Origin of the sequence: Aphanothece sacrum FPU1, from assembly GCF_003864295.1 — a bacterium.
In the GTDB taxonomy this organism is placed as follows: Bacteria; Cyanobacteriota; Cyanobacteriia; order Cyanobacteriales; family Microcystaceae; genus Aphanothece_B; species Aphanothece_B sacrum.
Map to the genome: position 1 here is coordinate 1 of NZ_BDQK01000005.1, position 115,343 is coordinate 115,343.

The following is a 115,343-nucleotide window of genomic DNA, read 5'->3' on the forward strand; positions in this document are numbered from 1 at the left end:
GTAATGGTAAAAGTTCATCTTCTATACCAGGATATGAACATATTTCAACTGAACAAGCACAACGTATTTATCGAGGTTCTCAATCATAAGATCTTGACTGTAGGGGCTTAATATTATTAAGCCTATCTTTAATGAATTTACCCATTGTTTATCATCCTCAATATGTTGTCCCTCTTCCTGATGGACATCGTTTTCCCATGTCTAAATTTCGCCTGTTGTATGAATTATTATTGGCAGATGAAATTATTAAACCTGAAAATGTTTATACACCAGAATTCCCTCTACAACAAGTCCTAGAATTAATTCATACTTCTGATTATATAACAGCTTATTGTCAAGGAACTCTCGATGCTAAAGCACAACGACGTATCGGTTTACCTTGGAGTGACTTATTAGTTAAACGGACTTTGATCGCTGTCGGAGGGACTATTTTAACGGCTAAATTAGCTCTAAAGTATGGGTTAGCTTGTAATACAGCAGGGGGAACTCATCACGCTTTTCCTAGTTATGGTTCAGGGTTTTGTATTTTTAATGATTTAGCGATCGCTGCTCGTTTTTTACAACAGTTAAATTTAGTTAAAAAAGTGTTAATTGTGGATCTTGATGTGCATCAAGGAGATGGTACTGCTTACATTTTTCAAGATGATCCCACTGTGTTTACTTTTTCCATGCACTGTGATATAAATTTTCCAGCAATTAAACAAAAAAGTGATTTAGATATTCCTTTACCTGAAGGTTTAGACGATGAAAGTTATTTACAAATTTTAGCTCAAAATTTACCTGATGTATTATCTCAATTTAAACCAGATTTAGTATTATATGATGCAGGAGTTGATACTCATGTCAAGGATAAGTTAGGAAAATTGTCTTTAACTGATAGAGGTTTATATCGTCGAGAAATGCAGGTCTTAAGTGTTTGTCTTGCTGCTGGTTATCCCGTTGCTAGTGTCATAGGTGGAGGTTATACTAAAGATATCAATAGCCTAGTTTATCGTCATTCTTTATTACATCGAGCAGCTAAAGAAGTTTCCCTGTTGCTTTCGTAGGTTGGGTTGAGGAACGAAACCCAACTCTATATCCTCCTATCATAACTTATTGCTATATTAATAATTTAACTTTAGATAAGATTTTTTTTGTTTCTCTAAAATCTTATTTATTAAACTGAATCAAAGAAAAAAAGCTAACTAATATCAGTTAGCTTACCCTAGCACAAATATTGGAAGACAAAGACTAATGAGGATCTTCTGAACTCTGAAAATAGCCCCTATTAAAACTTTCTGAAACAGATACAAATGGTTGAGATTGTAAATTTTCTTTGTGAATAATTTTATTAAGACCTTGTCGTACTAATGAAGTTAAATTATGCCAACAAAGATCCTCATTTTCATTAATTAATTGATAATCTTTGAGTAATTTTTCTAATCTTTTTAAAGCATTATTAGCAATTTGATACTGAGTATTTTCTTCTGAAATCAACGGAGTTGATTTTCTTAATGGATCTCGTTCAATTGCTGCTATAGCACGACGTACAGCAGATTTAATTTGTTCTTGATATCTCTTTTTTCCTAATCTTTTTTGCTGTTCTTCTCCTATTTTACTAGAGGCATAAAGAGCAGGCAAACGATTAAGAGCATGAGTTTCTATCTCAATAGTATTAAAGTAAGCTTTCAACGCTTTAGGATAACATTTGAGTTGTTTCTCAATCTCCTCCTTAACGAGAATTTCCATGATATTAACATGGATTCTTGCACAATTGTCTAGATACTGTTTCATATTAAAAACCTTTAGGGTTAAGTTGTCAATGAAACCAACAGTTATTTGTCTATTTTCCTTCGTTAATTAGGGAGTGACAAAAAAACTGAACCTCGTATTTGACGAATTTAAAAGCTCGTTAAAGGTTGATCCGGAGAAATACGGATTAACTAAGAAATAAGCTTTGTGGTTCTCCTTAATTATACGCAAAAAAATAATAATTGTCCAGCATATTTGAAAAAATAATTAGAGTTATAAAATCTTCAACAAAATACTTAATGTCTTTATTAAATCTTTAAAAAAAAGCTTTTTTTTATCAGTAAAAATTCGGAAAATATCTGAAACCTGTTAATGATTCTTGCTAGAAATTACGGAGAAATGAGATAATAAAATTTCCCTCAATAAAGAGTGAGTAATCCATTATCGGGCCCTAAGCTAAAACGCATTTACAATGCGTTTTAGCAAGGCAAAAGGCAAAAAGCAAAAGGCTTTCATGGAAGAGGATTGTAGCTTTTTTCTTGCATTTAACCAATAAGCAGTTTAAATGCACAACAGCTTACTAAATACCCTTGGACAAATTGGATTGCCTACTCCTGGATCAACTACTGCGACCTAAGCTGTTGTGCATTTAAACCGCTTATTTTGAACTTTGGTACAGACGTTAAAACCCCCTCTCCGAAGCTCCGAAGCTCCCTGCTCCCATGCAGTCACAACAGGTCAATTAAATGCGTGACAGCTTATACGGTTCCTATGGGAAAGTAAGGATAGGCATTCATTAATACTTAAGTGGAGGTTAATTTTGGCGATCGCCCCTTTCATCATTTCCACGTAACCGTCTTTTAAGCCAAAATCAGTCAGGAAGACGATCACACTGATTTTAGACATTTTCCTATCAGGGAGCAAAGTTGACACAATTATAAAGATTTGGTAACAATAGCTACAAAAGATTAGTCAGATGTTATGTTAGAGATGAAGATAAGGCACAAAAGTGAAAAAGGAGATGTCCATTATGAACATAATTAACTCAGAAAATATTGCTCACGCTGCCCAAATTCATCGAGAAAGCTTACGAAAAAGCTTAAAACACCGTCTAGAAGTCGCTAGAGCATCGGGTAACGAGAAATTAGTACATCAACTTGAAGTTGAGGCTAATTATTTACGTCTTAGTTAAACCAATATCATCAACTCAAGGCAAAATTATATAAAAAAATCTTTAATGCAGTTGATGAGTACGGTTATAAATTGTACTAAAGAGGCGGATTTTAATCTATTATTAGGTTAGTCCGTCTCTTAAATTTATATTGTACTTAGCAGATTCTCAAAAGGCAAGTTTTGTTTCCAGCGATAAGTATTAAAATCTCGTTGATCTACCGAAAAAATGCGGCCATGTCCTAAATGTTCAGCTAAAATAACTAAGGAAGCATCAGCTAAATCCATTGGAAGGTTTTCATATTGTTTCATCAGTTGCGCAATACGAGATGTAGAATTAGTTGTTAAGTCGAAAATTGTAAATAATCCTTGATCAAGATTATTAATAAAAAGAATTTGAGAATTACTTCCTTTACGTTTCAATAAAAGATGACAAGTTTCTGTGATAACAGGCCAGGTTGTAATTAAAGGTTCATTGTATTGTTTTAACGCTTGTGTGGCAATTTGGTGATAATTGTCTTTTTGATCAATCAATGCTAACCAAAATCCTGTATCAACAATGATCATATTTAGCGTTTAATGTGTCTGATAAAACTTGTTTATAGGTTGTTGATAAATCTTCTTCAACAGAACAAAACCCTATTAATCCACTTTCCTCAAATTTATCATATAGTGTTTTTTCTTGTTGGTTATTTTTATTCTCAGATATTGCTTTTTGAGCAGCAACTCGAACATATTCATCTGATTCTTTATCAGAAGTGAAGTGTTCTAAGTAAACCTCAATTAGTTTTTTATTCACTTCATCTTCTAGGATAATAAGAGCATCAATTAACGTTAGTTTAGTTAATCTCCCTAAGTTTCTAACAAATAGACTCGTAATTAATTCTAACTTTCTTGCTGAGGAAATTAAAGAAGCACAAGAAACACTTTTAATTAAAATCTCTAGTTTATATTCTTCAGTAAAAACTAGATATTTGTGAATTAATTTCTGACGAAATACTTGAATACTTTGACTTAAAACCAGTTGTTTACATTCTGCAAGAAGCGCAACTGCACCATCATAAGCATCCTTAAAATCAGGTGAATTACCTAAATATAATACGGTTAATACGTCTTCTGTCGTTTGTATATGTTTAGCACAAGATTTTTTGATGCTAACTCTTTCTTGAGGAGAAGCATTAAAATATTCTTTGATTTTAGCTAGGTTTGAATAAAAGTCTACAGGTTTCTGAAAACCAGAAGAAATGTTTACCAAAATGAAAATTCTTTTACTTTTAACAACTCCTTCTCTTGTGTTATGTACAGTTTGTCGCATTTCATCAGATGTTAAAATTCTGATTTGCTGCGTTTTCTTAACATTTTCTGATATAGAACCTAAACATACTCCTCCATATCCCTTGAGAGTATAACTTTCAGATAAGTTATCACCCTTACTCAATGTTTTATATTCTGGACGCATGGGAGTTTTAATCATAATCTTACCTCCATTTCTCCTGTAATTTTTCTGTGGTTAATTTCATCAAATATTCAAGGTTATACTCATAAATAGAGGTTAACCAATCACTGAGATTAAAATCATCATCATCATAAATAAATTCTTCCATACTCTTAGATGATAAAATTAAAAATTTTACCATAGATTCATCTTCTAATCTTATTCTTTGCTCAGAAGATATATGGACAACTCCTAAAGAATTCGGCAATCTCAACATTAATTTAAAATCAAATAATTCTAATTCATTATCTAATTCTTCAATATTATTAATGAATTTAAAAATCTTAGGATTATCTTTAGGAGTAGACCATTCTAAATCTTTATCAATTAAACACACAAAATTAAAATTGTAACTTTTTAAGTTCAATAGTAATGGTTCGTCATCTAAATATAATTTTGAATACCAAGATTTAAAATTATGCCATTCATCAATAAATTCTTGTAAAATATCCTTAAAGTCAATATTATTGTCATCATTTGGTCTAATGTAACTATAAAGAAAGCTACTATTACTAAATTTAATTAACCGATCAGATTCAAAATTAGCAAACGAAACTACACTGACACTATTGCCAAATAAAGAAGTTTCATCTTCAAAATTACCAGATTGATCTTCCGTTTCAGGAAATCTATCTTTAATGGTTTCCCAATATAACCCAAGATAAGCTGAAGAAAAACTGATTGTCTCAAATTCTACCCCAAAAATAATCTCAAATATTGGTAACTTGTTAAACGTGATCGTATTCATTTTAGATACAACTGAGCCATAGTCAATAGTAAATCCTTTAGTGATTTATTATATCATAAAAAGTTATTTTATCCAAATATAGATTAAGCTAATACCCTAAAGATTACCTTAAATGTCAGGGCTTAATGCCATTAAGCCCCTACACGGTATATTACTACTTAAGTCCTATTTATTAAAAATTAATCTAAAATTCCTCTGAACCTTTGGTGTATTGTTGCTTATAAAACTGAGCATAACGCCCTTCTTTTTCTAATAATTCATGATGAGTTCCTGACTCTACTACTTGTCCTTTTTCTAACACTAAAATACAATCAGCACGACGTACTGTACTTAACCGATGAGCAATAACAAAAACCGTCCGATTTTCCATTACCCTTTCTAACGCTTCTTGTACCAAAGCTTCCGACTCAGAATCTAAAGCAGATGTAGCTTCATCTAGTATCATAATACGAGGATTTAATAACACGGCCCTTGCGATCGCAATTCTTTGTTTTTGTCCTCCAGATAAGTTAACACCCCGTTCTCCGACCCAAGTATGATAACCTTGAGAAAAGCCCATAATAAAAGAATGAGCATTAGCAATTTTTGCCGCTTTTTCAATAGCAGGATAATCTAATTCCTCTTGTCCATAAGCAATATTTTGAGCAATAGTTCCTGAAAATAAAGTAGTTTCTTGAGGAACGATACCAATTTGACGACGAAGACTGGTTAAACTAACATCTTTAATATCAATTCCATCAATTAATATTTCTCCATCTTGAGGATCATAAAAACGGGGTAATAAATTAACTAAAGTCGTTTTTCCTGCACCAGAAGACCCAACTAAAGCGATAATTTGTCCAGGTTCTGCTAATAAACTAAGATTTCTTAATACAGGTTGATCTGGTTTATAAGCAAAACTAACCTGAGAATATTCTACTTTTCCCGTAACATGAGGCAACGTTAAAGCATTATCTTTTTCTATAACTGTGGGTTGTTCAGCCATTAATTCGAAAATGCGATCAACCGATGCTTCTGCTTGTTTAAACTCATTATAATTGCTAGTCATTAAATCAATAGGATGAAGTAATATAGCAACTGCGGCTAAATAACTCACAAATTCTTCTGACCTTAAATTACCTTGAGAAATTTGCCAACCCCCAATCAAAAATAGGGACATAATACTAATTGCTTCTAAAAATCCCACCACCGGATATTGAGTAGCTTTTAATTTTTCTGCCCGATATCTAGCATTACGATTTTGTTTAGCTTCTTGATTAAACCGTTTCACCTCATAATCTTGGGCAGCGAAAGCTTTAACAACTCGAATACCGCTAAAAATTTCTGTTAGTAAAGCAGAAAGATTAGAAATTTGATTTTGACTGCGACGGGATAAAATTAATAATTTTTCTCCAAACTGACTGACCAAAGTTGCCATTAAAGGAGCTAAAATTAAACTAGCAATAGTCAACTGCCAGTTCAGATAAAACATATAAGCTGGAATAACAATTAATTGCAAAGCATTAGAGACAAATTGATGAGATAATTTATCCACAACTTCCCCAACCTTGTCAATATCTTCCGTTAAACGATAGGTCAAATCTCCAGTTTTTGTAGTTTCAAAATAATCTAATCCTAATCTATGAAGATGGGCATAAACAGCGTTACGCACATTTAAAACCATCTCTAAAGAAGCATTGATCATAAAAATATTTTGACCGTATTGAAAAATGCCCCGAAGAAAAAAAGCGAGGGTTCCTAACCCTAACCAATAGGCTACTTGTTCAACCTTTCCTTGTCCCATATATAAAGAGACTTGACCCGCTAAAAAAGGCAAACATAATGTTACCAGGACAAATCCTAAAATACAGATAAATCCTTTAACTAATAAGGGCCATTGTGGCCACAAATAAGGCAATATTTGCCACCAACTAGAACGAGTTTTCATATTAACCGATCACTACTCACTGCTAAATCTTCATGATTCACTCCCAGATAATTTAACAGAAGATTGGCAATTCTGATAGAGGCCCCTGGAGGGCCAAAACGATTTTTTCCCTGTTCCACACAAGCGGCCAAATAATCTTTATCAGCAACGGTTTTGGCCACACATTGGGCTGCCTCCCGTAAGGTTTGGGCAGTTGCGGCCCCCGTTCCAATAGTTTGGGCGCAACTGCCAATAAGTCGGGTTTGGGCCTCGGCAAATTGATAGGTAAATTGAGGTCCTTCTCCAGGTACTTGAATAACAGGTTTGCCTAAAGCAATGCCTTGATCTACCGCTAATCCCGCCATGCCTAACATTAGGGTACAATTATGTAAAATGTCACTGAAAGCATCTGCATAAAATAAGACCTCAGCCGTCCCTTGATCGGTTTTATAGGTCAATTTGCCCTCTGTATATTCCCAGCCTTCAGAAGTGGCAATTTCGGGCAATTCTGTCATTATTTTTGGCACTAAGGCGGCCCTAAATTGGATATTCTCGACCCCCATGACTTTGACAATTTCTAAGACCAGTTTGAGTTGTAAAGTAAAGTTACGAATGGCTTCAGGTAGACGAGAACCTGGAAGCAGGGCTATCATAGGATGATTGGGATTTAGTTGTAAATCAATTCCTGTCGGATTAAGTTTATCTAGAGAAGGAATACCGCCAAATTTGGCTTTAGAGAATCCTTGTTGCTTTAAATCTTGGGCTGTGTAAGGATCTCTGGTAATAACTGCTAAACATTTTGGCGATCGCAAGAATTGACCAATAAAGGGGCCAATATATAAATTGCCTTCATAAAGGGCAGACAGACAAGAAATGAAGGAAACATAACGATATCCGGTAGAATAAGCAAATCCTTGAGATATGGTGTCTCCTGTAGCCATAATTAGGTCACAGGTGGGGGCATATTGCCAAACAGCTTTTAATTGTTCCCAGGTGAGTCCTACTAGACCCGCTTTGAGATCCGTTAGCAGACGAAAACGGTTAATATAGGAAAATCCCCCAGAAGGCATATTTTGCGTGGGGCCAATAATAGGAACGTTTAACCGACGATAGGCGTTACCTTCGCCTACAATGGGCATAGCGGCTACATCCAAGGTAGGACACAATTCTAATAGGGTTTCTATGACATAAGAGGAATGGTTGTCCTCTCCATGACCATTACTAATAAATAAAACTCGTTTCGACGAGGAAGGCATAGGGTAATTTCCTTTAACAGTTTTTTAAAGTTTAACTTTCTTCCCCAAAAAGTCCCCCGATTGATTAAGGGGATGAATTTTGCGTAAACTCTATGATACAATGCACACCAGATAAAACAGATATAAAGTTGAGAAGCTTGCCCATTATCTACAGGGTCACGAGTCCGTCAGGAATTAACCATCGGTGAAGCTGATTTAGTAGCTTTTGTCTGTAATAATTAAAATTATGGCTTATTCTACTGTTAAAATTCTTTTACCCCAAGAACAAATAATCGATTTTTGTCAACATTGGCAAATTAGAGAATTATCATTATTCGGGTCTATTTTACGTTCGGATTTTGGGGATGATAGTGATGTTGATATTTTAGTTAGCTTTGCGACTCAAACTAATTATAATATTTTTGATATTCTCAAGATGCAAGAAGAATTAGAGGAAATTTTTCAGAGAAAAATAGATTTGATTGACAAAGAAACTATCGAAAAAAGTCCTAATTGGTTACGTCGTCAAGAAATTTTAGGCACAGCAAAAAATATCTTTATTTCAGATAATAATCCAGACAAATTGACAGCATTAGATATCAATGTTAATGATAAATTAAACTCACAAAAATCTATGTCAAGAGATTTAGCAACTTTATTGGATATTGCTCGTTTTGCTCGTAATATTATAACAATTTCTCAAGATATTACTCAAAATGACTTAGAAAATGATATAATTAAACAGTCAGCTATTTTGTATCAAATAGCTATTTTAGAAGAAGCAGTTAAACGTCTTTCCCCTGAATTTCGTCAACAGCATCCTCATGTTCCTTGGAAAAGGATAGCAGGAATGCGCGATATTTTAACCCATAAATATGATCAAATTAATTTAGAAATTGTTGGGGATGTGATGAACAATAGAATTCCTGAATTTTTGGCAATGATTGAACCGTTATTGCCAACGGAAGAAAAAGAAAGATAAAAAAGATTGGCATTGCGGTTCTACCGGACAAGTTATGCTAAATTATTAAAAATAATAGACTTTAACTCTAAAGAGTTAAGCTATACAAACAAAGGTTGCCTACGCAACCTAGAATTTAGTCCGCGTTCGTCGGAGGATCGTTTTTATAGGATCAGGCATAAGGTCTGTTATTAATTGTTATTTTAGTTTCGTAGGGACATAATATATTATGCCCCTACCCATTTTTCGCTCTAACAGTCAAGATGCTATAATTCTCAATTGTCCATTACTTAGCTGTAATGCGTTTCATCGCTTCTTGCACATTTTCCCGACTATTAAAGGCAGAAATGCGGAAATAACCCTCTCCTGCTGCCCCAAAACCTGATCCTGGAGTTCCCACTACATGGACAGTCTGTAATAATTTATCAAAGAAATCCCAACTTGACAGATTATTGGGGGTTTTTAGCCAAATATAAGGGGCATTGACTCCTCCATATACCTCAAACCCTGCGCCAGTAAGTTGCTCACAGATAATTTTAGCATTTTCTAAATAAAAGCTAACTAAGGCGTTAACTTGCGCCTTTCCTGCCTCAGAATAAACCGCCTCGGCCCCCCGTTGCACAATATAGGAAACCCCGTTAAATTTGGTAGATTGGCGACGGTTCCACAACTTCCATAATTCTACCTCAGAAGCGTCTAAAGCTTTAGCTTTTAAGGTTTTGGGAACAACAGTTAAAGCGCAACGAGTCCCCGTAAACCCGGCATTTTTGGAAAAAGACCGAAACTCAATAGCGCAGTCTCTGGCCCCTTCAATTTCATAGATAGAATGGGGTAAGCTAGGATCGGTGATAAATGCTTCGTAAGGCCGCATCAAACAAGATAATTGATCCATGACCCAAAGCATAGTCTACCCAAGCTTTAAGGTACTCTTTTGTTGCAGTGGCCCCGGTCGGGTTATTAGGGAAACACAGATAAATGAGGTCAACTTTTTGAGTCGGTATCTCTGCAATAAATTTGTTTTCGGTAGTGATAGGTAAATAAACTAACCCGTCATATTCTCCTTTTTCGTTGATATTTCCCGTATTACCAGCCATAACATTAGTATCCACATAAACGGGATATACGGGGTCTGTTACCGCAATTTTGTTATTTTTGCCAAAAATATCGAGAATGTTGCCTGTATCGCATTTAGAACCGTCGGAGATGAAGATTTCAGAAGCATCTATATCACATCCTCTAGCTTGGAAATCATGGGCAGCGATAGTTTCCCGCAACCATCCGTAACCCTGTTCGGGGCCATAACCTTTGAAACTGCTGCGATCGCCCATATCTTCAACTGCTTTAATCATAGCGGTGCGACACGCTTCGGGCAGAGGTTCAGTTACGTCACCAATACCCAGTTTAATGATTTTAGCATCGGAGTTAGCTTCAGCGAAGGCGTTTACCCGTCTTGCTATTTCAGGGAAAAGGTATCCTGCTTTGAGTTTGAGATAATTGTCGTTGATAGTTGCCATATGTTAGATCATTAGAAATGCCAATAAGTAGGTAGACAAAATTAATTAGACAAATTTTGTAGGGGCTGGTTTTTGTAGGGGCTGGTTTTTTACATAAATTAATGATTCTCACAAAAAAGTTAAATAAACCCGCCCCTACTACCTTTGTTACTTAACCATTACGACTATATCAAAACCCGCCCTGGCTGTGCAATTAATTTTGCGCACGGTACTTACTAAGCTTACTGCTAATGATTCCCCCTTATCTAAGTAATAAGTAATAAATAAATAAATAATAATCAGAGATTTTTCTGATGACTAATTTTAGCGAACAATCTAGACTGAATATTACTTAAGTCAATTTCAATCATATAAGTAATAATTCAAAAGCTTAAAAGCCCAGGACATAAAAATGGAAATAACTCAGAATAAATGGGAATTTGCGACATTAGCAAGCTATGAACAATTCATATTCCAATTACTAGAAGAAAATGAATTCATTGCCGACCCATTACTTGACTGGGAAGATGCCTTATTAGATAATAATTTTTTACTTAGACAATCCCCTTAATAAATAGTAGGTTGGGTTGAGGAACGAAACCCAACAAATACTAATTGTAATAATTGTAATAAGGGACGAATTTATTTGACTTTTTTGTCAGCATCATGTAATCGGGGAGGGTTTATTCAATTTTTTTGTGATAATCATAAAAGAGGGGCGGGTTTATTCAATTTTTTTGTGATAATCATAAATCCAGTAAAAAACCCGCCCCTACAAAAACCGGCCCTGACAAATTTTATGTAATTAATTTCATATACCGATTTAATACCAACTCTGTTTTTAAGGTATGATGGTAGAGAATTTAACATCTCAAACCAATCTACTAGGAAGTCGATGAAAAGTTTGTGGAATGACCAAGAAGCGGCTAAATATCGCGGCGAATTAGGATTACGAGTCTATACATCCCGATTATTAGGACAAAATCCGTCTTTAGTGTTACATGGAGGTGGCAATACTTCCGTTAAGATTCGTCAAGAAAACTTAGTTGGTGAAACAGAAGATATTCTCTATGTTAAAGGAAGTGGTTGGGACTTAGCCACCATAGAAGAAGCTGGATTTTCAGGAGTCAAAATACCCCATCTATTAAAATTAGCAAAACTGCCAAGTTTATCTGATTCTCAGATGGTGAATGAACTCAAAACCCAGATGATCAAATCAACTGCCCCATCTCCTTCAGTAGAAACCATACTTCATGCTATTCTACCTCATAAATATGTTGATCATACCCATGCAGATGCAGTAGTTACTATCACCAATACAGCAGAAGGAAGAAAAAGAATTGAAGAACTATATGGGGATAAAGTAGTCATTATTCCCTATATTATGCCAGGCTTTGATTTAGCCCGTTTATGCGCTCAAGAATGGACAATTCAAGCTCAGGAAAAAACCATAGGCATGGTATTAATGAATCATGGCATTTTTTCCTTTGGAGAAACTGCCCAAGACGCTTATGAAAAGATGATTGAATTAGTTAGTCAAGCAGAAGAATATTTACAAAAAAATCAAGCTTGGAATATTTCTTATTCTTCAATTATTCCACCTCAAAAAAGTTTAACTCATCCCATTGCTAAGTTACGTTATGAAGTTTCCCAAGCAGCCGGATTTCCTGTTATTTTAACCTTTCATCGTCAAGAAAAATACTTAAGATTTGTTCAAAGAGAAGATATTCAAACCATTTCTCAACAAGGCCCCGCAACCCCAGATCATGTCATTCGCACTAAAATTTTGCCCTTATTAGGACAGGACGTACAGGGATATGTAAACGCCTATGAAACCTACTTTAAGACCCATATAACTCAAGCTAAAGACCCTAAAACCATGCTTGATCCTGCCCCCAGAATAATTTTAGATCCCGAATTAGGATTAGGAGCGATCGGACGTAATGCTAAAGATGCCGCCATAGTTGCCGATATTTACGAGCATACCATCGAAATTATCGAAAGATCTACATTTTTAGGCGGATATCAAGCCTTATCAGCTCCAGATCTCTTTGATGTGGAATATTGGGAATTAGAACAGGCAAAATTGGCAAAAGGGGGCAAACCGTCCGTTTTTTCGGGAGAAATTGCCTTAGTAACGGGTGCAGCATCCGGTATTGGTAAAGCTTGTGTTAACGCTTTATTGCAACGGGGGGCCGCAGTGGTGGGCCTCGATATTAATGAGGCTATCACCGATTTGTATAAACGCCCTGACTTTTATGGTATTCCCTGCGATATCACCGATGAAACCGCTATTAAAAACGCCATAGAAACCACTGTACAAAGGTTTGGTGGTTTAGATATGGTGATTCTTAATGCGGGTATTTTCCCTGCTGCTTGTCCCATCGAAACCCTTTCTAGTGAGCAATGGCGACGTATTATGAGCATTAATCTGGATGCTAATTTAGTGTTAATGCGAGAGGTTCACCCCTTCCTGAAATTAGCTCCTAAAGGTGGTAGAATCGTCGTTATTGGCTCGAAAAACGTTCCGGCCCCCGGCCCAGGGGTGGCAGCTTATTCTGCCTCCAAAGCAGCCTTAAATCAATTAACTCGTGTAGCCGCCTTAGAATGGGGTAAAGACAATATTCGTCTTAATTCTATTCATCCTAACGGGGTATTTGATACAGGAATTTGGACAGAAGAAGTATTAGAAGCAAGGGCTAAACATTATGGTTTAACAGTGCAAGAATATAAAACTAATAATGTTTTAAAAGTGGAAGTAACCAGTCAAGATGTAGCAGAATTAGCTGCTTTTATGTGTGATAGTTTGTTTGCCAAAACAACAGCAGCCCAAATTCCGTTAGATGGAGGAAATGAAAGGGTTATTTAACAGAGATCTTATCCTAGTAGGGTGGGTTACACGCGGTTATAATTTTAATAACAAAACTAATAATTTTCAAAGTGCGTCGTAACCCTTCATCTTAAGTATTGTAACTCCGAGATACCTTTTTTAGCAATATTTTATGATAGACAATTTACCGCAAAACATATATTATTATCAATGTAAGTAGGTGTCTAAATATGATTGAAAATAACTGGAAAAATTTTCTCAAAAATCTAGGAGAATGGAAAGGGTCATTTACGGTAATTTCTACTCAAGGAAATATTATTAGTTCTACCCCATCAATTATTAATTTAGAAGGGTTAGAAGATAATAAATTAGTGCGGTTTCGTGTTCGTCGTTTTGGCCCAGGTGGTTATGATCAAACCCCTGCTCAAGACTATCAACAAGAATATCGTACAATGGGAAAACAGCTTATTTTCTTTGAAACCGGAACCTTTTCTAAAGGGTCTTTACAATTAGCTCCTTTTTCTGATTTTGGGGCAGAATTTGGCTTTATAAAAGATGATCGCCGTTTGCGTTCTGTGCTTCTCTTTGATACTCAAGGAGAATTTTCAAGTATTACCCTAATTCGGGAATTTCGCAGTGGAACCGATGCTCAGGAACGTCCCCAGTTAACATTAGATCAATTATTAGGAAAATGGGAAGGAATTGCTTGTACTGCTTCCCCAGACTTTCGACCATTACAGAGTTGTCAAACTTCCTTAGAAGTCAAAAAAATTGACGATACACATATACAACAACAATTAACATTTGAGAATCAAACTATTACGTCCATAGCACGAATTGAAGATAATAAACTGCACTTTGAACAAGGAGAAATTCCTAGACAAATCTTATTATTAGCTGATGGTGCATCTACTAATGTTCCTTTAAAATTAAAATTGAGACAACCTTTTTTTTTAGAAGTAGGTTGGTTAGTTAATACGAAAGAACGTCAGCGTTTAATTCGTCATTATGATGCTACAGGTGCTTGGACTGCTTCCACTCATGTCATTGAACATAAAGTTGATTAATTTATGTTGAGTTGGGATAGCTTAACTTACAATTTTTAAGTATAATAATAATCTTCCTGAAAATAGGAGTTTAAGAATTAAACAGTTCATAATTTATAATTCATAATTCATAATTTATAATTCATAATTTATAATTCATAATTCATAATTCATAATTCATAATTCATAATTCATAATTCATAATTCATAATTCATAATTCATAATTCATAATTCATAATTCATAATTCATAATTCATAATTCATAATTCATAATTCATAATTCATAATTCATAATTCATAATTCATAATTCATAATTCATAATTCATAATTCATAATTCATAATTCATAATTCATAATTCATAATTCATAATTCATAATTCATAATTCATAATTCATAATTCATAATTCATAATTCATAATTCATAATTCATAATTCATAATTCATAATTCATAATTCATAATTCATAATTCATAATTCATAATTCATAATTCATAATTCATAATTCATAATTCATAATTCATAATTCATAATTCATAATTCATAGAAATTACAAGCTAATTTATCCCTGAGTTGTTGGCCAATAGTTGTTTTACCTGACCCAGAAACACCCATTAATAGATAAATCATGTTATCCTTAATCCTAAATTATATTAAAATAATAATATATAAGACACTAAATTCTTAAAAAATCAATGCTAGTTCCTCTGACTCGTGAAGCATTTGAACAAATTATCCCACCTATTGCTACAGGGCCTCAATATGCTCATTATTGGGGAAAATTGCGAGATGTTTTAAGAAAACTATTAATTTCTGTTGTCGCTTTAACCGTTTTTTGGCTCATAGGAAAACTGTTAGGGCCAGGAGGACAAACTGTTAAACTAATTTTTGATATTATTGCAGGACTTTATTGGTTATGGTCGCCTGTTTTTTGGGCCAGTATTCGCAATGGAACCTATCGAAGGTTGCCTTATAGTGGATTTTGGCGCGGTGAAGTCCTAGACGTTTTTATCACCGAAGAATTAGTAAGAGAGGAACAAAATGTCAATAAATGGGGAGAATTAGTTGTGATTGAAAATCGAGAGCGACGTATTAATATAGAAGTAGGAGATCAAGAAGGATTTCGAGCAACAGTACAAGCTCCAGTAAAGCGTATTTATAAAGGAATTGTTCCCGGACAAATCGCTGAAATGCTAATATTATCAAAGCAACCTGATCTCAGTCGAATTGATAAAATTACAGATGTTTATTTGCCTCAGTATAACCTTTGGGTCGGAGATTATCCCTATTTACGGCGAGATGTATTTAAAGAGGTTCGTACTGAGTTGGGGGGTAGTCCCAGAAATACCACTCGTCGCCGTCCTCCCACAACTAAAAGACGTAAACGATTAGATTAGACTATAATTAAACGAAAGTACAGTTTTATGTAGCAGCCAAAAACGAAAAAATAAAGTAAAGTTATTGAAAAAGCTAGAAAGGAACTTTGTTCAACAGCTAAAGTCTAAACCTCAATAAGAAAAACTTTTACACAAAAATGCTAGATCATCGCGATGAACCTGCTACAATGGCTCGTATTAGCCATCGGGTTGCCGTATTAATTCCTTGTCGTAATGAAGGCCTAACTATTGCTCAAGTGGTTAAAGGGTTTCGCCAAGAGTTACCAGAAGCTCAAATTTATGTATATGATAATCGCTCTACAGATGATACCGTAGATCAGGCTAAGTCTACTGATGCCATCGTCCGTTATGAACCCCAACCGGGTAAGGGAAATGTCATTAGACGGATGTTTGCTGATATTGAGGCGGATATTTATGTCTTAGTCGATGGAGATAACACCTATGAAGTCTCTGCTATTGGACGACTCATACAGCGTCTTTTAGACAGTCATCTCGATATGGTAGTGGGGGCGCGTCGTTCTGAGGCGAAAGATAAAGAAGCTTATCGTCTAGGGCATCGGGAGGGTAACATTTTTCTCAAGGGTGTGGTTCAATTATTATTTGGCGCGCAACTTAAAGATATGTTGTCCGGTTATCGGATATTTTCCCGTCGTTTTGTTAAATCTTTTCCTGCCCTTTCTAGTGGGTTTGAAATTGAAACAGAATTTACAGTACATGCCCTAGAACTAAAGCTTCCTTTTGCTGAAGAATATATATTATATGGGTCAAGACCTCCAGGTTCAGAAAGCAAATTAAAAACCTTTACTGATGGTTGGCGAGTCTTAGGAACAGCTATTTTATTATTTAAAGAAGCCCGTCCTTTTTTATTTTTTGGTATGGTATTTTTAGTATTGGGCTTAATTTCAATGGGGTTAGGATTACCGATTTTTAGCGAATATGTCGCTACTGGATTAGTTCCTAGACAACCTACCGCTATTTTAGCTGCTTCAATTATGTTATTAGCTTTTTTAAGTCTAACTTGTGGACTAATTTTAGATTCTGTGGCTAGAGGTCGTCGAGAAATGAAACGCATGACTTATCTATTGCATCCTGCGCCGAATTTAGACAATCCTTAAACTGATATTTGATTCTCCAAAATTAAGCCATGAAAACTTCGATTAAGATTGCTATAATTTCTTTATTGTGGCTAATTGTTATCAATTCTGGAACCCTTGGGGTACTCGATACGGAACTAAGGTTAGATATGTCCCATGCTTGGTGGACAGGGACACAAGAAATAAAAATACCTCTTGATACACCCGCAAAAATTAGAGGAGATATCCGCTTTGGAGTAATAGGAATAGATGGTAAACGTTATATTGCCTATGAACAAGGACAGTCTATGCTTATGCTTCCTGGAGATTGGGTAGGAACTCAATTATATAACTTATTTCCTATTATGGAAGAAGAAAAATGGCGAGAGTTCGCTGTTAGTTTTTTGATTTTTATTCCCCTTAATATTGCTTTAGTTTTATCAATTTATTGGTTCTTAAAATTGTTCGAGTTTCCTGACAAGATTTCAGGATTAGCTAGTCTTACTTGTCTTCTGGGAACGACGATTTTACACTATGCTCAAGTACATCAACAAAATAATCAAGTTCTGTTGTGTGTTACTCTGGGTTATGCGGCCGCTTTTGCCTATGTGCAATCGAAAAATTATCGTTGGCTTTTTATAAGTGGATTGGTATTAGGAGGTAGTATACTAATCAGAATTACCTCTCCAATTCATGTTTTTACTGTAGGTTTGTTTTTAGTAGGATCTTTAATTTATCAAACTAGAGGTCAAGAATTATTAAAATTAGTTAAACCCCTGATTATTTGGACTATTGGTTTAATTCCTTTGACTCTTGTGGGCAGAATTTCTGATTATCTTCGATATGGTGGGTTTTTTTTGAGTGGCAAAAAGGTTGAAAAACTTCAATTAGCAACCGACCCTCTCTGGAAAGGAATGCCTCAACTTCCTGCTAATTATCCTTTGATTAATGAACCTTATGTGGGTGTAATTGGCCCCTTTATTTCTCCCGCTAAAAGTATTTTTATTTATGATCCATTTCTCTTGCCTTGTTTGCTGTTAGCCATTAATTATTGGAAAAGATTATCTTTTTATCTGCAATGGTATTTGCTAACAGCAGGATTAAATTTATTACTCCATTTATTTGCTTATAGCAAATTTTACTTTTGGCATTCTGATCATGCTTGGGCCGCACGCTATCATGTCACTTCTGTTCATTTATTACTGATTCCTTTATTAGGGATATTTTATCAAGATTTATTATTATCTAAACCTCTTAAAAAATGGTTAATGAAAGGTATTATTATTATTGCTTTATTAGTCAATTTTTCTTCAGTTGCAATGCCTTTTAATTTAGAAATATACCAAACTCAAATAGGATTTCCTGGCTCTCGACTTGATTTTCGTTTATCTCAAAGAATCACTAATATAGCTTGTAAATTTAATTCATCCATCTCTAATCGATGTATTGCTAATCATCCCAAAGATCAAAAGACATTAGAAGAATTTAATAAGTTTAGCTTTTTCCCATTTGTGTTTCAACAAGAAGCTAAAAATAACCCGCAGCTAGACGACATAGTATGGTTTTTGTTTTTGGTTTGGATATTAGCTTTATTTCTAGCCATATTTATGACCTTTAAGTTTTTCTGGTGTTTCCTGAATTGACAATTGACAATTAATAATTGACAATTAATGAATATTTAAAGATTAAAATCTACTCATGGGAACAATCTGGGAACTGGATTTTTATTCGCGGCCAATTTTGGATGAAAATCAAAAAAAACTCTGGGAAGTGGTCATCTGTGAGTCCCCCTTAGTCGTAGGGCGATCGCTCGATACTATCTTCAAATATAGTGAATTTTGTTCGAGTCAGACAGTTAATTCTCTCTGGTTAAAACAAGCTATTGAAAAAGCGATCACTCAAGCAGGAGAAACCCCGCAAAAAATCCGCTTCTTCCGTCGTCAAATGAATAATATGATCGTCAAAGCTTGTGAAGATGCTGGAATTCCTGCTGCCCCTAGTCGCCGCACCTATACCTTAAACCATTGTTTAGCTCAACGGATGACCGAATTTTATCCTACTCAGCCAGGGTATGATATAAAGGCGGCTCAGTCAGGTTCAGTAGCCTATCCCCCTTTAAATGCCATTGCTCTACCGGATGCTGTGAGAGGGGATAAAGCGGATAAATGGGCTTTTGTCAGTCTCGAAGCTGAGGCTTTCTCCGAGATGAATGAGTGGGAGATAGGTTTTGGTGAGTCTTTCCCCTTATCTTTGGCAGATGTCAACCCACAAATGCGAATTCCTGGGTTTATTATTTTTTCCCAACGGGCCCTTCCCTTAGCGGGTTGGCTGTCAGGGCTAGAAATCGGCTATCTTAAAGTTGAAGATAAACCCCGGCCTATCCTTCGTCTAGAAACAGGTATGAGTGATAGTTGGATTTTAGCTAGTTTTACTGATGCACAAACTTTAGCGGAGGCCAACGGGTTTGAAACCGCTAAACAAAAGGCGCAACAGGTTCATTTTTTGGCCGTTCAATCAAGTCCTGAAACAGAGTCTTTTGCCGGGTTTTGGTTACTCAAAGAACCTTAAAGAATTGGTGTTCGCGTTAAAACACACGAACACCATTTATTGGAATTATTAAGTTGGTCGAATTAATATTATGCCTCAAGAAACTGAACAAAATTTTCCCAATCTTGAATATGTTGCTTATGCTCAACTAAATTCTCAACAAAAAAAACAACGGTTAAAAGAACTTGTTTTAGTGTTTAGTCAATTAGGATTAATTGCTTTTGGAGGCCCGGTTGCTCATATTGCAATGATGGAAGATGAAATCGTTAAAAATCGTCAGTGGATAACCCGTGAAAAAATGTTAGACTTATTAGGAATAACTCACCTAATTCCTGGGCCAAATTCCACAGAATTAGCTATTCATATTGGCTATGAAAGGGCGGGTTGGCGAGGTCTAATTATTGCGGGATTCTTCTTTATTTTACCAGCATTTTTATTAGTTTGGTTACTGGCAATTATCTATGTACGCTATCAGAGTATCCCCCAAGTTGAAGGGTTACTTTATGGAATTAAACCTGTCATTATTGTGATTGTTCTCCAAGCTTTATGGAAATTAGGACGTAAAGCAATTAAAGATATTTCAACAGGGATTACTTGTATAATTATTATTGGGGCATTTGGGTTAGGAATTAATGAAGTTTTGCTTTTAATATTAGCTGGTTTAGGTGTAATGATTATCAAAAATTGGGGAAAATCTGGAATAATTAGTTCTTTTTTATTACCTTTTTCTTATCTTGCCACAAAAGTTAATTATACTCCAGAATTTTCTGCAAATTGGTGGCGAATTTTCCTGTTTTTTCTCAAAGTAGGATCAGTTTTATATGGCAGTGGTTATGTTTTATTAGCGTTTTTACAAAAAGACTTAGTAGAACGCACAGGATGGTTACAAGAACAACAGTTACTAGATGCTATTGCTATTGGCCAAATAACTCCTGGCCCTGTTTTTACAACTGCTACATTTATCGGTTATTTATTAGCAGGAAATGCCGGGGCGATCGCGGGAACTGTTGGTATTTTTCTACCTGCTTTTATTTTAGTAGGAATCATTAATCCTTGGGTAAATAAATTGCGTCAATCTCCTTGGACAAGTGGGTTTTTAGATGGGGTTAATCCTGCTTCTTTGGGATTAATGGTCGTTGTTACTTATACCCTTGGATACGCAACACTTATTGATAGTTTAACCATCATTTTAGCTGTATTCAGTGCCTTGGGATTATTCTATTTTCAGGTTAATTCTGTTTGGCTAATTTTGGCTGGGGGAGTAGTAGGTTTACTGTGGCAATGGTTCGGATAGATAATTAAAATTTAACTCAACTTATTCGGTTCTACCGGAAAAGTTATGCTTTATTATTACAAATAAAGGACTTTCACCTTAAGTTGACACCAATGACGGCCGTTGACCCCTACCAAACAGTTACCTACGCAAACTATAATGGCTGTCCACGAAGGTGGACTTTGTTTCTATAGGATAAGGCTTTAGCCTTTTATTAATTATTAGTTTAACATAACAAGTCCGGTAGAACCTTAAAATTTAACTCAACTTATTCAAGAATTAAGTATTTAGCATTGGCAGGAAACTTAAAAGATACTTGTTTAATATTGCCTTGTAAAGATACTTTTCCTTCCGCTAAACCATTGGAATCAACAATAGTTCCTTGAGTTAGATTAGGATTATTAATTGTGATAGTTAGGTCATTATTAATTAATCTCCAGGGGGCCTGACCATAATTAATGACCTGCAACCCTGAGACAGAGTTTCCCTGTTTATCTTTCCAAGATATAGCTTTTTCTTGCCATCCGGTTGAACGTGCTATCGTTCCCACTTGCACTAGAATTTTTTTGGAGTTCGTTAGGGGTTTATTATCCATTGATACTATTAAAACCGTAGCATAATTATTATTTGAAGTGATGACACTATCTTTTAATTTAATCTCCTTAACCTTGTCTAAAAATCCTGTGACACCTTGTGCTTTTGGGGTATCAAGTTGACAGATTCCTTTCCCATAATCCCAGACAATTTCTCCCGTAATAGAACGAATAATTTGGGCTTTTTCATCAATATAAGATTGAAAATTTACTACTTCATTTTTAGACGCTTGATTCTGATATGTTACCTCTGTTGGCCCCACTAAAAATGCCAAAGGATTAACTATTTTATTCTCAGAATCTTGATTTGTTACCTCTTGATCTCGGTTAGGATCAAAACTTCGAGTTTCCGCGATCGCAGGAATTTGACGTTGCCACAAATCCTCAAAAGAACGTTTTTCTTCAACTACTCTCTTTCCAGTTTGAATATAACCCTGACGATACATTAACGAAGCAGCAGGAAAATTGCCCAATAGTTCTGGAGTATTAATAATCCATTTACCCAGAGAAGGCATAAATCCATTAGCTGATGAAGGTTTTTGCCATTGGGGTTCTTTCATAGAAAACCAATAAACCCCATCTATCCCTGTCAAAGACTGAAAGACACTGACTAGAAATGGCCCTTCTGACTGATACCCCAAAGGAGGAACCCAAGAAGTTTCGGGAATAATGGTAGGATGGCCAGCTACCTGCTTGATATTGAGGGGAAAATCGAGAGGATTGAACAAAACTGACTCATTTGTAAACTTATCCCCATTAACAATGGCCCAACCACTGAATTCTCCTTGATGTATACCTCCGTTATAGTAGCGGTTAACCCCAATTACTTCAGTTGTTGTGTAAGAATAGCGTTCAGCATCATTAAGACGAACAGGATCAGCCGTTTTCCAGTTACCTGCATTAATTAATTGTTTGGCCCCGATATCTTTTCGTAAAAATTGAGCCATCTCTCCGTTAAAATTCCTCATAGTTTCGGTGTAGAATTGGGTTTGATCTGCGAGTCTTTTTCCTTTACCCGAATTAGGGTTTTGTGATTGAGTCATCTCCGAAATTGGATAAAATCTTACTAATTTTTCGGCAAAATTGTCTCCTTTAACGGATTCTTTTTCCCAAGCAATAGATGCATTAGTTAAAGAACCATATTTTTTGCTTAACCATTGAGCAAATTGACCACTTAAAATATCTAGATCTCGCCCTTTTACTTGACTAATTGTCCAAAATAATAAAGAATCTTCATTTTGTAGTTGAATAATAGCGATCGCGGGATCATCTTTAAGAGGAATACCCGTATAAGGATTAACAGGTTCTAATAACTTCCGTAACCAAATTTTATATGCGGATTGTAATTTAGGATCAAAAAATAGGAGTCCGTGAAGGGATGAACTATCGCGGGGTATTCCCCAATTAGACTGAGGTTTAAGAATGTTAGCATAGTAAGGAGAAAGGGTTAGATAAATTCCCTGTTGTTTCATGGCAGCTACATATTGCCATAATTTTTCTCTTGCTTTTTCGTCAATATCTGTTAATTGAGAATCCTTAATTTTAGCAGCAATTTGACCATGCCAACGCACCATATTAACCCCTCGTTTAGCCAAAAAACGGGCATTATCTTGTAATTCTGCTTGTCCTTCTTTGTGCCAAACATCTGAATTTACAGCCCAAAATCGAATGGGTTTGCCATCTCCTTTAAGGAAATCTCGTCCATCAGCAGAAAGACGAATAAATCCTGATTCTCCCGCCATTTTCTCATTGAGATAACGTAAATCAAGTAAGGCTTTTTTATCGTATTGGTCAGGTGCTGGTTGAAACTCCCAACTATTTTCGGGAGAAGGGACAGACGACTCAGTAGGGGCCGTACAAGATGGAGTTAATAAGAGTAAAAACAAGCCTAAATAAAGCTTAGTTTGGGAATAATTAGCTAACATTTTTTGTGTTAATCCACGGCTTCATAATCATTAGCAATAGTTTCATCATCATCAAAACTAAAGGTCAGTTCAAGATCATCTAGTTCTGTTTCCTTCTTCTCTAGAGGATTACTTGATGTGTAGCGCATTGTCGGATCTAAAGACTGAGTTTGATTAGGATCAAGTTCTGTTTCGAGGAGTTCTCCTAATGTATTAAAAGTATTATAACTCGTCCCTGGACTAATTTTCTGATAAACTTCTGCCCCAATACTCAAAATCATTTGTCGAAACTCATCTAGATAAGATTTTAATGTTTCTAGACTGACTCCCGAATTTTGTAAGGCCGCTTCGAGTTGTTCTTTTTTTTGTTTGCTCTGAAATATTAGTTCTTCTCGAATATTTTCTCTGTTTTCCCTGACAGTGGTTTCGTAAGTATAGAAAAGACTATCTGCTTGATTTCTCAATTCAATAATCTGAACACGACGACGATCTTTTTCCGCATATTTTTCAGCATCCTGCTGCATTCGGTCAATTTCGTTTGATTTAAGTCCTCCAGTATGACTAACAACAATCGTCTGTTCTCGGCCGGTTCCCTGATCTTGAGCCGAAACTTTGAGAATGCCATTGACATCAATATCAAAACTAACGTCAATTTGAGGAATGCCCCTAGGTGCAGGAGGAATACCGGCCAAGAGACATTTTCCCAAACTGCGATTATCTTTGGCCATGGCCCGTTCTCCCTGAAGTACATGAATTTCTACGGAAGTTTGTCCATCTGTGGCCGTAGAAAATACTTGAGATTTACTGGTGGGAATGGTAGTATTGCGTTCAATAATTTTGGTGAAAACTTCTCCCAGGGTTTCAATACCTAAAGATAGGGGGGTTACATCCAGTAATAAGATATCTTCTACTTCGCCCCCTAATACCCCTCCTTGAATAGCGGCCCCTAAGGCCACCGCTTCATCCGGGTTAATCGAGCGTTCTAGTTGACTATTAGGAAATATTTGTTGAATAATACGATGAATGGCGGGCATTCGCGTTGATCCCCCCACTAAGAGTACCCGTTCTAATTGTTTAGGCTCAATTTCACAATCTTGTAATGCTTGATTGAGTGGTTCTATAGTAGCTTGGGTCAACTGTTTGGTCAGATCTTCAAATTGAGCGCGAGTTAGTTCGGTTTCGAGATGTTTGGGGCCATTTTCATCGGCTGTAATAAAGGGCAGATTAATAGACGTGGTAAGCATGGAGGATAATTCAATTTTAGACTTTTCTGCGGCTTCTCTGAGGCGTTGCATGGCCATCTTATCCGTACTCAGATCAATTTTTTCTTTGGTTTTAAAGGTGTCCACCATCCAGCGAACAACCGCATTATCAAAATCATCCCCTCCTAAATGGTTATTCCCACAAGTTGCTTTAACTTCAAAGACCCCATTACCCAATTCCAGGATGGAGACATCAAAGGTTCCCCCTCCCAAATCAAACACCAGAATAAACTGTTCTTCATTTTGTTTGTCTAACCCATAAGCTAAAGCAGCGGCCGTCGGTTCATTAATAATCCGTAGTACCTCTAATCCGGCAATGGTTCCTGCGTCTTTGGTTGCCTGACGTTGAGCATCTGTAAAGTAGGCCGGAACGGTAATAACCGCTTCACTGACGGGTTCTCCTAAATAGTTCTCCGCATCTAATTTTAATTTTTGTAGAATCATAGCGGAAATTTCTTGAGAACTAAACTGCTGTCCCCGAATTTGCACGCTGACAGTATCATCTCGACTTTTGAGACATTCATAAGGAACCCGCGATCGCTCTTCTTGGGTTTCTTCCCACCGTCGTCCAATAAATCTTTTAATACTATAGATCGTATTTTCGGCATTAGTCACAAGCTGACGTTTAGCCAGTTGACCCACCAGACGTTGATTATTCTTGCCAAACCCAACAATACTAGGGGTTGTACGTCCCCCTTCTGAATTAGGAATCACTATGGGTTTCCCACCTTCAAGGACAGCGACGCAACTATTGGTCGTCCCTAGGTCAATTCCAATGACTTTACCCATAGTAATCTCACTATAATCATATGCATTAACAACAAAGAAGTAGGATAAGTTGGTGACATACTCCCATCGCTAAGTCGGAGTACCGACTTGATTCGTGGGCTTCTTACCAACTCCATCTATCGATTCGGATACGAGGGTTCGCTTTAAGAACGGAATGCCCTACCGCTCTATATTTGATGTTGATAGCTGCATTAAAATCCCGATCAATTGTTAATTGACAATCAGGACAAGAATTAACATCACAGCGATTACGTTCCCACCAATTAAAACGTTCTGCCAGGCGATAGTTGTACTGCCACCTTAAAAGGCGAAGCCAACTGTCAAATCTGGCAGTTTGTTCAGGAGTTGGGCGTAGTCGGTACTGATATGCTATTCTCATGGTAAAATTTTAGCATACAAATCGTAGGTGCTGACCGCGATTCATGAGGCAGCGCGGTCTTGGGGTCTCCCCAAGTTGAGCGACTGCCGTCCCGACGCTAACCCAAGAGTATAGCGCGAGGCTTCTCGCGGCGGAAGCTAACGCTTCTAGGTGTGCCTAAGTCATCCTTCTCCTTAATTATTATATTATCTGTTAAGCTTAACCAATGTTTTGCGCGTAATCTCCCCATCTAACTCGGTGAAGCATTTTCTTCTTCGGTGTTTTGAACTTCTGCTGCTTCTATTGTTTCTGGAGTTTTGGGTGCAGCAACTTTGACCATAGCATGACGTAAGACTTGATCTCCGATAAAATAACCCCTCACCAATTGTTCAATAATGGTTCCTTCGGGGTATTCGTCCGTATATTCCCGTAACATTGCTTCATGATAGAGGGGATCAAAGATTTCTCCTTCGGGACGCATGGGAGAAACCCCTAAACGCTTGAGACTATCTACCAAATTCTTATAAACGCTCTGATAACTCTTGTGAATCTCCATTTCTCCATCATTAGATGGTTTAATCTGACCCCGGGCCCGTTCAAAGTTATCTACCACTGATAATAATTCGTTAATGGTTCGACCTTTAATTTGAGTTTCCAGTTCGCTTTTCTCTCTGGCAGTACGTTTCCTAAAATTATCAAATTCAGCCGTTAATCTGATATGACTGCTTTTTAACTGCTCAAATTGTTGGTTTTGTTCTTCTAGTTTTTGTTTTAATGATACTATCTCCTCCGTTAATACCGTTATGATTTGTTCAGGAGTGAGTTCAGTCTCTTGGGGTTCAGAAGTCGTGTCTGAAGAAGATTCTCCCGTCTCTATCTGATTTTGCAGATTTTCTTCCATTTCTGCTGTTGAGGCAGCATTATTAACTTGCTCCTCTTCTTGGATTTCCAGGGTTTTTTCTAGTTGCTGTTGCTCGTTGGTCATAATGGGTTTCTCTAAATTCTCAAGAGATTGTCCTGTCTTAATTGTCTCTTGTTTTTACGTTTAACTGTATTTTTTGCTTGTCTTTTACCAGTATACGGGACTCGTACCCCATTGTGACTATACCGTGACACGAAACCCACAAGATTAAGGTTTATATTCTAAAATTCTTATTTATGTGGCAAATTTTCCTGATTTTCTCATGAGTGTACTCTTACCTGCTATTATTCCTGTTGCTTTTATTATTATCATTGGTTTTATTGCAGGGCGAACTCTCAATCTTGAGTCTCAAACTCTCTCCCAATTAACTGTTTATATTTTAGCTCCTGCTTTGGTGGCTGATAGTCTTTATCGTACCAATATCTCTATTAAAAGTGCGACGGGTTTATTAATAGGGGTTTTCTTGATCGCTCTAGTCTTATATCTTTTAGTTTGGGGGTTTAGTCGCTGCTTCAATTTGTCAACCCTAACCAGTAAAAGTCTCATCGCTACTACGCTTCATCCTAATAACGGTAATATGGGGTTGCCTTTAATCAATTTTGCTCTCGGTGCGGCAGGATTAGAACGGGCTATTATTTATATGATTGGTTCTAGTATTATTTTGTTTGGCATTGCTCCTGCTCTTTTATCTGGTAATAGTTTTAAAGATAGCTTAAAATTGATTTTTAAATTGCCTTTGATTTGGGCTATGTTAGCCGGTTTATTGTTACGTTTTTACAATATTGAATTGCCTTTTAAATTAGGAGACTCTTTACAAATGTTAGGACAAGCGGCTATTCCTGTCGCCCTAATTATTTTAGGAATGGAACTTGCTAATACCAGTTTAAGTCTGGCTAAATATGAATTAATTTCCACTTTTCTTCGTTTATTAATTGGCCCTTTAGTGGCACTTACTATTGGTCAATTTCTTCATTTACAAGGCTTAGATTTACAAGTCTTAATCATACAAAGTGCTATGCCAACAGCCGTCAATACTCTAGTATTGGTGGCAGAATTCGGCGGTGATACTCCTCGTGTCGCTCGCACCATTTTAGTGACCACTTTACTGAGTTTTTTGACCTTACCTATGATATTATGGGCCTCAGCACAATTAACCATTAACCATTAATAATTATCATGGAAAAACCGGCTAATACGAACTATCCTATCCACGATTTAATTAAATATCGTTGGAGTCCAGTCGCTTTTGATTCTCGTTTAGTTGAACCGGAAAAAATCGGCAGTTTATTAGAAGCTGCAAGATGGGCCGCTTCTTGTTATAATGAACAACCTTGGCGTTTTATTATTGCTACTAAAGATCAAGTAAAAAACTATGAAAAACTCCTTAGTTGTATCGTAGAAGCTAACCAAGTTTGGGCGAAAAATGCATCTATTTTGCTGATTTCTGTAGCTAAATTAAACTTTAGCCATAATGATAAACCTAATCGTCATGCTTTTCATGATGTAGGATTAGCAATGGGAAATCTAACCCTACAAGCACAATCTTTAGGATTATGTGTCCATCAAATGGGAGGGTTTCTCGTAGAAAAAACTCAAGAAATTTATCACATTCCCCAAGGATTTGCTCCAGTTGCCGCGATCGCTATTGGGTATCCAGGAAATATTAATGACCTAGACCCTGAGCTTCAACAAAGACAAAACTCTCCCCGAAATCGTCAACCTTTAGACGACTTGGTGTTTAAAAATGATTGGGGAAACACCTATTTTGATTAATCAAAAATAACACAAAAAAAAATAGGTCTTCCCAAGGGATTGATAATTGACAATTCAGGTTTAAAACCTCTATCTTCTAGTGAGATGTAATTGTCCATTGTTAGTTGTATTAATGAATCATTCCTCACAAAAATAGGCAAACAAACCCTAAATTTAGAAAGGACAATCATCATCGTTATCTAACTGAACATCCCATCTAGCGGCTAAAACTTGAGTAACCATAGCTTCGAGAGTTGCTGCATCCAAATTATTCTCACTCGGTTGAGTTTGGGAAGATTGAGTAACAGGAATTAGTCTTAGACGACGGTTATCCTGAATTAAATCAAAATAGGTTTCTTGAGTGGGAGAGCGATACAGTTGTAAGTAATCGAAACTTTGGACATTCAAATAAAGAGAGCGATTTGCCACAATCGTTGCTTGATGGGGATCACTAAACACTTCAACAATCCACCCCTCCCCTTCAGTCTGTAACTGTTCATCGAGGGTATGGATATAATGAACCCGTCCTAAATCATTTAAGATTCTGCGAATGTCCTCATTATTAACAATAAGGCCAAGATCTATAATACAAGGAGCAGGTAAGGGCTGTGAGGTTGGGTCGTAACTCATTAGAAACTGCCTTTAAGTGCGACGATTAATTCAGCTTAGGATATATATAGAACTACGCATTAAGGTTAGGACATTAGTAAAAGCAGTAACCCAAGTTGGCAGTCAACTTTTGCTTTTTGCCTTCGGTTTAGTGCATCTCGACTGCGCTCGATAAATGCGAAGTCGAACCATTGCCTTTTGCCTTGCGCGTAGCGGTATGGCTGGTTGCTGATTTAGGAGAGGAGTGAGTAAGGCTATAAAATAATCTTAACCTAATATCCTTAGCTAATTTCTTAAAGTTTCACTGAGCAATAACTTACTCAAATCTTAATGTTCCGAAAAATTCTTAACATATTGAAACATTGGTTTAACTCTTTCCTAGGTGCGCTCGTATTTTATACTATCATTCCTCTGCCTTCACACTGGCCCCTAGAATTTAACCGTATTGCTTGCTGGGCCCCAATGGTAGGAGTTGGTTTAGGGGCAATATTAGGCTTATTTGATGAAATACTCAATTATCTGGGATTTCCCCTTCCTGTCAGGAGTGGGTTAATAGTCGCTTTGTGGTTGAAACTGACAGGAGGACTTCATCTCGATGGAGTGGTAGATACGGCCGATGGGTTAGGGGTAACAGATACAACTAGAAGATTAGCGGTGATGCAAGATAGTGTTACAGGGGCCTTTGGGGTGATGGCCGCCATTGTTGTTTTAGGCTTAAAAACCATAGCTTTGAGTCAGATATCAAGCGATCGCGGCTTAATTATCATGATAGCGGCCGGTTGGGGAAGATGGGGACAGGTAGGCGCGATCGCCTTTTATCCCTATCTTAAACCAACAGGAAAAGGAGCATTTCACAAACAACAGATAAAATTACCCGAAGATTTACTCTGGGGTTTAATCACTTTACTGGTAATAACGGGAGTTTGGATAGCATTCCATCAGCAAAAATGGCGATTAGGCCTAGAAAGTGTGATTATGGGGTGTATTCTAGCCCTGGGGATAGGATTTTGGTTTTATCGCCGTTTAGGGGGACATACAGGGGACACATACGGTGCAGTAGTAGAATGGACAGAAGCCTTGATTCTGTGTAGTTTAAGTCGTGATCTTACTTTTTAACAGGACGCAAACGAGACACTTTTAAGGTAAATTTACCGCCACCTGTTTCTCCAAAAGCTCGAACTCGAATAATATACTTCCCATTTTCGTTAATTCGAGCAAATAACAGAGAATTAGTAGACCCATCGGGGCCGTCATCATTTTCTGCTACGGTTGAACCATCAGAGGCCAATAATAACAACACACTGTCAAATTCCTCTGAGACTAAATCAATGGCCACTTGATCCCCTGCTTCAAGTTGTACCTGATAATCACGAGCAAAACCTCCTTCTCCGGTAGGAATATCATTGACTGTGAGGGTATCTGATATATCATTATTGGTTCCCAGAGGGATAGGAGAATAGAACCGTGTCTGTGCTTGCATGGGTAACGTCTTAAGTCCCAAAATCAAAGAGACGATGGCTAAAAAAAGAGGACTTGACCAAGATTTACGACAAGTGGGGATCATAAAATAGGGGTTAATGATAAAACGCCATCCATTATCCTATATTCCGCACTTCAAGAAAGTCCTATAGGAGTAGTATAAAAATTAATGCTAATAGCGATCGCGTTAATGAAGTCGCCAAGTCAGAAGACAGGTAACGGGGGACTTCAAGCATGATCAAAAAGAACGTTAAGGGAAAATTTGGGGTGCATGAGGTGCGATCGCCAATTTAACCCTGGTTCCGATGGGGAGTTGGGTACTTAAGGTTGTCCGTGCATGAAGTTGACTACCAGAGGGGGTTCTCAGACAATAACGGTATTCTCGTCCTAAAAACTGGCGATCGCTGATAATAACTTCAGCATTTTCATCAGGTTTTAGACAAATATCCTCTTGTCTGACCATTAAATCTCCTTCTGGACAACTATTAACCCCAGAAGCGGCCGAAATTTCCCATTGACCAATTTCGGTTGTCCAGATTTTACCCCGACGTTGGGCCGGAATAAAATTAGCTTGAGTGACAAATTCTGCCACAAAACGGGAGGTAGGACGAGTATAAATATCTTCAGGGGTTCCCAGTTGTTCCACCTTCCCTTGAGACATCACTGCAATTTTGTCACAAATAGCGAGAGCTTCTTCTTGATCATGGGTGACAAAAATGGCAGAAATACCCGTTGCTTTGAGAATATGCCGAATTTCGTGTCTTAATCTTAACCGGACTTGTACATCTAAATTACTAAGGGGTTCATCTAATAAAATTAACGCAGGTTGAGGGGCTAAAGCTCTTGCTAAAGCGACCCTTTGTTGTTGACCCCCAGATAATTCATGAGGATAGCGTTTTTCTAACCCTGAGAGTCCCACTAAGGTTAAAACTTCGGCAATGCGTTGTTTAATATCGAATTTACTGAAACGTTCTTTTTTACTCTTTAACCCAAAAGCAATGTTTTCTGCGATGGTGAGATGGGGAAATAAGGCATAATCTTGAAATACCATTCCTGTATTGCGTTGTTCTGGAGGCAACCAACATCGAGAACCTGCGATGATTTGACCAGCTAATTCAACCGTTCCTGATGAGGGGTTTTCAAACCCGGCAATGATGCGTAATAAGGTAGTTTTACCACAGCCAGAGGGGCCAAGTAACCCTAAAATTTCTCCTTGGGTTAGGGTTAAACTGACTTGGTTAACGGCCGGAACAGGATGATGAGCAAATTGTTTGATAATTTGATCAAGCTGAAGAATGACAGGATTGGTCATGGTTATATGTGAGTTAAATTGAGGGACATTCCTCTTGTAAGTAAATAAGAATCTTTCTCAAGAATAACATAGCTTTTATCAAATACAAGGATCTAACAAGATGAATCCCATTATCAGCAGTATTGATACAATTTTGGTGCCTCAAGGGGCGGAATATAAGGCGGTGTGTCGAGGAATTTATCCCTTTCCTTCTCATTTACAAATTCGCCAGATTCCTGCGGGAATTAAACCATTAAGCCGCTATTTACAAGATTGGGGACAATCTCAAAACTTTCTTGATAAGCGTCCTAGAGGCATTATGGTAATGGGGTTAGGAGGCAGTTTATCCCCTAAATATGGTGTGGGAGATGGGGTTCTGTATGGGGAGTGTGGTTATTTTAAGGAGGAAAAAGTCAGGGAATGGCAACATTTTGATCAAGAATTGATTGAGTTGGTGTTGCATCAGTTAGGGGATAAAATATCCTGGGTACGAGGTATTAGCAGCGATCGCTTAATTGGGTTAGGAACTCAAAAATATTTATTAGGAAAAGAATATCAAGTGGATGTGGTAGATATGGAAGGAATAGGGGTTTTAGAGTTTTGTAAACACTCAAATATTCCAGTTGTTATGGTGCGTGTAATTAGTGATAATTGTGAGCAAAATTTACCGGATTTAACGCCAGCTTTTAACGAAAATGGAACATTAAATAATTTCATTTTAGCCCGTCAAATGCTCAAAAATCCTTTAAGTTCTCTTGATTTAATCCGCAGTTCTTTACAAGGATTAAAACGGCTAGAACAAGTTGCTAGAGATTTGTTTATGACCGTTGATTAATGACAGATTCTTGAGAGTTAGTTAACCAAAATTTAGGAAAGAGTAAACCCGAATTAGCTTGATAGGTAGCAAACTCAGGATAACGGGATAAAGACTGCTCTTTTTTGAGAATTCTTGGCATAAAAACGCTAGTGACAAAAAAGCCTAAAATAACAAAAGGTAGCCAATGTTGAGTTAACAAAGCCAAGCTAGTATAGATTAAAAATTCTCCGAGATAATTAGTATTACGACAGCGAGCAAAAAATCCCTCTGTAATCAATCCAGGTTGATACTTAAGGGTATAATATTTTTGAGCATCACTACTATAGTGAAGAAACACCCCTAACAAGTTTATAGCAATTACAACAGCTATTAACGGGGGGGAAGCTTCTATTCTTTGACTAATCAAAATAAACGGAGCAACCCAATATAATCCTACCGTCACAAAAGTCACTATTCCCGTTCCAATTGGAATTTCTTCTTCCCAACTTTTATCGGGATAAATTCTGTCTTTTAGCAGCCATAAAATACCATAAGTGCCGTGTAGGGATAAATAAACCCAAGCAGCAATATTAAAGTTTTGATAGAGGAACATTAACCCAAAAACAAAGGCAAAAGTTAATGCTTTATGGAGGTTAATAGGATGTTTAATTTTCATTTTGATTCCAAGAATATTGAGATAATAAATTATGAAGCAGTGAGAAATTTATTAAGGAAGAAGGTAATAGAAATAAAAATCTTCGTTGCTTCAAGCTACCGACTTGTTTGCGGTAGTAACTGGTAACTGAAATTAGATTGGGTAGTTCTTAGAGTAGCACATTCTGGATCTGTTCAATAGTTGAAGAATACCGAGTTTGTTGTACTTATCAGAACTTATGAAAAGTCTCTATAAATAGTATCTCATTATCAATTTTATTGCAACGCTAAACACCAACAGTTAGTATAATTAATAAGATAGCGCAACTTTAATCTTTATGCCACCATTTTCAGCCAAGCGTCCATCACCGTCAGTCTCGACTACTTCTTTAGCGGTTTCTTCCTTTCATGAACGTCGTCAAATTCTTGAAGAAGAACATAAATGGCTACTCAAACAAATCAAAAGAAAACGTACTGAACTTAAAAAATTCCTTCATGAAATGCGTTCCCTGGCCACGGAAATTTTTCAGAGAGGAAACCCTCTATACAAAAAACTTATCGAACTTGACACCGAAATTCATGGTCTGTTTGAAGATATTTTAACTAAGAAAAAATTTGGCAAAAAAAGTCAAAAAGATATTCTTGGTGTTTATCATTCCCTTCAATATATGGGACTACTCAGCCCCAAATTCGATGAAGATGATGAAGATGAAGAACTTGATGATGTTTTCAATAACTCATCAGATGAATTTAACCCAAACGAAGAAGAAAATTTCTTTAACAAAAATGCTCAAAATTCTCATCAAGAGAATTTTGATGACTTCTCCTCAGAACGTTCAGAAAAATCTCCAGAGTCTCGTCAGATTCGACAAACATTTCTCAAATTAGCCTCTATGTTTCACCCAGATAAGGTTATGGACAGCGAAACAAAAATGCACCATAATGAGATTATGAAGGAACTTAACCGCGCTTATCAAGAAGGAGATATTGCCCGACTCCTAGAAATTGAAAGACAACATCATCTTCAAGAAGAAATTGATATGAAAAACGCGACAGTTAGCGAAATTGAACGGCTATGTCTTCAACGAGAAAGAGATAATCAACTTCTCAAAAATCAATACGAAACCCTTAAAAAAGAACTTAGAATCGCTCGAAATACCCCTGAAGGTGAAATGGTCAAAGATTATCGCGCTTGTCAAAAAGAAGGCATTGATGCTATTGGAGAAATTCTCTCATCCCTAGAAAATCAAGTTAAAGGTATTGAAAATATTCGTGACTTTGTGCAAAATTTTCGTGATAAAAAAATAACCCTTAAACAGTTTTTACAAGGACCTAGTTCCAAGGCTAATCATAGCCAGGAAAAAGAAGAAGAAATGTTAGAGATGTTATTAGAAGAACTTTTGAGACTAGAACTTTAATCTTCTAATTAATCATACAGGTTTGTAGTTTAGGTGGGACAACTGATTTTCCACCAAACTTCAGACTTGACTATTATTATTTTGGGAATACCCCCAAGGGAAGTCGAATCCCTGTCGCCTCCGTGAAAGGGAGGTGTCCTAGGCCACTAGACGATGGGGGCTTGTTTTTTTTTTCACCTTTATTACTTTACCCCTAAATTCCGAAAAAGTCAATAGGTCAGAATATTTTTTTTAAGATTCATTATCGCCATTGGGCTAAACGTTCTTGGGACTTGGAATCGAGGCAATTAAACAAAAAACGGCCGGGGGTACGTTGATTTGATCGTTGTTTTTGTTTAACCTGACGGGTAGACAGTTCCACGTCATTAGCCAGGCCTTGGGCGGACATCCATTCTGCCCCGTATCCGACGACGGTTAAGCGTTGATCACGATCGGATGTAGCGACAATTATACGAGGGGGAGAAGGAACTATTCGGCGAAAAAAAGACGCACAGACCTTTTCAATGTAAGTATCAGCCGTTTGCGTCCAGGCTGTGAAATATATGGATAAATTAGGGGAATGATTTTCTAAAGAACTGGGGGTTTTTTGGTATTGGGAGTCAAAGACGACCTGAGTGTGAAAACCTTGATGGGCAGTGTAGTTAATTAGGGCTTCTATCAACTCCTGACGTGCCAGTTCTAGTCCGTGGTGATCGCGGGTTTTTTTGAGACAAGTCCAACTACCAATAATGTTATAGCCGTCTACAAGTAATAAAGGATAATGAGAAGTAGGCATTATTTTTAAGGGTCATCATAGACAATCAATGATTCTGCTGAAATTGAGAATTATCTAATTTTAACAAAATATTTAGGCTTTTGGAGAATTTGTTTCTAACAATCTGGCCTTAAGGGTTTGAGGATCGCCTTTATCAACGACTTGGCCCCCTTGCAATAAAAAAGCCCCATCACAATAATTTAACTCTTCTAAGCGATGAGTCACCCAAAGGGCGGTTAGACCTCGACTTTTAACCAGACGTTGTACCTGGGCCACCAGTTCCAGTTGAGTATCAGGATCTAGTAAGGCTGTAGGTTCATCCAGTAGAAGAACATTACAATGACGAGCGATCGCACCAGCAATAGCGATCCGTTGTTTTTGTCCCCCACTGAGGGCATAAATAGGGCGGCGTTCTAATTCTAGAAGATTAACCGCACTGAGGGCTTCTGCGACGCGCTGACGCACTTGAGAGGGGGTTAAATTTTCTTGGACTAACCCAAAAGCAATATCAGCCCCAACTGTCGGCATAACTAGCTGACGATCAGGGTTTTGGAAGACGAACCCCACAGGAGGGTTCATATAGATAGTTCCGCTTTGAGGGGTTAGGAGTCCCATTAATAGTCGTAACAGGGTTGATTTTCCACTGCCGTTAGTTCCTAATAACATCCAAAATTCTCCTTCAGGGACGCTTAAAGAGCAAGATTGGAGTACAGAGGCGTTTTCCTGCCAACGGAAGCTTAAATCTTGAACTTGAATGGCACTATTAGTCATTTAGGCTAAGTTGTGGGCTAAACCTTTAAGTTTAACCTGAAGTTTCAGAGTTTGCCTTGTTCTAACAATAAAAGTTCAGTTACGTCTCCTTCTGTGAGGGGTTCACTAAATAGATATCCTTGCATTTCTTTACAGTCTAAACTTTGCAATAAATCTAGTTGAGTCTGGGTTTCGACTCCTTCAGCTACGACTCTGAGATCTAAACTATTTCCTAATGTAATAGCTGCCGAAATAAGGGCGATACTTTTGGGAATATTTGAGAGATTTTGAACTCGTAATTGAGAAATTTTTATAGTTTCAAAGGGAAAGTCATTAAGATGATTTAAGCAAGAATAACCGATACCAAAATCATCCATTGATAGATGAATTCCCATTTTTCTGAGTTCTAATAAAACTTCTTGAGCTTTCGCCGGATTTAGTAGGAGAGCTTTTTCAGTTATTTCTAACTCTAGCCATCGGGGTTCAAGTTCTGTTTCTTTTAATATCTGAGCTATCATATTAACACAATCAGGATTAATTAATTGTTGAGGAGACAAGTTAACAGATATGGGAAGACAAGGTAGTCCGATACTTTGCCAAATTTTATTTTGAATACAGGCATTTTTAAGTACCCATTGATCTAAGGATTTAATGACGTTTGTTTGTTCAGCCAGAGGAATGAAGTTTTGAGGTAGTATTTTGCCGAATGTTGGATGTTGCCAACGAATAAGGGCTTCTACACCTGATATTTCTCCGGTTTGAATTTTGATTTGGGGTTGATAATAAAGCAAAAATTGATCTTGTTTTACTGCTTTTTCTAAGACCATCTTTGCCTTCAATAATTTAGTGTTTTTAGGATCAATTTTTAAGCTTTTAGAGGGAATATTATTTTGTTTTTTTTGTTTATGAACTAATAGAGAAAATTCGGCTTTTTTGATCAGAATCTTGTAGATTTGTCCATCCTGGGGATAAATGGCTAATCCTAAACTACTATCTAATTGTATTTGATGACCTGATATTTCCAGGGACTGACACAGACTATTAAGAAGTCTTTGACTAATTTTATGAACATTATCTAGATAGTTTACTTTCGACAAAAGAATAGCAAATTGATCTTTATTCCAACGAGAGACAATATCGCTAGAACGAAGGGTTGATTTAAGGTGTTCTGCTAACCATACTAATAAATTATCACCAATTAAATAGCCGAAGGTTTGATTGATATTATCAAAATTATTAATTTTAATTAAAACAACTGCCATTAAAGAGTGACTTTGTTTGGCATTTTTAAGAGCAATAGACAAATATTCTGTGAAAAGTTTTCGATTGGGTAACTTAGTTAGGGTATCTTGACATTCTTGACCATTTATGGTACGTTTAACAATTAAACTTTGAATATGAGAGTTTTCGAGATGAGATTCTGAAATCATCAATAATCCTTGAGAAAACCCTGGAGAAGATAGGGAATTATAGATAGGGGAGGCGGTTGCACTAATGGTATTTTCTTGTATATTTATCGTCTTTAGGGAAGTGATTTTAATGAGTATATTAGACGAATCATTAACCGCATGATAAGTGGCTTTTACTTCTCCTCCCAAGTTAATTAAGTCTCCATGTTTGAGTTCTTGTACGATACATTTTTGTCCGTTAATATAAATGCCATTACGACTTTTATTTCCGTCGAGATCCCCATCCAAAATCCAATAAGAATATTCATAATTGTCACTACTTTTTCGGCGCATAACAGTAGCATGAAGACGAGACACTTGTTCCGAATAAATAACAATTGAACTTTTCGGATGTCTGCCAAGAGAATAAACATCTTTTTCTAAAGAGATGGTTTGTTGATATTTTTTATCTTCAATTACTAAGATATGATTGATAGCACGGGATGGAGGTATCATTATTTTTAGGGACTTTAAAAAGTTGAGAAGACAGTTTAAAGATGGGTTAAGGATTATGTAAATAATTATCTTTCCAATTACTTTAGATCGGTTTGATCAAGATCATAACTATCTGTGAGATTGATCACAAGACTGAAATAATGCTCAAAAAAGTTGTACAATAGGTTATTTTTTAAGACGAGAACTTGATCTGTAGTCATAGTTTCGAGAATTGGTATCAACTTTTCTTGGTGCAAGATTTAAAGGCAACAGGGAATAGGCAACGCCGCATCTGTGAAGGCGTTGATCTCGGATTTTTACCCCGCCCAACGCAATCGTCGAGTCGGGGGCGGGGCTTGGCGACCCTAGGGAAAGTCGAGAGAACGAACAGCCAACCATTTCCTCATCCCACCAAAAATCTTTACTGTTGCCTGTTGCCTGTTGCCTGTTCCCTCGACCGAAGGTCGGTGAGACTTACTTTCAAGGCATTCATCCAGGTCGGCTTAATCAACTGTTCATGCTGAAGCCGTCCCACTACAATGCCGGGATGAATCCCAAGCCGCTTGGCAAATTCAACTACAGCATGCTTCGATTTTAACCTAGGTAGTTCCGCGTCATACTGCGGCGGAATTAAAAACTCTCGTGCCCAGAGGTCTGCTTCCTCTTCTTGCTGTGAGGGCAGTTTTACTCCTCCATCCCACTCATCTAAGAAAATATCCTTCTTGTCATGAAGCAGAATGTGAGCCGCTTCGTGGAAGAAGGTAAACCAGAAGCGGTCGTTCTGCTTGCCATAGAGCGATAGCTGAATCATCGCCTTATGGGGATTGAGCCACCGAGCCATCCCGCTCACGTGCGCCCGTGGAATTGACGGTACAAGTACAAATACCACCCCCGCTTCCCGGCAGAGTTTCTCCATTGCGGGTCTGAATTCCTGCGGGTCTAACTCTGTGAGGGTGCGAATCTGTCGTACCGCCTTCTCAAATTTCCACTTATTGTACTTCGGGCAATCGAGCCGTTCGGAAATAATTTCCCCTTGGCGAATCCATACTGAGATCGCTCCTACATTACTTTGAGCCTCTCGCGTTCGACGAAAGGCACACTCCATCCCAACATAGAAGGTTCGCCAGTCATCTGGTGACGCAACGCCAAAGAAGTGCAGCATATCTCTGACGATGCCAGGTTTATTCTTAGCATCGATTCGACGTTTTGGGATTACCCCTTGCTGCATGATATCCTTTACTGGCAGTTCATCTAACCAGGGGTTCCAGTCCTCTAAACGATCTTGCTCCTCCATCTTGGCAAGTTGAGCGCGGTACTGAGCCTCTCGATTGAGCCAGAATCCGGCAGTACTTCCTAGTACCCGTTCTAACTTAAGCGCAGTTTCCTCATGGATCGGTGCTTTGCCGTTAATCAGTTGGCTTATGTGTTTTGTCGTGTACCCCAGACGCTCTGACAGTTGGGCCTGCGTCCAATCGCGTTCCTCTAACAGATCCAGAATAGTATCACCTGGAGGAGAGACCCAATCAGGGGTAAAGGGGTGTGTAAGTTCAGTCATGGTAGTCCCCTATAAAAACGATACAGACGCGAGTAAGATTCCCACGACTACGCTATCGCTAAGTCGTGGGCTTTTTGTAGCCCTAAATCTACTGGGCAAGCCAATAAATTTGAACCTCTAGGCAGTCTTACACTCTGCCCCACTAAAGCTATCATTAACGAGCCATTTTCATCAGCATCCCCAATCCATCCACAAGCTTTAGTGCTACACTTAAAGGACTTATTATTTCTCAGTCCAATATGCAGACAACAATGGCACGTTTGCGATGTATAAGCAGGGTTAACTGCGATGACTTCAATCCCTTCTTTAATTCCTTTATATTCAAGACAAGTTCTTAACTGATAAAACGCCCAAGAATTAGCTCGTCTTCGTTCAGTTTTATTTCTTGGTTTTTGGTTAGTTCTTTCTCGAATACCCGTTAAGTCTTCAATAGCAACAATGGATTGAGATTGCTTGGCCTCGCTAATAATAGCTTTTGATATATTGTGGTTTAACCACGCTTGATAGCGTCTCTCTCTACCCGATAACCGTTGCAAAATTTGACGACATCTACGCCGTGTTGACCTTGTGCCTTGGGTAGCTTTTTTCTGGAGAGAAGCTCGAACCCGATTGAATTTGTCTCTTTTATCTTGAATTTCTTTTCCAGACCATGACTTTCCTGTACTGGTAACAGCGATGTCACGTCTGCCAAAATCTACTCCTATTACATTATTAGTGTTAATGGGTTTTGGGACATCATTCTTGATTTGAATATGAATATACCAATCACCGTTTTTATGTTGACAAACTTGCGCTGATGTGGGATTTTGACCTGATAGTTTTCCTATATGATAGTTACTTACTCTCATAGGAATTTTAATTCGTTTTCCGATTGTACTAATACCAACTAAATAACCATCTTCAATAAATCGAAAAGTTCGAGTATCACAATCAAAACTGGTAGGCTTAAACCCTTTAACTGTCTTACCTTTATGTTTAGCAGTTAAACGATTTGCACCGACTCTAGCACAAGATCTAACAACATGATTAGCGGTTAGCCCAAAACGCTCTTTAACATCTTGATAACAAACTGCTTGAATTGAGTTTCTATTGGTCAAATTAGCCTTAACATTCTGATTAATGTAGTTACAAGCATCAGCAAATGCCTTAGCAGTATCGTCTAACAATTGACGATGCTCTGACGTAGGTTGAAGCTTGACAACTAAGGTTAAGACTTGTTTCATTGACCTTAAAAACTCACCGAGTGTAGGATAACATAAAAATCTAGAATGACACGCCGACTAAAGTCGGTCGTCGTTCCTCCTACGGGTAAACCGCGTAGGAGGAACGACGAGGATCTCTGTGACCTTCGACCAATCAATACTTCCCTCCTCGTTTTCAGGGATAGGGGTATTAGCTGGTTTGAAGACGAGTCGTTTCCCACCTTCTAGGTCTACAGCAAACTCTCCAGCACGATCCCCTTTTAAGGGATGCGGTCGCCCTGACACCAGCTCCCATACTGACCCCGCAGCAGCAAGGTCAGCCAGGCGAGAGCGAAGTTTACGAGCACACACTTGGCCCAATTTCTTTTGGGCTACCGATTGTTGCTCGCAGAGCTTCTGAAGTTTGCCGTCAGCGAAGGTAATGTCCATCAATAGAAGTATATTTTAGTTTACCATTTTGGTAAACAATATATTGAACTTATAGGTGGAACATTAAGTATTGATGATATAAACTAAAATGAGTTTGACCTTATTTATTGATAGCGAAAGGTGATTATTAGAGAATTTTTAGTGGTTGCTTTCATGTAGCGATCGCTGTCTCTAACCAAGGAATACATATTTGACCTAATTTGTCAATGCGTGACTCCTAGGGTCTTCGCCCCTACATTTTCTGATAAAAAATCGGATAGACAATGTCTACCCGACCAAAAATAAGAATGTAATTTAACCAAACTGTTGTTCTACATCAAGATCAAATAACATTTGCAGTGACTCAAGACAACGTTTACGAGCTTCAATATCCTGTTGTGCGCGTAACTGTACCATTGGTTCATGGAGAATTTTATTAACGATACCTCTGGTTAAAGCTTCAATAACTTCTTGATGTTTTTCGGCAAATTCTGTGCCTAACCGAGAAAGAGCTTTTTCTAACTCCTGTTCCCTGATACTCTCGACTTTAGTACGTAAACAACTAATAGTAGGAACAGTTTCTAAGGAACGCCACCATAATTCAAAGGCTTCTACTTCTTCCTCTAATAACCCCTCTGCTTCTTGAGCCATTTGACGACGACTGGCATGATTTTGAGCGACTACGGCCTTTAAATCATCCACATTATAAGACTCAACCTTCTCCATTTCGTGGACATCAGCGGCCACGTTTCGGGGAACTGAGATATCAAACAACATCAAAGATTGATAACTTTCTAGAACAGTGGTGAGATTTTCCCGATGTAAAATTGGTTCTGTGGCTCCTGTACTGGTAAAGACAATATCAGAAGCAGCCACCACTGTCATCATTTCTTTGAGAGGAGTCAGTTGTAGTTGAGCTTGAGGAAATTGATGGGCTAATTCTTCGGCACGATGTTGAGAACGGTTAACAATGGTTATCTGGGTGGCTCCTTTAGCTATCAGATGTTGTACTAACAGGCGAGCCATTTTACCGGCCCCGATAATACTAATGCGACGGGAGCTTAAATCTGCCACCTTAGTATAGGCTAATTCGACGGCTGCGGAACTGATAGATACTGCTCCGGTGCCGATACTGGTTTCAGTGCGAACCCGTTTTCCGGCGGTCATGGCTTGTTTAAACAGGCGATCGAGGAGTCGTCCGATCGCTTGATATTTTTGTCCTAATTTGTGAGTAGTTTTAACTTGGGCTAAAATTTGCCCTTCTCCTAACACCAGACTTTCTAACCCGGCAGAGACGCGCATTAGGTGACGCACTGCATCTTGATGAAGCAAAATAAAGAGATAACGTCGTAAATAGTTAAGGGAAAGATGGCTAATTTCTGAGAGAAATTGGGTGATTTCGACCACGCCTTTTTCTGTGTCACTGGTAACGGCGTAAATTTCTAAACGGTTACAAGTGCTGATAATAGCTACTTCTTCAATATGAGGATAACCCTTTAAATGGGCGAGGGCTTCTTCAAGCTTGCCTTCTTGAATACTCAGCTTTTCACGGACTTCGACGGGGGCTGTTTTATGGCTCAGTCCCACTACTGCAATATTCATGTGTTCTCCTAAAAGGGTTTGGTCTTGCGTTGGTGAAAAATTGAAAAATACAAATAATTTATGCTCCAATTTTTGCAATTTAGACCCAATGTGACACTATCATAAAGAGTTTGAAAAAAAAATTTATGAAACTTCAAGAAAAACTTAATTTCATTTATTTTCGGAAGTTTCAAGAGGGAGAGAACCCACCCTGACTCATCAGTTAGGGTGAGACTTGCGCACAACTGACGCAAAACCCCTGAGTATGGGGTTAATTTTAGGGCTTAATGGTATTAAGCCCCTACAGAGGGTATGGCGGCATCAGTCTAATTAATCAACCGTAACAAGAAGAACCCAGAGGATGAGGTCTTAGTGAAGGTTAATATGCTTGGGTTGACCAAACAGATGAACAGTATCAACAAAACGGGCTGTTTGAGACTGACTGGAGATGACCAAACTTTGAGTTCTGGCTCCTCCATGGAAGAAACGGACTCCTTCCATCAGGGTTCCTGGGGTAATACCACAAGCCGCAAACAGAACGGTTTGACCACTTGCTAATTCATCAGAATTGTAAACCTGATCCGGGTTATTAATCTTCATTTCTTTGAGACGAGCGAGGTTGCCCTCTTTGCTTTCCCCAATGAGTCCGGTTTTAACCACTTCAGGATCATAAATTAATTGTCCTTGGAAGTGACCGCCTAAACAACGCATAGCGGCGGCAGAAATTACTCCTTCAGGAGCCGCACCAATGCCCATCAGAGCATGAATGTTGGTTCCCGAAAAGGCGCAGGAAATGGCAGCAGAAACGTCACCATCACTGATCAGACGAACTCTTGCGCCAGCTTGACGAATTTCTTGAATTAGTTCTTTGTGACGGGGACGGTCCATCACCACTACTACTAATTCTTCAACATTGCGTTCTAAACAGTCTCCTAAGATTTTCAGGTTTTCAGTGGCAGACTTATTAATATCAACATGACCTTTTGCTGCTGGGGGGGCGGCTAATTTTTTCATGTAAAAGTCAGGAGCAGCAAATAAACCGCCTTTTTCAGAGATGGCTAATACTGCCATGGAGCCATTTTGTCCGTAAGCGACTAAGTTTGTTCCTTCGCAGGGGTCAACGGCGATGTCAATTTCAATTAGTTCGTCAGGGTTACAGAAGGCTGCTGCATCTTCACGGGTGCAAATACCTACTTCTTCGCCAATATAAAGCATAGGAGCTTCATCTCGTTCTCCTTCTCCAATGACGATACGGCCTCGCATATGAATTTGGTTCATACGTTCGCGCATGGCTTCTACGGCCACTTGGTCAGCGATGTTTTTTTCGCCTTTCCCCATCCATTTAGAAGATGCGATCGCCGCTTTTTCTACAACTTCGATGATCTCTAATCCTAATGTACTTTCCAAGGTATGTATCCTCCCTATCTGCTTATCTTATGGCCCTGGCGTGGTGTTTTTTAACCTCAGTCAAAAGTCTATCAGAGTGGGGGATCACATTAAAATTTTGGCCAGGAGTGGTTAGGTTAATTTTTGTATCATTTTGCCTAGATTCGAGATTTTATTAGTTAATAATCCTAATTAACAAGGAAAGTATATTTTTGGGGAATGTGAACAATAGGGTTTATGTCCTTTCTTCATACTCACAAAAACTGCAAGTTAGGATAAGCTAAAATTGCATTATCTTCAGTAACTATCGTTAAATCATGTTGTAAAGCTTGACACATTAAAAGACGGTCAAAAGGATCTTTATGAAGGAGTGGCAAATCTTTTAAATGTACTATGCTTTTTCATCAATAACCAAACTATTAATTATATAAATGCTGTTTCCTTTTTTTGGGAAGATATAAGTCAGGATGCTCAGGAAAATTTAATTTGCCTAACTGATACTTGATAACGCATTCCCAAACAGATATAACGCTTAGAAAAACTTCATTATTACTATTTTTTATCTGACCGCACAAGTTATTCGACAAGCGAGAATTATCACTAATTAACCAAAGAAAAATGTGTGTATCTAGTAACAATCTCATTGCGGATAAAACAAGTCTAAAACTTCATCAGGTAAGGGGTTATTAAAATCATCGGGAACAGCAAATTCTTCTTTAGCTAATCCTACCGGACGAGATTGATTTGCTTGACCTAAAAACTGGCAAATTATCTTAATCTCATTTTCACTTAAAGGATTTTTATTTTCCATTTCTTGGTTATTTTTAATTAAAAATTGCCATTTTTTTAATGCTTTTTCTATTAGGTAATTATCAGATTTGTTTGACGCTTTTTCCTGAGTTAAATTATCAATAAATTGCCATATTAAATTAAGTTCATCTGGAGATAAGATGCCTAACTTTTCCATTAAATACTGGCATAATTCTACATCATTCATGCCGTTTTTACTATTAAATATAAGTTTTAATTGCACTTTCATTATAGCACAAAGCAGGCTCTTTTTGGGATGATTAATTGATCTATAATTACTTATAACACTTATTATGGCAAAATCTCAAGACTTTGACAATGTTTAGGTCTAAATAATCTAAAATCTCGCTGATCTAATGTTAATACAAGAGTAATTTTGAGCCTTTCAGCGATCGCCATTACAGTTGCATCAACAAAATCAATACGACTGTCTTTGTATTCTTCTAAAATTTCAGATACTCGAATTATATCATTAATGATGCTCGTATTGTGAGTACCATTAATAACGTCAACCTAGCAGAAAGAAGTGCAGTAGGAACCATAGTTGTCGCCGGAAACTTAGTCGAAGCAACCGATGACGCTTACGGACAAACCCCCACCTTTAGCTTAAGTACCTCTCCTAAAGATGGTTCAGGAAATAACCTTTTTGCCATCAATGCTACCACCGGAGAAATTACCCTTACTCAAGCAGGTGCGAATACCATTGACTTTGAAAGTGGGGTCACATCTTATCAATTAGGAGTCAAAGCAACAGACGGATTTAAACTATCTACAGAACGCACTTTTAACGTTAATATTACCAACGTTAATGAGGGAACTATTGTAGTAGATAAAACTGCTGTTACTTTCGGCACAAAACTCTCCCAATACCGTACAGGTGCGACCGATAGCCTGTTTGTTCGTACCAATTTTGCAGACCGAACCCAATTCATTGATATTACCAATACAGCAGTAGGAACCAATGATGTTTTAGCTATTTCTGGTATTAATATCAATGCTCAAAATGTTACCACAAATGCCAACTTTAGCAGATGGGTTACGCTATCGCTAACCCATCCTACAAAATAAAGGTTCAGGTAAAGGTTCATTATCTGCTTCATAGGCAATAATTAGGGATTCTATAGCCTCTTTTCCATTAGCAACAGCTTCCTCATAAGTATCTCCATGAGTGCGCCAATATTGCCCAGGAAAATCAGGTAATGCTACCAAAAAACAATTATCTTCATCAGACCATTGAATGATCATGCGATATTTAATCTGTTCCATTTTCTTGCTTCCTCTTAACTTCTTGAATTGCCCGTTTTACTTCTTTTTCTTGATAAAGCTTTGCATCTGCACTGTCTTTTCCAGAAACAGTTATTTTACCAGAATATAAAGAATGTACCCAGTTTGTATGACTACCTTTTCCTGGTTTTTGAATAAAACCAATTTGGCGAAGCATTTGCTTTAACTCTCTAACTTTTTTAGGCATTTTTTGTTAATTAATAGAGTTAATCTGTTATTTGCTTGATTTTATCAATAAAAATCGCCTCGACTTCCTCATAAGACATAGATAAAGGAGAAGGATATTTAATTTTATCTTTTTTACGACTCATTAATACTTCTAATGCTTTTAGTCAAGCATTAGAAGTGTTAATGGGAGATATTCGTAACGATGCAGTAGGAATTACTAGCAGTAATATTAGTCTGTTTTTTAATCCAAATCAACTGCAAAATATTGATAATTCTTTTACACCTACTTCTCTAATTAGTCCTCTTTTGCCGACTACTTTCCCTTTAGGAAGAACGGGAATATTGAATAATAATAACGGGTCAATTACTAACTTAGGAGGTGCTTCTCTACCTAGTTTTGGTATCGGTTCACCCCTGGGAATCAATCAACTTGAAACCTTTAGTTTAATGTACTTCAAAGCTATTAATTCAGGTGATTCTAGTTTAAGTTTAAATATTGACTTATCTCAAACAGGTTTTGCCGATGGAACTTTCGTTAGTTTAACAACACCTAATCAATTTACTCAACCCATTTCTATTACCCCTGAATTTGTCCCCGAACCCTTGACAATTTTGGGCGTTATTACAGCTTCAGTTTTTGGAGTTTTGCTGAAGACTAAAGGGAAATAAATTGCTTTATTCCCCCGCTTATTTTCCCTAAAGTTAGGCTAATTTATTCTTCTTCATCGGTTTGAGAAATAGCAAAACTAAGCGCGCCTAATTCTAATTTTTCCCGCACTTCTTTCTCTATGGTTTCAGCCACTTTGGGATTTTCTTCAAGATACTTAATAGCGTTATCTCGTCCTTGAGCAATATTATCACCGTTATAACTATACCAAGCTCCTTTCCGATTGACCACATTGGTTTGTTCTGCTAAATCTAACATACAGCCCATTTGTGAAATACCTTTGCCAAAAATAATGTCAAATTCGGCAATACGAAAGGGAGGGGCTACTTTATTTTTAGCTACTTTGACTTTAGCGCGAATTCCATATTCTCCCTCGGTACCTTTTTTGAGAGTTTGAATGCGACGAATATCTAAACGAACTGAGGCGTAAAATTTTAAGGCGTTTCCTCCTGTGGTGACTTCGGGACTGCCATAAGTTACCCCGATTTTTTGCCGTAATTGGTTGAGAAAAATGACAACACAGCCAGATCTACCAATATTTCCGGCAATTTTGCGCAAAGCTTTACTCATTAGACGCGCTTGTAACCCAACTTGAGTATCTCCCATTTCTCCTTCAATTTCGGCCCGGGGAACTAAAGCTGCTACAGAGTCGATGACCACAATATCAACGGCAGATGAGCGTACTAACTGATCGACGATTTCTAGGGCAGATTCCCCATTATCGGGTTGCGCTACCAATAAATTGTCAATTTGCACCCCTAAACCTGCAGAATAAGTAGGATCGAGGGCGTGTTCTGCATCGACAAATGCCGCTACTCCTCCGGCTTTTTGTACTTCTGCGATCGCATGAAGGGCCAAAGTAGTTTTACCGGAACTTTCGGGCCCGTAAATCTCAATAACCCGTCCTTTGGGGAGTCCTCCTCCCAAGGCTAAATCTAGGGTTAAAGCACCACTGGAAATGGTCTCTACCCGCATATTAGCGGCATCTCCCAGGCGCATAATGGAGCCTTTTCCGAAATTTCGCTCAATTTGAGTTAAAACTAAGCTTAACGCCTTTTCTTTGTCAGGATTGTTGGTAATAGTCGCCATTAACGCCTCAATATGTCTTTAAATGAATATGTAGTATAGAAGTATCGTCAATTGTAACTGTTTTCCCGTGAGAATGACTGCAAGAGTGTCAATTTTGTTATATTGTTGGCTTTTCTAGGGTAACATTTTTAGGACTGTGTTGGGTTTCGTTCCTCAACCCAACCTACGAATTAGATAAATTAAAAGATTGTTCTAAAGCATTAAGAACTATATCGGTTACTATCTGAATTCGATAGCGACAAGCGTTTGTTTGGGCTGAATTAAAACTGCCATTTTCCCAATATTTATTACTTCCGGCACCACCTCCACATACGCCGAAATATTGACAGTTTTCCCGACAAAGATTAACTCCTGCTGCCATATCTCGATAGATGTTTAAGAATTTTTCACTATGACAAACAGATTCAAAAGTATCGGTTAAGACGTTCCCTAAAATAAAGTCTCCGTAAGGTTCTGTTTTAATAGATAATAATTCAGGATCAAAGGTAGAAAAGTTTCCTTTATGATCAATATTGACAATCATAAAAGGATGATTCATGTCTGTTTTTTTTAGTCTTCTATCATCACAAATTAAGCCACAAATTGATTCAAATTCTCTGACTTTTAATTGATCGTTGGTTTGAACTGTTAAGTCCCAAAATCGCCGCATAAAAGCCTGATAACGCTGTTCTGTTCCAGCTTTGTCTAAAGAAGAAGTTTGATTAATTCCTTCGGTTTCTTCCATATTAAAGGCGACATCAAGAATGCCATTATCCCAGAAAAATTGAAAAATTTCGTCAGGGTAATCTAGAGAATCTTGGTTAATAACTGCAATTATATTAAAATATAAATCATTTTTTTGTAGATAATTTATCCCACGCATAACACTAGCATGACTCCCTAATCCGGTGCGAGTTTTGCGGTGAATATCATGAAGAAAATCTGGCCCATCAATACTGATACCGACACAAATATTATGTTCTTTAAACAAATCACACCAAGCTTGATTAATTAGGGTTCCATTGGTTTGAATTGAATGACAAATAGGAATTTGTTGAGTATTGTATTTTTGACTAGCTATTTCTATTTGTTTAAAGACTTCTTGATAAAAAGAAACTGGAACTGCTAGGGGTTCTCCTGCGTGCCAACAAATATCAACATAATTTCCTAAAAATGGACTTGTTAAAATAGCTTTAAAAATAGGTTCTATTAAATCAATAGAGAGTCTATTTTTTAGGTGACGATCTGGCAAATAACAATAATCACAATCAAGATTACAAAATGAGGTGGGTTGAATTACAACTAAACTAATGGGGCCAAAAGATGAAATATCAATTGACTGATTTTTAGTAGTATCGGTCATTAAGTTTGTCATTTTTTGCTGAAATTTTTACGGTTAATATTTAAACTTTTTTGGTTTACCAACGATTAACAAAACCGCCTCCATTTGGCCAACCATTGCGATTAATGAAACTGCCACCATCACCCCAATTTCTATTATTAAATCCTCCATTTCTCCAAGGGTTGTTACGATTAATAAAGCTTCCCCCTCCATTTCTGTTAGCAAAACCTCCGCCACCGCGTAAATTTCCCCAACCTCCTCCGTTGCCATTTCCCCAACCTATAGCCATTAAATCTTCGTTTGCTTCTGATGTTCTTAAGGGTTCAATTCCTCGTTGTTTCATCGCTTCTGTAAGTCGAGAAAGACGACTTTCAATATTAGGAGAAATAGATTCACTTTGAGGTAAAAAAGAAGTGGCATTAGCCCCCGATATGGTTAAAGTAGATATGGCTAATAAAAAACCAACACAAGTAACTTTAGTCGTAATATTCAAAATACTATCTCCCTGAATGAAAATTATGAGAAAACATTGGCTAACAAACAGTCATTAATGATTAAAGAAACTTCCTCCATCACTCTAACCATGATTAACAAAACCTCCGCCACCACCACCTTTACGATTAGCAAAACCGCCAGCAATTTGTGTTTGTGTTGCTTCTTGGGATGTTTCTACCGCATCGATTCCTCGTTGCTGTATTGTCTGGGTAATGGGAGAAAGACGAGATTCAATGGTAGTAATATTAGCATCTAATGGGGGCAACTGGGAACTAGCATCAGCTTGAATCACACTCAGAGTGGATATGGCTAGTAAAAACCCAACGAAACTGATTTTATTGTTAATTAGCACCTTGTTTTCTTATAAAAGATATTCCTTACAGACTTTAGCAAAAAAAAGCTGTTATTATCATTTTTGTTAATTTTTTTGACCTTTTATTTACAAATGCTTTTAAAATAGAGAATATTGTTTTGTTCTTTGTGTAGTTTTAGGGTTGCTTAGATGTCTAAGATTTTATCAATTGCTTTATTCAGTTTGATGGCTGGTTTAACATTTCCTGGTATAACTCTAGCAGAGACGGTTATGGAAAGGGTGGCTAAAACTGGAGTTTTGACGGTAGGAACTCGAACAGATGTAGTTCCCTATTCTTATGTTAATGAGAAACAAGAATTAACGGGATATTCAATAGACGTTCTTGAGTTAATTCGGGAACAATTACAAAAAGAATTAGGTAAAGAAGTTATACTAGATGTGGTAAAGTACGATCAATTTGGAGATCGAATTCAAAAAATAGTTAACCGAGAAATCGATATTTCTTGTGATACTATTTTTACTTGGGAACGAGATAAGTTTGTGGATTTTTCTTTAGGTTATGGGGTTTCAGGAATTAAAGTAGTAGTCAAAAAAGATAGTGGTTTAGAATCACCGGAATCTTTGAAAAATAAACGTATTGGTATTGTTAAAAATACCCTTCGACCACGAGCGATTGAAGTAGTTCAATCTCAAGTAACGATTGTTCCTCTTGATAGTGTTGAGGCAGGTTTTGCTGCGGTAGCAGAGGGGAAAATTGATGGATTTGCTTATGATGGTATCATTTTAGAAGGAATGCGACAAACTATGAGTAATGCTAATGCTTTTAAAGTAGTTCCTAAAGAGTCTTATTTTAAACATGGGATTGCTTGTATGGTTCCTGAAAATGATTCTAGTTTCTTGAATTTAGTTAACTATACAATTGTTAAAATGATGGATGGTTATCTAGCAGGTGATACTCGTTATATGACTATCGTTAATCGCTATTTTGGAACTGATGGAATTGTTCCTATAGATGCGGATAGAATTCGTAATTTCTTTGAGATGATTGTCATCACTCGTGAACAAATTCCTCCCCAAACAACTCAATCTACTAAATAGTAATAAGTGGGTGGATTTCTTTAATCTATGGCTAAAAAAGAGGGCGGGTTCATTTAACTTATTGCTAACAACATTAAATTCTAGTTACAAACCCACCCCTACAACTATGGGAACTGGTTTATTTTACGGTTCTATCGGACTTACTATGCCAAATTAATAATTAATGACAGACTCAAGTCTAATCCTATAAAGACTAAGTCCGACGAGCGCGGACGCTCATTGTAGGTTGGGTAGGCAACCTTTGTTTGTATAGCTTAACTCTGAGCGAGTTAAAGTCCATTGTTTGTGATAATTTAGCATAACTTGTCCGGTAGAACCATTTATTTTACTTATTGGTAACAATCTTGAATTCTAGTTAAAAATCTGCCCTTACAACTTGTTATTTGTGAAGCATTAATATGCTAATGCTAAACCATCGGCACGAGGTTCAGATGCACTAACCAAAACTCCCTCATTTCTTAATATCATTTGACCCTTTCCAAACATGGTTTCAGGGGCAAGATTAATATCATGGCCTCGTTGTCGTAAACCTTGAATAATTTCAGGGGGTAGACCCCTTTCTAAAAGTATTCTATTTCCTTCTAAGAATCGCCATCTAGGGGCATCTAAAGCTGTTTGAGGATTCATTTGATAATCAAGTAGGTTTACCACCATTTGCAGATGTCCTTGGGGCTGCATGGGCGCGCCCATAACACCAAATGGGCCTAATGGTTGATTATTTTGAGTTAAGAATCCAGGGATAATGGTATGAAAGGGACGTTTATTAGGAGCAATTTGATTAGGATGTTTATCTTCTAATGTAAAAGCTGACCCTCTATTATGTAAAGATATTCCTGTTTCTGGAATTAATATACCACTGCCAAAACTATCATAATTTGATTGTATAAAGGATACCATTAAATCGGTGTCTGCTGTACATAAATATACTGTTCCGCCTTTTGGTATTCCTGGATTTGCTAAAGTAATGGCTTGAGATGTAATTAAATTTTGACGTTTTTTTCCATATTTTTTATCTAATAATTGTTTAAGTGAAACTCTCATATAATCTGAATCTGACACATGAGAATACACATCAGCAAAGGCTAATTTCATTGCTTCAATTTGATAATGAAAGCTTTCTATTGAGTCACGGGGATACTTTTCTAATTCTAATCCTTCTAAAATATTTAAAGCTATTAATGCGGCAATTCCTTGTCCATTTGGGGGCATTTCCCAAACGTCTAATTCTTTATAGTTTGTCGAAATAGGATCAGCCCATAAAGGTTCGTGTTTAGCTAAATCATTAAGAGTTAAAAAGCCTCCTGTCTCCGAGGAAAAGTTAACAAATTTTTGAGCTAATTTACCTGTATAAAAACTTTCTCCTCCTGTTTGAGCAATTTCTTTTAATGTATTAGCATGAAAATAACTACCCCAAATTTCTCCAGTTTTAGGGGCGCGATTTTTAGGAAAAAAAATTTCTTTAAAGGGTTGAAATTCGGGAGATTTTCTAGACAGATAAACTGCTTCTTTGCGTCGCCAAATTTGGGCAGTAACAGGAGAAACCGGAAACCCTTCTTTTGCATAACGAATGGCAGGACTAAATAATGCTTCAAATGGTAATTGTCCCCATCGCTTCCATAACGTATACCAAGCAGAAACCGCCCCCGGAACTGTGACAGTTAACCATCCTAATTGGGGCATTTCTTTGAGATTATTATAAGCTTCTAAAGGCAAATTTTCAGAACTTTTTCCAGAAGCATTAAGACCATGTAATTTACCATCCCAAACTAAAGCAAAAGCATCAGAACCTATCCCATTAGATGTGGGTTCTACTACGGTTAAAGTAATAGCAGTAGCAATAGCAGCATCAACCGCATTTCCTCCCTGTTGAAACATTTCTATTCCTGCTAAAGTTGCTAAAGATTGACTGGTAGCAACTGCACATCGTTTACCTAAAATGACTCGACGTTGGGAAGGGTAAATATAGTGATCTAAATCAAATTTCATGAATTTTCTTGTGTTAATAAAAACAATTAATCCTATAGGTCAACTCCTGCGGAGAATTCAAAATTATGAATTATATGGAGGGGTCAACGGCCGTTGACCCCTCCTGTCTATTAATCGTCTAAATTAACGCCTAATTCTCTCAATTTAGCCGCTAAAACTTCTGCTCGTTGACGTTCTATTTCAACTTGTTGTTGTGCCATTTCAGCTTCCTTTTTAGCTGCTTCTGCGGGTAACAAAACTAAGTTTTTTTGTGCATCATAAAACCGTAACCAAGGTGCAGTTTCTTTAAGAATAGTTCCTCCCCAAGTGCCTAACCATAACCCCAAACTTTCACACCATAACCATCCATTCTCATTCGCAATAAGGGGTTCATAACGTTGATTACTACCTAAACACCAACCTTGTAATGAGTTAGAATTAAAGGGATCATAGACAAAATAATTAAACGTTTTAAAGATACGTTCATAGATTTCTTTTTTAATTCCCGTATCAATATCTGCTGTCGAAGGAGACATTAATTCCACAATTACATCAGGATAGCGTCCCCCTTCTTCCCAAACTACCCAACCTTGTCGGGAGGTATCCCCTTCTACATCTAAAACTGTAAAAAAATCAGGCCCCCGAAAATCTTTATTTTTGACCTGTTCACTGCTGTAATAAATGAACATATTCCCCCCCGCAAAAAAATCCTCTCGTTCCGCTAAAGCTTGATAAACTGAATCAATCAAAACATTCATAGCAATGCGGTGACGATTACTTTCCATTGGTTCCCCATCATCAAAAATTAGATCCGTTGGCGGTAACGGAGGGTTATGATCGGTAATAATAATATTTTGGGTTTTAATAATACTCATCTCTATACATAAAACTTTATTATAAGCAAAAGCCCCTACGTGCAATTGGCCCCCCCATAACTTCTTCAACCTGGTTCTCCGAAGCGATAGCCTTTGCCGTAGACAGTATAAATTAAAGTGCCTTCCGCCTCAATTTTACGGCGCAACAAACGCATTAAAGCTGCTAAAACATTACTATTGGGTTGTTCTTGATCTGTCCATAACTGCTGGTAAATTTGCTCATGGGTCAATAATTGGCCAGGATGCTGCATTAAATAAGTCAGTAGTTGGACTTCCTTCTCCGAGAGGTTCATGCCTCGTCCTTGACGATAAGCGACTTGATTATCCCGATCTAGTTCTAAATCTGCTACTTTTAACTTAGGAGTCGGAATCGCTTCAAATGAGGGAGAACGCCGCAATAAGGCCCGAACTCTCGCCATTAATTCTCGTAATTCAAAGGGTTTGACCAAATAATCATCGGCCCCCGCATCCAGACCCATCACCCGATCATCTACTGTATCCTTAGCCGTTAACAATAAAACAGGCGTATGTTTCCCTTGCGATCGCAATTGTTGACAAATTTCCACACCTGTGTATTGAGGCAACATCCAATCGAGAATTAGGAGATCATAAGAATTAACCAAAGCCAACTGATAGCCAACTTTGCCATTATCAGCCACATCCACCTGATAACCTTCACGGGATAACACACGGGTGAGAGGTTCAGTTAATTCGGACTCATCATCCACTAAAAGAATTTTCATTGCTTCTTATAACTTGACACTGTGTTGGGTTTCGTTCCTCAAACGCCACTTCCTCTACTTGGGGAAACCCCAAGTAGAGGAAGTGGCTCCCCAACCTACCATGCCAAAATTTACTTGACATTTGGATGCTAGGGGTCAACGGCCGTTGACCCCTACAGTCCTTAGTTTAAAACATTTAAAGACAAGAAGCCAATACCTCGGTTTATATCTATATTTATCCATATAATTTTAAGCAATCATAGATATATATAAATGATTAAAATAAATTTTTTCTTTGTAACATCTCTTTTCAATTCGTTACAAAACTTTATACAATAGGGAGTGTGAACCTGAGTATATATCCCTATAAATTATGTTTGATCTACAAATTCCCTGGCTAACAGCCATCATCCTTTTTCCCTTAGTGACTGCCTTTGCCATTCCTTTGATACCGGACAAAGAAGGAAAAACCGTTCGCTGGTATGCACTAGGAGTTAGTTTACTAAACTTTACATTAACAATTTACGCCTTTTCTAATCAGTACAATTTTGACACAGTAGATTTTCAACTCAGTGAAACTTATGCTTGGGTTCCCCAAATTGGATTAAATTGGTCTGTAGGCATCGATGGGTTATCGATGCCTTTAATCGTTTTATCGGGCTTAATTACAAATTTAGCGTTACTAGGGTCTTGGAATATAGACCGTAAACCTAGACTATTTTATTTCCTGATGCTAGTGCTTTATAGCGCACAAATTGGGGTATTTGCTGCCCAAGATTTACTCTTATTCTTTATTATGTGGGAATTAGAGTTAGTCCCCGTTTATCTATTAATTTCTATCTGGGGTGGTCAAAAACGTTTATATGCTGCCACCAAATTTATTCTTTACACTGCTTTAGCTTCAATTTTCATTCTCGTATCTGCCTTAGCTTTAGCCTTCTACGGTGATACAGTCACCTTTGATATGGCCCAGTTAGGCAGGAAAGAATTTCCTTTAGCCTTAGAAATCTTGGCTTATGCTGGCTTTTTCGTAGCATTTGCGGTCAAAATGCCTATTTTTCCCTTACATACTTGGCTACCTGATGCCCATAGTGAAGCACCTGCGGGTGTTTCTATGATTCTTGCTGGTGTATTGCTCAAAATGGGCGGTTATGGACTAATTCGCTGCAATATCGAAATGCTGCCCCATGCTCACATTAAATTTGCGCCTCTGTTGGTTATTTTAGGGGTTATCAACATAGTTTATGGGGCATTTACCGCTTTTGCTCAAACCAACTTAAAACGTCGCCTAGCTTCTTCTTCTATCTCTCACATGGGTTTTGTCCTCATCGGGATTGCTTCCTTTAGCGAGTTAGGCATGAATGGGGCTGTATTACAAATGTTATCCCATGGATTAATTGCGGCGGCCTTATTCTTCTTGTGTGGGACAACTTACGAACGCACTCATACCTTAATGATGGATGAAATGGGTGGTTTAGGGAAACAAATGCCCAAAACTTTCGCCCTATTTACTGCTGCTTCGATGGCATCTTTAGCCTTACCTGGAATGAGTGGTTTTGTGGCAGAATTAACGGTATTTTTAGGCATAGCTGAAAGTGATGCTTACAGTACCGCATTTAAGACAGGGGTGATTTTCTTAACGGCTGTGGGCTTAATTTTAACCCCTATTTATCTACTGTCAATGTTACGGGTTGTGTTCTACGGACAGAATAATAGTGAGTTAACTTTACCTAAGTTTCAACTTGATGCTAAACCCCGTGAAATTTTTATTACTTCCTGTTTATTAATTCCTATCATTGTTATTGGGTTGTATCCTAAATTAGCGATGACTACCTATGATATAAAAACCGTAGAAGTTGCCACTAAAGTTCGCTCAGTTTTGAGTGTATTTGCTCAGCAAAAACAGGTAAATAATGAGTTAGCTTCAACCGTATTAGTTGCGCCAGAAATTGACTAAGGTTGTCCGGTTCGATTAAGCTGTCACCCATCTAAATTAGTCCTATTCGACTGATGGAGAGATGGAGAGATGGAGAGATGGAGTCAGGACTTACGCAGATACGCTATTAGTAGGGTGGGTTAGTGATAGCGTAACCCACCGTGACACTATCGGTAGACTCTATGCGTAAGTCCTGGGAGTGATGGAGTGATGGTTTGACGGTTTTTTTGCGCGTGGTATCATTTTTATGTAGCAGTCCATTAACTAATAATTTTCCGCCACATTGCCTGATTATGTTAACGGCGGGATTGTCAAACTAATCATTTTGCTTGATATCATCACTATGTCTTCTAAACGCCCTTCCTCAGACTCTAAATCCATCGCTTATCAAGAATTTGGCCCCTCAGCTAACTCTCAAGCTTTAGAACGAACAGTACCGGATTTACCCCCGCAACAACAAAATATCAGGATACAGGCAACTCGTTCGGGACGTAAAGGCAAAACCGTCACAGTTATAACCGGATTTCAACATAAACCGGAAACTTTAACAAACTTACTCAAACAATTAAAAAGTCACTGTGGTAGCGGGGGAACCCTTAAAGATAATATCTTAGAAATTCAAGGAGATCATTGTCAAACCCTCTTAAAAATCCTGTCTGAGTTAGGATATAAAGTAAAAATTAGTGGCGGCTAAAAAAATTAACCCTCCTCATTTTGAGAAAGGTTACAAGTCTCATTTATTTAATGGCCAATATTATGCTATTGTTTTGACACCTAGTAGTTGCGCGATCGCTGTTTTCTACGAGTTGCTTCCTTACGCTTGCTCTTCTCTTGTGGCGTTTCAAAGAATTGATGCTTCTTGTAATCTGTATAAATTCCAGCTTTGGCCACTTGTCGCTTAAATCGACGTAGAGCAGATTCGATGGGTTCGTTTTGACCTACGAGAACTTGGGTCATTAGTTAACTTTTACACCTCCTATGTTCTTTCAATTACTAATACGTAAAACTGATACAACTTGGTATATTATGTCACATTGAATCACAATTACCCAACTGCTACATAAAACTGACATAACGTGGTATATTATGTCACCTATTCGGTTTACTTCCTGCAACAATTGCGAACCGTCGGCGGCACTCCCTACCAGTATAACCTATTTTTCTTGCCAAATCTCAGGTTTTTCAAAAAATAATGCATACCATATTTTGTTAATTTAGTCAAGTATATTTATTGAACAACTTGAATATCCTGAATCAACCAACGGTCTTTTTCTCGAATCAAATCATAGCGAACCCGCAAATTATCATTATAAGAGCGACCTAATTGTCCATTTTTATAGGATTTAGCTATTTCTTGAACATTTGCTTCAACAATGGCTTGATTAGGCTTATTTTGACTGGTTTTTAGGTATTTTATCTCAACTTTGTGTTGATAATTCCAATAAGTCTGAGTTTGTTTAAGTTTTTGGGCCCGATCACTCCAAAGAGATAACAAAGAATCGGATAAAATCCGATTAAATGACTCAATTTCATGTCTTTCTCCAAAAGCGTCAGATTTACTCGATAACCATAACTCAATCAACTGTTTAGCCCCTTCAGAAGTCAAAAGTCCACTCGACAAAATAATCTGAGCATCAGCAGCAGGAATATCAATCAAAGGTTGATGAACAAAAACCTCATACTGTCCGTCTTCTAAAGCAGATAGGGGAGAAGTTAGTTGTCCAATTCCTTGAACTGATAATCCTACTAACCCTAAAATGGCCAACCCTGCGGCTCCCAGCAACCAAGGAGAAGGTTTTAAGGCAATTTTCCCTTGTTTTCGGCGACGGGATGGAGTCCGAGACAGTTTAGGGGTAGGGGGACTCGATAACTCAAGAGATGGAGGAACCACCACAGTTGTCTGTGGGGGACGAATATTAGTGGAACTTTTGGGGAGAGACTGATGTTTCTGAGGGGTTTTTTCAGTGCGATCGCGTTTTTTCTCGTCCCGACGACGACGAGAGGCACGAAAATCAACAGAAATGGGGGCAGATGGAAGCAAAGCGGCCACCCCACCCCCTCCATTAGCAACAGCTTGAGACTGTTGATAGTAGCTACGAACTGAAGGCACTCTTTGTTGAACAACCCTAGCTTGGTTGCTACGAGAGACAGTTTTGGCCAGAGAAACTTCTTGTTCTTGTTGAGCATTCATAGCTATTTCTTGAGATTCCCAAGATAATTGTTCCAAATAACTCTGAACTTCCTGATTAGCAAAATACTCTTTTAAAGAAGCTTTTTGAGTTATCAAATCCCGACAATGACTAAAAACCTCTGTTTTGAGCCAACTTTCACTATATAAACATAGCCCAGGTAAAAGATCAGGAGATCCCTGAGAATTTTCTTTAATTATACTTAAAGCTTGAGTATCTTGGCATTTTTCCAAAGCCAGAGTCGCGGTTTGAGTTTGACCTAACAACAAAGAACAAATCGCCTGTTCTAAAGAAACATCTTGACGATCACCTAAACCATTGAGAATAGTTTGAGCTTCTAGAATTAAACTAGGTTGCTTATGAGCGAAACCACGAGCTATCAGGGCATAAACTGCCAAATAAGCGGCTACGGCTGAAGGCCGTTGAGATTCAGCCATAAATAGCTCTTGTTGTTCTTGGGCCGTCAGATAAGTGCGGATTTGTTGAATAAACCGTAAAAAATCATTAATATTTAACCCAGAGCGATCATTGCCACGGCCATCAATACCTTGTCGCTCTTGTAACATCTTTTGTAAAAGCTGTTTTCCTTCATTTCTAGGAACCTCATTATCCTCAGACTCAGCTAATAACTCCAAAATCCGGTAAGGACGTAATTTATCGAGTTCTGTGTGAATTTCTGCTTGAACAGAGGGAAATAACGAATTTTGTTCCAATAACGTCAGAGCTTTAATGCCTATCACCGCCGCTTGTTCATATTGTTCATGCTGCCAACGTTCTCGACTCAACTCTAAAAAAGCCAGGGCTACAGTGAGGATGATATCGGGTCTAGTAGGATCTGATTTTATCACATTCTTGGGCAAACTATCCAGATAACCTTGCCCAAATTGAAGCACTAGCTCATATTCGCCTAATTCTTGAAAAATTAACAAAACTCCCACTAATTGCTCAGGAGTAATATCAATGCCTGGGATAGTGTCACTAGAAGAACTTTCTTCTAGGGGTTCGGCCCGTGACTTGGAAGGTTCTTCCTCAATAATAGACTCATCAGATAAAGTTTCTCTTAAGAATTGTGAGTCGTAAGCTTTTTTTTGTTCCGGTTTAGACAGAATGTTATAGGCTTGAGCAAGGAGTTGTTTACGAGTGGCGATCGCGGCTGGACTATATTCCCGACGGGGTAATTGCACACTACGATCCCGATAAGCCTGGGTGATTTGCTCATCTGTTACTTGGGGGAAAATGCCCAAAATTCTGTAGTAGTCGAGGGGAATGTACACGGTTGACTTCCTCAAAGCGGGTGGCTCAATACACCTAAAATTTAGTATAGAGTTACGCTACCATTAATTGGGCGCGGATATCGTCAGATAAAAATAAAGTAGGTTGGAAAGATTGTAACTTAAAGTCTTGATTTATTGACACTCCTTGTTGCATGAAGATTTTACCTAGTAGTGCTTTTCCTACTAGAACCTTTTATCTTCAGTTTTCAAGGTACGTCTATCCTTAGATAGCTAGGTTTTTAGAGAGGTTGATTACCTTTCCTCTTTAAAAAACTATATCACATAAAATAAAAGCCATCCTACTAGAAGGCGATGCACTGAGCGATGCCGAAGTGACGGGGCTTTAAACCCAAATTTCCGGTAAAACTCTTTACTTAAGTCTAGGGGCCGATCCAGTTTACACTTTAAACTAGGGTTAATGATTTTTGCCCCTAAGGCCGAGTTATAATTCACCGTCTCTATAATTTTATCCATATTTTTGGGTTTAGATGGATTGTCGGTGGCCCTTCAACGTATCTAGTTTTACTATTACATTTGTTTCTTTCTATGGTTTCTGAACGCATCTTACCGAAATTTAACACAGCTTCTATCAAAATTAGCAAAGAAGAAGGGCTAGTTCTTTACGAGGATATGGTCTTAGGCCGCTTTTTTGAGGATAAATGTGCTGAAATGTATTATCGAGGCCGGATGTTTGGTTTTGTTCATCTCTACAACGGTCAAGAAGCGGTTTCTACTGGGGTGATCAAAGCTTTACGCAATGGAGAAGATTATGTTTCGAGTACCTATCGGGATCATGTTCATGCCCTCAGTTGTGGAGTTCCTGCTCGTGAAGTGATGGCCGAGTTGTTTGGTAAGGCTACAGGCTGTAGTAAGGGGCGAGGCGGCTCTATGCACTTATTTTCGGCAGAGCATGGCTTATTAGGGGGTTATGCTTTTGTGGCCGAAGGTATTCCCGTAGCAACAGGGGCGGCGTTTCAGAGTAAATACCGACGGGAAGCGATGGGGGATCAAAACGCTGATCAAGTGAGCGTTTGTTTTTTTGGGGATGGGGCCAGCAATAATGGTCAATTTTTTGAATGTTTGAATATGGCGGCTCTTTGGAAACTGCCTATGATTTATGTGGTAGAAAATAATAAATGGGCCATCGGTATGGCTCATGATCGGGCTACCTCTCAACCGGAAATTTACAAAAAAGCCAGTGTGTTTAACATGGTTGGCGTTGAAGTGGATGGGATGGACGTTTTGGCCGTGCGAAAAGTGGCTCAAGAGGCAGTAGAGCGCGCCCGTGCTGGAGAGGGGCCTACTTTAATTGAAGCTTTAACCTATCGGTTTCGGGGTCATTCTTTGGCTGATCCTGATGAACTTCGTTCTCCTGATGAAAAACAATTTTGGGGAGGACGAGATCCTATTGAAAAATTAGGAGCTTATTTAGTAAAAAATAAATTAGCTGATCAAGAGGAACTCAAAGCCATTAAGGTTAAAATTCAAGGGGTTATTGATGAAGCGGTGAAGTTCGCGGAAGACAGTCCGGAACCTGATGCTAGTGAACTTTATCGTTATGTTTTTGCAGAAGATGAATAGTTTTTGAATAAATTATTTAGGGTACTTTGACCATATTTGAGTAAAATATCGGTTATCGCTAACAAAATTGACTGAAATAACGCAAAATGGCAAAAAAAATTACCGAGCTTTTTGGCGGTGAGACCCTCCCCAATATCGTGTTGATCATCACAGATCAACAGCGTGCCTTACAGCATTTTCCTGATAATTTCATTGATCGGCTCCCCGCTTTGCAGCAACTAACCAATCAAGGGCTTAGTTTTGAGCAAGCATTCACGGCTACTTGTGCTTGCGCTCCCAGTCGAGCAACATTTCTGACAAGTCAGTATCCAGCTAAACATAAAACGACAAATACGGGTCAGATGAGTCCAATAGATCCTCTGGATAACAGTCTAGATAATTTAGCCAAAGTGCTGGAGCGGGCTGGCTACAAAACCCGTGCCTGGTTCGGCAAATGGCATCTTGGTTGGGTGGAGGATGTTCCCGAACCGGAGAAGGGTATTGGCCCAGTTCGGGCCGGATTCAGCGAATGGGGTGGAGAAGAAGCAGGAATTACCATCAGTGACTATAAAACTCTCGGTGGTGGTACACCAAACTACGATCAGAAATATCTCGACCAAATGCTGAATTTCATTGATAATCGCCAAAGCGATGACCCATTCTGTCTTGTTGCTTCGTTCGTTAATCCCCATGACGGATTCGTTGCCCACCATGGGTTGACAAGTAGTGTTTATGGAGATTCTGGATACCCGGAATCTACCTTTACTGGCTCAGAAGTCGCTGATGTTTCACTACCGCCAAACTTTTCGTCGAGTCTGCTTACAGCACCACGCGCTCAAGCTGCGACGAACTGGTGGAATATACCCTACTCAATCCATACCCCAGAGGAATACGTTAAGTTCTACGCTCATCTCCAGTGCTTAGTGGATGTACAGATCAAAACGCTCCTTGACAAGCTCGCAGAAAATGAAGAGCGGATGAACAACACCCTGATCATTCGCTTTGCCGACCACGGTGAAATGGGCATGAGTCACGGTATGCTCGAAAAATTCTTCAATGCTTACGAGGAAAGTATCCGCATACCTCTTGTGTTCTCCAATCCTGAAGTCTGGCCCACGGGACAAAAAACACAATCCCTTGTAAGTCTTGTGGATTTAGCTCCCACCTTAGCATCTCTACTCAAGGTTGAACATGATAGTTTTGATGGAGAAGATTTGACACCAATTCTAGAAAATCCCGGTGATCCAGGGATTCGGGAGTTGATCCATTTTACCTACGATGACAATCCTGCGGGAACACTGCCTAGTATTGTTCGGATGATTCGGACAGATAAATGGAAATATGCTGTTTATTGTAGCAATAAGGGTACGGATGCAGATTGGGAACTCTATGATTTAGAAAAAGATCATCTCGAAGAGCATAACCTGGCTGGCAAGACCGAATATATTGATACGCAGTCCATGTTGAATGAGAAATTAGAGCGTGTCATGAGCGAGATGGGAACTACGCCCGAATTTTGGCCGCCCCAGGCAACGGAGCAAAGTCGAGGCATCTTCAAAAAAACCTAAATAAAATTTGCTCAATCAGTTTGAACCGTTTTAAACGTACCCCATCTAAGTCACAGATTTTAGATGGGTGCTGCTCTGGGAAATTTGCTTAAACCCTTGATTTTACCTGACGTAATTGCTCTTTTCCCCATTGATTTTGAGAAGAAGATGGATGAACTTGATATTTAATCACATTGCCTAATTCCTGTAATTGACTGATGGCTTCTGCTCCTTCTAATTTCATCAGTTCCCGATCATCGCGCATTTCCGTCCACGTGATCCCATAATCTGACACTAAAAAACGGATCAGGTGGTTTTCTCCTAAACTGACCATAAATGAGGCACTGTTCATCTGATCTCCACAGGTATAGCAAGAAGCCAGATAGCCTCGATTTTCTAAGACGATCGCTAGGGCCTGGAGATTCATTACCAAGTCTTTCACGAAGTCACGGTGTTGTTGAGCTAATCGGGTAAACACTTTGTTTCCTCCTGATAACACTCCTCATTATAAAACCTTAAAACTTTTTTAAGATTTATATTTGGTGATATCATATACAATATTATACGGCAATTTAGATTGAAAAAAATAAACTCCCATGCACTAACGTAGCTCAGTTTTGCCGAATTGCCCAGTATAGGTCGTTACACTCGTTTAATTGTCCTATTGGTTTAAGAATTGCCAATAGGTTGAAAAGGTTATTAGTAGGGGTCAATGGCCGTTGACCCCTACTCAAACAGGCTATAAAATAAACTTGGCAAATAGTCCATCTCAGGTTAAGCTCTAAGCGTAATTAGTTAATATCGCTAATTTTTTGTGTGGTGTAGAGAAATTGATGAACTTGTCTAAATCCCGTCGTCAACCTCGTCCTTGGGGACTTATCCTAGAAATTCTCTTGATTACCAGTGCGATCGCTGCTGCTGCGGGGGTAGGTTTCGGGGCGGCTTTGCGCTTGAACCGACCGGCTGAACCTGGGGCCAGTGCGTTACATTCGGATCAGTCTTTTCCTCCCCGTCAAGATTGGCCCATTGGCCAATCTTCGGACACTGTTTCTCAATGATATTAGTCAGTTCTTAGACCAGTCAAGGACTCAGACCAATTTTGAGAACCCGCAGACTGGTCTGTTTCACAGACTTCAAAGGTTTTCTGACAAGCTTGGGGCCATCCCAACGCTTGGATAGATAAATTAGCGATCGCATCTCGACTGACCTGGCCTTTAATATTATCCCCTTGGTCAAAGATCAGGGGTTTATCTCCCGGTTTTTCTGTGAGGGCGCAGGGTCGAATAATAGTGTAATTGAGTCCACTGTGACGCACCACTTCTTCTCCTCGCCATTTCCAGGTCAAAATCCCCCCTAATTGGTCATTTAAACGCACAGCAGGAGGTTCTTCTGCTAAATTTAGTCCAGGACGACCAGGACGAGTCACTCCTGCTGAACTAATTAAAATAAATTGAGGGGTATTACATTGACCCCCATAAGCCTTAATTGATTCTAATTCTAAGCTAAACAACCCAGGGGAGAATTTAGGGTTTAAGGCCCCATCATATTCAAATTTACTGTGCATCAACTGCATGGAATAGACACAACTAGGGTCAAATCTCCCCATTTCTGGTACAGTTTTGGCCCGAAATACGGGAATTAATTGAGCAAAAGGAATACGAACAGTGGTCGGACAATTAGAGAGGGTATCGAAAGAATAACAATAACCCACCCCGTCCCATTTGCCCTCACAACGAATGATAAACTTATATCGCTTACCATCGCCCTCTACTCGTAATTCAATGCCTTCATAAGCCGATAAATCGAGGGGAGGTTGTAAGTTACGGGTACGCACAGAAGCAAACCCTCCATTATTTGCTATGGAGACATTTCCCGAAAAAACGGCCCTATTGTTCCTGAGTCCCATATTACTTTCGCTGACTCCTCCCATGACCACATCATCTATGGCCCCCCAAGTGTTTTTTAAGTCTTCAGTAGGGTTAGTAAAATCAAAGATAAGTTTTTCGGCGGGTCTAAGGTATTTTTTAACTAAATTGACTAAATTTTGCATCCCTAAGTATTCCACTTGTTCGGGAGTATCTACTACTTCGGGGAGATAAAATTTAATGCCTTGATAATATTTCTCGCGGTTTGGGGTGTCTCCTTCGACGGGTTGAACACGGGTTCCGCTACAGCAAATGACAGCAGAGACATTTTCTAACAGTTTTGGGGTGAGAGTTTGGGGAATAGTAATATCGCCTTCAATGATGTCTACTCCTTCTCCTAACAATGCCTTGGCTTTTTGTCCATCTCTGACTAAAGCGCGAACTCGATAATTTTTCTCTTGTAACAAGCGAACAACTCGCTTACCGACTCCACCAGTCGCTCCTGCGACTAAAATCATGCTCATAGTTGAATTATTGTCTATTTTAGAGGAAGGGTTAGGACTTTGACCAAATAATCTTTGTAAACAACTGATAAAAGGAATAATTTCAAAATAGTTGAGGGTTTGCCATAATCGTCCAAAATCCCATTTTTCCCGATTTTGACTCATAATATTATCCTCTTTTTGATTGATGATTATTTCTACTGTAACGAATTGTTAACTTTTCTGGGTTAAGGTTTGATCCTCCTAACCCTGCTTAAAAAGGGGGCTATGTTCAGTAGATGGACAAGTTTTTCCGACCATTTTCGAGTGCCATCTACTGATGTTCTAGGGTTATCAAGCTTTTGAGACAGTTTAGTGACATAATGATAGATAAAGGTAATGGGTGGGTATTCTATAAATAGGACGCCACCTGCCCAAAAGCAGTCTGATTCGTACTAAAATTAAATATACATAATTACTAAATTCATTCCTTATTTCCCATGCGTACCATTCTTGTGGCTGATGATAGTCCCGCCCTGCGTGAACTAATTTCTGGTTTATTAATAGAAAATGGCTTTTCTGTCAAGACTGCTGTTAATGGGATTGAAGCATTAGAACAGGCAGGGCAAATTTCTCCTGATTTGATTATTTTAGATGTAGTAATGCCTGAAAAAAATGGTTTTCAAGTATGTCGTAGTCTAAAACAAGAACCAGCAACACAACATATTCCGGTCATTATTTGTTCAACAAAAGACACTCAAGCTGATCATTATTGGGCTTTAAAACAAGGGGCGGATGCTTATATTGTTAAACCGTTTCCTGAGAATGAATTAATTGGTACTGTTAAGCAGTTATTGAGAAATTCTCAGAAATAATTTTAATTCTTAAATCGGAAAATACTGTAATTGATGTGGTTGAGGTTTCCGATTTATTGTTGTTACTCATAACTCAGGAAAATTAATATCAAATAAAAAGCGCAGGAGATACATTAAATCTCTCTCCTAATGCTTTTGCTTGACTTTTACTGATGGTTCTTTTGTGATTGACTACCTCAGAAATAATGCCTTTCGATCCAAAAATGTCTAGCAGATCTTTTTGTTTAAGATCGTGGTTTCCCATGAGTTCAATTAAAATGTCATTAGGAGAAGCTTTTTGTGGCATTTTAACAGTTTTACTTTCATAATCTTCAATTAAAATCGCTAATAATTCAAGCAGATCGCCTTCTTCTGATGTTAACTCATTCTCATCAATAGCCATGAGTCGATCTACTTGTTCTAACATTTTTTTCTTTTCTTGTTCTGTATGAATTGGTTTTGGTTGTACTTGGGTTAGAAGATGAGTGTAATCTTGAGTTATCATAGTGAAATGTCCTCTACTTGTACCATGTGTATTGAGCCGTATAATACTCTTCTGTGAAGAAGAGTATGGTTAGTTTAGGAAGAGTTAACTATAAGCATAAATAATTGAGTCGATAATATTTTTATAGTAATAAAAGGAAGAAAATATATATATTCTTAAATTTAGTTATTAATTAGTTTTTATTTTTCCAGTTTTCTTGATCATATTCTTCATGGGTTAGGACATAATAAATTTTTATAATACCCCGTTGGTAATTAATTGTAGTAATTAATCGATATTTATTACCTCCTATGTTAAATACTGTTTTTCCATCCACGTCATCTGTTCCACGATGCCAATTTGTCTTAATATCAAACAAATGTCTCCAGTTTGCTTGTTTAGCAACTTCTAACCAAGTATCCAGTGGTATTCTTGCCTCTGGATAGATTAAGATAAACTCAGCAAGCAACTTAGCGTTGATTACCCGCATTAAAAATTCTCCTAATTTTCAAGGTACTGATCTCTTTTTGAGAACTTTTCTAATGATAGTGTTTAAATCTTTCATTGTCAAGGCCTCAATTCTTTTTCCCATTCCATCTCTTAAGAACCATTAATTAATGTTAATAATGGCCCCATTTGTTCCGTTCCCTTAATATTCAAATCGCTGTGACATAAAATAATTTTATCAGTGACTCGCCCTAATAAATCCCTCAGAATACGTTCTAAACGCGCTTTATCCGCCTCAAATTCATCTTCATGACTTAGTGTATGTCTTGACCATTTTCGGAGGAATAAAGGCGCACAAAATAACACTGAAGCCCCACCTTTTTCCCATAATACTGAAGAAGCATCTAACCAAATTTGCCAAGGATGAGAATGTCTTAAAGAACGATATTGAAAAATCGTAGCTAAGGTAACAGATTCATCTTTTTTGCCAATGTTACGAATGGGTCGAGGATTTGCTGTAATGGTTCCCCGACGTAATAATTGAATAAACTGAATTAAGGTTTCTTTAGACGGTGGTGGGGTAGGATTATGTTGTCGTAAACGCCCATCTATTTCCCAATAATGTTGGGTAGTTTCTATCAATTCTCTTAAAGCGGCTAATTCTTCATAAGCTAAATATTTTCCTGTTCCAAAAAAGTGTTTAATTGCTCGATCTAAAACTATTATAGGAGTTAAAAAAGGATCTTGTTTTTGTAATAATTTAATCTCATCAATCCAATGACAAATATTGTGATAAGATTGGGTTGCTCTATATCCGAGTCTATCCCAACGTGGGAAGGATTCAACGGGTAATAATTTAGGCAATTCTTGGTCAATATGATAACAATAATCAGCAATTAATCCGGCCCTAACTGGATCAATCATGGCAACTAATTTATTATTTTCTGTATCAGGTTGTTGACTCAAAATTGTCAACATTTGGGCGATATCATCTCCTAAAATTAATCGTCCTAACCCTGGATAAATTAATCCTAATAAGGATAATAAAGCACGAACCAAACTAAAACTAATCAGAGGTCTTTGTTCATTTAAAGGTTTAAGAGAAATTCCAGCAGATGTTAAAATTTCACTAAGAGTATAACGAGCAATATCATCTAAACCTGGAGCAATAATAACAATATCTTGGGGCTTTATTTTATTTTGCTTAATTGCATTAATAATAAATTCTGCGGTTTGACGTAATAATTGAGCGCGAGATATCGTTTGAATTGAGGTAATCTGGTCAGGTAATGGGGTAATATTAAGGGGATCGGTTGCTAATTGAACTATGAGATCTCCATATTGACTGCTTAAATTAAAGGGATCTGGTAACAATTCTACTTGACAACGAGAGGCTAATTGAGATAAATATTGAGGATCAGCGTTTAACCCTAAGCGAATTTGACCGTGAGGATTATAAGTAAATCGCCCAATTACACCGTTATTCAGCAAAATATCAATTAAATCTTTGGTAATTGCTGGATAATCATCTACATCATCCGCAAAAATTGCCTGATAACGATGGGTTAAATGGTGTTGATATTGAGTATTTGGGAGTAAATATCGCCAATAAAGACTGTAAATTAGTCCATATGTCAACAATCCTCTGTTTAAACACCATTCTTGCCATTCTATAATTAATTGTCCCCTCAGTTGAGACAAATTAGGTTGTTCATGAGTGGGATCTAAAATTGTCTCATTTTGAGAGGAGTGGTGGTCTAGAATATAGGGAATATCTTCAATTGGAGTACCACTGGCCCCGGCCAACAATAGCAAATCTAAAGTTTGACGGACAAATCGATACTCAGTGCTTCTTGTTAGTTTAAAATAATCTTGATCGAGTTGAGGTCGCCATAATTTAGTGGCTAATTCTTGTTCAGTTTCTGGACGCAACAGCAAGGGAAATTGAGCTTTTAGATTAAGTTTCTCAAACAAAAGCGGCCAAAATAAGATAACTTCATCTCTAATAAATCCTAACGGTGTTTTACAGATAACTGGATAGCTTCTTTGAACTGATAAGGAAAGTTGATCCGCTAGTTCTCGACGATTATCATCATTAGCAGCTAAAATTAACACAGATGAGGCTAATTCTTGGGTTATAGAATTAATAGGAGAGTTACTTTTTTTCCCTTGACGTTTTAACTCAACCCAATAAGTAAATTCTTGTATCAAACGATGAGTTTTACCGCTACGAGTTATTCCTTCTATCCAAAGGGTAGTTAATTCCACAGATATTCCTCTCATTAATTTGTTAATATACCAAATGCCATCGATTTTAGACGGTTATTCTTGTGTTATTGTTGTTATTTTTGTGCAGGTAAGTTCCAATTCTCATGAAATTCAATTCTTTTGTTAAAAGTGCTTCAAATTGGGTTAGTGCGACCCCTAAAAGGTCTCTGGATCGAGCTTATAAAGCTGCTTTAAAGATTCAAGAGATCGAAGATAAACATTTTAAGGGTAAGAAGGTTTCTTCTAATAATGCTGACTATGGTGACAGTGTTATTACTTATTTTATAACAGAAGTTCAAGGTTATTTACAAAAAATTAATATGGGACTGACTGTGTTTAAAACCAGTCAATATTTCCTTAATATCTCTAATTTTCAAGATTCCCCTGATAATAAGGTCAGTCAACGAGAGTTACAAGAACAAATAACGGAAGCGGGACTTATTTTTGATAAGCTTAAATTTATTGATGAGGTAAGAGTTAAGTATAATCTTCCTGAAATTAGGGAAAGTACCGGACAATATTTGCCGATGGAATCTGGACAAAAAGCTTTATCTTCTCAATCTATAGACCTCAATAAAAGTCATAATTATCAGTCACAAAATAACGCTAATAATCAAAAATTAGGACTAGAATCAGCTACACAAAAATCTGGTGTATTGCCTCGATCTTTTATTAATACGATTAATAAAATTAAACAAGAAATTGATCCGCAATCAGGAGAAAATGAGGAACAAGTTTTAAATAAATACCGTTATTCTCGTTATAAAACTTCTCTGTCTATTAAATTTATTTTACTGTTAATCATTGTTCCTTTATTAACTCATCAACTGACTAAAACTTTTATCTTAAGACCAATTGTTCAGCAATATTTAAACCAACATGAACAAGTAGTTTTTATTAACCGTGACTTAGAAGAAGAAGCATTTCAAGAATTACAACACTATGAAGAATCCCTTCGTTTTAAAGGAATGGTTGGATTAATTCCTAAGCTTAATACCGAGGAATTAGAAACAGCGATCAAAGAAAAAGCTGAGGAAATTAAGGAAGAATCTCGTGCTAATGGAATTGATTCAATTTCTAATATTTTTGCTGATCTTTTTTCTGTAATTGCATTTGGGGTTGTCATTGCTACTTCAAAAAAAGAAATTGAGGTAGTTAAATCTTTTCTCGATGAAATTCTCTATGGTTTGAGTGATCCCGCGAAAGCTTTTTTAATTATTTTGTTTACTGATATGTTTGTAGGATTCCACTCTCCTCACGGTTGGGAAGTGATATTAGAAGGGGTTTCTCATCACTTTGGATTACCCGAAAATCAATCGTTTAATTTCTTATTTATTGCCACATTTCCTGTTATTTTGGATACGGTTTTAAAATATTGGATTTTCCGTTATCTTAATCGCATTTCTCCTTCCGCAGTCGCTACTTATAAGAATATGAATGAGTAGAATAGGAATTATATCAACAAATAAGAGACCTTAACTCGCTCAGATTTAAGCTATACAAACAAAGGTTGCCTACGCAACCTAAAATTTAGTCCGCGCTCGTCGGATTTAGTTTGTATAGGATAAGGCTTTAGCCTTTTATTCATTATTAACTTAGCATAGTTTGTCCGGTAGAATCAATTTTTATAGGGGCCATTCATAAATTGTGCCTACTTCTTTATTTATTAGAGTAATATTAAGAGTTAATTAATCTGGGTAAATATTGGAAAAAATGCGTTAGATTAACAGAGTAATGGATTAATTTTCACCGAGACAATTATGACAGTTGATCAACTCCTCTTATTAGTGGTTTTATTATTCCCAGGAATTCTTTTATCAGCGTTAGTGATGGGAAGTTTTGCTAAAGGTGGCTAAATTTTAGACAGAGAAAACCAGGGATAAGGAATTATTAACTAACGGATTGATGTTAGGGATAATAACTCTCCTTGTCCCCTATAAATTTTGCCTCATCTTTAGTCTTTTTTCTGACGCTGAGGGGAGGGATTAGCACTTAATGACTCAGTATTAGATAAGTGAACTTCTAGGTTTTTTCGTTGTTCCATCTTACCGAGAAAATAACCTGTCATCATCGCTGAGGCCAAAAGATTGGCTAAATTTTCCCTATCTGTGGTAATTGAAATATTGAACTCTTCTGAAGGCAACATCCCCACTAACCCTTGTACATTTTGGGTAATGATCTGCTGGACTTCTGGACTAGCTGATTGAGCAATACGCGCTAAAGTGTCAGGGTGTTGTTGTTGTAAATACTGGATCAGTGCATTTGTGTCTTGTTCTTCTGGTTCAGAAGCGAAAAAGTCAAAATTGAATGCCATTAGAACTCCAAAAATGGGGTTGACTTATCTTCCACTGTTACATACTTCCCACTATAACCGCTACTGGGGAAAATCGGGAAAAATTAGGGAGTTAGTTCAGATAGTTGATCGATCTCGAAATACTGATGGAATTTTTCTGTGATTTCTAACCAATAGGAACGTCCTTGTCGTCGTTTACGAATAAAACCTAGTTCTACTAATTCCTGAACGTGCTGATAAGCACTACTACCGCGCATTTCGATTAAATCTGTTTGTAGTATAGGATTTTTTAGGGCGATCGCGGCTAAAGTCCTTAAAGTGGCTGTTTTTAACTCTGCTGGAATTAAATTATCCATCAGAGAGTCAAAGGTGGAACGTAGCTGTAAACTATAACCGTTTTCGGTTTCTACCACTTCTAAAGCACTATCTCGATAGGCATAGTCGGACATTAGTTCTATAATGGCTTCTTGAGCCGTTTCTAGTTCGCACTCAGCCCATTGGGCAATTTCATTTAAAGATAAGGGTTGCCCTTTAAGATAGAGAATAGCTTCGATTTTAGTGACTAATTTCATCGTTATTTTAATTATACTTCAGAAAAAAGAGTTTGTGATCTCAGCAATATCAAGATGCTGATCAGAAATATTTCGACTCTTAAGCGATCGCAATTTTAAAATAAACCCTTAGCTCATGTTTAGGGGTCATAAAATAAAGTGAGTCCCCTAGTTGTCTCTAGGGGACATCTCAAAACAGTATCTAATAGGAGTTTAACCCATGAGCGAACCTACTACCGTCACGTATTCCATAGCAGAAGTCCTTAAACGCATCGAGGACAAGCTAGACAGGATGGATGAGAAGTTTGAGGCGAAACTAGACAGGATGGATGAGAAGTTTAAGGAGAAACTAGACAGGATGGATGAGAAGTTTGAGGCGAAACTAGACACCCTCCAAAAAGAAGTTATCCAGAAAATAGACAAGCAATCAGAAGAAATCACAACAATTAAAGCCACTTTACAGGCACAACAGCCATTAATTCAGAAAATACCTGATTTAGCCGAAAAAGTAGGGGAATTAAAGAACTGGAGACAAATCGTCATCATTGCGATAACAGCCCTCATTAGTGGTTCAATCACTTGGGTTATTCGAGGGGGAACCTTTAAACCTTAACCATTAGCGGCCAACTAGGGGACATCTCGAAACAGTATCTAATAGGAGTTTAACCGATGAATGAAGATAGATTAGCTAGAATTGAAAAGATTGTTGAATCGAATGCTAAATCGATTCAAGCCCTAAGTGATGCAGTAGCACAAGATCGAAAAGAATGGGCGCGGGATCGTCACCATATTTTTGATTGGATGTCTCGTTTAGCAGCAGCGCAAAGAGACTTTTATGAAGTTCAGTCCGACTATATTCGTCACATTGAAACCATAGAAGATCGTCTCGCGACAATCCTTGAAAGGTTTTCCCCAGAAGAAAAAGAGGATCAAACATAACCGCCAGTTGCGTGGCTACCATGCCACTCTTAACTTAGCCGCTTCAAGTATCAATAATCAATATTATACAAAAGCGATCACTGTTTGAGCTATCGGAGTAAAATTGATGGATCAATTTTCTCATTCATCTACTGTGGATATTCGGACTTGTGGAATTAATCTTAATCATTGGTATGTGGTGGCCCGTAATATAGAAGTTACGGCTCAACCTTTAGAAGTTCTTCTATGGCATGATCCTATTGTACTCTATCGGGATGAAATAGGAAAAGTTCATGGTTTAGAAAATCGTTGTCCTCATCGTCAAGTAAAATTAAGTGAGGGAAAAGTTGTCAAAAATTCCTTAGAATGTGCTTATCACGGTTGGCAATTTAATGAGGAAGGACATTGTACTTTTATTCCTTATTTAACCGAAAAACAAAAAATACCTAATTGTCAAATTTATGCTTATCCCGTCCAAGAATTAGATGGATTTATTTGGTTATTTCCAGGGGATAAAAATGAGCTAGAACGCAATAAAATTAAACCAATGGGAGTTATGGAATGGGAACATCTTAATTATATTGCAACTGTTTCTCAGATTGAGTGTCGAGGACATTTTTCTTTTTTAATTGAGAATTTAATGGATATGTATCATGGACATTTACATGAGAATTATCAAGCTTGGACTGATGCTCAATTAAAAAAAGTATCAGTAAATGAACATGAAATAAAAGCCTTATATGAAGCCCAAAGTTATTATAAAATTGATAAAATATGGTCAATTTTTCAGTTATTTTTTCCCAGTTTACGGCGATTACATTCTGAACCATTAGAAGTCATTTATTTATATCCTCATTGGATTTCAAGTTTAGGGAATGATTTTAAAATTTATTGTTTATTGTGTCCAGTAAATGAAACTTATACTAAAGCTTATTTGATTCATTTTACCTCATTAAACTCTTTTTGGCGACTACATAAATTACCGAAATGGTTCCGCCAGTTTATCAAAAATAGTTTATTTGGAACTGCCCAAAAAATGTTAGATGGTTTAGTCAGACAAGATATCAAAATGATTGAACAAGAACAAGAGTCTTATTTAGGAAATTCTCAACGTAGAACCTATGAAGTAAATCCTACTATTAGCCAAGTACAAAAGTTGATTAAACAACAATTATCAGAAAAATTAGATAAACTAAAGTAAGCCAATTATAACGTAACAGCTATGGTTTTTTCTGATAATTGTATTCCTAATTTTATCTCACCCCAATTATCTCCAGAGAAACTCAAATTAGAAAATCCTTTAAAATTAGGTGTATTAGCATCGGGAAGCGGCAGTAATTTTGAAGTCATTGTAAAAGCGATAGAAAAGGAAGAACTTAATGCAGAAATTCCGATTTTGATCTATAATAATCCTAAAGCCAAGGTTAAAGAAAGAGCGCAAAGGTTGAAAATTCCTACGATTCTCCTGAACCATCGAGAGTTTAAGCAACGAGAAGACTTAGACAAAAAAATTGTCGAGGTTTTTCAGGAGCATCAAGTAGAATGGGTTATTATGGCTGGTTGGATGCGAGTGATTACACCCATTTTATTAGAGGCATTTCCTAACCGAGTGATTAATATTCATCCGAGTTTATTACCTAGTTTTAAAGGAATTAACGCCGTAGAACAAGCTTTAAAAGCAGGGGTAAAAATTACCGGATGTACAGTTCATCTTGCTAGTTTAGAAGTGGATAGTGGGCCAATTTTAATGCAAGCTGCTGTCCCTATTTTAGCTGATGATACTCCTGAAACATTGCACGCTAGAATTCAAGTACAAGAACATAAAATTTTTCCTCAAGCCATTGCTTTAGCAGCTAAAAATGCCTTTAATTCTATTAACCTTGTAAATTAACCAGACAATTGTTAGAAACCCCAGATACAATGAACGAATCTCCTGATTATATTCTTTTTGCTCAACATGGATGGGCAGATACTAATGAAGGAATTAGCCAATTAGCTGTTGCTTTAGCCTCTCCTAAAGCCGAGGTTATTTGTCCTAATTTAGGATGGTTAAAAACTTGGTTAAGAATTAAAGATCTTATCGAAATTGTCGAACAAAACAATCAAGAAATTCTCTTAAAATATCCCGATACACCTTGGAGAATTATTGGTCATTCTATGGGGGGATTAATTTGGCTAGAAGTGCTAAATCAACATCCTGAATGGTGGTCAAAAGTTGAATCTTTAGTTCTTATTGCTTCACCTGTAGGCGGTTCAGATTTAGCGAGAATGATTGATCCCCTACAAATTGGACTGGGAATTGCTAAAGATTTAGGCAAAAATCGCCGATGGATGGCGGAAAAAATTGCTAAAGTAATTCCTACTTTAAGCATTGCTGGAAATATTAATTATGGAAGTGATGGAACCATTCCCGTAGAAAGCACTAAATTTTCTTGGGGTCATTGTATTTGCTTAGACCGATTGTCTCATGTTCAACTAAAAAATGATCCCCAATTAGTAGAAGTGATTCAAAGCTTTTGGCAAAAATCTCCAACACCGGTCGAACTTCAAGAAAATTTTACCACCAAATTAATTAATCGGTTGCATTTAATTCCAGGAATGACAGATGCTCATCAGAGAGATTTTGAGAAAGCTAAAATTTATATGTTATTTGAAAATAGAGTCAGTATTAGACTATGGCAAACTCCCATGAATGTCCTTTATCTTTTTTTGGCAAATCATCGAGAAGAATGTCTCTATTCCGGATTAGTGGGTTGGGTACACGCAGAAGAATTAAAAAAAGCTCTCGAAGAAATTCATCAAGATTATTATGAATTTGTGATTCATGGACTTGAGTAAAATCTAACAAAATCTGAAAGGGTGATCGAGGTGTTGAGTTTTCTCATCTCAACCCAACCGACTTGTCCCCTAAAAGAGTTAGCATAGGCCAAGGAGAGATCAAGGATGAGAAAATTACCCTAATAATTAATTTTTGATAAATATTTATGTTAACTTCTTAGAAGGGAGTTATCCTAGCCTATCCATTGGTTAGTTTGGTTCCCTAATGACGAAACTATCTCTGTTAGAACGTTGTACACTCGATTATCAATCTGTCTTTATATCTATGATCACTCTATCGCTCAGACTTTAACCAAGATTTTGAGCGACGAACCCTATAGTCTTCATTCGGTGAGTTCTACGGCCGAGTTACTTGATTTTGTCGATAGTAATAGTGAAACTATAGACTGTCTGATCATTCTACGAACTCCCGATGTTTTACCCTTGTTTAATCAATTGTATGAGCAAGGAACCCTTTTACCTGTGGTAATTCTTGAATCAGAGTCCCAAGAAGAAAAACCATTAGTTTATGGAGAATGCCCGAAATTTTTGTATCATAGTGCAGAAGTTCATCATCGGGCGACCAATCTTACTAAGATTCGGAAAGTGATTGATCATGGGATCACTCAGTTTCTTCACTTAGGGCCGAGTTGTTCTTTGAGTGATCGGCCAGTTTCTTCACAAAAGAAACCACCATCGGAACATCAACCGAGTTTGTTGCTGTTACAACAGCGTCGTTTAGCGGAAAAATTGAAAGAAAGATTAGGATATTTGGGGGTATATTATAAGCGAAATCCTAAATATTTTTACCGCAATTTTTCTCAAGGAGAGAAACAAGAACTTATCAAGGAATTGAAGATTGCCTATCGAGAAATTTTGCTTAATTACTTTGATCAAAATACTGATATTAATCAAGAGATTGATCAGTTTGTGAATCAAGCTTTTTTTTCTGATATTTCCGTTTCCCAAGTTTTAGAAATTCATATGGAGTTAATGGATGAATTTTCTCAACAACTTAAATTAGAAGGACGTAGCGAAGAAATTTTGTTAGATTACCGTTTAACTATTATTGATGTTTTAGCTCATTTAGGAGAAATGTATCGCCGTTCCATTCCCAGAGGAGATATTTTATTTGATTTACTCTATCATATAGATTAAGTTAAGTATCATTTATAATTGGTTTAACTTGAATTACTTTCTTCACAAATTTTCCTGATATTAAAGCAATGATTAACTTTAAAAAAACTTATGTTTTGAAGCTTTATGTGGCAGGGAATACCCCTAACTCAGTGCGAGCTTTAAAAACATTGAAAACTATCCTTGAAGATGAATTTAAGGGAGTTTATGCTCTCAAAGTGATTGATGTTCTTAAAAATCCTCAACTGGCCGAAGAAGATAAAATATTGGCTACCCCTACTTTAGCTAAAATTTTACCCCCTCCAGTCCGTAAAATCATTGGGGATCTTTCGGATAGAGAAAAAGTTCTAATTGGGTTAGATCTTCTCTATGAAGAAATCAGAGAACGGGAGAATGAACTCTAATTCTGTAAGCAGATAATTCCTTAAGTTTATTTTTCTTTATCTTAATTTTCCATCTGTTTTCATCAATAAAATTCAAAAGTATCTTTAATTAACATAACAATGAATCAAAAGATTCCTAACGGACCACAAAATAAAGAACCTTCTCCTAAAGGAGTCCGAAAAATGCGGACTATGATTGAAGGATTTGATGAAATTACTCATGGAGGTTTACCCATTGGAAGAACCACCTTGGTGAGTGGAACCTCAGGAACAGGGAAAACTTTACTGGCCATTCAATTTCTTTATCAGGGAATCAAATATTTTGATCAGCCAGGATTATTTGTTACCTTTGAAGAATCCCCTACTGATATTGTACAAAATGCTTATAGTTTTGGTTGGGATTTACAAGAACTAATTGATGAGGGGAAATTTTTTATTCTTGATGCTTCTCCCGATCCTGAAGGACAAGAAGTGGTCGGAAGTTTTGATTTATCTGCTTTAATTGAACGTGTTCAATATGCAATTAATAAGTATAAAGCTAAGTTAGTTTCTATTGATTCAGTGACCGCTATTTTTCAACAATATGATGCTGCTTCAGTAGTAAGACGAGAAATTTTTCGTCTGGTGGCCCGATTAAAACTTCTACAAGTTACCTCTATTATGACCACTGAGCGAATAGAAGAATATGGTCAGGTTGCTCGATTTGGAGTAGAAGAATTTGTCTCCGATAATGTTGTTATTGTGCGCAATGTTTTAGAAGGAGAACGTCGTCGCAGAACCGCAGAAATCCTTAAGCTTCGGGGAACTACTCACATGAAAGGAGAATATCCTTTTACCATTACCAATGATGGGATTAATATCTTTCCTCTGGGGGCTATGCGTTTGACTCAACGTTCTTCTAATGCGCGAATTTCTTCGGGGGTTAAAACTTTAGATGAAATGTGTGGAGGCGGCTTTTTTAAAGATTCTATTATTTTGGCAACTGGAGCTACAGGAACGGGTAAAACTTTATTGGTGAGTAAGTTTTTAGAAGAAGGTTGTCGTCAAGGAGAAAGAGCAATTTTATTTGCTTATGAAGAGTCTCGGGCTCAATTATCTCGTAATGCGTTTTCTTGGGGCATTGATTTTGAAGAAATGGAACGCAAAGGACTTTTAAAACTTTTATGTACTTATCCAGAATCTGCTGGTTTAGAAGACCATTTACAGATTATTAAATCGGAGATTTCTGAGTTTAAACCTAGTCGTATTGCTATTGACTCTTTATCTGCTTTAGCTAGAGGAGTTACCAATAATGCTTTTCGTCAATTTGTGATTGGGGTTACAGGTTACGCTAAACAAGAAGAAATTACCGGATTTTTTACGAATACAACTGATAAATTTATGGGGGCCCATTCAATTACAGAATCCCATATTTCTACAATTACCGATACAATTTTAATGTTGCAATATGTAGAAATTCGAGGAGAAATGTCACGGGCCATTAATGTATTTAAAATGCGTGGTTCTTGGCATGATAAAGGAATTCGAGAATATATGATTAATCAGCATGGGCCTATTATTCAAGATTCTTTCCGTAATTATGAACGAATTATTAGTGGTTCCCCCAGTCGTATTACTGTTGATGAAAAGAGTGAATTATCTCGTATTGTTCGCGGTGTAAAAGATAAGCGTGAGGAGGATAAATTATAATTTTTGTGCTACTCTAAGTTTAGCGGAACGAGAACGGGGGTTTTTTTCTTGTTCTTCCGGTTGAGAAATCAAGGGTTTTTTGGTAATAATAGTCAGTAAAGGAGAGTCCCGAAAACCATATTTAACAATACGATCTTCGAGACTATGAAAACTAATAATAACAATGCGTCCCCCAGGAATTAATAATTGAGGAGATTTTTCAATAAAACGTTCTAAAGAAGATAATTCCTCATTAACGGCAATGCGTAAACCTTGGAAAACACGAGTGGCCGGATGAATTCGACCATAACGATATTTAGCAGGGACAACTCTCGCTATCGCCTCCGCTAATTGGGTGGTAGTATCAAAAGGCCTTTGTTCAACGATACGCCTTGCAATGCGTCGTGAGAGTCTTTCCTCTCCATAACGATAAAATATATCAGCCAAGGCTGTTTCTTGCCAATGATTGATAATTTCTGCAGCAGTCAGAGACTGAGATTGATCCATACGCATATCTAGGGGGCCATCATGACGAAAACTAAAGCCTCGTTTGGGTACATCTAATTGAGGAGAACTAACCCCTAAATCCGCAATAATTCCCTCAAATTTGGTATTTTTAGGTTGATAGTCAGCAAAATTGCCTTGCCAAATCTGTAAACGTTCCGTACCAAGTTCGGCCAAATTTTCTTTAGCTTCGGCGATCGCTTGTTGATCTCGATCAATACCTGTGACATGGACATCGCGAAACTGAGACAAAATTAAACGACTATGACCCCCACGTCCGAGAGTAGCATCTAAATAATGTCCCCCAGGACAAATTTGTAAACCGTCTATAACTTCTTGACATAATACAGGAATATGGGTAGGAGAGGAGGATTGATTCATATTAATTGTTTCAAGGAACTTATAATGCTTAAAATAATTCAAAAAAATGAGAAACCCAGGCGGGGATTTCGATATTATTATATATTTGGCGGCTCAACGCATGGTGTTCATCCACTGTTCCTTATTACCCTTGAACAGAACTTTGACTCGTTTTCTAATGGCTAGTTTACTAGCAGTCATCGGTATTCTTAACGGATGCAATGTTGTCCGTATTTTTCCTGGACAACCCTCGCCGCCGACTCTTGATATCACGCAAACAGATATCAAAAATTATGCTAAGACTGTATTAAAAATCGAATCCCAAAGAAAAATCGCTTATCAAAAAATTGAACAAATTATGGGTGATCGTCCTCCAGAAATTGTGTGCGATCGCCCAAACACCCTAAAACAATTACCGACAGACGCGCAAAAAGTGGCCGTCGAGTTTTGTAATTATTCTAAAAAAATTGCTCAAGAGAGTGGACTCACCTCCAGTCAATTCAATCAGATGACGGAAAAAGCCCAAAAAGATGAAACTTTAAAAAAGCAGATTCAAAATGCCATGATTCAGGTACGCCAAGCCAAATAAAATCTTAAAAAAGAAAAAACTTAAAAATTTAAACTTTGATAAAGATCAATTAAATATTCTCAAAAATTAACCTTTATGAACCTATCAGGAGAATTGTAATTAATTGTAAGCATTAGCACTGAAATACAAGAAATCGGGGCAATATTAGAATAGAAGGAGACTACTCCCATCCTCTGCCAGTCAAGTCATTCGATGTTAGCTCAATGCTTACCCTTAATCATTTCCTGTTTTGCGCCCCCATTGGTCAACTCCCCCTTAGTCTGCACCAGCTTGTTGAGTTGTTTGAATCAGGTCAACATGATATCGTCGTGGTGGTCAATGGGGAATATATCCCATTAGGAATCATTTTCAGTCATCATTTGCTCTCGTCTGTGACAGCGCACACCTGGGTATGTCCTCATAAAACGAAAAAGAATGCATCGAAGGTGATGGAGTCTTTTGACTCCCTAGGGTCTTCTCATTGGGAAGCCCTGATTCGTCCTTTAGTGCTGATTCCGGCTGACTTGACTGTCACGGACTTTTTGCCTTATCTACAAGAAAAAAACTATCAGCCTCAAGTCCCACAGCCACCCTATGGCTTAATTGATGAATCGGGAAAATTTCTGGGACTGCTTAATACTTGGGAAATGTTACAGACCCTATTAAACCAAGAGATTATCTTCTCTCAACAGCCTAGTTTTGAGACTTCTGAACCTTTATTGCGAGAATTATTAGAAGATTTACCCCTACCGATGATGCTGCAAACTCAACAAGGGGAAACCTTCATACAAAATCGGACTTGGCGTGAACAAATAGGAGAGTTTGTCCCTCCTGATAATGCCAGTGCTTGTTCTCTTCCTCTTCCCGTAGAAAAAAAAGTCTCCTTAAATTCTTCTTCTTTTGCTTTGTCTGAAACTATCGGCTATAGTAATCCTCAAGAGTGGAATAACTCCTCTTCTCTGGCGGCTAATCTTTCTTATTCTCAATGGCTCAAATCCATTCCTAAAAGACAAAATCAATCAGGTAGAGATTCCCCATTCCATAGTCTTCATCCCTTAATATCCTCGACTACCCCATCTCTTGGCCAGATCCCACAAAATGAACGAGTTTGGCAATTTGTTAAATGTTTTCTCAAGAGTAAATATATTTCTCCACCCATCGCCCTAATTTTAGCTACAGATGTTAGTCAACAACAACAATTATGTCAGGAACTTGTAGCAAAAAATGCTGATTTAGTGCAACTCAATCGGCTTAAAGATGAATTTCTCGCCTGTATTAGTCATGAGTTGAAATCTCCTCTAACAGCAGTAGTAGGATTATCAAGTTTATTACAAGAACAAAAAGTAGGTACGCTTAATTCCCGTCAAGTTCATTATGCTGAGTTAATTTATCGTAGTGGTCGTCAATTGATGACTTTAGTTAATGATTTATTAGATTTAACTCGCTTGGAAACAGGACAACTTCGTTTAACTTTTGTGCCTCTAAGTATTAAAAGTATTTGTGAACAAGCTTATTATTCTATTCGAGAAAAATATCAAGGTAAAACTGATCATCCCCTCTCTTTTTCTTTAGAAATAGAACCAGGTTTAGATAGACTTGTAGCTGATGAATTACGTCTCCATCAAATGTTGGTTCATCTGTTGGATAATGCCATGAAATTTACCCAAGGTGGCGGAAAATTTGGCTTACAAGTTAATCGCTGGGAAAATTGGATCGCCTTTACGATCTGGGATACAGGAATCGGTATTCCTGAAGAATCTCAACACCTAATTTTCCAAAAGTTTCAACAATTAGAAAATCCTTTAACCCGCAAGTTTGAAGGAACTGGATTAGGATTAGTCTTAAGTCAACGATTGGCCCGGGCCCACGGGGGTGAAATCTCTTTTACCTCTAAAGTGGATCAAGGTAGTCAGTTTACTGTCCTTTTACCCCCCTCGGCCCCTGGTGAGGAAAACTCCCTAAGTCCTTCTCATTATCCCAATCCCTTAATCCTCATTGTCGAAGCTATTCCCAAGTATATTGAGGATTTAATGGATAAATTGACTAAATTGCATTATCGTGTTGTAATTGCTCGTACGGGAACCGAAGCGGTGGAAAAAGCCCGTCAATTACAACCTTTTGCGGTTTTTCTCAATCCCTTATTACCCTTACTCTCAGGATGGGATGTCTTAACTTTACTCAAATCTGATCCCCAAACCCAGAGAATTAAGGTGTTTGTTTGTACCATTCAACCGAATGAACCCTTAAGTCAAATGAATCGGGCTGATGGGTTTTTATCCGTTCCTGCCGATTTATCAGCCTTACAGACTCTTTTAGGCTGTGAAAAGCCCACCCCTACCGTGACAACCCGTCCTTTGACCATTTTACGTCTTTATCCTAATTTTACGACGGTTAAAGGATTTTCTACGGAGTCTAGTCCCCGCTTAAATTTGGCTTTATTGGATCAATTATCTCAATTTAATCATCGTATTCTTGAAGCTGATGATCTTGAACAAGCACAAATGTTAGCTTATGTTTGGAATATTGATGTTATTGTGGTTGATGGACGTTTTCTTGATGATCCTTTGACTTATTTGCGATCGCTTTCTGAGTATTTAGAATTAGCTGAGTTACCGTTAGTTACCTTAGATATTAAAACAACACAAGCTGCTAATCAAATTAGTAAACTTTCGGTTTTTCCTTGTTTAATTCCTGAAGATGAACAACATGACCAACAATTATGGCAAGTGATTCAAATTGCAACTTCTAGTCAATCTTAACACTGTTAGAAACAGCCGGAGAATAAATCCATTGTTTGTTATCTTGACTGAGTTTTGCCCGCACAATTTTTAAAGCGGTCAGATCTTTTAAACAACGTTGTACCATAGAAATTGGACGATTTAAGCGATCGCTTAATCTTTTAACTGTTATGCCTTCAGGGTGAGTTAAAATCAGTTCTAGAATGCGATCGCGGGTGGTTAGACCAGGAGTGGGGGCAATAATTGTAAATGGCAAGGTTTAATTGTTTGAGTCTATTTAAAGAGGTTAAATTTTAGGACTTATGGAGTTTGAGGATTGTTCCTTATAATTTGAGAAAGCTGATAATTTTAGTTGAGGAGACTTAATATTTATGGCATTTAGTAACTTCAAAAATATTGCTGATGTTCAACAAAAATATCAAATTAAATATCAAGAAGATAATTTTATTCTAGCTGAAGAGATTAGTCCTCCTGAAGTGTTTTTGCAAGATTTTAATTTTTATAAGGAAAATATTGACATTTTTACATCAGAAGCATCCCGTAGTGAGATTATCATTTCACCACTATTGAGAGAAATTTATAAACAACATTATCAAAAATATTCATTTTGGATTCAAAAAAGTATAAATTATGATCATATTTTATCGGGAACACCAGATTATATTTTGTCTAAAAAATCTGTACTGGGAAAAACAGTTCTAGAAAACCCAATTGTCATTATTGTTGAAGCCAAGAAAAATGATTTTGAACAAGGTTGGGGTCAATGTTTAGCAGAATTAGTCGCTTCTCAAAAGTTAAATAAAGATCCTAAAAAACCTGTATATGGAATTGTAACCGACGGTAATTTATGGCAATTTGGCAAATTATTAGAAAACACATTTACCCAAGATAGAGAAAATTTTACTATTGATAAATTGCCCAGACTTTATGGGTCTTTAGCTTATCTATTTCAATTAGTAGAATCTGACAATGAAAGTTAAGTATTTTCTTTTATATAAACCTAATTGTCTTTACTTCCTTGTTTACCAAAAAGAAAACCAATAACTCCCGTTGCTAAAGAGGTTAATGTCGTTCTTGCCCAACTTTTTTCATCGTTAGAAGCATTGGGATTAGTCAAAATTGAATAATAGGCTAAAGCCTTATTCTACAAGAACTAAGTCCGCCTTCGCGGACTAAATTATAGGTTGCGTAGGCAACCTTTGTTTATTTAGCTTAACTCTTTAGAGTTAAGGTCTATTATTCATGATAATTTAGCATAACATATATGGAAGAACCCTATTTCTTGAGCAAGGGTATTTTCAGAATTTAAAAACTTATCTAATATTTCAGGATCAGATAAGTTCAGTAGATGGAAAAGTTTGAATAACCAGAGTATTTAGTAACGTCTGATACAAAATACCACGAAGAATTGATTAATTAAACTTATGTTTAAGAAAAAAACTATTGTTATTAACCAGAAGGCAAATAAATCGTATCAACAACTTGATAGATTTTATCAACAGCTTGTTTTAAAAACGATAACATTTGTTGAAAAGTAAATAATTCTCGATAAATTAAGCGTCCACCCCGTCTAAGAAAACAAATTTTTCTCCATAATAAATTAACCCAAATATTGACAAGAAGAAAGGAAATTCCGATAAATAAAAAGCGAATAATTGGCTTTTTATTTGTAGTTTTAATGCGACAAATATTTTTGATTCTATAGCTAGTCTCAATCCCAAACCTCTGACGATAGGCAGTATGAATATAATCTAGTTTAATAGATGGTAAATAAACGACATAAGCAAAATATTCAATTCCATGCTGGTTTCTCTTGCCTTTTTTATACTTACAAACTATCCATAAATCAAAAGTTACACAATTGTTTGGGTCTTTCCCCATAGTATAAGTAGTTTGATAACTTTTATTTCCTTGAATAAATTGCTTAATTCCCCCTGTCTTACCTCTGATAATTGCTGGCATAATGAAAGGAATTTTTAAAGCTTGTAGCCAACGAATAACAGCAATACTAAAAAAGCCTCGGTCTAAATAAAGAGTTTTAAAATCTATCTCTAGAGAAGAAACTAATACTAATAAATAGGTAATAATGGCGACAGTTGTGTCTGTATTCCGAATCCCTCTGATAGCTAAAGTTAATCTTTTTCCTTTTTTAATAAGATATAAGGTCGCATAAGCATAAAACGAGCAAGTTCCCTGTTTAGCTTGACTTCGGTAAATATAAGGTTTTTCGTTATCAGATGGTTCACCATAATAAGGAATTAAATTTAGGTCAATTGCCAACTTAAGCTTTCTTTTTTTTATTCTTGGTAATACCTGACTTTTTAAAGCTAGATTCACTTGCGATTCTAAAGTTTCAAAATCATTTATTTTGTCTAAGTGATGGCGAATATTTCGACCACAACTACTATTTTTGAGCATTTTAGATGTGTTTTCAATGCTGTCACAATTGCTGGCTGCCCTGACTAATATTTGATACAAGTCTGTGGCACTGAATCCACCTTGAGTTTCGAGAGGAATATGTTTGCTCAAACAATCAATTGTTGTTTGTAATGTTTCCGATTCTGTGAGGAGAATTTGACGATTTTCATTAATCAATTTTCAAATTTATTGCTGAAGTTTTTCGTTTACATTTTAGCATTATTATTGATTTTTTTGACTAATCATAACATTTACTTATCCTTTGCTCCTGACTGGGTACGCAAATACTGTTAAGATACTGATTTTTTAGCCTTTATCATTTAGCGATCGCTATTGGACAAAAACTTTTCCATCTACTGAAAATCCCTGAAATAGTCACTCCTGCAGTAATAGGACCTGTTCCGACACTTCCTGCGACAAAACCACTACTAATTGCATTAGTATTTAGAAAAGAACGATTTCCGTCTTCAGCGAGTCTTTCAATACCAAGAGAAGCAGTTTGACCTAAGTTAAAATTGTCAAAGCTACCATCATGAAAAATGCTACTTACAGGACTAAAAACACTACCATTAGTAAGGTTGGTAACAGTTACTTTAATAGTCGCTGCTTGGGAGGGTAAAGTCACAAAAAATAATGAACTAAGGGCAAAAAAACTACCCATAATAACTTTATTCATTTTTTTATCCTTTTAGGAAAAGCGGTTGATAACGAGATTCATTGACCCACAATTATCTGAGAATTATCTGAGAGTTAATTAAGAATAAATTTATTATATATTTTGTTAATTTTTAGTTTTAAATAAATCCCAATTTTTTGTATTTTAAGCCCATAACTATACTGTTTTTACAGAAACAAAAGATATGTATACAAATTTCTACTAATATTTGTAGGGGCATGGTATGAGAAAAATATTTACTACTATACTTAATAATAAGGCAGCCATGCCCAAACCTAATATGGTATCCTGATTTTATTCTAATACAAAAATCTTAATCATGAATCTTCTAGAAATTATCAAAAAAGACTATCAAACATTCCCTTTAAACCCAACCTACTTAATTTATGCAGAAAATGTTTATTTTAAAGATCCCATGACTGAATTTACGGGAATTAAACGTTATCAAACCATGATTCAATTTATGTCTACTTGGTTCCAAAATATTGACTTAGAATTACATAATATCTATCAATCTGATAACATAATTCATACAGAATGGACACTCCATTGGACAACTCCCCTACCCTGGAAACCTCGTATTTCTATCCCAGGACGAAGCGAACTTACTATCAATGACCAAAACCTCATTATCTCCCATATTGACTACTGGAATTGTTCTAAGTGGGACGTGGTGAAACAACATTTTATCCTTCATAATAAAGATAAGTAATGTAAATTTTTCTGAAAAAATCATGCGTGTAATCCTCATGACTGGTAAAGGAGGGGTAGGTAAAACCTCTGTTGCTGCGGCCACTGGACTGCGGTGTGCGGAATTAGGGTACAAAACCCTAGTCTTAAGTACCGACCCGGCCCATTCCCTAGCCGATAGCTTTGATATAGAATTAGGTCATGATGCCCGTTTACTGCGTCCGAACCTTTGGGGGGCAGAATTAGACGCATTGATGGAATTAGAAGGAAATTGGGGGGCAGTCAAACGCTATATCACCCAGGTATTACAAGCTAGAGGTTTAGACGGGGTGCAAGCGGAAGAATTAGCCATTTTACCAGGAATGGATGAGATTTTTGGCTTAGTTCGCATGAAACGCCACTATGATGAGGGAGAATACGACGTTTTAATTATCGATTCTGCACCCACGGGAACCGCTTTACGTTTACTGAGTCTCCCTGAAGTGGGGGGCTGGTATATGAGAAGATTTTACAAACCGTTACAAGGTATGTCTGTTGCGTTGCGTCCCTTGGTAGAACCCTTTTTCCGACCGATCGCAGGATTTTCTTTACCGGATAAGGAGGTAATGGACGCACCCTATGAATTTTACGAGCAAATTGAGGCATTAGAGAAGGTTTTGACTGATAATAAGCAAACTTCCGTCCGTTTAGTCACTAACCCTGAAAAAATGGTGATTAAAGAATCTTTACGGGCCCATGCTTACTTAAGTTTGTACAATGTTTCTACTGATTTAGTAATCGCTAATCGTATTATTCCTGATACTGTGACTGATCCTTTCTTTAAAAAATGGAAAGAAAATCAACAGATTTATAAACAGGAAATTTACGATGATTTCCATCCTTTACCGGTCAAAGAAGTGCCATTATTTTCAGAAGAATTATGTGGTATGCCTGCTTTAGAAAGACTGAAAGATACTCTCTATAAAGATGAAGATCCTTCTAAAATTTATTATGAAGAAAACACCATTAGAATTGTTCAGAAAGAGAATGAATATAGCTTAGAGTTGTATTTACCAGGCATTCCTAAAGAACAAGTTCAACTCAATAAAACGGGAGACGAATTAAACATTAGAATTGGTAATCATCGTCGTAATTTAGTGTTACCTCAAGCTTTAGCTGCTTTGAAACCTTCGGGGGCAAAAATGGAGGAAGATTACCTAAAAATTCGCTTTAGTAGTAACGTTGAAACTAAAGTTTAACTTATGTAGGGGCATGGCGTTAACCAATTATTGACCCCATACAAAATTTCTAAATTGCCATGCCCTAATTAAATTCTCTGTACCATGCCTTACTTTAATTATCGATACAATAAACCAATTTAATTATTAATAATGGGTTTGGGCATGGCAATATAATTATTTCGGTTTCATCTTTAATCTAAGGATGCCATGCCCCTACAGATTAAACTAAGATAACCAACTTCAGAATTTTTGATGGTGAGAAAAGAGGTTATAGGTGCAAGTCTTTTCCATTATCTATATAATCTCATGTCAAGTCAAATTTGTCAAGGGGTTTTTCATCAATTTAGGACTTAGGTAAAAACGGGTTTTTTGGGATGACAATTATTACCGTAGGGGCATGGCGTTAACCAATTATTGACCCCATGGAAAATTTATAAATTGCCATGCCCTAATTAAATTCTCTGTACCATGCCTTACTTTAATTATCGATACAATAAACCAATTTAATTATTAATAATGGGTTTGGGCATGGCAATATAATTATTTTGGTTTCATCATTAAATTAATGATGCCATGCCCCTACAGACAAAATAATTTAAAAAGAATAAATTTTCCCATTTTCGACCTTCATAATTTGAGCAGCATCTAACCATTGAGAATCAAAAGAATGTAAATAAGTTGTTGTAATTAAAGTCTGAAATCGTCCTTTAATAACCTCTAATAATTGATTTTGTCGATTAGGGTCAAGTTCTGCCAAAACATCATCTAATAATAATAAAGGAGGTTCTCCGATCACATCTTCAATTAACTGTAATTCTGCCAATTTTAACGCCAAGACTAAAGTTCTTTGTTGTCCTTGAGAACCATAAGATTTAGCAGGAGTCTTATTAATATTAAACTCTACATCATCCCGATGAGGCCCTACAACCGTAGTACCTAATTGTTGTTCAACTATGCGACGTTGTTCAATCTTTTCTAGAAATGCTTGTTGAACCTCTATTATTTCATCACTATTGACAATAACATTAGGTAAATAGTTAATCTCTATAATTTCCGTACCTCCACTAATATTTGTATGCCAATTTTGTGCTAAAGGAGTTAATCTTTCAATAACTCTATTCCGTCTTCTTATGACCCGTGAACCAGTTTCTGCTAATTGTTTATCCCATAACTTTAATTGAGATATTTCAGGAGATAAATTAGGAGTTTTCTCTGGGACATGATTGTTTTTCCCCATAGCTTTTAATAAAGCATTACGTTGACGTAAAACCTGATAATATTCGTGCAAAATATGAGCATAAACTGGTTCTAATTGAACTAAAAGAGTATCCAACCAATTACGACGAATATCAGGAGAACCCCGCACTAAATCTAAATCTAAACAAGAAAATTCTACTGCATTTAAGTGGCCTAAAAAGTCTAAATGACGACGCAAATTTTCATGATTTAACATTAAACTACGTCGTCCAGGAGAACGTAAAGTAATCCCTAAATCAGACTTACCATAAGTCCGTTCAATGGTTGCTATAATTTGTCCCGTTGTTGACCCTTCTAAAATGAGATCATGATCGCGATTAGTGCGATGACTTTTGAGAGTTGCTAATAATTCTATAGCTTCAAGTAAATTTGATTTGCCTTGAGCATTATTCCCCAATAAAATTGTTTTTTTGGTTGAAAATTCAACCCATTGTTCTCGATAATTACGAAAAGCATATAGATGAATATTTTTGAGATACATTGTTAATTATTCTATTTGAAGGTAAAATTAAAAGGAAGACGGGAATAAATACCTTTAGGATCATTGAAAGTAGTTAATTCAGATAATTGAGTTTTAATCTTGATAAATTCTTGAGTTAATGGATCAATTGTAACCGAATTATTAACTTCATCATCAAGGGATTTTCTGAATAATAATTGAGTTAATCCCTGTGGAGTTGGATACTGTTGAAGTTCCCAATTGTTGCCTAAATTAGTTTGAGCAGATGTATATTTAATTGCTTCATTTAACCCCCCAATAGTATCAACTAAGCCAATATTTTTGGCATCTTCTCCTGACCAAACCCTACCTTGAGCAATAGCTGCTACTTTAGCTTTGGGTAAATGACGAGATTGAGAAACCTTGCTTAAAAATAGGTCATAAATTTGATTAACATAAGTTTGATAAATTGCTAATTCTTGTGCCGTTTTAGGACGGGTTGCTGTTCCTAAATCAGCTAGTTTGGCCGTTTTCACTGAATCCCAAGTAATGCCATTATTATTAGCAATTTCTTGGATATTAAATAACATTCCAAATACTCCAATTGATCCGGTTATGGTATTAGATTCAGCAAAAATATGTTGTCCTCCTGTTGCTATCCAATATCCCCCAGAAGCGGCAACATTACCCATAGAAATTATCACAGGTTTTTGATCACGAATTAGTTGAATTTCCCGTAAAATAATATCAGATGCTGTGGCACTTCCCCCAGGACTATTAATACGAATAACCACTGCTTTAACCTTTTCATCTTGTCGAATTCTTCGTAAAAGTCTAGTAAAACGACTTGCTCCCACTTCTTCTCTGGTTCCTTGGCCATCAACAATGGTTCCGTCTAAATAAACAACAGCAATTTTATTATTAGAGGATTTTTTCGGAACAGCTAATACAGAAACATCTGAATAATTAGCTAAAGAAATTTGAGAAAAAGAGTCTTCTTTACTATCTGTTAAATTTTTTAATTTAGTTAGGACTTGATCTCGATAAGCTACCTCATCTATTAATTTCATTTTTTGTGCTTCTTGGGCGTTTAAAAATCCTTTATTATCAGCAATTTCTTGTAAATTTTGAGGGGATAATTGACGACTTTTTCCCACTGTGGTTAAAAAATTTCCCCAAATATTATCAAATAAAACTTGTAATTGTTCACGATTTTCAGTGCTTAGATTTTCTCTAATAAAGGGTTCAACTGCTGATTTATAATTACCAACTCTGACGACTTGTACCCCAATACCATACTTTTCTAAGGCCTTTGTCCAAAATAAAGGTTGTGTTCCCAACCCATTCATTTCTATGGAACCCATGGGATTAAGAATTAACGTATCTGCAACAGAATTGAGATAATATTCTGGTTCACTGAAAGACTCATCATAAGCAATAATTTTTTTACCGGTTTTTTTGAATTTTGTTAAAGCTTCTCTAATTTCTGTTAAGGTAGCATAACCATTGACTCCACTGCCTTCACTTCCATCAATAAATATGCCAACAATACGATCATCTTGACTTGCTTTTTCAATATTTTGTATAACATTTCGCAGAGAAATAATAGATTTATCTTCATCTGATAAAATGTCTCTTAAAGTTATAGGAGGTTCTGTATCCTGAATTTGAATTGATAAGTCAAAAACAAGAATAGATTTGTCTTTAACGGTGGGACTGCGATCAACAGACGTGAAAGCCATTAACATAATGACCAGTCCACTAGCTCCTAGTGTAACAAACAAAAATAAACCCGTTAAGGTTCCAATTAAACTGGCCAAGGTTTGTTTAAAAAAATTCATATTTGACTTAACAATAGAGAGATTCTTTTATCTTAACTCTAATCCCACAGTTAAAGAGTTGAAAGTAGTGATCGTTTTCTTGAAACCCCATTATAATAATAAAGAAAAGCTAAAATTTGGAGGGTAAAACCTAATTTTGAACTAGGGGTTAATCTTTAATATTTCTTTGGGATTATTTGTGATTCATTTTCAAGAGTGTTAACTAATATAGGTACAGGATACGATAAAAACTTCTCTCATGCTCACACCTATCAAAAAGGTTATCTTATGAAAATTAATTGGCATATATCTCTGATTGTCTTAGGTATGCTCTTTCCAGCTACAATGGTTATAGCTCAAGATACATCCCCTTCTTGGGAAAAATTGGAACATCAAGTTGGAAAGTTAGATAATACCTCCTCAAATCTCACAGATATCAATTCTAAATTGTTTACTATACCCGAAGATTTGGACACAGGATGGATAGCTGAAAAACCTATAAAGACTGATGTCCAAGGATCACAATCTTCCAATTCTCAGACAATTTCTCCAGACAAAAAGACACCAGAAACTCAGGCAACTTCTACGGATAAACCTACTGCTATTAATAGTTGTCAGCAACCTTTTGAGCTTGGTGAAACAGAAAAACCCTCTCAACTTTCAGTAACACTTGTAGCAGAGAAAACTCAACCTGTTGCTACACCAACACGATTCACTCACCCAGCAAAAGAACCCTCTCCCTCTCAACCTGAAACGCAAGTTAGTCAAACTGTAGCACAAAAGCCACAAAAGCCACAAAAATCAGAATCTCCTGAAGAAATTACCCGATATTATACCCTTGCTAAAGCTGATCATTTACATCGTTGTGGTGATACTGCAATGGCAGAAAAGTTGTATCGAGAGGTGAAAAAACCCTTTACAACGGAAACACAAATTAATCGAGAAACCATTGGCCAACCAGTTTATGAACCTACCGAACTTGCACCGGGTGGAGGAGTTTATTGGAGATTGTATCAAGAAAGTTTGCAAGAAAATGCGGTTTATAAAAGTAAACGATTGACTGCTTTAAAACTATTAACAGAACAATATCCTGAATTTATTCCTGGACATATTCAATATGCGGAAGTTCTTAAAGTAGATAAACAACCTCAAGAGTCGTTAACCGTATTAGATAAAGCTTTTGGTTTGTACCCTAATGAAGTTCCTTTAGTCGAAGCTAAAATTAAGGCAGATCAAGATTCAGAAAATTGGTTAACAGCGTCTTTAACTGCTCGTCAATTTGCCTTATTTAACCCCGATCATTTCCGAGCAGCAGAATTTAAGAAAATCGCTGATGATGATTTAGCTCGTTATCAAAGTGACTTGCAAAACAAAATGGCTTGGAGTACGGTAGGAAATGTAGTTTTAGGTGGCGTTGGGGCCGCAGTAACAGGTAATGTTTTAGCTCCTCTTTCTTCACTGCAAACTGCTTTTTTACTCATGCAAGGAGAATCAGCTATGGGCAACAATTTTAGTAATGAATTAAAAGAAAAATTAACCATTGTTGATGATCCAGAAGTGGTTGCATATGTCAATGAAATTGGACAAAAATTAGCCTCGGTGGCCGGAAGAAATGAATTTAAATATGAATTCTTCATCGTCAAAGATGAGAGTCTAAATGCTTTTGCATTGCCTGGAGGTAAAGTATTTATTAATGCGGGAGCGATCGCTAAAACAAATTCAGAAGCTGAATTAGCTGGATTATTGGCCCACGAATTATCTCACGCGGTTTTATCTCATGGATTCCAACAGATGACTCAAGGGGGATTAACTAAGGGAATTGCCGAATTTATCCCCTATGCAGGAGGATTAGCGGGGAATTTACTCACCCTTAATTATAGTCGAGATATGGAAGAACAGGCTGATTTATTTGGTACCAGGTTATTGGTTGCAAGTGGATATGCGTCTGATGGGGTGCGTAATTTGATGGTGACAATGGAAAAAGAAAACAAAGATAACCCTCCAGCTTGGTTATCAACTCACCCAGAAACTAGCGATCGCGTTAAATATCTTGAGGAAATAATCGTCAAAAATAATTTCAATCGTTACACTTATGAAGGGGTAGAAAGACATCAAGAAATTCGGGAAAAAGTTGCTGAAATGTTAGCTGCTTACAAAGCGGAAAAAGAAGGCAAAAATCCAGAAAGTAAGACAGACAAAAAGAAACCTACTTCACCTCAAACTGAAGTGAAACCCGCAACTAATTAATTAATGTAGGGTGGGTATTACCCACCTTCTTCTTCTTCTGTTGGTAATAAAGGTTCAATAAATAGGGTCTAAACTTAAGTAGAATGGGCAAGGCACAGTATCAAAATTTTGTTAGAATGACCAAGGTTTCTAATGCCTTGCACCTACACAAACAAAACAGTATTTACCTTAGATTTAGCATAAATTAAAAAAAATGTGCTATAATCACAAAAAAATGTACATCGCATTGAGTCGTGCATATGAGCAATCAACCAGACCGCATTATCATCTTTGATACTACCCTACGAGATGGGGAACAGTCCCCTGGAGCTAGTCTAACGGTTGAAGAAAAACTTACCATTGCTCGCGCGCTCGCACGACTTGGAGTTGATATCATAGAAGCAGGATTTCCTTATTCAAGTCCTGGAGATTTTGAAGCTGTTCAGAAAATTGCTACTACTATCGGTACCCAAACAGGCCCCAGAATTTGTGGTTTGGCCAGAGCAACAAGGAATGACATCAAAGCTGCCGCAGAAGCCCTAAAACCTGCCTTTAAATCCCGGATACATACCTTTTTAGCTACCTCAGATATTCACCTCCAACACAAACTCAAAAAGACCAGACAAGAAGTCTTACAAATTGTGCCAGAAATGGTCGCTTATGCTAAATCTTTCGTGGAAGATGTAGAATTTTCCCCCGAAGATGCAGGCCGCAGTGATCCCGAATTTTTGTATCAAGTCCTAGAAAAAGCGATCGCGGCTGGAGCAACAACTGTTAATATACCTGATACAGTTGGTTATACCACCCCTGGAGAATTTGGAGCCTTAATTAAGGGAATTAAAGATAATGTCCCCAATATTGACCAAGCTATCATCTCAGTTCACGGTCACGATGATTTAGGCTTAGCTGTGGCTAATTTCCTCGAAGCCGTCAAAAATGGAGCCAGACAACTAGAATGTACCATTAATGGTATCGGAGAACGGGCCGGCAATGCTGCCCTAGAAGAATTAGTGATGGCTCTTCATGTGCGTCGTCAATATTTTAACCCCTTCTTGGGACGACCTGCCGAGTCAACAGAACCTCTGACCAATATTAACACCAAGGAAATCTACAAAACCTCCCGTCTGGTGTCTAATTTGACAGGAATGATGGTACAACCTAATAAGGCTATTGTAGGGGCGAATGCCTTTGCTCATGAATCAGGAATACACCAAGATGGGGTACTGAAAAATAAGTTAACCTATGAGATTATGGATGCAGAGTCCATCGGCTTAAACAATAATCTCATTGTCTTGGGTAAATTGTCGGGCCGCAATGCTTTTCGTAGTCGATTAAAAGAATTAGGCTTTGAATTGTCAGATACGGACTTAAATAACGCTTTTTTGCGGTTTAAAGACGTTGCTGACAAAAAGAAAGACATCACTGACTGGGACTTAGAAGCGATTGTTAACGATGAGATTCAAAAAGCACCAGAATTGTTCCGTTTAGAATTAGTTCAGGTGTCTTGTGGTGATCATGCTCGTCCCACTGCGACTGTTACCCTACGGACTCCCGACGGGCAAGAATTAACCGATGCGGCTATTGGTACAGGGCCCGTTGATGCTGTATATAAGGCGATCAATCGGGTGGTGAATGTTCCTAATGAGTTAATTGAATTTTCGGTTAATGCGGTAACTGCTGGTATTGATGCGATGGGAGAAGTAACCATTCGCTTGCGTCATGAAGACAGGATTTATTGGGGATATGCGGCTAATACGGATATTATTGTCGCATCGGCCTGTGCTTATATTAGCGCGTTAAATCGTCTTTATGGATCGATTCAAGAACGAGCAAGTACCTATCTTCCTGAAGTGGTTTTGACCTCTCAAGGCTAACATTTAGCCCTCTGATAATTTGCAGGGGGTCAACTATTTGTAGGGGTCAACTATTGGTAGGGGTCAACGGCCGTTGACCCCTACTTTTTTGGTCAATCTTAAGTTAAAATTAAGTTTTGTTACTTTTTTACTCGAACTCTTAATAGTGTTTCAATAAATCTGATGAAGTCTGACTTAAAAAGCGCATTTTGGTTATCCCTGGTAGGAACATTAAGTTTTTCTCTACCTCTCAATGCCAATTCTAATGGTAATCTAACCGTTGAAATTGTTGGTTTAGCCAATCGTAACGGACAAGTGTGTTTAAATTTATTTGCCAGTGGTCGGGGGTTTCCTGATAAAAGGGAAAATGCCGTCCAAGGTCAATGTATAAAAATCACAGATAGTCCCTTGCGCTTCACCTTTACTAACTTGCCGCCGAAAACCTATGCCGTCGCCGTTTTTTGGGATGATAACGGTGATCGTCAACTTAATCGCAATTTTTTAGGAATTCCTACCGAAAAATTTGGCTTCTCCAGTAACCCCGTTATTCGTGGCGGCCCCCCTAAATTTCAAGAATCTGCGGTAGTAGTGATTGGCCCTAATACTAATATTCAAATTCAATTACAGTCTGTAATTTAATCTCAAAAGAAGTTTGACAAGCTGTCTTTTGACGAGATCAGAGGTTATAGGGAAGATAAAGGATGGATTGAGAATTCCCTCAACAGGAGAACACTATGAAAAGACTATTATCCGCGATTTTACTCGTTGTTGCTTTCTTTTGTATCAGCTTTACTCCTCCGGCTTTAGCTGATGGAGGAACCATTTTTAGTGCTAAATGCGCCCAATGTCATTTGGGAGGGAAAAATTTAGTTAATCCCGCTAAAACCCTCTCAAAAGCCGATTTAGACAAGTATGGTTATGATCTTAAGGCTATTATCGGTCAAGTAACCAATGGCAAAGGAGCAATGCCAGCTTTTGGCAAACTCTTAAAACCAGAACAAATTGAAGAAGTAGCGGCTTATGTTTTAGCTCAAGCTGATAAAAGCTGGGCTAAATAATCTAGGTTCACCAAATGCTGACATCTTGAAAGATGCAGCTACCAAAACAAAGCCCGCCTTCGCGGGCTTATTTATTTGTAATTAATCTTCAACTTTTACACCACGCCAAAAAGCCACATAACCTTCAATTTCTTTGGCTTTTTCCTTAGCAGTCGGATAGTACCAAGCAGCATCTTTATTCACTTGTCCATCAACCTCAATGCTGTAGTAACTAGCTACACCTTTCCAAGAACAAGTAGTGTGAGTATCACTTTCTTGGAAATACTCTTTGTTAATGGAATCTGCCGGAAAATAGTGATTTCTTTCCACAATTACAGTATTGTCGCTTTGGGCTAAAACAGTCCCGTTCCAAATTGCTTTTGCCATAATCGCATTTTACCTAAAAAAACTTAACAATATTAATTTCTTCTCACAATTCTAAGCTATTTTGTGTAACAAATTGTAAAATGTGAAAAGTGAATTAAAAATAAGGTGTTAAATCTATGTTATTGCGGCCTGAACAACGGGAAAAACTAGATCCCAGCAATGATCAAGATTTTTATGCTTTTCCTCGTTTTGTCACTCATGTTGATGAAGGATTTATTGAACAATTAACTAATCTTTATCGAGAACGTCTACAAAAAAACACCCGTATATTAGACTTAATGAGTAGTTGGGTATCTCATCTTCCTGATGAGGTAAAATTTGCTCATGTGGAAGGCCATGGGATGAATCAAGAAGAGTTAGCCAAAAAACCCGCCCCTACCACTTCTGACTGCGAGCGAAGCGATAAAATGCTAGACTCGATCTTGCTTATTTGCTTAAGTTGTTGACCAATGAAAAAGCTTTCCCTGGGGCCACTCTTTAACCGCTTAGGAATTTGGTGTTTTCCCCTTGTTTCTGTTAGCGTCTTACCATTTATTTTGACCTATGGACAATTTTGGGACTCATCGGGAGACCAAGGGTCAAAAGCTCCTCCATTGCCTCCCTTAAGTCAACTTCCTTCGACTTCTGTTCCTCCTGTTCCCCTTAATGTTTCCTCTACCCTATTACAAAAACCTCGTCCTAAACTTCAAGATCCTCAACCATCTAAACTTCAAAATCATGAGGACTTAGCTCCCCAAAAAACGGCGGATAAACCCAAGAAAGCCCCTTTCACCGCAAAAACTTCATCAAAACCCTCTACTGTAGCTCCTAGCCGACCTAAACCCCTACAGAAGTCTATTTCACCCGCCCCTCCTAATTATCAACCCCCTCCCTTAGAAATTCGGGTCGCTATTTTACGAGATGAAGCAGTAACCACTATTGGTACTTCTGGACAAGCGATCATTACCGATAGAAATGGGAAACAGTTACAGGTGCTTTCAGGAAATCAAGGGTTATCAGTACAACCTAACGGTACATCCCTTTCTTTAGAAAATGCCTCTTTACCTGGAGTTGTCTGGATACAACCGACTCAAGGCAGTTTAGTCTATGTTGGCGATCGCTGGTATCGAGGGAAGATTTTATTGGTTTCTCAGGGTAATAGCCTATTAGCGGTTAATTATGTAGATTTAGAACATTATTTGTATAGTGTGGTGGGTAGTGAGATGCACGCTAATGCACCCACTGAAGCTCTCAAAGCTCAGGCGATCGCGGCTCGTTCTTATGCATTGGTTCACATGATCCGACCTGCAAGTTCTTGGTATGATTTAGGGAATACCCAACGTTGGCAAGTGTATAAAGGATTAAAAAGCGAATATAATACGGGTCATCATGCTGTTGGTGAAACGGCTGGACAAATCCTCAGTCATGGCGGTGGTGTGGTAGAATCCCTTTATGCTTCGACGGATGACATTGTGGCCAGCGCACATGGGGGCAGAGGTATGAGTCAAACGGGAGCTTATGAATTAGCCAAACAAGGCTATGATTATCAACAAATTCTCGATCACTATTATCCAGGGGTAGGACTCGCTAGATTGATTTTAAATTAATCATTTGAACTTCCGTAGGGGCGGGTTTGGCACCAAATTTCCCTATTATACAAGTATGCTAGATAAACCCGCCCCTACATTCAAAAATGTCTCTAATCAAAACCTTACCCCCAGAGGTGGTTAACCTCATTGCTGCTGGAGAAGTCATTGACTCTTTAGCAGCAGTTGTACGAGAATTAATAGAAAATGCCCTAGATGCTCAAGCTACTCGCATTACAATTGCTTTATTTCCTGAGATCTGGCGCGTTACAGTCACGGATAATGGTCAAGGAATGGCTTTATCTGACTTACGCAACTGTGCTAAACCCCATACTACCAGCAAAATTAAGCATTTAGATGATCTCGGAAAAATTACCAGTTTGGGATTCCGAGGGGAAGCTTTACATAGTTTAACTCAAGTTGCTGACTTAAGCATTAGCAGTCGCTGTGCAACTGAAGACAATAATATGGGATGGTTTCTTCATTATAATGCTCAAGGGGAACCTCAATCACAGAAACCGATTTCTATTGCACCAGGAAGTATTATTACGGTAGATAATCTTTTTGGTAAAATGCCTGTACGTCGTCAAGGTTTACCTAATATTTCGAGCCAACTCAAAGGGGTACAAACGATTATTGAAAATATGGCTTTGTGTCATCCTAATATTACTTGCAAAGTGCTACAAAATGAGCGAATATGGCTTAATCTTAGTCCGGGAAAAACTGCTCAACATATTTTACCCCAACTCTTGAAAAGGATTCATTTTAATGATCTACAATTTGTTGAACAAGAAGTAGAAAATTTCCCTAACTCTAAGATTGAGTTATTATTAGGATTACCAGATCGTTGTCATCGAGGAAAAGCTGATTGGGTTAAAGTAGGAATTAATGGACGCATCGTGCGATCGCTTGTTTTAGAACAAACTATTTTAACTGCTTTTAGTCGAACTTTGCCTAAAGATAGGTTTCCCGTTTGTTTTATTCATCTACAAATATGTCCGAGTCAAATTGATTGGAATCGTCATCCTGCTAAAGTAGAAATTTATCTTAATTCTTTGGATCTTTGGCAAGATAAAATTTCTCAGATTATTGAAAAAGGTTTGATTTTATCTCCTCATAATCTTTCGGTAATGGCTCAGAATGAAAGGGTTAGCAAATTATTAAAAGTTTCAGAAGCCAAAGGAAATTATCAAGTTAATTCTCAAGTTTCTGATGAAAGTGGATTAATTGAATTAAAAGCAGTCGGTCAAGTTAATCATACTTATATTGTAGCAGAACATTCTAATGGATTATGGTTAATAGAACAACATATTGCTCACGAAAGAGTTTTATATGAAAATTTACAAGATAAGTGGGAATTAGAACAAATAAAAACTCCAATTATTTTAACTAAATTATCAAGTGAACAAGTGGAACAATTAGAGAAAATTGGCTTAGAAATTGATCGATTTGGAGAACAAAACTGGGCGATTCGTACCGTACCTAAATTATTAGCAAAAAGAGAAGATTGTCAAGCCGCTTTATTAGAATTAAGTTTAGGAGGCGACTTACAAACTGCACAAGTTGCTCTTGCTTGTCGAAGTGCTATTCGCAATGGAACTGAGATGAATTTATCAGCTATGCAAGACCTTGTAAATAAGTGGAAAAATACCCGTAATCCTCATACTTGTCCTCATGGTAGACCAATATATTTATCGTTAGAAGAATCATCTCTAGCCCTTTTTTTTCGTCGTCATCGGGTCATTGGTAAAAGTCATGGAATTTAAGGGAATAAAAACTCTAGCATTACTCTTATGGCCTTATTTTACCATAAGATTGCGCTTTGCGCGTTTATTTGTTGTAGGAGTTACGCACCGTAACGGAATAATAAGGGTTTGAGATTGTTTCCATATTTAAGGTAAAAAAATCTGGAATTAATTGTATTCCCCTTGAAGACTTAACGCAGGAGAACATTCATCTATTTTAAAGGAGTTAAAACCTTGAATAAACCAGATAAACCAACTAGACCAGCACAGACACCTGACTTGTCTGTTAAATTCAAACAAGTAGATTTACCTGATAGTGTTGATTTCGGCGCTCTGGGCCAGGCAGAAATCGTCATTAAGAATGATGGTAAAGCCACCGCGACAGGCCCCGTTACCATTAAACTTTATGCCTCAACTGATGGAGAACTTGGCAAGAATGATGTGTTGCTTAGCACCACAGTTGAAAACCTGAATTTAGCAAAAGGTAAATCAACAAATCTTACTATAGATTACGCAAATAATACCTCCGCGATCGCACCAGGTTCGTATCATATCATTGCTAAAGTTGACACAGAAAACCAAATTATAGAAAGCAATGAAGACAATAACATAGCGAGCAAATTGGTATCTGCTCCTAATACTGATGTTGTACTAGATTGGCAAGCAGTTGCTCTTAATGCCATTCAAGCTGAAGGAAAAGCAGGAAGAGGGGTTGCTCCTACGGTGGGATCTCGTTTATTAGCAACCTTTTCCACCGCCATTCATGACACAGTACAAGCCTTTGAGAATACTTTTCAACACTATAAGGTAGATACTGTCGCACCTGTAGGCGCATGCTTAGAAGCGGCTGTGGTTGGTGCTGCTTACCGCGTTCTCTCCACTCAGTTAGGGCCAGCAGCCTTAAAGTTAATCGATGAACAAAGAGACGCATCTTTAAAGGAGATCAAAGATCGTCCTATTGCTGAAACCATAGGATATGCCTTTGGTCAATCGATAGCTGATCAAATCATAGCTTCACGGGCTAATGATGGGGCTAATAATACCGACCCTTATGTACCTCCAACAGGAGATTATGTCTGGAAACCCGATGCCCCTAATTTCGCTGCTCTTGGCCCTAAATGGGGACAAGTAATTCCTTGGGCTATTCCTTTTAATGCCAACGACCCCACTAATTCCTTTGCTCCCGATGGACTCGATGGAACTCCCACTAATAATCCTAACCTGTATGCAACAGAAATTGAGGAAGTGCGTCAAGTGGGTGGACTGGCAAATACGGATGTTACTACTCTAACCCGGACTCCTGACCAAACGGAACTAGCGGTTTTCTGGGCTTATGATCGGCCTGATACCTTCCGTCCCTATGGACAATTAAGTCAAATTGCTCAAGAGGTGGCAGTACGCGAAGGTAACTCTCTAGCTGAAAATGCTCGTTTATTTGCGGCTTTAAACGTTGCTTTAGCTGATGCGGCCATCGTTGCTTGGGATGCTAAATATGATTATACTCAGCCCCGTCCCGATGATGTAATTGCTGGCGGAATCGCCCTTAATGATGGCATTGCTTCTACTATCCATGATCCCAACTGGAAACCTTTACTCGGTTCGACTCCTCCCTTCCCTGATTATATTTCAGGTCACTCCACCTTTGGCGGTGCATTTGCTGGAGTTTTAACTAATCTCGTCGGAGATAACTACGCTTTTGATGCAGTTTCCCAAGAATTACCAGGAGTCGTTCGTAGCTTTAACAGTTTCTATGAAGCTGGGGTTGAAGATGCGGTTAGCCGTGTTTATGGCGGTGTTCACGTCCGTGAGGCTTCAGTTACTGATGCGGTTCCCACAGGATATAATATTGGAGAATATGTTGCGACCAACTTCTTTCAAGCTATAACTGATCATACTGTTGTTGTCTAGACAAAAATAGACAATGTCTAGTGGGAAAAGACAATGCCTAATTGATTGCTTGACTTTTTTTGCCAATTAAGATTATTTAGACAAACTACGGACTTGCATTCTGAGTTTTGCCTAAAAAATTAAGACAGACGCTGTTTACAGCGTCTTTTTCATATTAATGAGTAAATATAAGAGTAAGCTGAGACGAATATGAAAATTTAGATTTCCCTTACTCCCCTTACCGAATGCGGGGAACGAGCTATCCTAATATTCCACATATAGAGTAACCATTCCGAAATAAACGGGGAAATTACACCATATCTGTGGTATAACCGAAAAGTGTCCTTATTGAAATTGACTCCCAAGTCAATGATCTTTTAGTACAGAAACTTAGTTCTCAGTAGTGTAAATGATGCAACCGACAGTCCTCACCTCACCCCATCAAACCAATCTTGGAGACACACACATCCCTCATTCTGGCCACCCTTCACAGCTAGGAACAAATAAAATTCAAGTGATTCGACGGGATGGTTCTTGGACTGCCCTTAATATCGGCAAAATTCGCACTGTAGTTGACTGGGCCTGTGCAGGACGAGATATTAATACCATAGCACTAGAAGCCGGATTAACAACTCGTTTACGTGATGGCATCACCACTAGAGAAATCCAGGATAACTTAATTAACTGCGCTTTGGAAATGTGTAGTCCCGAAGAACCAGACTGGCGTTATGTTGCGGGTAGATTACACATTTGGAGTCTTTGGAAAGATACCTTAGTGAGTCGGGGTTATCAGTACGGAAATTATGAAACCACTGTCAGGACTAAGGTAGAGAACGAAAGCTACGATAAACGTCTCTTAACCTATTCTACGGCAGAATTACGCGAAGCAGGTTCCTGGATTAATTCTGACTGGGATACTGATTATGACTATGCTGGGGCTGTACTGTTGACCAGTCGCTACCTATTACCTCAAGAATTGCCTCAAGAAGCAATCTTAACCTGTTCTTTATTATTGGCCTCCGTAGAAACTCCTGAAAATCGTCTACCTTGGGCGAGGCATTTTTACGAAGCCATTGGCAGTCGTAAAGTGTCTCTAGCTACACCAATTTTGGCTAATTTACGGGTTCCGGGCGGGTCGTTGACCAGTTGCTTTATTTTGTCGGTTGATGACAGCTTAGAGAGCATTTTTCAAGAGATTACCAATACGGCGAGAATCTCTAAAAATGGCGGCGGTGTGGGGGTCAATGTCAGTCGTATCCGCGCTACCGGAAGTTGGGTGATGGGGAAACCTAACGCTTCTGGGGGGATTATTCCTTGGATTAAACTCTTAAATGATACCGCGATCGCAGTTAATCAAGGGGGAAGACGGGCCGGGGCCGTCACCGTTGGGGTGGATATTTGGCATTTAGATGTGCCTGAATTTTTGGAAATGCAGACCGAAAATGGGGATCAAAGACGCAAAGCTTATGATGTGTTTCCTCAGTTAATTTTAACAGATGAATTCATGCGTCGAGTGGAAAATAAGCAAGAATGGACATTAATTGATCCTTATGAAGTTCGTAAAAATTTAGGGATTGAATTAGCCCAATTATGGGGTGAAAAGTTTGAAGAAGCTTATCGTTTAATAGAATTAGAATTAGGCAGAAGAATTACCCTGTATAAACGAGTGAATGCCCGTGAATTGTTTAAGACAATCATGCGATCGCAGGTGGAAACTGGGATGCCCTATTTAGCTTTTAAGGATACAATAAATAGAGCAAATCCTAATAAGCACGTCGGTTATATTCCTGGTGTTAATCTTTGTACTGAGAGCTTCTCAAATGTGTCTCCAGGGAAACATAGTCATTGTTGTAATTTAGTAAGTATAAATTTAGCAAATATTGAGGATCAAGAAATTGATTATTTATGTAAAATAGCAGTTCGTATTCTCGATAATACGATTGATATTACTCATCCTCCTTTTGAAGATGCAAAACGTCATAATAATGAATATCGCACCATTGGGGTTGGTTGTATGGGGTTAGCAGATTGGTTAGCTAAGAAGCGTTTAACCTACGATAACCTAACACAAATTAGTCAATTATTTGAAGAAGTTGGTTATTGGTGTACTCAATCTTCTATGGAGTTAGCGAAGGAAAGAGGTGCCTATAATGCTTTTCCAGGAAGTGATTGGAGTTTAGGTAAATTAATAGGATCAAAACCTGTTGAATGGTTCTTAGAAAATGCTTCTAAAAAAGAACGTTGGTTAACTTTATCAGAAGATATTAAGACTTACGGTATTCGTAACTCCCATATTACCGCGATCGCCCCTAATACTTCTTCATCATTAGTGCAAGGTTGTACGGCGAGTATTCTTCCGGTTTATAGTCGTTTCTTCTATGATAAATGGGCTAAAGGTACGGTTCCTATTGCCCCTCCATTTATTAATGATTCTTTCTGGTTTTATCCTGAAAATAAGACCTTAGATCAACAAAAAGTCGTTAAAGCTGTAGCAACAATTCAACAGTGGATAGATACAGGAATTTCTATGGAATTGTTGTTTAATTTGAATCAAGGGGTTTACTTCCCAAATGAACCGGAACGGTGTTTAACAGCTAAGGATATTTTTGATAGTTTGATGTTAGCTTGGAAAGAAGGTTGTAAGGCAATTTATTACGTCAGAACTGTACAAAAAGACGATTTTAAAGAGTCTGATAGTAGTTGTACTGCTTGTGCTAATTAATAGGTAAGGTGGGCAATGTCCACTTCTGGGTATTTATGTACCCTACAAAATTTTCATAATTCCTTTTATAATAGTAGTTTTGCTATTATTTTAGAGGGAACTATGAATCAAAATTTATATGATAGAGATTATTTACTATGGTTAGAGAAGACAGTACAATTATTAACAGATGGAAAGTTAAAAGAGTTAGATATTCCCAATTTAATAGAGGAAATAAAAGATATGGGAATTAGTCAAAAAAAAGCACTTAAAAGTAACTTAAAAGTTATATTTTGGCATTTGCTAAAATATAAATATCAACCCGAAAAACGATCAAATAGTTGGTTATCTACTCTATTTGAACATCGAGATAGACTAGAAGAAGATTTTGCAGATAGTCCCAGTTTAAAACCTTTTTTTCTAGAAAATTTTGAACAATGCTATCAAAAAGCAAGAAAACAAGCATCAATTGAAACAGGTTTATCTATAGAAACGTTTCCGATAAACTGTCCTTTTACTCCTGAACAAGTTCTTGATTCTGAATATTTACCTGAATAAAATTAGGAATATTTTCAGAAGATATTAGTTCTAATTTTTCTTTTAAATCTTCAGCAGTTCTCGTTGCTAATAATATATTTTTAGCAATCATTTGGATTACTAAATCATCGATAGATTCTTCTGTGAGTTCAGCGAGATTTTCTAATTGTTTAAATAAGGATTCAGAGATTTCTATGTTTAAATGTCTGGTTTTCATACTTTTATTTTCTTTTTTTGACATAGATTATTATATTGTAACAACATTCTATGTTATCCTTTTAGTAAAGTTTACATTAAAAAGTTAACTACCATTCATTAAAATATATTGATTAACAGAATATCTACAACAGTTGAACGCGATCTCCTGAAGCTAAGGTTTCGAGATAATTCAAATATCCTAATCGGTCAATTAAATCATGAAATTTGAACTATTTACGAGAGTTGCCTTAAAAGAAGATTTACCAAACTATAAATTATGTCGAGGAGATGTAGCAACCATTGTCGAATATCATCCCGTTAAAAATGGAGAAGATGGTTATAGTCTTGAAGTTTTTAATGCTGTGGAAGAAACCATTGCTGTTGTTACTGTTGCTGAATCACAGATTGAGTCTTTAATGAATAATGAAGTGCTTCATGTTAGAGTTTTAGAATCAGCTTAAAAAAGTTAATCTAAAAAATTATGTATATTGGTATTAGTAAACCTATTAAAGATAAAGAGGTAATAAAATGGCGAAAAACACAGGTAAAGGCTACCATCATGGTTCTCTGGACAAAAGTAGCCCAGCTTATAACCCAAAAACCGAGCAATGGGCTAAGCGTGATGCTGAAACAGGACGTTTTATGGATGTTGAGCAAAACGGGGAACCCTTTAAAAGCATTCGTAATCTCAAAACCTCTCTTAATGAATATTTAGAACAGTTATCTGAAACAAACTTACAAATTGCTTATCAATTTATTGCTGATTTAGTAGAAAAAGAAAGAGAAGAAGCCACAGTAGAGTTATTAGAAATTCCTGATTTATTAGAAGATATAGAGTTAGCTAAACAAGATATTGCTCAAGGGGAATTAACAGATTGGCGAGAAATTAGACAAGATGTATAAAGTTGTTTTAACGAAGAAGGCTAAGGCTTTTTATACTAATGCTGATCCCCTCTTGGCTAAAAAACTGGCTAGAAGCTTTGAGATTTTAGAACAAACACCATCCTTACATCCTAATATTAAGGTTCTCAAAGGTAGGTTAAAAGGATATTATCGTTATCGTATCGGAGATTATCGAATCATTTATGAAATTGACCATCAGACAATTCAAGTGATTGTTGTTAAAATTGCCCATCGAAGTAAAATTCATGAAAAGGAATGATGACTCAAGTCTTATATGATAAGGACTACCATCTTTGGTTACAAGAAACTGTACAATTCTTAAAAGAGGGTAAATTAACAGCTTTTAAAGCAAAAAACATTGTATAATGCAAAAATAAACCTGAGAAATAAAGTCAAAAAATGGTCGCCATTCAGCAGAAAGAAATGCCAATAAATCTCATCTTTAACCCAGAAGGAGATGATGCTATTGAAAATCGTTCAATTTGGTTTGGTAATACAACTAATTTGATGCAATTGAATGATGTCCGTTACACTTGGGCAGTGGGATTATATCAACAAATGCGGGAAAATTTCTGGATTAAATAGGCAGTCCAGTTTAAATCCCCTGAAAACGGTGGAACTCTGTAGTCTAATTTGTGAGAAAATTTTGTTAAAAAGAATTAGAAAAATGTGTTTTCTTATGTTCTAATTGTCACAGGATTTGACATCACAGACAATACCGTGCCAAGCTGTTAGAAAAAGAACAGAAGGTGTAGAGACTATCTAAAGGCAGATAATATCTGACCGAGTAGAGTAGGCAGTAAGCGATTGACTGTCGAAGCGGGGGACTCTTTTGTACATACAAAAGATGATGATATAGTCCGATCCCTATGGTGACATAGGGCAGCGTTTTAAACGCGGGATAAACCTAGCGAGTTTATCTGAACATAAATGACCTCAACGTTTAGATATTACCCAAGATGTAACTGATTATGCTAATTTAACCGACGATGAACGGTATGCTTATGATGGAATTTTAGCCTATCTTACCTTTTTAGATTCTGTACAAACCTGTAATATTCCTCACCTAAAAAGTAGTGTTACTGCCCCAGAAATTAGTTTGTGTATGGCGGAACAAATTTCTCAAGAAGGAATGCACAACCAAAGTTATCAATACATCATTGAAACCATTATTCCTCCCGAAAGAAGAAGTCAAGTTTATGATTTTTGGCGCACAGATAAAGTGTTAAAAGATCGTTGTCAATTTATTGCGACCCTTTATCAAAAATATATTGATAATGCTACACCGGAAAACTATTTTGTTGCTTTATTAGCTGACTTTTTATTAGAAGGTTTATACTTTTATAATGGGTTTATTTACTTTTATAATTTGGCTTCAAGAATGTTAATGCCAGGATCAGCAGATATCTTTAAAATGATTAATCGAGATGAATTAAGCCATGTTCGATTGTATCAGAAATTAATCCCAGAAGCCCGCAAAGTTTTTCCTCATTCAATTGAACAAATTTATTCTATGTTTGACATGGCGGTTGAACATGAATGTCGTTGGACTAATCATATTGTAGGCAATAATATTTTAGGAATTACTGAATCAAGTACAGAACAATACACTAAGTATCTGGCTAATATTCGGTTACGTTCTATTGGTTTAGATCCCCTTTATCCAGAACCTAAATATAGTAAGAGTCCTTATACTCATTTAGAGCGATTTTCTGATACGAAAAAAGAAGCCCATACTAAGGCCAACTTTTTTGAAGCAACTGTCACCAGTTATGTTATGTCTTCGGGACTATCAGGATGGGATGAAATCTAGATCAACAATCATAAACGAAGGTTTGTAGTTAGATTTAAAGGCCTTGAAATACCTTATAAATTAAGGGAACCAAGCCCTAACTACAAACTTTTCTCTCCTAGAAACATTAATTGATCATTTAGAATCAATATAAGAGAAAGATCAGGGCATAGACAATGAAAACTGCTAATATTCTAGTGGTAGAAGATGAAATCAAACTCGCTCAATTTATTGAATTAGAACTCAAATATGAAGGGTATGAGATAACCGTCGCTAATGATGGGTTATCAGGGTTAACCTTAGCTAGAGAAACTAATCCTGATTTAATCTTATTAGATTGGATGTTACCAGGAATTTCAGGATTAGAAATTTGTAAACGACTACGACAAACAGGGAGTAAAGTCCCTATTGTTTTATTAACTGCTAAAGATGATATCAGCGATCGCGTGGCTGGACTAGATGCGGGGGCCGATGATTATATCGTTAAACCCTTCAGTCTCGAAGAACTACTCGCTAGAGTGCGGGCCCATTTACGACGGAACCAAGACGAAAACCCCAACTTACTAGAATTTGAAGATTTAAGCTTAAACCGAAGTACCCGCGAAGTCTATCGGGGGAATCGTTTAATTGAACTAACCGCCAAAGAATTTGATTTACTCGAATATCTTATTACCCATCCCCGTCAAGTGTTAACCAGAGATCAAATCTTAGAAAGAGTTTGGGGTTACGACTTTATGGGAGATTCCAACATTATCGAAGTTTATATTCGTTATTTGCGCTTAAAATTAGAGGTTAATGGAGAAAAAAGGCTTATTCAGACTATTCGGGGGGTTGGTTATGTGTTGAGAAGCTAAAAAATTGCTTAATTTTATGTAACATTTAAGGACAACTTTGAGAAGAATATAAAAAACTTTGCTAAAAGTATGGCTTTAAATCCCAGAGTTTTGCTAGAATTACAGGCGGTAATTCAGCCCTAAGAGAGAGTCTTTGAGTCAATCAGTTGAAATTCCAACCCTAGATACTTTGGCGCAAGAACTAGCCGCTATCCAGCAAACAGGTTCTAAACGGATTGCTTTACTCGGTTCGCGCCATGTTCCCATGACTCATCAGAACTTAATTGAAATGATGAGTTACGCTTTGGTGTTAGCAGGCAATCGTCTCATGACATCAGGGGCAACAGGAACCAATGCGGCTGCGATTAAAGGGGCTATGCGAGCCGATCCTAACCTATTAACGGTCATTTTGCCCCAAAGCTTACAACAGCAACCTAGAGAGTCTAGGGAGCAACTACAGCAGGTCATGCACCTCGTAGAAAACCCAGAAAACGATAGTCTTTCTTTAGGGGAAGCCAGTGCCTTATGTAATCGAGAAATTATCACCCGTTGTCAACAGTTGATTTGCTTTGCTTTTCATGACAGTCATACTCTTCTGCAAACTTGTCAAGAAGCGGAAGAACAACGTAAGTTGGTTACTTTGTTTTACTTTGATTAACCAAGATGTTTTTTAGTGACTGGAGAAAAACAAACTTATTAGATGGATAACTCGGAATATCAGGGCTTACGCCAAACTCCTAAATATAATTCAAATTTCAGGGCTTAATATTATTAAGTCCTGATGATGATTTTTTGGCTTCTAAGTTCTCATCATAATTGACTGGGTTACTGAGGTTTGTATTAATAAGCTAAGGCTCATCTAAATTTTATAGGATGAAATCCCTCCAAAAAGCTACAATACAATTCTTTTTTGCTTGGCCCTTGCTAAAGCGCATTTAAAATACGCGATCGCTTACCCCCTAAACCAAGACGGTGTAAACTTACCTTTGCTGCACAAATTTGAGGATGTGTAATGGAATTAGAGTATCCTGACGGTCTTCGATATTTAGACTCCCACGAGTATGTCCGGTTAGACGGGGAAATTGCTACTATCGGTATTAGTGCATTTGCCATTGATCAACTCGGAGAGATCGTCTTTTTAGAATTGCCTGACGTGGGAGATGCTTTAGAAGTTGGTGAAAGCTTCGGTCAAGTTGAGTCCACTAAAGCAGTTGAGGATTTATATCCCCCTGTTTCTGGTACTGTGATCGAACGTAATCAAGTTATGATTGATACACCAGAATTGATTGCTGATGATCCCTATGGGGATGGATGGTTAATTAAAGTCCGTGTCGAAAATCCCGATGATGAATTGGATGATACCTTGACTGCCACTGAATATCGCGCTCAAGTAGAAGGGGAAGACTAATTGGACAATTAATAATTGTCCATTGAACGGTAGAGGGCGGTCGTTTCTTTTAAGGAAGAATAATCGCCCTTAATCCCTCGTTTTCTAGGCTTTGATAAGCTTTTTGAGCATTTTCTCGACTACTAAATAACCCCACTTGCCACATGGCCCGACCATTGTAAGATGTAGGGAACGCATCGGGATACAGCGATCGCAACTGTTCTTGTTGGTTTCTGTCGTTGGCTGCTACAATTACTCGGTAGCCTTGAGGGGTATAAGTTTTAGGGATGGAAGGATTATTACGATTAGACAGAGAACCTAAAGACTCTGATACATTCTTTCGCCCTAATAATGGGGGGGGAGGTACTATCCTATTATTATTATTTTGGACGGGAGGAGATAAGGGAGGTAGGTCGGAGAAAGCTGGTAAGGAGGTGAGGGGTTGAGGGGGTGATGGGGTGATGGGTTGATGGGGTGAGGAAGTGAGGGTATTAGGGGGGGAGGGGAGAGAACCCTGATTTTTAGAGGTAAATGTCATTTCTCGAATAGGTTCAGAATTGCTCTGTGCTGGCTCTAAATTCCCTTGTGATGGGTTTTGAGCGGTCATAGCTACATTATCCCCACTTAAGTAAATGTGGCTCAATGCTTTGCCCCCATATGCTCGTCTGGTAAATCGCCATGCTGGATCAAGATCAATTCTCATAAATCCTGATTGTAGTCCATGAGTTCTGCCTATAACGATTTCGGGTTCACTGGTATTAACTCGGTGGGTTCCTACTAATACCAGTTCTCCGTTACGTTCTACGAGTCTTAATAAATAGTCTAACCCGTAATCTTCTCCATCAACACGGATGGAATAGCCATTACTATCGGTACTACGCTCACAACTGCCTGTAAAATTAAAGTTAAGTAGTAAGGGTTCGACTAAGACGGGATTAGAACCATTTTCGCGCCAACACTGTTGTTGACCAGGAATTTGACGCAAAATCAGTAAATCATATTTATTCTCTCCATAGGGTCTGGCGATCGCAATAAATTCCTCTTGTTGGACTTCTTGTTGTTCAAACTGAGAACTATAGCTAGGGGGAATAATACTAATTAAAGTTAATGTGGTTAAGGTAACAATGTTTCTGATCAGTGTGAATTTCATGATCTCTACAATTACATCTCAATATCATTAAAAAATCTGACGCACAAGTACGCTGTTATAGCACTACATATAAGGGGGTTTGACATTAGTAATAGCAAATCTGGTTGTAGGGGTCAACGGCCGTTGACCCCTACTTTTGCTTTTTGCCTTTTGCTTTTCCCGTAGCGGTATATCTCTCCGGTGATGACGCAGTGAAGTGCTGAAATGTTGCTGATTCTAGATGGTAATTTTCTTAAGATAATCGTAAAATATTTATTTAATTTAGGGAGTCATTCCCTAATCATTAATGTTAATCATAACAATCTTAAAAAATGATGAAAAAATCCTTGGATATGCAACAATATGTTGAACAAATGGCTCTATTAGTTAATTTACCTATTTCTCCTGAATCTATGACAGGGGTTGTTAATAATTTTACAACTATTGCTGAGATTGCTTCATTAGTTACAGAATTTCCGTTACCCGATAATATAGAAGTTGCTCCCATTTTTCAAACCTATCTTAGTAACAATATTTAACTCACAGGCATTTTCCTATATCACTTCTCACCAATTATTTAGGACGATTATATCAAATGCAAATGTTAGATTTAGATGGAATCACAATTACTCATAATCTTAAGTCTAAAAAAATAACAGCAACTAAGATTATTGAGCAAACTTTAACCGAAGTTGAACAGCAAAATTCGATTTTAAATTGTTTCACTGCCATCTTAAAAGAATCTGCTTTAAATCAAGCACAAATTATTGATTCTACTATTGACAAAGGGAACAATCCAGGCATATTAGCAGGAGTTCCTTTTGCGGTTAAAAACCTTTTTGATATTGAAGGAATTACCACATTAGCGGGGTCAAAAATTAATGCAGAAAATCCACCAGCTATTCAAGATTCTATCACAATTAGGAAATTAAAACAAGCAGGAGCTATTTTAGTTGGGGCATTAAATATGGATGAATATGCTTATGGTTTTGTTACAGAAAATACTCATTATGGGGCAACTCCTAATCCTCATGATTTAACAAGAATTTCGGGGGGATCTTCTGGAGGTTCTGCTGCTGCTGTGGCGGCTAATTTAGTCCCTTTTACATTAGGATCTGATACGAATGGATCAATCAGAGTTCCTGCGGCTTTATGTGGGGTTTTAGGATTAAAACCGACTTATGGAAGGGTATCAAGATCAGGGGCATTTTTATTTTCTAGTAGTTTAGATCATATTGGCTTTTTTGCGCGTTCTGTCAGAGATATTGCGGCTATTTTTGATGTTTTGCAAGGACAAGATATTAATGATCCGGTGTGTACTTCTTTGCCGCCTCAACCTTGTTTTCCTGTATTACAAAATGGCATTGATGGGTTAAAAATTGCTATTGCGGGAGACTATTTTCAAGAAGGGGCAGAAGTTGAAGTATTAGAGGCTGTAGAAATGGTGGCTAAACTATTAAATACACAGACTATTATTAATATACCAGAAACTCATCGAGCTAGGGCAGCCGCTTATATTATTACTGCTTGTGAGGGATCTAATTTACACTTAGAAAGATTGCGATCGCGTTCTCAAGATTTTGATCCAGCAACGAGAGATCGCTTTTTAGCGGGGGCATTAATTCCAGGTTCTTGGTATGTACAAGCGCAACGGTTTCGTCGTTGGTATCAAGATCAAGTTATGTCAATTTTTCAAGAAGTTGATGTTATTATAGCCCCGACTACTCCTTGTATTGCTACACTTTTAGGACAGGAAAAAATGATTATTAATGGGAAAGAAATATTGATTCGTCCGAATTTGGGAAGGTTTACTCAACCTTTATCTTTTATAGGTTTACCTGTGTTATCTTTTCCGATTTTAAGAGATAATAAATTACCGTTAGGGGTTCAATTAATAGCTGCCCCTTATGAAGAGGCTAAAATTTTACAAGTTGCTACATTTTTAGAAAAAAGCTTTTGTGGCACACGCATTTTGCCTGTGAGAAAATAGAGGTTTTTATTACTATTTTGACTGAGATAATATTTTACTAATTAATTCAACTACTGAACCTAAAACTGGACTGAGAACAACCACTGATGCTGCTGCAATGATAATAGTTCTTGCTGTTTGTCCTTGTTCTTTTACTAATTGAAAAAATCTTTCATCCCATCGTTTAACTTCATCTTCAATACGTTGGTTTGTTGCCTGGATTTCTCGTTCAAAACGTTGGTTTGTGTCTTGAATATCTCGATCTAATTTATCGAGTCTTGAATTAGTTAATTCAACTAAGGTTAAAATACGGGTTAGTTGTTCTTGTTCCGTCATGGATTGATTTTTTATAACTTTACTCTCTACAATTATAGTAGAGCAGGGCCGGTTTATTTAACTTATTTGTGAGTCTCATAAATTTTGTCAAAAACCCACAATTATAGTCTATTATATTTATCTAAAGAATAAGGTGGTGGGGCGGGTTTATTTAACTTATTTGTGAGTCTCATAAATTTTGTCAAAAACCCACAATCATAGTCTATTATATTTATCTAAAGAATAAGGTGGTAGGGCGGGTTTATTTAACTTATTTGTGAGTCTCATAAATTTTGTCAAAAACCCGCCCCTACAAATCTGGATAATGTGTTTTTGTGTACCAATTTAGATATTAATGGATATTAAGCAATTTTTTCGTGCGACTAACACAACCAAAACCCTAAATATCCAAAATGAATGAGGGGTGTGGGTGGATAGAGGGACATTTACGAGGTCAT

General features: G+C 37.4%; 108 protein-coding genes, 1 tRNA gene and 4 pseudogenes. 60 read left to right on the top strand and 53 right to left on the bottom strand.

Annotated features, from left to right (window positions below; all coding sequences use genetic code 11):
• Positions 1-131: 131 nt before the first annotated feature.
• Complete coding sequence (locus tag AsFPU1_RS05880) at positions 132-1,046, top strand: histone deacetylase family protein (protein ID WP_124973835.1); 915 nt, start codon at positions 132-134, stop codon at positions 1,044-1,046.
• Between the two features lie 184 nt (positions 1,047-1,230).
• On the opposite strand, the gene AsFPU1_RS05885 is transcribed toward AsFPU1_RS05880, so the two are convergent.
• Together AsFPU1_RS05885 and AsFPU1_RS05890 are read right to left on the bottom strand one after the other, a co-directional pair.
• Positions 1,231-1,773, bottom strand: coding sequence for a late competence development ComFB family protein (locus tag AsFPU1_RS05885; protein ID WP_124973837.1), 543 nt, complete (start codon positions 1,771-1,773; stop codon positions 1,231-1,233).
• A 696-nt stretch (positions 1,774-2,469) separates the two neighbouring features.
• Positions 2,470-2,637, bottom strand: coding sequence for an SAM-dependent chlorinase/fluorinase (locus AsFPU1_RS05890; RefSeq protein WP_124973839.1), 168 nt, complete (start codon positions 2,635-2,637; stop codon positions 2,470-2,472).
• A 124-nt stretch (positions 2,638-2,761) separates the two neighbouring features.
• Between AsFPU1_RS05890 and pirA the strand changes: the two genes are divergently transcribed.
• Positions 2,762-2,923 carry an arginine synthesis PII-interacting regulator PirA gene (gene pirA, locus AsFPU1_RS22510; protein WP_172957480.1) on the top strand — a complete coding sequence of 54 codons (162 nt, stop codon included), beginning with the start codon at positions 2,762-2,764 and terminating at the stop codon, positions 2,921-2,923.
• 125 nt (positions 2,924-3,048) lie between these two features.
• Here the strand turns inward: pirA and AsFPU1_RS05895 are convergent, their stop codons facing one another.
• The 5 genes from AsFPU1_RS05895 to AsFPU1_RS05915 all read right to left on the bottom strand — a co-directional run bounded on the left by AsFPU1_RS05895 (position 3,049) and on the right by AsFPU1_RS05915 (position 8,306).
• Positions 3,049-3,468, bottom strand: coding sequence for a type II toxin-antitoxin system VapC family toxin (locus AsFPU1_RS05895; RefSeq protein WP_124973841.1), 420 nt, complete (start codon positions 3,466-3,468; stop codon positions 3,049-3,051).
• Positions 3,455-4,375, bottom strand: a complete 921-nt coding sequence (locus AsFPU1_RS05900) for a hypothetical protein (protein WP_124973843.1) — start codon at positions 4,373-4,375, stop codon at positions 3,455-3,457. Before AsFPU1_RS05900 ends, AsFPU1_RS05895 begins: the two co-directional genes overlap by 14 nt.
• A 4-nt stretch (positions 4,376-4,379) precedes the next feature.
• Complete coding sequence (locus tag AsFPU1_RS05905; RefSeq protein WP_124973845.1) at positions 4,380-5,144, bottom strand: TIGR04255 family protein; 765 nt, start codon at positions 5,142-5,144, stop codon at positions 4,380-4,382.
• Between the two features lie 184 nt (positions 5,145-5,328).
• Complete coding sequence (locus AsFPU1_RS05910) at positions 5,329-7,071, bottom strand: ABC transporter ATP-binding protein (RefSeq protein WP_124973847.1); 1,743 nt, start codon at positions 7,069-7,071, stop codon at positions 5,329-5,331.
• A complete protein-coding gene (locus tag AsFPU1_RS05915) occupies positions 7,068-8,306 on the bottom strand; it encodes a lipid-A-disaccharide synthase-related protein (protein ID WP_124973849.1) in 1,239 nt (412 codons plus the stop codon). Before AsFPU1_RS05915 ends, AsFPU1_RS05910 begins: the two co-directional genes overlap by 4 nt.
• 226 nt (positions 8,307-8,532) lie before the next feature.
• Here AsFPU1_RS05915 and AsFPU1_RS22980 point away from each other — a divergent pair, with 226 nt between their 5' ends.
• Positions 8,533-9,267 (top strand): HepT-like ribonuclease domain-containing protein, encoded by a 735-nt coding sequence (locus AsFPU1_RS22980; RefSeq protein WP_227873472.1) that lies wholly within the window; start codon positions 8,533-8,535, stop codon positions 9,265-9,267.
• Positions 9,268-9,532: 265 nt separating this feature from the next.
• Here the strand turns inward: AsFPU1_RS22980 and AsFPU1_RS05930 are convergent.
• Positions 9,533-10,760: pseudogene (locus AsFPU1_RS05930) on the bottom strand (LL-diaminopimelate aminotransferase).
• Positions 10,761-11,151: 391 nt separating this feature from the next.
• On the opposite strand from AsFPU1_RS05930, the gene AsFPU1_RS05935 reads away from it, so the two are divergent.
• From AsFPU1_RS05935 to AsFPU1_RS05975, 8 genes are all read left to right on the top strand, one after another.
• Positions 11,152-11,310: a short-chain dehydrogenase gene (locus AsFPU1_RS05935; protein ID WP_124973853.1), complete on the top strand. Its 159-nt coding sequence runs from the start codon at positions 11,152-11,154 to the stop codon at positions 11,308-11,310.
• A 324-nt stretch (positions 11,311-11,634) separates the two neighbouring features.
• Positions 11,635-13,608, top strand: a complete 1,974-nt coding sequence (locus AsFPU1_RS05940; RefSeq protein WP_124973855.1) for a bifunctional aldolase/short-chain dehydrogenase — start codon at positions 11,635-11,637, stop codon at positions 13,606-13,608.
• 191 nt (positions 13,609-13,799) lie between these two features.
• Positions 13,800-14,636, top strand: a complete 837-nt coding sequence (locus AsFPU1_RS05945) for a DUF3598 family protein (RefSeq protein ID WP_124973857.1) — start codon at positions 13,800-13,802, stop codon at positions 14,634-14,636.
• 674 nt (positions 14,637-15,310) lie between these two features.
• Positions 15,311-16,012 carry a DUF8619 family protein gene (locus tag AsFPU1_RS05955; RefSeq protein WP_124973859.1) on the top strand — a complete coding sequence of 234 codons (702 nt, stop codon included), beginning with the start codon at positions 15,311-15,313 and terminating at the stop codon, positions 16,010-16,012.
• 137 nt (positions 16,013-16,149) lie between these two features.
• Positions 16,150-17,127 carry a glycosyltransferase family 2 protein gene (locus AsFPU1_RS05960; RefSeq protein WP_124973861.1) on the top strand — a complete coding sequence of 326 codons (978 nt, stop codon included), beginning with the start codon at positions 16,150-16,152 and terminating at the stop codon, positions 17,125-17,127.
• A 29-nt stretch (positions 17,128-17,156) separates the two neighbouring features.
• Positions 17,157-18,728 carry a glycosyltransferase family 39 protein gene (locus AsFPU1_RS05965; RefSeq protein WP_124973863.1) on the top strand — a complete coding sequence of 524 codons (1,572 nt, stop codon included), beginning with the start codon at positions 17,157-17,159 and terminating at the stop codon, positions 18,726-18,728.
• A gap of 55 nt (positions 18,729-18,783) precedes the next feature.
• A complete protein-coding gene (locus tag AsFPU1_RS05970) occupies positions 18,784-19,653 on the top strand; it encodes a Tab2/Atab2 family RNA-binding protein (protein ID WP_124973866.1) in 870 nt (289 codons plus the stop codon).
• A 70-nt stretch (positions 19,654-19,723) separates the two neighbouring features.
• On the top strand, positions 19,724-20,926 hold the full coding sequence (locus AsFPU1_RS05975; protein ID WP_124973868.1) for a chromate transporter: 1,203 nt from the start codon (positions 19,724-19,726) through the stop codon (positions 20,924-20,926).
• Positions 20,927-21,173: 247 nt separating this feature from the next.
• On the opposite strand, the gene AsFPU1_RS05980 is transcribed toward AsFPU1_RS05975, so the two are convergent.
• The 4 genes from AsFPU1_RS05980 to grpE form a co-directional block, all read right to left on the bottom strand.
• Positions 21,174-23,423, bottom strand: coding sequence for a glycoside hydrolase 5 family protein (locus tag AsFPU1_RS05980; RefSeq protein ID WP_124973870.1), 2,250 nt, complete (start codon positions 23,421-23,423; stop codon positions 21,174-21,176).
• Positions 23,424-23,431: 8 nt separating this feature from the next.
• Complete coding sequence (gene dnaK, locus AsFPU1_RS05985; RefSeq protein ID WP_124973872.1) at positions 23,432-25,453, bottom strand: molecular chaperone DnaK; 2,022 nt, start codon at positions 25,451-25,453, stop codon at positions 23,432-23,434.
• Between the two features lie 103 nt (positions 25,454-25,556).
• Positions 25,557-25,832, bottom strand: a complete 276-nt coding sequence (locus tag AsFPU1_RS22985; protein ID WP_227873473.1) for a helix-turn-helix domain-containing protein — start codon at positions 25,830-25,832, stop codon at positions 25,557-25,559.
• A 229-nt stretch (positions 25,833-26,061) separates the two neighbouring features.
• Positions 26,062-26,796 (bottom strand): nucleotide exchange factor GrpE, encoded by a 735-nt coding sequence (gene grpE, locus AsFPU1_RS05995; RefSeq protein WP_124973874.1) that lies wholly within the window; start codon positions 26,794-26,796, stop codon positions 26,062-26,064.
• A 199-nt stretch (positions 26,797-26,995) separates the two neighbouring features.
• Between grpE and AsFPU1_RS06000 the strand changes: the two genes are divergently transcribed.
• Together AsFPU1_RS06000 and AsFPU1_RS06005 are read left to right on the top strand one after the other, a co-directional pair.
• Entirely contained in the window at positions 26,996-27,901 is a 906-nt protein-coding gene (locus AsFPU1_RS06000; RefSeq protein WP_124973876.1) for an AEC family transporter, read from the top strand.
• 8 nt (positions 27,902-27,909) lie between these two features.
• Complete coding sequence (locus AsFPU1_RS06005) at positions 27,910-28,506, top strand: nitroreductase family protein (protein WP_124973878.1); 597 nt, start codon at positions 27,910-27,912, stop codon at positions 28,504-28,506.
• A 153-nt stretch (positions 28,507-28,659) separates the two neighbouring features.
• Here AsFPU1_RS06005 and AsFPU1_RS06010 read toward each other — a convergent pair whose 3' ends face one another.
• Positions 28,660-29,115: a hypothetical protein gene (locus tag AsFPU1_RS06010; RefSeq protein WP_124973880.1), complete on the bottom strand. Its 456-nt coding sequence runs from the start codon at positions 29,113-29,115 to the stop codon at positions 28,660-28,662.
• A 309-nt stretch (positions 29,116-29,424) separates the two neighbouring features.
• On the opposite strand from AsFPU1_RS06010, the gene cobS reads away from it, so the two are divergent.
• Complete coding sequence (cobS, locus tag AsFPU1_RS06015; protein ID WP_124973882.1) at positions 29,425-30,210, top strand: adenosylcobinamide-GDP ribazoletransferase; 786 nt, start codon at positions 29,425-29,427, stop codon at positions 30,208-30,210.
• Here cobS and AsFPU1_RS06020 read toward each other — a convergent pair.
• The gene (locus AsFPU1_RS06020; RefSeq protein ID WP_124973884.1) at positions 30,200-30,658 is read right to left on the bottom strand and encodes a PPC domain-containing protein; all 459 of its coding nucleotides are present in this window, start codon (positions 30,656-30,658) and stop codon (positions 30,200-30,202) included. The two genes, cobS and AsFPU1_RS06020, sit on opposite strands and share 11 nt — an antisense overlap.
• A 165-nt stretch (positions 30,659-30,823) precedes the next feature.
• The gene (locus AsFPU1_RS06025) at positions 30,824-31,885 is read right to left on the bottom strand and encodes an ABC transporter ATP-binding protein (RefSeq protein WP_124973886.1); all 1,062 of its coding nucleotides are present in this window, start codon (positions 31,883-31,885) and stop codon (positions 30,824-30,826) included.
• A 100-nt stretch (positions 31,886-31,985) separates the two neighbouring features.
• Here AsFPU1_RS06025 and AsFPU1_RS06030 point away from each other — a divergent pair, with 100 nt between their 5' ends.
• Complete coding sequence (locus AsFPU1_RS06030) at positions 31,986-32,699, top strand: 5'-methylthioadenosine/S-adenosylhomocysteine nucleosidase family protein (protein WP_124973888.1); 714 nt, start codon at positions 31,986-31,988, stop codon at positions 32,697-32,699.
• On the opposite strand, the gene AsFPU1_RS06035 is transcribed toward AsFPU1_RS06030, so the two are convergent.
• Positions 32,683-33,336 (bottom strand): methyltransferase family protein, encoded by a 654-nt coding sequence (locus AsFPU1_RS06035; RefSeq protein ID WP_124973890.1) that lies wholly within the window; start codon positions 33,334-33,336, stop codon positions 32,683-32,685. The two genes, AsFPU1_RS06030 and AsFPU1_RS06035, sit on opposite strands and share 17 nt — an antisense overlap.
• Positions 33,337-33,652: 316 nt before the next feature.
• Between AsFPU1_RS06035 and AsFPU1_RS06040 the strand changes: the two genes are divergently transcribed.
• Positions 33,653-34,732, top strand: a complete 1,080-nt coding sequence (locus AsFPU1_RS06040) for a J domain-containing protein (RefSeq protein ID WP_124973892.1) — start codon at positions 33,653-33,655, stop codon at positions 34,730-34,732.
• An 88-nt stretch (positions 34,733-34,820) separates the two neighbouring features.
• On the opposite strand, the gene AsFPU1_RS06045 is transcribed toward AsFPU1_RS06040, so the two are convergent.
• From AsFPU1_RS06045 to AsFPU1_RS06095, 9 genes are all read right to left on the bottom strand, one after another.
• A tRNA-Glu gene (locus AsFPU1_RS06045) sits at positions 34,821-34,893 on the bottom strand.
• 80 nt (positions 34,894-34,973) lie between these two features.
• Complete coding sequence (locus tag AsFPU1_RS06050) at positions 34,974-35,507, bottom strand: NYN domain-containing protein (RefSeq protein ID WP_124973894.1); 534 nt, start codon at positions 35,505-35,507, stop codon at positions 34,974-34,976.
• Positions 35,508-35,579: 72 nt separating this feature from the next.
• Positions 35,580-36,257 (bottom strand): energy-coupling factor ABC transporter ATP-binding protein, encoded by a 678-nt coding sequence (locus AsFPU1_RS06055; RefSeq protein ID WP_124973897.1) that lies wholly within the window; start codon positions 36,255-36,257, stop codon positions 35,580-35,582.
• A gap of 44 nt (positions 36,258-36,301) precedes the next feature.
• Positions 36,302-38,140: an EAL domain-containing protein gene (locus tag AsFPU1_RS06060; RefSeq protein WP_124973899.1), complete on the bottom strand. Its 1,839-nt coding sequence runs from the start codon at positions 38,138-38,140 to the stop codon at positions 36,302-36,304.
• A 400-nt stretch (positions 38,141-38,540) separates the two neighbouring features.
• Positions 38,541-39,674 carry a helix-turn-helix domain-containing protein gene (locus AsFPU1_RS06065; protein WP_124973901.1) on the bottom strand — a complete coding sequence of 378 codons (1,134 nt, stop codon included), beginning with the start codon at positions 39,672-39,674 and terminating at the stop codon, positions 38,541-38,543.
• A gap of 47 nt (positions 39,675-39,721) precedes the next feature.
• The gene (locus tag AsFPU1_RS06070) at positions 39,722-40,897 is read right to left on the bottom strand and encodes an RNA-guided endonuclease InsQ/TnpB family protein (RefSeq protein WP_124973903.1); all 1,176 of its coding nucleotides are present in this window, start codon (positions 40,895-40,897) and stop codon (positions 39,722-39,724) included.
• A 702-nt stretch (positions 40,898-41,599) separates the two neighbouring features.
• A complete protein-coding gene (locus tag AsFPU1_RS06080; RefSeq protein ID WP_124973907.1) occupies positions 41,600-42,886 on the bottom strand; it encodes a glutamyl-tRNA reductase in 1,287 nt (428 codons plus the stop codon).
• 348 nt (positions 42,887-43,234) lie between these two features.
• Positions 43,235-44,272, bottom strand: coding sequence for a class II fructose-bisphosphatase (glpX, locus tag AsFPU1_RS06085; protein ID WP_124973909.1), 1,038 nt, complete (start codon positions 44,270-44,272; stop codon positions 43,235-43,237).
• 619 nt (positions 44,273-44,891) lie between these two features.
• Positions 44,892-45,248: a hypothetical protein gene (locus AsFPU1_RS06095; protein WP_124973913.1), complete on the bottom strand. Its 357-nt coding sequence runs from the start codon at positions 45,246-45,248 to the stop codon at positions 44,892-44,894.
• Between the two features lie 302 nt (positions 45,249-45,550).
• On the opposite strand from AsFPU1_RS06095, the gene AsFPU1_RS06105 reads away from it, so the two are divergent.
• A complete protein-coding gene (locus tag AsFPU1_RS06105) occupies positions 45,551-46,129 on the top strand; it encodes a cadherin repeat domain-containing protein (RefSeq protein WP_227873474.1) in 579 nt (192 codons plus the stop codon).
• On the opposite strand, the gene AsFPU1_RS06110 is transcribed toward AsFPU1_RS06105, so the two are convergent.
• Positions 46,109-46,327 carry a type II toxin-antitoxin system HicB family antitoxin gene (locus tag AsFPU1_RS06110; RefSeq protein ID WP_124973915.1) on the bottom strand — a complete coding sequence of 73 codons (219 nt, stop codon included), beginning with the start codon at positions 46,325-46,327 and terminating at the stop codon, positions 46,109-46,111. The two genes, AsFPU1_RS06105 and AsFPU1_RS06110, sit on opposite strands and share 21 nt — an antisense overlap.
• Entirely contained in the window at positions 46,314-46,532 is a 219-nt protein-coding gene (locus AsFPU1_RS06115; RefSeq protein WP_124973917.1) for a type II toxin-antitoxin system HicA family toxin, read from the bottom strand. Before AsFPU1_RS06115 ends, AsFPU1_RS06110 begins: the two co-directional genes overlap by 14 nt.
• A gap of 164 nt (positions 46,533-46,696) precedes the next feature.
• Between AsFPU1_RS06115 and AsFPU1_RS06120 the strand changes: the two genes are divergently transcribed.
• Positions 46,697-47,182, top strand: coding sequence for a PEP-CTERM sorting domain-containing protein (locus tag AsFPU1_RS06120; protein ID WP_124973919.1), 486 nt, complete (start codon positions 46,697-46,699; stop codon positions 47,180-47,182).
• A 43-nt stretch (positions 47,183-47,225) separates the two neighbouring features.
• On the opposite strand, the gene recA is transcribed toward AsFPU1_RS06120, so the two are convergent.
• From recA to grrA (AsFPU1_RS06140), 4 genes are all read right to left on the bottom strand, one after another.
• Positions 47,226-48,269 carry a recombinase RecA gene (recA, locus tag AsFPU1_RS06125; RefSeq protein ID WP_124973921.1) on the bottom strand — a complete coding sequence of 348 codons (1,044 nt, stop codon included), beginning with the start codon at positions 48,267-48,269 and terminating at the stop codon, positions 47,226-47,228.
• Positions 48,270-48,432: 163 nt separating this feature from the next.
• Positions 48,433-49,623 (bottom strand): cyclophane-forming radical SAM/SPASM peptide maturase GrrM/OscB, encoded by a 1,191-nt coding sequence (gene grrM, locus AsFPU1_RS06130; RefSeq protein ID WP_124973923.1) that lies wholly within the window; start codon positions 49,621-49,623, stop codon positions 48,433-48,435.
• 43 nt (positions 49,624-49,666) lie between these two features.
• Positions 49,667-50,083 carry a GrrA/OscA1 family cyclophane-containing rSAM-modified RiPP gene (gene grrA, locus AsFPU1_RS06135; protein WP_124973925.1) on the bottom strand — a complete coding sequence of 139 codons (417 nt, stop codon included), beginning with the start codon at positions 50,081-50,083 and terminating at the stop codon, positions 49,667-49,669.
• Between the two features lie 84 nt (positions 50,084-50,167).
• A complete protein-coding gene (grrA, locus tag AsFPU1_RS06140; protein ID WP_124973927.1) occupies positions 50,168-50,437 on the bottom strand; it encodes a GrrA/OscA1 family cyclophane-containing rSAM-modified RiPP in 270 nt (89 codons plus the stop codon).
• A gap of 150 nt (positions 50,438-50,587) precedes the next feature.
• On the opposite strand from grrA (AsFPU1_RS06140), the gene grrP reads away from it, so the two are divergent.
• A complete protein-coding gene (grrP, locus tag AsFPU1_RS06145) occupies positions 50,588-51,496 on the top strand; it encodes an extracellular substrate binding-like orphan protein GrrP (RefSeq protein WP_124973929.1) in 909 nt (302 codons plus the stop codon).
• A 393-nt stretch (positions 51,497-51,889) separates the two neighbouring features.
• Here grrP and AsFPU1_RS06150 read toward each other — a convergent pair whose 3' ends face one another.
• From AsFPU1_RS06150 to rppA, 3 genes are all read right to left on the bottom strand, one after another.
• The gene (locus tag AsFPU1_RS06150) at positions 51,890-53,482 is read right to left on the bottom strand and encodes a gamma-glutamyltransferase family protein (RefSeq protein ID WP_124973931.1); all 1,593 of its coding nucleotides are present in this window, start codon (positions 53,480-53,482) and stop codon (positions 51,890-51,892) included.
• A 110-nt stretch (positions 53,483-53,592) separates the two neighbouring features.
• Positions 53,593-54,336, bottom strand: coding sequence for a Uma2 family endonuclease (locus tag AsFPU1_RS06155; RefSeq protein ID WP_124974004.1), 744 nt, complete (start codon positions 54,334-54,336; stop codon positions 53,593-53,595).
• Between the two features lie 65 nt (positions 54,337-54,401).
• Positions 54,402-55,079 carry a two-component system response regulator RppA gene (gene rppA, locus AsFPU1_RS06160; protein ID WP_124973933.1) on the bottom strand — a complete coding sequence of 226 codons (678 nt, stop codon included), beginning with the start codon at positions 55,077-55,079 and terminating at the stop codon, positions 54,402-54,404.
• 352 nt (positions 55,080-55,431) lie between these two features.
• On the opposite strand from rppA, the gene AsFPU1_RS06165 reads away from it, so the two are divergent.
• Both AsFPU1_RS06165 and AsFPU1_RS06170 read left to right on the top strand, forming a co-directional pair.
• Positions 55,432-57,015, top strand: a complete 1,584-nt coding sequence (locus tag AsFPU1_RS06165) for an NAD(P)H-quinone oxidoreductase subunit 4 (RefSeq protein ID WP_124973935.1) — start codon at positions 55,432-55,434, stop codon at positions 57,013-57,015.
• Positions 57,016-57,337: 322 nt separating this feature from the next.
• A complete protein-coding gene (locus tag AsFPU1_RS06170) occupies positions 57,338-57,688 on the top strand; it encodes a translation initiation factor (protein ID WP_124973937.1) in 351 nt (116 codons plus the stop codon).
• Between the two features lie 80 nt (positions 57,689-57,768).
• Here the strand turns inward: AsFPU1_RS06170 and rpsU are convergent, their stop codons facing one another.
• Positions 57,769-57,951, bottom strand: coding sequence for a 30S ribosomal protein S21 (gene rpsU, locus AsFPU1_RS06175; protein WP_124973939.1), 183 nt, complete (start codon positions 57,949-57,951; stop codon positions 57,769-57,771).
• A 271-nt stretch (positions 57,952-58,222) separates the two neighbouring features.
• The gene (locus AsFPU1_RS06180; RefSeq protein ID WP_125061065.1) at positions 58,223-60,457 is read right to left on the bottom strand and encodes an IMS domain-containing protein; all 2,235 of its coding nucleotides are present in this window, start codon (positions 60,455-60,457) and stop codon (positions 58,223-58,225) included.
• Positions 60,458-61,003: 546 nt separating this feature from the next.
• Here AsFPU1_RS06180 and pdhA point away from each other — a divergent pair.
• A complete protein-coding gene (gene pdhA, locus AsFPU1_RS06185) occupies positions 61,004-62,038 on the top strand; it encodes a pyruvate dehydrogenase (acetyl-transferring) E1 component subunit alpha (RefSeq protein WP_124973941.1) in 1,035 nt (344 codons plus the stop codon).
• A gap of 86 nt (positions 62,039-62,124) precedes the next feature.
• Positions 62,125-63,585 (top strand): sulfatase-like hydrolase/transferase, encoded by a 1,461-nt coding sequence (locus AsFPU1_RS06190; RefSeq protein ID WP_124973943.1) that lies wholly within the window; start codon positions 62,125-62,127, stop codon positions 63,583-63,585.
• Between the two features lie 88 nt (positions 63,586-63,673).
• On the opposite strand, the gene AsFPU1_RS06195 is transcribed toward AsFPU1_RS06190, so the two are convergent.
• Positions 63,674-64,042, bottom strand: a complete 369-nt coding sequence (locus AsFPU1_RS06195) for a DUF1815 family protein (RefSeq protein ID WP_124973945.1) — start codon at positions 64,040-64,042, stop codon at positions 63,674-63,676.
• A gap of 355 nt (positions 64,043-64,397) precedes the next feature.
• Here AsFPU1_RS06195 and AsFPU1_RS06200 point away from each other — a divergent pair, with 355 nt between their 5' ends.
• Complete coding sequence (locus AsFPU1_RS06200; protein WP_124973947.1) at positions 64,398-64,622, top strand: hypothetical protein; 225 nt, start codon at positions 64,398-64,400, stop codon at positions 64,620-64,622.
• Positions 64,623-64,624: 2 nt separating this feature from the next.
• Here the strand turns inward: AsFPU1_RS06200 and AsFPU1_RS06205 are convergent, their stop codons facing one another.
• On the bottom strand, positions 64,625-66,097 hold the full coding sequence (locus AsFPU1_RS06205; RefSeq protein ID WP_124973949.1) for a CIA30 family protein: 1,473 nt from the start codon (positions 66,095-66,097) through the stop codon (positions 64,625-64,627).
• 314 nt (positions 66,098-66,411) lie between these two features.
• On the opposite strand from AsFPU1_RS06205, the gene AsFPU1_RS06210 reads away from it, so the two are divergent.
• The gene (locus AsFPU1_RS06210) at positions 66,412-66,786 is read left to right on the top strand and encodes a response regulator transcription factor (RefSeq protein WP_124973951.1); all 375 of its coding nucleotides are present in this window, start codon (positions 66,412-66,414) and stop codon (positions 66,784-66,786) included.
• Between the two features lie 88 nt (positions 66,787-66,874).
• On the opposite strand, the gene AsFPU1_RS06215 is transcribed toward AsFPU1_RS06210, so the two are convergent.
• The 3 genes from AsFPU1_RS06215 to AsFPU1_RS06225 all read right to left on the bottom strand — a co-directional run bounded on the left by AsFPU1_RS06215 (position 66,875) and on the right by AsFPU1_RS06225 (position 69,964).
• Complete coding sequence (locus tag AsFPU1_RS06215) at positions 66,875-67,270, bottom strand: helix-turn-helix domain-containing protein (protein ID WP_124973953.1); 396 nt, start codon at positions 67,268-67,270, stop codon at positions 66,875-66,877.
• A gap of 172 nt (positions 67,271-67,442) precedes the next feature.
• Complete coding sequence (locus AsFPU1_RS06220) at positions 67,443-67,739, bottom strand: type II toxin-antitoxin system HigB family toxin (RefSeq protein WP_124973955.1); 297 nt, start codon at positions 67,737-67,739, stop codon at positions 67,443-67,445.
• Positions 67,740-67,849: 110 nt separating this feature from the next.
• On the bottom strand, positions 67,850-69,964 hold the full coding sequence (locus tag AsFPU1_RS06225; protein ID WP_124973957.1) for a recombinase family protein: 2,115 nt from the start codon (positions 69,962-69,964) through the stop codon (positions 67,850-67,852).
• Between the two features lie 104 nt (positions 69,965-70,068).
• Here AsFPU1_RS06225 and AsFPU1_RS06230 point away from each other — a divergent pair, with 104 nt between their 5' ends.
• The gene (locus AsFPU1_RS06230) at positions 70,069-71,409 is read left to right on the top strand and encodes a proton extrusion protein PcxA (RefSeq protein WP_124973959.1); all 1,341 of its coding nucleotides are present in this window, start codon (positions 70,069-70,071) and stop codon (positions 71,407-71,409) included.
• A 509-nt stretch (positions 71,410-71,918) separates the two neighbouring features.
• Here the strand turns inward: AsFPU1_RS06230 and AsFPU1_RS06235 are convergent.
• Both AsFPU1_RS06235 and scpB read right to left on the bottom strand, forming a co-directional pair.
• Entirely contained in the window at positions 71,919-72,278 is a 360-nt protein-coding gene (locus AsFPU1_RS06235; protein WP_124973961.1) for a DUF760 domain-containing protein, read from the bottom strand.
• Positions 72,279-72,361: 83 nt separating this feature from the next.
• Positions 72,362-72,829 carry an SMC-Scp complex subunit ScpB gene (gene scpB / locus AsFPU1_RS06240; RefSeq protein WP_124973963.1) on the bottom strand — a complete coding sequence of 156 codons (468 nt, stop codon included), beginning with the start codon at positions 72,827-72,829 and terminating at the stop codon, positions 72,362-72,364.
• 199 nt (positions 72,830-73,028) lie between these two features.
• Here scpB and AsFPU1_RS22515 point away from each other — a divergent pair, with 199 nt between their 5' ends.
• The 8 genes from AsFPU1_RS22515 to kaiC all read left to right on the top strand — a co-directional run bounded on the left by AsFPU1_RS22515 (position 73,029) and on the right by kaiC (position 79,752).
• Positions 73,029-73,421 carry a hypothetical protein gene (locus AsFPU1_RS22515; RefSeq protein WP_172957481.1) on the top strand — a complete coding sequence of 131 codons (393 nt, stop codon included), beginning with the start codon at positions 73,029-73,031 and terminating at the stop codon, positions 73,419-73,421.
• A 56-nt stretch (positions 73,422-73,477) separates the two neighbouring features.
• Positions 73,478-73,747 (top strand): hypothetical protein, encoded by a 270-nt coding sequence (locus AsFPU1_RS06250; RefSeq protein WP_124973965.1) that lies wholly within the window; start codon positions 73,478-73,480, stop codon positions 73,745-73,747.
• A gap of 106 nt (positions 73,748-73,853) precedes the next feature.
• Positions 73,854-74,927, top strand: coding sequence for an aromatic ring-hydroxylating dioxygenase subunit alpha (locus AsFPU1_RS06255; RefSeq protein ID WP_172957482.1), 1,074 nt, complete (start codon positions 73,854-73,856; stop codon positions 74,925-74,927).
• Positions 74,928-74,948: 21 nt separating this feature from the next.
• Positions 74,949-75,617 (top strand): phosphoribosylglycinamide formyltransferase, encoded by a 669-nt coding sequence (purN, locus tag AsFPU1_RS06260; protein ID WP_124973967.1) that lies wholly within the window; start codon positions 74,949-74,951, stop codon positions 75,615-75,617.
• Positions 75,618-75,646: 29 nt separating this feature from the next.
• Entirely contained in the window at positions 75,647-76,564 is a 918-nt protein-coding gene (locus tag AsFPU1_RS06265; RefSeq protein WP_124973969.1) for an alpha/beta fold hydrolase, read from the top strand.
• Between the two features lie 231 nt (positions 76,565-76,795).
• Positions 76,796-77,701 (top strand): circadian clock protein KaiA, encoded by a 906-nt coding sequence (locus tag AsFPU1_RS06270; protein ID WP_124973971.1) that lies wholly within the window; start codon positions 76,796-76,798, stop codon positions 77,699-77,701.
• Positions 77,702-77,769: 68 nt separating this feature from the next.
• Complete coding sequence (gene kaiB, locus AsFPU1_RS06275) at positions 77,770-78,084, top strand: circadian clock protein KaiB (RefSeq protein WP_124973974.1); 315 nt, start codon at positions 77,770-77,772, stop codon at positions 78,082-78,084.
• Between the two features lie 99 nt (positions 78,085-78,183).
• Positions 78,184-79,752, top strand: coding sequence for a circadian clock protein KaiC (gene kaiC, locus AsFPU1_RS06280; RefSeq protein WP_124973976.1), 1,569 nt, complete (start codon positions 78,184-78,186; stop codon positions 79,750-79,752).
• Here the strand turns inward: kaiC and rsmH are convergent.
• The gene (rsmH, locus tag AsFPU1_RS06285; RefSeq protein WP_124973978.1) at positions 79,747-80,616 is read right to left on the bottom strand and encodes a 16S rRNA (cytosine(1402)-N(4))-methyltransferase RsmH; all 870 of its coding nucleotides are present in this window, start codon (positions 80,614-80,616) and stop codon (positions 79,747-79,749) included. The genes kaiC and rsmH overlap by 6 nt on opposite strands.
• 46 nt (positions 80,617-80,662) lie before the next feature.
• On the opposite strand from rsmH, the gene AsFPU1_RS06290 reads away from it, so the two are divergent.
• A complete protein-coding gene (locus AsFPU1_RS06290) occupies positions 80,663-81,184 on the top strand; it encodes a DUF4168 domain-containing protein (RefSeq protein ID WP_227873477.1) in 522 nt (173 codons plus the stop codon).
• Positions 81,185-81,387: 203 nt separating this feature from the next.
• On the top strand, positions 81,388-83,922 hold the full coding sequence (locus AsFPU1_RS06295; RefSeq protein ID WP_124973980.1) for an ATP-binding protein: 2,535 nt from the start codon (positions 81,388-81,390) through the stop codon (positions 83,920-83,922).
• Here the strand turns inward: AsFPU1_RS06295 and AsFPU1_RS06300 are convergent.
• Complete coding sequence (locus AsFPU1_RS06300) at positions 83,909-84,157, bottom strand: helix-turn-helix domain-containing protein (protein ID WP_124973982.1); 249 nt, start codon at positions 84,155-84,157, stop codon at positions 83,909-83,911. The genes AsFPU1_RS06295 and AsFPU1_RS06300 overlap by 14 nt on opposite strands.
• Before the next feature lie 115 nt (positions 84,158-84,272).
• Here AsFPU1_RS06300 and AsFPU1_RS06305 point away from each other — a divergent pair, with 115 nt between their 5' ends.
• Entirely contained in the window at positions 84,273-84,881 is a 609-nt protein-coding gene (locus AsFPU1_RS06305) for a hypothetical protein (RefSeq protein WP_124973984.1), read from the top strand.
• 469 nt (positions 84,882-85,350) lie between these two features.
• On the opposite strand, the gene AsFPU1_RS06310 is transcribed toward AsFPU1_RS06305, so the two are convergent.
• Entirely contained in the window at positions 85,351-86,496 is a 1,146-nt protein-coding gene (locus tag AsFPU1_RS06310; protein ID WP_227873478.1) for an ISH3 family transposase, read from the bottom strand.
• A 139-nt stretch (positions 86,497-86,635) separates the two neighbouring features.
• Entirely contained in the window at positions 86,636-86,995 is a 360-nt protein-coding gene (locus AsFPU1_RS06315; RefSeq protein ID WP_124973986.1) for a spondin domain-containing protein, read from the bottom strand.
• 319 nt (positions 86,996-87,314) lie between these two features.
• Here AsFPU1_RS06315 and AsFPU1_RS06320 point away from each other — a divergent pair, with 319 nt between their 5' ends.
• Together AsFPU1_RS06320 and AsFPU1_RS06325 are read left to right on the top strand one after the other, a co-directional pair.
• Positions 87,315-87,707 (top strand): C6orf136 family protein, encoded by a 393-nt coding sequence (locus tag AsFPU1_RS06320; protein ID WP_124973988.1) that lies wholly within the window; start codon positions 87,315-87,317, stop codon positions 87,705-87,707.
• 22 nt (positions 87,708-87,729) lie between these two features.
• Complete coding sequence (locus AsFPU1_RS06325) at positions 87,730-88,923, top strand: TRC40/GET3/ArsA family transport-energizing ATPase (protein WP_124973990.1); 1,194 nt, start codon at positions 87,730-87,732, stop codon at positions 88,921-88,923.
• A gap of 577 nt (positions 88,924-89,500) precedes the next feature.
• Here the strand turns inward: AsFPU1_RS06325 and recF are convergent.
• The gene (gene recF, locus AsFPU1_RS06330) at positions 89,501-90,643 is read right to left on the bottom strand and encodes a DNA replication/repair protein RecF (RefSeq protein WP_125061066.1); all 1,143 of its coding nucleotides are present in this window, start codon (positions 90,641-90,643) and stop codon (positions 89,501-89,503) included.
• A gap of 11 nt (positions 90,644-90,654) precedes the next feature.
• Entirely contained in the window at positions 90,655-92,442 is a 1,788-nt protein-coding gene (gene sppA / locus AsFPU1_RS06335; RefSeq protein ID WP_125061067.1) for a signal peptide peptidase SppA, read from the bottom strand.
• A 195-nt stretch (positions 92,443-92,637) separates the two neighbouring features.
• On the opposite strand from sppA, the gene AsFPU1_RS06340 reads away from it, so the two are divergent.
• The 4 genes from AsFPU1_RS06340 to AsFPU1_RS06355 all read left to right on the top strand — a co-directional run bounded on the left by AsFPU1_RS06340 (position 92,638) and on the right by AsFPU1_RS06355 (position 97,558).
• Entirely contained in the window at positions 92,638-94,668 is a 2,031-nt protein-coding gene (locus tag AsFPU1_RS06340; RefSeq protein WP_227873603.1) for a M48 family metallopeptidase, read from the top strand.
• A 239-nt stretch (positions 94,669-94,907) separates the two neighbouring features.
• Positions 94,908-96,521, top strand: a complete 1,614-nt coding sequence (locus AsFPU1_RS06345) for a 2-isopropylmalate synthase (RefSeq protein WP_124976999.1) — start codon at positions 94,908-94,910, stop codon at positions 96,519-96,521.
• Positions 96,522-96,683: 162 nt separating this feature from the next.
• Positions 96,684-97,139 (top strand): DUF2141 domain-containing protein, encoded by a 456-nt coding sequence (locus tag AsFPU1_RS06350; RefSeq protein WP_124976997.1) that lies wholly within the window; start codon positions 96,684-96,686, stop codon positions 97,137-97,139.
• A 95-nt stretch (positions 97,140-97,234) separates the two neighbouring features.
• A complete protein-coding gene (locus tag AsFPU1_RS06355; protein WP_124976995.1) occupies positions 97,235-97,558 on the top strand; it encodes a c-type cytochrome in 324 nt (107 codons plus the stop codon).
• Between the two features lie 81 nt (positions 97,559-97,639).
• Here AsFPU1_RS06355 and AsFPU1_RS06360 read toward each other — a convergent pair whose 3' ends face one another.
• A complete protein-coding gene (locus AsFPU1_RS06360; protein ID WP_124976993.1) occupies positions 97,640-97,924 on the bottom strand; it encodes a DUF427 domain-containing protein in 285 nt (94 codons plus the stop codon).
• A gap of 116 nt (positions 97,925-98,040) precedes the next feature.
• Here AsFPU1_RS06360 and AsFPU1_RS06365 point away from each other — a divergent pair.
• The 6 genes and pseudogenes from AsFPU1_RS06365 to AsFPU1_RS06390 form a co-directional block, all read left to right on the top strand.
• A pseudogene (locus AsFPU1_RS06365) lies at positions 98,041-98,295 on the top strand (SAM-dependent methyltransferase); the annotation flags it as partial.
• 78 nt (positions 98,296-98,373) lie between these two features.
• Positions 98,374-99,510 carry a SpoIID/LytB domain-containing protein gene (locus AsFPU1_RS06370; RefSeq protein WP_124976991.1) on the top strand — a complete coding sequence of 379 codons (1,137 nt, stop codon included), beginning with the start codon at positions 98,374-98,376 and terminating at the stop codon, positions 99,508-99,510.
• An 86-nt stretch (positions 99,511-99,596) separates the two neighbouring features.
• Entirely contained in the window at positions 99,597-101,255 is a 1,659-nt protein-coding gene (mutL, locus tag AsFPU1_RS06375) for a DNA mismatch repair endonuclease MutL (RefSeq protein ID WP_124976989.1), read from the top strand.
• 213 nt (positions 101,256-101,468) lie between these two features.
• Positions 101,469-103,142: a CARDB domain-containing protein gene (locus tag AsFPU1_RS06380; protein WP_124976987.1), complete on the top strand. Its 1,674-nt coding sequence runs from the start codon at positions 101,469-101,471 to the stop codon at positions 103,140-103,142.
• Between the two features lie 391 nt (positions 103,143-103,533).
• Positions 103,534-105,843, top strand: coding sequence for a ribonucleoside-diphosphate reductase subunit alpha (locus AsFPU1_RS06385; protein WP_124977009.1), 2,310 nt, complete (start codon positions 103,534-103,536; stop codon positions 105,841-105,843).
• Between the two features lie 102 nt (positions 105,844-105,945).
• Entirely contained in the window at positions 105,946-106,380 is a 435-nt protein-coding gene (locus tag AsFPU1_RS06390) for a DUF29 domain-containing protein (RefSeq protein WP_124977008.1), read from the top strand.
• On the opposite strand, the gene AsFPU1_RS06395 is transcribed toward AsFPU1_RS06390, so the two are convergent.
• Entirely contained in the window at positions 106,337-106,600 is a 264-nt protein-coding gene (locus tag AsFPU1_RS06395; protein WP_124976985.1) for a hypothetical protein, read from the bottom strand. The genes AsFPU1_RS06390 and AsFPU1_RS06395 overlap by 44 nt on opposite strands.
• Positions 106,601-106,775: 175 nt before the next feature.
• On the opposite strand from AsFPU1_RS06395, the gene AsFPU1_RS06400 reads away from it, so the two are divergent.
• The 9 genes and pseudogenes from AsFPU1_RS06400 to gcvH all read left to right on the top strand — a co-directional run bounded on the left by AsFPU1_RS06400 (position 106,776) and on the right by gcvH (position 111,493).
• Positions 106,776-107,018 (top strand): DUF4926 domain-containing protein, encoded by a 243-nt coding sequence (locus AsFPU1_RS06400; protein WP_124976983.1) that lies wholly within the window; start codon positions 106,776-106,778, stop codon positions 107,016-107,018.
• Between the two features lie 67 nt (positions 107,019-107,085).
• Positions 107,086-107,460, top strand: coding sequence for a hypothetical protein (locus AsFPU1_RS06405; RefSeq protein ID WP_227873602.1), 375 nt, complete (start codon positions 107,086-107,088; stop codon positions 107,458-107,460).
• The gene (locus AsFPU1_RS06410; RefSeq protein WP_124976981.1) at positions 107,453-107,719 is read left to right on the top strand and encodes a type II toxin-antitoxin system RelE family toxin; all 267 of its coding nucleotides are present in this window, start codon (positions 107,453-107,455) and stop codon (positions 107,717-107,719) included. Before AsFPU1_RS06405 ends, AsFPU1_RS06410 begins: the two co-directional genes overlap by 8 nt.
• A complete protein-coding gene (locus tag AsFPU1_RS06415) occupies positions 107,716-107,826 on the top strand; it encodes a DUF29 family protein (RefSeq protein ID WP_124976979.1) in 111 nt (36 codons plus the stop codon). Before AsFPU1_RS06410 ends, AsFPU1_RS06415 begins: the two co-directional genes overlap by 4 nt.
• Positions 107,827-107,883: 57 nt before the next feature.
• A pseudogene (locus AsFPU1_RS06420) lies at positions 107,884-108,039 on the top strand (ribonucleotide-diphosphate reductase subunit beta); the annotation flags it as partial.
• Between the two features lie 355 nt (positions 108,040-108,394).
• Positions 108,395-109,273 (top strand): annotated as a pseudogene (locus tag AsFPU1_RS06425) (ribonucleotide-diphosphate reductase subunit beta); the annotation flags it as partial.
• A 155-nt stretch (positions 109,274-109,428) separates the two neighbouring features.
• Positions 109,429-110,106, top strand: coding sequence for a response regulator transcription factor (locus AsFPU1_RS06430; RefSeq protein ID WP_125061068.1), 678 nt, complete (start codon positions 109,429-109,431; stop codon positions 110,104-110,106).
• Positions 110,107-110,239: 133 nt separating this feature from the next.
• Entirely contained in the window at positions 110,240-110,743 is a 504-nt protein-coding gene (locus AsFPU1_RS06435) for a DNA recombination-mediator protein A (protein ID WP_124972169.1), read from the top strand.
• 354 nt (positions 110,744-111,097) lie between these two features.
• Positions 111,098-111,493 (top strand): glycine cleavage system protein GcvH, encoded by a 396-nt coding sequence (gene gcvH / locus AsFPU1_RS06440; protein WP_124972167.1) that lies wholly within the window; start codon positions 111,098-111,100, stop codon positions 111,491-111,493.
• Between the two features lie 49 nt (positions 111,494-111,542).
• Here the strand turns inward: gcvH and AsFPU1_RS06445 are convergent, their stop codons facing one another.
• Positions 111,543-112,622 carry a DUF3747 domain-containing protein gene (locus AsFPU1_RS06445; RefSeq protein ID WP_124972165.1) on the bottom strand — a complete coding sequence of 360 codons (1,080 nt, stop codon included), beginning with the start codon at positions 112,620-112,622 and terminating at the stop codon, positions 111,543-111,545.
• 311 nt (positions 112,623-112,933) lie between these two features.
• On the opposite strand from AsFPU1_RS06445, the gene AsFPU1_RS06450 reads away from it, so the two are divergent.
• Both AsFPU1_RS06450 and AsFPU1_RS06455 read left to right on the top strand, forming a co-directional pair.
• The gene (locus tag AsFPU1_RS06450) at positions 112,934-113,140 is read left to right on the top strand and encodes a DUF4089 domain-containing protein (protein WP_124972163.1); all 207 of its coding nucleotides are present in this window, start codon (positions 112,934-112,936) and stop codon (positions 113,138-113,140) included.
• Between the two features lie 56 nt (positions 113,141-113,196).
• The gene (locus AsFPU1_RS06455; RefSeq protein WP_124972161.1) at positions 113,197-114,591 is read left to right on the top strand and encodes an AtzE family amidohydrolase; all 1,395 of its coding nucleotides are present in this window, start codon (positions 113,197-113,199) and stop codon (positions 114,589-114,591) included.
• A gap of 12 nt (positions 114,592-114,603) precedes the next feature.
• Here AsFPU1_RS06455 and AsFPU1_RS06460 read toward each other — a convergent pair whose 3' ends face one another.
• Positions 114,604-114,906, bottom strand: coding sequence for a hypothetical protein (locus AsFPU1_RS06460; protein WP_124972159.1), 303 nt, complete (start codon positions 114,904-114,906; stop codon positions 114,604-114,606).
• Positions 114,907-115,343 lie beyond the last annotated feature (437 nt).

Bases quoted from the DNA above. Each gene is read 5' to 3' on its own strand.
- AsFPU1_RS05965 (WP_124973863.1), top strand. From the start codon at position 17,157: ATGAAAACTTCGATTAAGATTGCTATAATTTCTTTATTGTGGCTAATT.
- AsFPU1_RS06415 (WP_124976979.1), top strand. From the start codon at position 107,716: ATGATGACTCAAGTCTTATATGATAAGGACTACCATCTTTGGTTACAA.
- AsFPU1_RS06430 (WP_125061068.1), top strand. From the start codon at position 109,429: ATGAAAACTGCTAATATTCTAGTGGTAGAAGATGAAATCAAACTCGCT.
- AsFPU1_RS06205 (WP_124973949.1), bottom strand. From the start codon at position 66,097: ATGAGTCAAAATCGGGAAAAATGGGATTTTGGACGATTATGGCAAACC.
- AsFPU1_RS22515 (WP_172957481.1), top strand. From the start codon at position 73,029: ATGAGCGAACCTACTACCGTCACGTATTCCATAGCAGAAGTCCTTAAA.
- AsFPU1_RS05885 (WP_124973837.1), bottom strand. From the start codon at position 1,773: ATGAAACAGTATCTAGACAATTGTGCAAGAATCCATGTTAATATCATG.
- AsFPU1_RS06360 (WP_124976993.1), bottom strand. From the start codon at position 97,924: ATGGCAAAAGCAATTTGGAACGGGACTGTTTTAGCCCAAAGCGACAAT.
- AsFPU1_RS06010 (WP_124973880.1), bottom strand. From the start codon at position 29,115: ATGAGTTACGACCCAACCTCACAGCCCTTACCTGCTCCTTGTATTATA.
- AsFPU1_RS06315 (WP_124973986.1), bottom strand. From the start codon at position 86,995: ATGAATAAAGTTATTATGGGTAGTTTTTTTGCCCTTAGTTCATTATTT.
- AsFPU1_RS06155 (WP_124974004.1), bottom strand. From the start codon at position 54,336: ATGAGTATTATTAAAACCCAAAATATTATTATTACCGATCATAACCCT.
- pirA (WP_172957480.1), top strand. From the start codon at position 2,762: ATGAACATAATTAACTCAGAAAATATTGCTCACGCTGCCCAAATTCAT.
- AsFPU1_RS06410 (WP_124976981.1), top strand. From the start codon at position 107,453: ATGTATAAAGTTGTTTTAACGAAGAAGGCTAAGGCTTTTTATACTAAT.
- AsFPU1_RS06200 (WP_124973947.1), top strand. From the start codon at position 64,398: ATGAACTTGTCTAAATCCCGTCGTCAACCTCGTCCTTGGGGACTTATC.
- grpE (WP_124973874.1), bottom strand. From the start codon at position 26,796: ATGACCAACGAGCAACAGCAACTAGAAAAAACCCTGGAAATCCAAGAA.
- rsmH (WP_124973978.1), bottom strand. From the start codon at position 80,616: ATGAATCAATCCTCCTCTCCTACCCATATTCCTGTATTATGTCAAGAA.
- AsFPU1_RS05940 (WP_124973855.1), top strand. From the start codon at position 11,635: ATGAAAAGTTTGTGGAATGACCAAGAAGCGGCTAAATATCGCGGCGAA.
- recA (WP_124973921.1), bottom strand. From the start codon at position 48,269: ATGGCGACTATTACCAACAATCCTGACAAAGAAAAGGCGTTAAGCTTA.
- pdhA (WP_124973941.1), top strand. From the start codon at position 61,004: ATGGTTTCTGAACGCATCTTACCGAAATTTAACACAGCTTCTATCAAA.
- AsFPU1_RS06390 (WP_124977008.1), top strand. From the start codon at position 105,946: ATGAATCAAAATTTATATGATAGAGATTATTTACTATGGTTAGAGAAG.
- AsFPU1_RS06235 (WP_124973961.1), bottom strand. From the start codon at position 72,278: ATGGCATTCAATTTTGACTTTTTCGCTTCTGAACCAGAAGAACAAGAC.
- AsFPU1_RS22980 (WP_227873472.1), top strand. From the start codon at position 8,533: ATGGCTTATTCTACTGTTAAAATTCTTTTACCCCAAGAACAAATAATC.
- AsFPU1_RS06115 (WP_124973917.1), bottom strand. From the start codon at position 46,532: ATGCCTAAAAAAGTTAGAGAGTTAAAGCAAATGCTTCGCCAAATTGGT.
- AsFPU1_RS06305 (WP_124973984.1), top strand. From the start codon at position 84,273: ATGGCATTTAGTAACTTCAAAAATATTGCTGATGTTCAACAAAAATAT.
- AsFPU1_RS05945 (WP_124973857.1), top strand. From the start codon at position 13,800: ATGATTGAAAATAACTGGAAAAATTTTCTCAAAAATCTAGGAGAATGG.
- AsFPU1_RS05900 (WP_124973843.1), bottom strand. From the start codon at position 4,375: ATGATTAAAACTCCCATGCGTCCAGAATATAAAACATTGAGTAAGGGT.
- AsFPU1_RS06070 (WP_124973903.1), bottom strand. From the start codon at position 40,897: ATGAAACAAGTCTTAACCTTAGTTGTCAAGCTTCAACCTACGTCAGAG.
- AsFPU1_RS06220 (WP_124973955.1), bottom strand. From the start codon at position 67,739: ATGCGGGTAATCAACGCTAAGTTGCTTGCTGAGTTTATCTTAATCTAT.
- AsFPU1_RS06350 (WP_124976997.1), top strand. From the start codon at position 96,684: ATGAAGTCTGACTTAAAAAGCGCATTTTGGTTATCCCTGGTAGGAACA.
- AsFPU1_RS06250 (WP_124973965.1), top strand. From the start codon at position 73,478: ATGAATGAAGATAGATTAGCTAGAATTGAAAAGATTGTTGAATCGAAT.
- AsFPU1_RS06030 (WP_124973888.1), top strand. From the start codon at position 31,986: ATGAATCCCATTATCAGCAGTATTGATACAATTTTGGTGCCTCAAGGG.
- AsFPU1_RS22985 (WP_227873473.1), bottom strand. From the start codon at position 25,832: ATGAGAATAGCATATCAGTACCGACTACGCCCAACTCCTGAACAAACT.
- gcvH (WP_124972167.1), top strand. From the start codon at position 111,098: ATGGAATTAGAGTATCCTGACGGTCTTCGATATTTAGACTCCCACGAG.
- AsFPU1_RS06170 (WP_124973937.1), top strand. From the start codon at position 57,338: ATGTCTTCTAAACGCCCTTCCTCAGACTCTAAATCCATCGCTTATCAA.
- AsFPU1_RS06255 (WP_172957482.1), top strand. From the start codon at position 73,854: ATGGATCAATTTTCTCATTCATCTACTGTGGATATTCGGACTTGTGGA.
- AsFPU1_RS06120 (WP_124973919.1), top strand. From the start codon at position 46,697: ATGGGAGATATTCGTAACGATGCAGTAGGAATTACTAGCAGTAATATT.
- AsFPU1_RS06265 (WP_124973969.1), top strand. From the start codon at position 75,647: ATGAACGAATCTCCTGATTATATTCTTTTTGCTCAACATGGATGGGCA.
- AsFPU1_RS05955 (WP_124973859.1), top strand. From the start codon at position 15,311: ATGCTAGTTCCTCTGACTCGTGAAGCATTTGAACAAATTATCCCACCT.
- AsFPU1_RS05935 (WP_124973853.1), top strand. From the start codon at position 11,152: ATGGAAATAACTCAGAATAAATGGGAATTTGCGACATTAGCAAGCTAT.
- sppA (WP_125061067.1), bottom strand. From the start codon at position 92,442: ATGAATTTTTTTAAACAAACCTTGGCCAGTTTAATTGGAACCTTAACG.
- AsFPU1_RS06355 (WP_124976995.1), top strand. From the start codon at position 97,235: ATGAAAAGACTATTATCCGCGATTTTACTCGTTGTTGCTTTCTTTTGT.
- AsFPU1_RS06025 (WP_124973886.1), bottom strand. From the start codon at position 31,885: ATGACCAATCCTGTCATTCTTCAGCTTGATCAAATTATCAAACAATTT.
- purN (WP_124973967.1), top strand. From the start codon at position 74,949: ATGGTTTTTTCTGATAATTGTATTCCTAATTTTATCTCACCCCAATTA.
- AsFPU1_RS06035 (WP_124973890.1), bottom strand. From the start codon at position 33,336: ATGAAAATTAAACATCCTATTAACCTCCATAAAGCATTAACTTTTGCC.
- mutL (WP_124976989.1), top strand. From the start codon at position 99,597: ATGTCTCTAATCAAAACCTTACCCCCAGAGGTGGTTAACCTCATTGCT.
- AsFPU1_RS06450 (WP_124972163.1), top strand. From the start codon at position 112,934: ATGATGAAAAAATCCTTGGATATGCAACAATATGTTGAACAAATGGCT.
- cobS (WP_124973882.1), top strand. From the start codon at position 29,425: ATGTTCCGAAAAATTCTTAACATATTGAAACATTGGTTTAACTCTTTC.
- AsFPU1_RS06000 (WP_124973876.1), top strand. From the start codon at position 26,996: ATGAGTGTACTCTTACCTGCTATTATTCCTGTTGCTTTTATTATTATC.
- AsFPU1_RS06165 (WP_124973935.1), top strand. From the start codon at position 55,432: ATGTTTGATCTACAAATTCCCTGGCTAACAGCCATCATCCTTTTTCCC.
- AsFPU1_RS05960 (WP_124973861.1), top strand. From the start codon at position 16,150: ATGCTAGATCATCGCGATGAACCTGCTACAATGGCTCGTATTAGCCAT.
- dnaK (WP_124973872.1), bottom strand. From the start codon at position 25,453: ATGGGTAAAGTCATTGGAATTGACCTAGGGACGACCAATAGTTGCGTC.
- AsFPU1_RS06320 (WP_124973988.1), top strand. From the start codon at position 87,315: ATGAATCTTCTAGAAATTATCAAAAAAGACTATCAAACATTCCCTTTA.
- AsFPU1_RS05890 (WP_124973839.1), bottom strand. From the start codon at position 2,637: ATGTCTAAAATCAGTGTGATCGTCTTCCTGACTGATTTTGGCTTAAAA.
- AsFPU1_RS06460 (WP_124972159.1), bottom strand. From the start codon at position 114,906: ATGACGGAACAAGAACAACTAACCCGTATTTTAACCTTAGTTGAATTA.
- AsFPU1_RS06395 (WP_124976985.1), bottom strand. From the start codon at position 106,600: ATGTCAAAAAAAGAAAATAAAAGTATGAAAACCAGACATTTAAACATA.
- AsFPU1_RS06215 (WP_124973953.1), bottom strand. From the start codon at position 67,270: ATGATAACTCAAGATTACACTCATCTTCTAACCCAAGTACAACCAAAA.
- AsFPU1_RS06400 (WP_124976983.1), top strand. From the start codon at position 106,776: ATGAAATTTGAACTATTTACGAGAGTTGCCTTAAAAGAAGATTTACCA.
- AsFPU1_RS06055 (WP_124973897.1), bottom strand. From the start codon at position 36,257: ATGACTAATAGTGCCATTCAAGTTCAAGATTTAAGCTTCCGTTGGCAG.
- AsFPU1_RS06095 (WP_124973913.1), bottom strand. From the start codon at position 45,248: ATGAATGATGTAGAATTATGCCAGTATTTAATGGAAAAGTTAGGCATC.
- AsFPU1_RS06060 (WP_124973899.1), bottom strand. From the start codon at position 38,140: ATGATACCTCCATCCCGTGCTATCAATCATATCTTAGTAATTGAAGAT.
- AsFPU1_RS05910 (WP_124973847.1), bottom strand. From the start codon at position 7,071: ATGAAAACTCGTTCTAGTTGGTGGCAAATATTGCCTTATTTGTGGCCA.
- rppA (WP_124973933.1), bottom strand. From the start codon at position 55,079: ATGAAAATTCTTTTAGTGGATGATGAGTCCGAATTAACTGAACCTCTC.
- AsFPU1_RS06065 (WP_124973901.1), bottom strand. From the start codon at position 39,674: ATGACTGAACTTACACACCCCTTTACCCCTGATTGGGTCTCTCCTCCA.
- AsFPU1_RS06325 (WP_124973990.1), top strand. From the start codon at position 87,730: ATGCGTGTAATCCTCATGACTGGTAAAGGAGGGGTAGGTAAAACCTCT.
- AsFPU1_RS06385 (WP_124977009.1), top strand. From the start codon at position 103,534: ATGCAACCGACAGTCCTCACCTCACCCCATCAAACCAATCTTGGAGAC.
- AsFPU1_RS06050 (WP_124973894.1), bottom strand. From the start codon at position 35,507: ATGCCTACTTCTCATTATCCTTTATTACTTGTAGACGGCTATAACATT.
- AsFPU1_RS06210 (WP_124973951.1), top strand. From the start codon at position 66,412: ATGCGTACCATTCTTGTGGCTGATGATAGTCCCGCCCTGCGTGAACTA.
- AsFPU1_RS06370 (WP_124976991.1), top strand. From the start codon at position 98,374: ATGAAAAAGCTTTCCCTGGGGCCACTCTTTAACCGCTTAGGAATTTGG.
- scpB (WP_124973963.1), bottom strand. From the start codon at position 72,829: ATGAAATTAGTCACTAAAATCGAAGCTATTCTCTATCTTAAAGGGCAA.
- AsFPU1_RS05975 (WP_124973868.1), top strand. From the start codon at position 19,724: ATGCCTCAAGAAACTGAACAAAATTTTCCCAATCTTGAATATGTTGCT.
- AsFPU1_RS05980 (WP_124973870.1), bottom strand. From the start codon at position 23,423: ATGTTAGCTAATTATTCCCAAACTAAGCTTTATTTAGGCTTGTTTTTA.
- AsFPU1_RS06005 (WP_124973878.1), top strand. From the start codon at position 27,910: ATGGAAAAACCGGCTAATACGAACTATCCTATCCACGATTTAATTAAA.
- AsFPU1_RS05880 (WP_124973835.1), top strand. From the start codon at position 132: ATGAATTTACCCATTGTTTATCATCCTCAATATGTTGTCCCTCTTCCT.
- AsFPU1_RS06150 (WP_124973931.1), bottom strand. From the start codon at position 53,482: ATGAAATTTGATTTAGATCACTATATTTACCCTTCCCAACGTCGAGTC.
- AsFPU1_RS06445 (WP_124972165.1), bottom strand. From the start codon at position 112,622: ATGAAATTCACACTGATCAGAAACATTGTTACCTTAACCACATTAACT.
- AsFPU1_RS06295 (WP_124973980.1), top strand. From the start codon at position 81,388: ATGCTTACCCTTAATCATTTCCTGTTTTGCGCCCCCATTGGTCAACTC.
- recF (WP_125061066.1), bottom strand. From the start codon at position 90,643: ATGTATCTCAAAAATATTCATCTATATGCTTTTCGTAATTATCGAGAA.
- AsFPU1_RS06455 (WP_124972161.1), top strand. From the start codon at position 113,197: ATGCAAATGTTAGATTTAGATGGAATCACAATTACTCATAATCTTAAG.
- AsFPU1_RS06110 (WP_124973915.1), bottom strand. From the start codon at position 46,327: ATGGAACAGATTAAATATCGCATGATCATTCAATGGTCTGATGAAGAT.
- AsFPU1_RS06290 (WP_227873477.1), top strand. From the start codon at position 80,663: ATGAGAAACCCAGGCGGGGATTTCGATATTATTATATATTTGGCGGCT.
- AsFPU1_RS06190 (WP_124973943.1), top strand. From the start codon at position 62,125: ATGGCAAAAAAAATTACCGAGCTTTTTGGCGGTGAGACCCTCCCCAAT.
- kaiC (WP_124973976.1), top strand. From the start codon at position 78,184: ATGAATCAAAAGATTCCTAACGGACCACAAAATAAAGAACCTTCTCCT.
- kaiB (WP_124973974.1), top strand. From the start codon at position 77,770: ATGATTAACTTTAAAAAAACTTATGTTTTGAAGCTTTATGTGGCAGGG.
- AsFPU1_RS06020 (WP_124973884.1), bottom strand. From the start codon at position 30,658: ATGATCCCCACTTGTCGTAAATCTTGGTCAAGTCCTCTTTTTTTAGCC.
- grrP (WP_124973929.1), top strand. From the start codon at position 50,588: ATGTCTAAGATTTTATCAATTGCTTTATTCAGTTTGATGGCTGGTTTA.
- AsFPU1_RS06345 (WP_124976999.1), top strand. From the start codon at position 94,908: ATGAGCAATCAACCAGACCGCATTATCATCTTTGATACTACCCTACGA.
- AsFPU1_RS06080 (WP_124973907.1), bottom strand. From the start codon at position 42,886: ATGAATATTGCAGTAGTGGGACTGAGCCATAAAACAGCCCCCGTCGAA.
- rpsU (WP_124973939.1), bottom strand. From the start codon at position 57,951: ATGACCCAAGTTCTCGTAGGTCAAAACGAACCCATCGAATCTGCTCTA.
- AsFPU1_RS05915 (WP_124973849.1), bottom strand. From the start codon at position 8,306: ATGCCTTCCTCGTCGAAACGAGTTTTATTTATTAGTAATGGTCATGGA.
- AsFPU1_RS05905 (WP_124973845.1), bottom strand. From the start codon at position 5,144: ATGAATACGATCACGTTTAACAAGTTACCAATATTTGAGATTATTTTT.
- AsFPU1_RS05895 (WP_124973841.1), bottom strand. From the start codon at position 3,468: ATGATCATTGTTGATACAGGATTTTGGTTAGCATTGATTGATCAAAAA.
- AsFPU1_RS06040 (WP_124973892.1), top strand. From the start codon at position 33,653: ATGCCACCATTTTCAGCCAAGCGTCCATCACCGTCAGTCTCGACTACT.
- grrM (WP_124973923.1), bottom strand. From the start codon at position 49,623: ATGACAAACTTAATGACCGATACTACTAAAAATCAGTCAATTGATATT.
- AsFPU1_RS05970 (WP_124973866.1), top strand. From the start codon at position 18,784: ATGGGAACAATCTGGGAACTGGATTTTTATTCGCGGCCAATTTTGGAT.
- AsFPU1_RS06405 (WP_227873602.1), top strand. From the start codon at position 107,086: ATGGCGAAAAACACAGGTAAAGGCTACCATCATGGTTCTCTGGACAAA.
- AsFPU1_RS06230 (WP_124973959.1), top strand. From the start codon at position 70,069: ATGAAATTCAATTCTTTTGTTAAAAGTGCTTCAAATTGGGTTAGTGCG.